Origin of the sequence: Thalassobacillus devorans MSP14 (assembly GCF_000496835.1) — a bacterium.
Lineage (GTDB): Bacteria > Bacillota > Bacilli > Bacillales > Halobacillaceae > Thalassobacillus > Thalassobacillus devorans_B.
Genome location: NZ_KI543236.1, coordinates 42709 through 158051, shown reverse-complemented (window position 1 = coordinate 158051; position 115343 = coordinate 42709). Strand labels below are relative to the sequence as shown.

Annotated in this window: 111 protein-coding genes (1 of these 111 running past the window's edge); 34 read left to right on the top strand and 77 right to left on the bottom strand. The window is 42.6% G+C overall.

The annotated features are described in order from the left end of the window. Positions 1–760, bottom strand: the 5' portion of a protein-coding gene (locus P855_RS0101570) for an ABC transporter permease (protein ID WP_028781949.1). Its footprint begins 497 nt before the window's first position; 760 of the gene's 1257 nt are visible here — the first part of the coding sequence; it begins with the start codon at positions 758–760; the stop codon falls past the left edge of the window. Then, a complete protein-coding gene (locus P855_RS0101565) occupies positions 753–1652 on the bottom strand; it encodes an ABC transporter ATP-binding protein (RefSeq protein WP_028781948.1) in 900 nt (299 codons plus the stop codon). Before P855_RS0101565 ends, P855_RS0101570 begins: the two co-directional genes overlap by 8 nt. 184 nt (positions 1653–1836) lie before the next feature. On the opposite strand from P855_RS0101565, the gene P855_RS0101560 reads away from it, so the two are divergent. Continuing rightward, positions 1837–2022, top strand: a complete 186-nt coding sequence (locus P855_RS0101560) for a YhzD family protein (protein ID WP_028781947.1) — start codon at positions 1837–1839, stop codon at positions 2020–2022. Positions 2023–2551: 529 nt separating this feature from the next. Here the strand turns inward: P855_RS0101560 and P855_RS0101555 are convergent. From P855_RS0101555 to P855_RS0101545, 3 genes are all read right to left on the bottom strand, one after another. Next, positions 2552–3322 carry an enoyl-CoA hydratase gene (locus tag P855_RS0101555; RefSeq protein WP_028781946.1) on the bottom strand — a complete coding sequence of 257 codons (771 nt, stop codon included), beginning with the start codon at positions 3320–3322 and terminating at the stop codon, positions 2552–2554. Between the two features lie 216 nt (positions 3323–3538). Further along, positions 3539–3892 carry a YlbF family regulator gene (locus P855_RS0101550; protein ID WP_028781945.1) on the bottom strand — a complete coding sequence of 118 codons (354 nt, stop codon included), beginning with the start codon at positions 3890–3892 and terminating at the stop codon, positions 3539–3541. Between the two features lie 88 nt (positions 3893–3980). After that, complete coding sequence (locus tag P855_RS0101545) at positions 3981–5117, bottom strand: DUF445 domain-containing protein (protein ID WP_028781944.1); 1137 nt, start codon at positions 5115–5117, stop codon at positions 3981–3983. 117 nt (positions 5118–5234) lie between these two features. Between P855_RS0101545 and P855_RS0101540 the strand changes: the two genes are divergently transcribed. After that, positions 5235–6545, top strand: a complete 1311-nt coding sequence (locus P855_RS0101540) for a YheC/YheD family protein (protein ID WP_028781943.1) — start codon at positions 5235–5237, stop codon at positions 6543–6545. A 64-nt stretch (positions 6546–6609) separates the two neighbouring features. Then, entirely contained in the window at positions 6610–6777 is a 168-nt protein-coding gene (locus tag P855_RS22345; RefSeq protein ID WP_200865935.1) for a hypothetical protein, read from the top strand. A 148-nt stretch (positions 6778–6925) separates the two neighbouring features. Here P855_RS22345 and P855_RS0101530 read toward each other — a convergent pair whose 3' ends face one another. Continuing rightward, the gene (locus P855_RS0101530; RefSeq protein WP_028781942.1) at positions 6926–7204 is read right to left on the bottom strand and encodes a metal-sensitive transcriptional regulator; all 279 of its coding nucleotides are present in this window, start codon (positions 7202–7204) and stop codon (positions 6926–6928) included. Between the two features lie 171 nt (positions 7205–7375). Here P855_RS0101530 and P855_RS0101525 point away from each other — a divergent pair, with 171 nt between their 5' ends. Then, a complete protein-coding gene (locus P855_RS0101525; RefSeq protein WP_051353038.1) occupies positions 7376–8296 on the top strand; it encodes a PucR family transcriptional regulator in 921 nt (306 codons plus the stop codon). Positions 8297–8483: 187 nt separating this feature from the next. Then, positions 8484–9581: an ABC transporter ATP-binding protein gene (locus tag P855_RS0101520; RefSeq protein WP_028781940.1), complete on the top strand. Its 1098-nt coding sequence runs from the start codon at positions 8484–8486 to the stop codon at positions 9579–9581. A 223-nt stretch (positions 9582–9804) separates the two neighbouring features. On the opposite strand, the gene P855_RS0101515 is transcribed toward P855_RS0101520, so the two are convergent. The 3 genes from P855_RS0101515 to fumC form a co-directional block, all read right to left on the bottom strand. Continuing rightward, positions 9805–10056 (bottom strand): hypothetical protein, encoded by a 252-nt coding sequence (locus P855_RS0101515; RefSeq protein WP_028781939.1) that lies wholly within the window; start codon positions 10054–10056, stop codon positions 9805–9807. Between the two features lie 118 nt (positions 10057–10174). Next, a complete protein-coding gene (locus tag P855_RS0101510) occupies positions 10175–10384 on the bottom strand; it encodes an alpha/beta-type small acid-soluble spore protein (protein ID WP_028781938.1) in 210 nt (69 codons plus the stop codon). Between the two features lie 86 nt (positions 10385–10470). Beyond that, positions 10471–11862, bottom strand: a complete 1392-nt coding sequence (gene fumC / locus P855_RS0101505; RefSeq protein ID WP_028781937.1) for a class II fumarate hydratase — start codon at positions 11860–11862, stop codon at positions 10471–10473. Between the two features lie 349 nt (positions 11863–12211). On the opposite strand from fumC, the gene P855_RS0101500 reads away from it, so the two are divergent. Then, positions 12212–13129, top strand: a complete 918-nt coding sequence (locus P855_RS0101500; RefSeq protein ID WP_028781936.1) for a zinc dependent phospholipase C family protein — start codon at positions 12212–12214, stop codon at positions 13127–13129. A gap of 80 nt (positions 13130–13209) precedes the next feature. Here P855_RS0101500 and P855_RS0101495 read toward each other — a convergent pair whose 3' ends face one another. Further along, positions 13210–14505 carry an MFS transporter gene (locus tag P855_RS0101495; protein WP_028781935.1) on the bottom strand — a complete coding sequence of 432 codons (1296 nt, stop codon included), beginning with the start codon at positions 14503–14505 and terminating at the stop codon, positions 13210–13212. A gap of 105 nt (positions 14506–14610) precedes the next feature. Between P855_RS0101495 and P855_RS0101490 the strand changes: the two genes are divergently transcribed. Then, positions 14611–15231, top strand: coding sequence for an NAD(P)-dependent oxidoreductase (locus P855_RS0101490; protein ID WP_028781934.1), 621 nt, complete (start codon positions 14611–14613; stop codon positions 15229–15231). Positions 15232–16038: 807 nt separating this feature from the next. Here the strand turns inward: P855_RS0101490 and P855_RS0101485 are convergent. From P855_RS0101485 to P855_RS0101450, 8 genes are all read right to left on the bottom strand, one after another. Beyond that, on the bottom strand, positions 16039–16917 hold the full coding sequence (locus P855_RS0101485; protein WP_028781933.1) for a M15 family metallopeptidase: 879 nt from the start codon (positions 16915–16917) through the stop codon (positions 16039–16041). 224 nt (positions 16918–17141) lie between these two features. Further along, positions 17142–17384 (bottom strand): IDEAL domain-containing protein, encoded by a 243-nt coding sequence (locus P855_RS0101480; RefSeq protein WP_028781932.1) that lies wholly within the window; start codon positions 17382–17384, stop codon positions 17142–17144. A 235-nt stretch (positions 17385–17619) separates the two neighbouring features. Beyond that, the gene (locus P855_RS21445; protein ID WP_028781931.1) at positions 17620–18729 is read right to left on the bottom strand and encodes a DUF5667 domain-containing protein; all 1110 of its coding nucleotides are present in this window, start codon (positions 18727–18729) and stop codon (positions 17620–17622) included. Positions 18730–18896: 167 nt separating this feature from the next. Then, positions 18897–19511, bottom strand: coding sequence for an NAD(P)H:quinone oxidoreductase (gene wrbA / locus P855_RS0101470; protein WP_028781930.1), 615 nt, complete (start codon positions 19509–19511; stop codon positions 18897–18899). A gap of 154 nt (positions 19512–19665) precedes the next feature. Next, the gene (locus P855_RS0101465) at positions 19666–20307 is read right to left on the bottom strand and encodes an ATP-binding cassette domain-containing protein (RefSeq protein ID WP_028781929.1); all 642 of its coding nucleotides are present in this window, start codon (positions 20305–20307) and stop codon (positions 19666–19668) included. A 5-nt stretch (positions 20308–20312) separates the two neighbouring features. Then, positions 20313–20993 carry a molybdate ABC transporter permease subunit gene (gene modB / locus P855_RS0101460; protein ID WP_028781928.1) on the bottom strand — a complete coding sequence of 227 codons (681 nt, stop codon included), beginning with the start codon at positions 20991–20993 and terminating at the stop codon, positions 20313–20315. Positions 20994–21008: 15 nt separating this feature from the next. Next, the gene (gene modA / locus P855_RS0101455; protein ID WP_028781927.1) at positions 21009–21761 is read right to left on the bottom strand and encodes a molybdate ABC transporter substrate-binding protein; all 753 of its coding nucleotides are present in this window, start codon (positions 21759–21761) and stop codon (positions 21009–21011) included. A gap of 131 nt (positions 21762–21892) precedes the next feature. Beyond that, on the bottom strand, positions 21893–22111 hold the full coding sequence (locus P855_RS0101450) for a hypothetical protein (protein ID WP_028781926.1): 219 nt from the start codon (positions 22109–22111) through the stop codon (positions 21893–21895). Positions 22112–22355: 244 nt separating this feature from the next. On the opposite strand from P855_RS0101450, the gene P855_RS0101445 reads away from it, so the two are divergent. After that, positions 22356–23231, top strand: coding sequence for a cation diffusion facilitator family transporter (locus P855_RS0101445; RefSeq protein WP_028781925.1), 876 nt, complete (start codon positions 22356–22358; stop codon positions 23229–23231). Between the two features lie 110 nt (positions 23232–23341). On the opposite strand, the gene P855_RS0101440 is transcribed toward P855_RS0101445, so the two are convergent. The 4 genes from P855_RS0101440 to P855_RS0101425 all read right to left on the bottom strand — a co-directional run bounded on the left by P855_RS0101440 (position 23342) and on the right by P855_RS0101425 (position 25495). Beyond that, on the bottom strand, positions 23342–23893 hold the full coding sequence (locus P855_RS0101440) for a GNAT family N-acetyltransferase (RefSeq protein ID WP_028781924.1): 552 nt from the start codon (positions 23891–23893) through the stop codon (positions 23342–23344). A 76-nt stretch (positions 23894–23969) separates the two neighbouring features. Further along, positions 23970–24458, bottom strand: a complete 489-nt coding sequence (locus tag P855_RS22200; protein ID WP_028781923.1) for a hypothetical protein — start codon at positions 24456–24458, stop codon at positions 23970–23972. 63 nt (positions 24459–24521) lie between these two features. Then, the gene (locus P855_RS0101430; protein WP_028781922.1) at positions 24522–24812 is read right to left on the bottom strand and encodes an AzlD domain-containing protein; all 291 of its coding nucleotides are present in this window, start codon (positions 24810–24812) and stop codon (positions 24522–24524) included. Next, positions 24809–25495 carry an AzlC family ABC transporter permease gene (locus P855_RS0101425; RefSeq protein ID WP_051353138.1) on the bottom strand — a complete coding sequence of 229 codons (687 nt, stop codon included), beginning with the start codon at positions 25493–25495 and terminating at the stop codon, positions 24809–24811. The genes P855_RS0101430 and P855_RS0101425 overlap by 4 nt, the downstream gene beginning before the upstream one ends. Positions 25496–25962: 467 nt before the next feature. Between P855_RS0101425 and nhaC the strand changes: the two genes are divergently transcribed. Both nhaC and P855_RS0101415 read left to right on the top strand, forming a co-directional pair. Beyond that, a complete protein-coding gene (nhaC, locus tag P855_RS0101420) occupies positions 25963–27339 on the top strand; it encodes a Na+/H+ antiporter NhaC (protein ID WP_028781920.1) in 1377 nt (458 codons plus the stop codon). 65 nt (positions 27340–27404) lie between these two features. Next, the gene (locus P855_RS0101415) at positions 27405–28232 is read left to right on the top strand and encodes an MBL fold metallo-hydrolase (protein ID WP_028781919.1); all 828 of its coding nucleotides are present in this window, start codon (positions 27405–27407) and stop codon (positions 28230–28232) included. Here the strand turns inward: P855_RS0101415 and P855_RS0101410 are convergent. After that, on the bottom strand, positions 28229–29011 hold the full coding sequence (locus P855_RS0101410) for a cobalamin-binding protein (protein ID WP_028781918.1): 783 nt from the start codon (positions 29009–29011) through the stop codon (positions 28229–28231). The genes P855_RS0101415 and P855_RS0101410 overlap by 4 nt on opposite strands. Before the next feature lie 96 nt (positions 29012–29107). Between P855_RS0101410 and P855_RS20215 the strand changes: the two genes are divergently transcribed. Beyond that, the gene (locus P855_RS20215; RefSeq protein WP_051353037.1) at positions 29108–29965 is read left to right on the top strand and encodes an alpha/beta fold hydrolase; all 858 of its coding nucleotides are present in this window, start codon (positions 29108–29110) and stop codon (positions 29963–29965) included. A gap of 61 nt (positions 29966–30026) precedes the next feature. Here the strand turns inward: P855_RS20215 and map are convergent, their stop codons facing one another. Next, positions 30027–30782 carry a type I methionyl aminopeptidase gene (gene map, locus P855_RS0101400; protein ID WP_028781917.1) on the bottom strand — a complete coding sequence of 252 codons (756 nt, stop codon included), beginning with the start codon at positions 30780–30782 and terminating at the stop codon, positions 30027–30029. 245 nt (positions 30783–31027) lie between these two features. On the opposite strand from map, the gene P855_RS0101395 reads away from it, so the two are divergent. The 3 genes from P855_RS0101395 (at position 31028) to P855_RS0101385 (ending at position 33991) form a co-directional block, all read left to right on the top strand. After that, the gene (locus P855_RS0101395; protein WP_028781916.1) at positions 31028–31531 is read left to right on the top strand and encodes a GNAT family N-acetyltransferase; all 504 of its coding nucleotides are present in this window, start codon (positions 31028–31030) and stop codon (positions 31529–31531) included. 92 nt (positions 31532–31623) lie between these two features. Next, positions 31624–32346: an ABC transporter ATP-binding protein gene (locus P855_RS0101390; protein ID WP_028781915.1), complete on the top strand. Its 723-nt coding sequence runs from the start codon at positions 31624–31626 to the stop codon at positions 32344–32346. Then, positions 32339–33991 (top strand): putative ABC transporter permease subunit, encoded by a 1653-nt coding sequence (locus tag P855_RS0101385; RefSeq protein ID WP_028781914.1) that lies wholly within the window; start codon positions 32339–32341, stop codon positions 33989–33991. The genes P855_RS0101390 and P855_RS0101385 overlap by 8 nt, the downstream gene beginning before the upstream one ends. 63 nt (positions 33992–34054) lie before the next feature. On the opposite strand, the gene abc-f is transcribed toward P855_RS0101385, so the two are convergent. Then, positions 34055–35650, bottom strand: a complete 1596-nt coding sequence (gene abc-f, locus P855_RS0101380) for a ribosomal protection-like ABC-F family protein (RefSeq protein WP_028781913.1) — start codon at positions 35648–35650, stop codon at positions 34055–34057. A 426-nt stretch (positions 35651–36076) separates the two neighbouring features. On the opposite strand from abc-f, the gene P855_RS0101375 reads away from it, so the two are divergent. Beyond that, positions 36077–36691 carry an NUDIX hydrolase gene (locus tag P855_RS0101375; RefSeq protein ID WP_028781912.1) on the top strand — a complete coding sequence of 205 codons (615 nt, stop codon included), beginning with the start codon at positions 36077–36079 and terminating at the stop codon, positions 36689–36691. Between the two features lie 241 nt (positions 36692–36932). On the opposite strand, the gene P855_RS0101370 is transcribed toward P855_RS0101375, so the two are convergent. Next, positions 36933–37697, bottom strand: coding sequence for a (S)-benzoin forming benzil reductase (locus tag P855_RS0101370; protein WP_028781911.1), 765 nt, complete (start codon positions 37695–37697; stop codon positions 36933–36935). Positions 37698–37848: 151 nt separating this feature from the next. Between P855_RS0101370 and P855_RS0101365 the strand changes: the two genes are divergently transcribed. Next, positions 37849–38478 carry a YczE/YyaS/YitT family protein gene (locus tag P855_RS0101365; RefSeq protein ID WP_028781910.1) on the top strand — a complete coding sequence of 210 codons (630 nt, stop codon included), beginning with the start codon at positions 37849–37851 and terminating at the stop codon, positions 38476–38478. A 71-nt stretch (positions 38479–38549) separates the two neighbouring features. Here P855_RS0101365 and P855_RS0101360 read toward each other — a convergent pair whose 3' ends face one another. The 3 genes from P855_RS0101360 to P855_RS0101350 all read right to left on the bottom strand — a co-directional run bounded on the left by P855_RS0101360 (position 38550) and on the right by P855_RS0101350 (position 42445). Continuing rightward, a complete protein-coding gene (locus P855_RS0101360; protein WP_028781909.1) occupies positions 38550–40658 on the bottom strand; it encodes a TRAP transporter permease in 2109 nt (702 codons plus the stop codon). Further along, complete coding sequence (locus P855_RS0101355) at positions 40651–41181, bottom strand: DUF1850 domain-containing protein (protein WP_028781908.1); 531 nt, start codon at positions 41179–41181, stop codon at positions 40651–40653. The genes P855_RS0101360 and P855_RS0101355 overlap by 8 nt, the downstream gene beginning before the upstream one ends. A 259-nt stretch (positions 41182–41440) precedes the next feature. Then, positions 41441–42445: a TAXI family TRAP transporter solute-binding subunit gene (locus tag P855_RS0101350; RefSeq protein ID WP_028781907.1), complete on the bottom strand. Its 1005-nt coding sequence runs from the start codon at positions 42443–42445 to the stop codon at positions 41441–41443. A gap of 326 nt (positions 42446–42771) precedes the next feature. Between P855_RS0101350 and P855_RS0101345 the strand changes: the two genes are divergently transcribed. Genes P855_RS0101345 through P855_RS0101330 form a run of 4 tightly spaced genes read left to right on the top strand, consistent with a single transcriptional unit; the run spans position 42772 to position 46929 of the window. Beyond that, positions 42772–44328 carry a spore germination protein gene (locus P855_RS0101345; protein ID WP_028781906.1) on the top strand — a complete coding sequence of 519 codons (1557 nt, stop codon included), beginning with the start codon at positions 42772–42774 and terminating at the stop codon, positions 44326–44328. After that, the gene (locus P855_RS0101340; RefSeq protein ID WP_051353035.1) at positions 44325–45542 is read left to right on the top strand and encodes a Ger(x)C family spore germination protein; all 1218 of its coding nucleotides are present in this window, start codon (positions 44325–44327) and stop codon (positions 45540–45542) included. Before P855_RS0101345 ends, P855_RS0101340 begins: the two co-directional genes overlap by 4 nt. Beyond that, positions 45543–45788, top strand: coding sequence for a hypothetical protein (locus P855_RS20210; RefSeq protein ID WP_051353034.1), 246 nt, complete (start codon positions 45543–45545; stop codon positions 45786–45788). Between the two features lie 22 nt (positions 45789–45810). Beyond that, complete coding sequence (locus tag P855_RS0101330) at positions 45811–46929, top strand: GerAB/ArcD/ProY family transporter (protein WP_051353033.1); 1119 nt, start codon at positions 45811–45813, stop codon at positions 46927–46929. 5 nt (positions 46930–46934) lie between these two features. On the opposite strand, the gene P855_RS0101325 is transcribed toward P855_RS0101330, so the two are convergent. The 3 genes from P855_RS0101325 to pyrH all read right to left on the bottom strand — a co-directional run bounded on the left by P855_RS0101325 (position 46935) and on the right by pyrH (position 49225). Further along, positions 46935–47375 carry a hypothetical protein gene (locus P855_RS0101325; protein ID WP_028781903.1) on the bottom strand — a complete coding sequence of 147 codons (441 nt, stop codon included), beginning with the start codon at positions 47373–47375 and terminating at the stop codon, positions 46935–46937. Between the two features lie 139 nt (positions 47376–47514). Next, positions 47515–48408 carry a D-amino-acid transaminase gene (gene dat / locus P855_RS0101320; protein ID WP_028781902.1) on the bottom strand — a complete coding sequence of 298 codons (894 nt, stop codon included), beginning with the start codon at positions 48406–48408 and terminating at the stop codon, positions 47515–47517. 76 nt (positions 48409–48484) lie between these two features. Next, positions 48485–49225, bottom strand: a complete 741-nt coding sequence (gene pyrH / locus P855_RS0101315) for a UMP kinase (RefSeq protein WP_028781901.1) — start codon at positions 49223–49225, stop codon at positions 48485–48487. A 463-nt stretch (positions 49226–49688) separates the two neighbouring features. Between pyrH and P855_RS0101310 the strand changes: the two genes are divergently transcribed. Together P855_RS0101310 and P855_RS22195 are read left to right on the top strand one after the other, a co-directional pair. After that, complete coding sequence (locus P855_RS0101310) at positions 49689–50951, top strand: helix-turn-helix domain-containing protein (protein ID WP_028781900.1); 1263 nt, start codon at positions 49689–49691, stop codon at positions 50949–50951. A gap of 13 nt (positions 50952–50964) precedes the next feature. Further along, a complete protein-coding gene (locus P855_RS22195; protein WP_161628797.1) occupies positions 50965–51105 on the top strand; it encodes a hypothetical protein in 141 nt (46 codons plus the stop codon). A 187-nt stretch (positions 51106–51292) separates the two neighbouring features. On the opposite strand, the gene P855_RS0101300 is transcribed toward P855_RS22195, so the two are convergent. The 4 genes from P855_RS0101300 to P855_RS0101285 form a co-directional block, all read right to left on the bottom strand. Beyond that, the gene (locus P855_RS0101300; RefSeq protein WP_028781899.1) at positions 51293–52639 is read right to left on the bottom strand and encodes a TrkH family potassium uptake protein; all 1347 of its coding nucleotides are present in this window, start codon (positions 52637–52639) and stop codon (positions 51293–51295) included. Positions 52640–52784: 145 nt separating this feature from the next. Next, positions 52785–53162, bottom strand: a complete 378-nt coding sequence (crcB, locus tag P855_RS0101295) for a fluoride efflux transporter CrcB (RefSeq protein WP_028781898.1) — start codon at positions 53160–53162, stop codon at positions 52785–52787. Between the two features lie 13 nt (positions 53163–53175). Further along, positions 53176–53559 carry a fluoride efflux transporter FluC gene (locus tag P855_RS0101290; RefSeq protein ID WP_028781897.1) on the bottom strand — a complete coding sequence of 128 codons (384 nt, stop codon included), beginning with the start codon at positions 53557–53559 and terminating at the stop codon, positions 53176–53178. Positions 53560–53663: 104 nt separating this feature from the next. Further along, entirely contained in the window at positions 53664–55085 is a 1422-nt protein-coding gene (locus tag P855_RS0101285) for a SpoVR family protein (protein ID WP_028781896.1), read from the bottom strand. Positions 55086–55231: 146 nt separating this feature from the next. On the opposite strand from P855_RS0101285, the gene P855_RS0101280 reads away from it, so the two are divergent. Then, positions 55232–55891, top strand: coding sequence for a metalloregulator ArsR/SmtB family transcription factor (locus P855_RS0101280; RefSeq protein ID WP_028781895.1), 660 nt, complete (start codon positions 55232–55234; stop codon positions 55889–55891). Positions 55892–55925: 34 nt separating this feature from the next. Then, on the top strand, positions 55926–57161 hold the full coding sequence (locus tag P855_RS0101275) for an MFS transporter (protein ID WP_028781894.1): 1236 nt from the start codon (positions 55926–55928) through the stop codon (positions 57159–57161). Between the two features lie 43 nt (positions 57162–57204). Here P855_RS0101275 and trxB read toward each other — a convergent pair whose 3' ends face one another. From trxB to P855_RS0101245, 5 genes are all read right to left on the bottom strand, one after another. Beyond that, positions 57205–58161, bottom strand: coding sequence for a thioredoxin-disulfide reductase (gene trxB, locus P855_RS0101270; protein ID WP_028781893.1), 957 nt, complete (start codon positions 58159–58161; stop codon positions 57205–57207). Between the two features lie 446 nt (positions 58162–58607). Then, positions 58608–58763: a DUF1540 domain-containing protein gene (locus P855_RS21655; RefSeq protein WP_084315597.1), complete on the bottom strand. Its 156-nt coding sequence runs from the start codon at positions 58761–58763 to the stop codon at positions 58608–58610. A 117-nt stretch (positions 58764–58880) separates the two neighbouring features. Further along, positions 58881–59534, bottom strand: a complete 654-nt coding sequence (locus P855_RS0101260; RefSeq protein ID WP_028781892.1) for a YhcN/YlaJ family sporulation lipoprotein — start codon at positions 59532–59534, stop codon at positions 58881–58883. A gap of 214 nt (positions 59535–59748) precedes the next feature. Further along, entirely contained in the window at positions 59749–60249 is a 501-nt protein-coding gene (locus P855_RS0101250) for a hypothetical protein (protein ID WP_028781891.1), read from the bottom strand. Positions 60250–60352: 103 nt separating this feature from the next. Continuing rightward, a complete protein-coding gene (locus P855_RS0101245; protein ID WP_028781890.1) occupies positions 60353–60535 on the bottom strand; it encodes a hypothetical protein in 183 nt (60 codons plus the stop codon). Positions 60536–60690: 155 nt separating this feature from the next. Here P855_RS0101245 and P855_RS0101240 point away from each other — a divergent pair, with 155 nt between their 5' ends. Continuing rightward, positions 60691–60924: a YhdB family protein gene (locus tag P855_RS0101240; protein WP_028781889.1), complete on the top strand. Its 234-nt coding sequence runs from the start codon at positions 60691–60693 to the stop codon at positions 60922–60924. A 57-nt stretch (positions 60925–60981) separates the two neighbouring features. Here P855_RS0101240 and P855_RS0101235 read toward each other — a convergent pair whose 3' ends face one another. After that, the gene (locus P855_RS0101235) at positions 60982–61707 is read right to left on the bottom strand and encodes an SDR family oxidoreductase (RefSeq protein ID WP_028781888.1); all 726 of its coding nucleotides are present in this window, start codon (positions 61705–61707) and stop codon (positions 60982–60984) included. Positions 61708–61724: 17 nt separating this feature from the next. Further along, on the bottom strand, positions 61725–63287 hold the full coding sequence (locus tag P855_RS0101230; RefSeq protein WP_028781887.1) for a bifunctional GNAT family N-acetyltransferase/carbon-nitrogen hydrolase family protein: 1563 nt from the start codon (positions 63285–63287) through the stop codon (positions 61725–61727). Between the two features lie 200 nt (positions 63288–63487). Here P855_RS0101230 and P855_RS0101225 point away from each other — a divergent pair, with 200 nt between their 5' ends. Next, complete coding sequence (locus P855_RS0101225; RefSeq protein ID WP_028781886.1) at positions 63488–63712, top strand: DUF3892 domain-containing protein; 225 nt, start codon at positions 63488–63490, stop codon at positions 63710–63712. A 32-nt stretch (positions 63713–63744) separates the two neighbouring features. On the opposite strand, the gene P855_RS20205 is transcribed toward P855_RS0101225, so the two are convergent. The 7 genes from P855_RS20205 to P855_RS0101190 all read right to left on the bottom strand — a co-directional run bounded on the left by P855_RS20205 (position 63745) and on the right by P855_RS0101190 (position 71627). Beyond that, positions 63745–64476: an ABC transporter ATP-binding protein gene (locus tag P855_RS20205; RefSeq protein ID WP_051353032.1), complete on the bottom strand. Its 732-nt coding sequence runs from the start codon at positions 64474–64476 to the stop codon at positions 63745–63747. Next, entirely contained in the window at positions 64473–65531 is a 1059-nt protein-coding gene (locus P855_RS0101215) for an ABC transporter permease (RefSeq protein WP_028781885.1), read from the bottom strand. Before P855_RS0101215 ends, P855_RS20205 begins: the two co-directional genes overlap by 4 nt. Next, entirely contained in the window at positions 65515–66708 is a 1194-nt protein-coding gene (locus P855_RS0101210) for an ABC transporter permease (protein WP_028781884.1), read from the bottom strand. The genes P855_RS0101215 and P855_RS0101210 overlap by 17 nt, the downstream gene beginning before the upstream one ends. 47 nt (positions 66709–66755) lie before the next feature. Then, positions 66756–68387, bottom strand: coding sequence for a DUF6583 family protein (locus P855_RS0101205; RefSeq protein WP_028781883.1), 1632 nt, complete (start codon positions 68385–68387; stop codon positions 66756–66758). Positions 68388–68619: 232 nt separating this feature from the next. Then, positions 68620–69783 carry an anti-sigma factor domain-containing protein gene (locus tag P855_RS0101200; RefSeq protein ID WP_028781882.1) on the bottom strand — a complete coding sequence of 388 codons (1164 nt, stop codon included), beginning with the start codon at positions 69781–69783 and terminating at the stop codon, positions 68620–68622. Further along, positions 69780–70520, bottom strand: a complete 741-nt coding sequence (gene sigI / locus P855_RS0101195; protein WP_028781881.1) for an RNA polymerase sigma factor SigI — start codon at positions 70518–70520, stop codon at positions 69780–69782. Before sigI ends, P855_RS0101200 begins: the two co-directional genes overlap by 4 nt. A gap of 318 nt (positions 70521–70838) precedes the next feature. Further along, positions 70839–71627 carry a PRC-barrel domain-containing protein gene (locus P855_RS0101190; RefSeq protein ID WP_028781880.1) on the bottom strand — a complete coding sequence of 263 codons (789 nt, stop codon included), beginning with the start codon at positions 71625–71627 and terminating at the stop codon, positions 70839–70841. 165 nt (positions 71628–71792) lie between these two features. Here P855_RS0101190 and P855_RS0101185 point away from each other — a divergent pair, with 165 nt between their 5' ends. Next, positions 71793–72404: a flavodoxin family protein gene (locus P855_RS0101185; RefSeq protein WP_235062624.1), complete on the top strand. Its 612-nt coding sequence runs from the start codon at positions 71793–71795 to the stop codon at positions 72402–72404. A 756-nt stretch (positions 72405–73160) separates the two neighbouring features. On the opposite strand, the gene P855_RS0101175 is transcribed toward P855_RS0101185, so the two are convergent. The 4 genes from P855_RS0101175 to P855_RS0101160 form a co-directional block, all read right to left on the bottom strand. Continuing rightward, positions 73161–73970, bottom strand: a complete 810-nt coding sequence (locus P855_RS0101175; protein ID WP_028781877.1) for a S1C family serine protease — start codon at positions 73968–73970, stop codon at positions 73161–73163. 33 nt (positions 73971–74003) lie between these two features. Beyond that, complete coding sequence (locus tag P855_RS0101170; protein ID WP_028781876.1) at positions 74004–76031, bottom strand: ABC transporter ATP-binding protein; 2028 nt, start codon at positions 76029–76031, stop codon at positions 74004–74006. Then, entirely contained in the window at positions 76031–77779 is a 1749-nt protein-coding gene (locus P855_RS0101165) for an ABC transporter ATP-binding protein (protein WP_028781875.1), read from the bottom strand. Before P855_RS0101165 ends, P855_RS0101170 begins: the two co-directional genes overlap by 1 nt. Positions 77780–78311: 532 nt before the next feature. Next, on the bottom strand, positions 78312–79331 hold the full coding sequence (locus tag P855_RS0101160) for a TIGR00341 family protein (protein WP_028781874.1): 1020 nt from the start codon (positions 79329–79331) through the stop codon (positions 78312–78314). A 120-nt stretch (positions 79332–79451) separates the two neighbouring features. On the opposite strand from P855_RS0101160, the gene P855_RS0101155 reads away from it, so the two are divergent. Continuing rightward, positions 79452–80012, top strand: a complete 561-nt coding sequence (locus P855_RS0101155; protein ID WP_028781873.1) for a beta-class carbonic anhydrase — start codon at positions 79452–79454, stop codon at positions 80010–80012. A gap of 108 nt (positions 80013–80120) precedes the next feature. Here P855_RS0101155 and P855_RS0101150 read toward each other — a convergent pair whose 3' ends face one another. Beyond that, positions 80121–81011: a Ku protein gene (locus tag P855_RS0101150; protein WP_028781872.1), complete on the bottom strand. Its 891-nt coding sequence runs from the start codon at positions 81009–81011 to the stop codon at positions 80121–80123. A 96-nt stretch (positions 81012–81107) separates the two neighbouring features. Between P855_RS0101150 and ligD the strand changes: the two genes are divergently transcribed. The 3 genes from ligD (at position 81108) to P855_RS0101130 (ending at position 84721) form a co-directional block, all read left to right on the top strand. Continuing rightward, a complete protein-coding gene (gene ligD / locus P855_RS0101145) occupies positions 81108–82913 on the top strand; it encodes a DNA ligase D (RefSeq protein ID WP_051353031.1) in 1806 nt (601 codons plus the stop codon). Positions 82914–83176: 263 nt separating this feature from the next. Next, on the top strand, positions 83177–83746 hold the full coding sequence (locus P855_RS20200; RefSeq protein ID WP_051353030.1) for a CotY/CotZ family spore coat protein: 570 nt from the start codon (positions 83177–83179) through the stop codon (positions 83744–83746). 306 nt (positions 83747–84052) lie between these two features. Then, positions 84053–84721: a hypothetical protein gene (locus tag P855_RS0101130; RefSeq protein WP_028781869.1), complete on the top strand. Its 669-nt coding sequence runs from the start codon at positions 84053–84055 to the stop codon at positions 84719–84721. A 302-nt stretch (positions 84722–85023) separates the two neighbouring features. Here the strand turns inward: P855_RS0101130 and P855_RS0101125 are convergent, their stop codons facing one another. From P855_RS0101125 to P855_RS0101115, 3 genes are all read right to left on the bottom strand, one after another. Further along, entirely contained in the window at positions 85024–85854 is an 831-nt protein-coding gene (locus tag P855_RS0101125) for an aldo/keto reductase (protein ID WP_028781868.1), read from the bottom strand. Positions 85855–86016: 162 nt separating this feature from the next. After that, positions 86017–86370, bottom strand: coding sequence for a hypothetical protein (locus P855_RS0101120; RefSeq protein WP_028781867.1), 354 nt, complete (start codon positions 86368–86370; stop codon positions 86017–86019). 216 nt (positions 86371–86586) lie between these two features. After that, entirely contained in the window at positions 86587–87660 is a 1074-nt protein-coding gene (locus tag P855_RS0101115; protein ID WP_028781866.1) for an undecaprenyldiphospho-muramoylpentapeptide beta-N-acetylglucosaminyltransferase, read from the bottom strand. 120 nt (positions 87661–87780) lie between these two features. Between P855_RS0101115 and P855_RS0101110 the strand changes: the two genes are divergently transcribed. Continuing rightward, positions 87781–89151 (top strand): MATE family efflux transporter, encoded by a 1371-nt coding sequence (locus tag P855_RS0101110; protein WP_028781865.1) that lies wholly within the window; start codon positions 87781–87783, stop codon positions 89149–89151. Between the two features lie 26 nt (positions 89152–89177). Here P855_RS0101110 and P855_RS0101105 read toward each other — a convergent pair whose 3' ends face one another. The 16 genes from P855_RS0101105 to P855_RS0101020 all read right to left on the bottom strand — a co-directional run bounded on the left by P855_RS0101105 (position 89178) and on the right by P855_RS0101020 (position 110655). Then, positions 89178–90605 (bottom strand): aldehyde dehydrogenase family protein, encoded by a 1428-nt coding sequence (locus P855_RS0101105; protein ID WP_028781864.1) that lies wholly within the window; start codon positions 90603–90605, stop codon positions 89178–89180. Positions 90606–90727: 122 nt separating this feature from the next. Further along, on the bottom strand, positions 90728–91921 hold the full coding sequence (locus P855_RS0101100) for a NupC/NupG family nucleoside CNT transporter (protein WP_028781863.1): 1194 nt from the start codon (positions 91919–91921) through the stop codon (positions 90728–90730). A gap of 257 nt (positions 91922–92178) precedes the next feature. Continuing rightward, entirely contained in the window at positions 92179–92787 is a 609-nt protein-coding gene (locus P855_RS0101095) for a CAP domain-containing protein (RefSeq protein WP_028781862.1), read from the bottom strand. A gap of 684 nt (positions 92788–93471) precedes the next feature. Continuing rightward, a complete protein-coding gene (locus tag P855_RS0101085) occupies positions 93472–93969 on the bottom strand; it encodes a hypothetical protein (RefSeq protein WP_028781861.1) in 498 nt (165 codons plus the stop codon). Positions 93970–94052: 83 nt separating this feature from the next. Next, positions 94053–95174 (bottom strand): Ger(x)C family spore germination protein, encoded by a 1122-nt coding sequence (locus P855_RS0101080; RefSeq protein ID WP_028781860.1) that lies wholly within the window; start codon positions 95172–95174, stop codon positions 94053–94055. Continuing rightward, positions 95171–96328, bottom strand: a complete 1158-nt coding sequence (locus tag P855_RS0101075) for a GerAB/ArcD/ProY family transporter (protein WP_028781859.1) — start codon at positions 96326–96328, stop codon at positions 95171–95173. Before P855_RS0101075 ends, P855_RS0101080 begins: the two co-directional genes overlap by 4 nt. Further along, positions 96276–97841, bottom strand: a complete 1566-nt coding sequence (locus P855_RS20195; protein WP_051353029.1) for a spore germination protein — start codon at positions 97839–97841, stop codon at positions 96276–96278. The genes P855_RS0101075 and P855_RS20195 overlap by 53 nt, the downstream gene beginning before the upstream one ends. A 219-nt stretch (positions 97842–98060) precedes the next feature. Then, complete coding sequence (locus P855_RS0101065) at positions 98061–99353, bottom strand: NCS2 family permease (protein ID WP_028781858.1); 1293 nt, start codon at positions 99351–99353, stop codon at positions 98061–98063. Between the two features lie 119 nt (positions 99354–99472). Further along, positions 99473–100288, bottom strand: a complete 816-nt coding sequence (proC, locus tag P855_RS0101060; RefSeq protein WP_028781857.1) for a pyrroline-5-carboxylate reductase — start codon at positions 100286–100288, stop codon at positions 99473–99475. A 351-nt stretch (positions 100289–100639) separates the two neighbouring features. Then, positions 100640–102133 carry a potassium/proton antiporter gene (locus tag P855_RS0101050; protein WP_028781855.1) on the bottom strand — a complete coding sequence of 498 codons (1494 nt, stop codon included), beginning with the start codon at positions 102131–102133 and terminating at the stop codon, positions 100640–100642. Positions 102134–102252: 119 nt separating this feature from the next. Further along, positions 102253–103419 (bottom strand): sporulation protein YhbH, encoded by a 1167-nt coding sequence (gene yhbH, locus P855_RS0101045; RefSeq protein WP_028781854.1) that lies wholly within the window; start codon positions 103417–103419, stop codon positions 102253–102255. A gap of 317 nt (positions 103420–103736) precedes the next feature. Continuing rightward, positions 103737–103952, bottom strand: a complete 216-nt coding sequence (locus P855_RS0101040; RefSeq protein ID WP_028781853.1) for a hypothetical protein — start codon at positions 103950–103952, stop codon at positions 103737–103739. Positions 103953–104061: 109 nt separating this feature from the next. Next, positions 104062–105348, bottom strand: a complete 1287-nt coding sequence (odhB, locus tag P855_RS0101035; RefSeq protein WP_028781852.1) for a 2-oxoglutarate dehydrogenase complex dihydrolipoyllysine-residue succinyltransferase — start codon at positions 105346–105348, stop codon at positions 104062–104064. Beyond that, positions 105335–108214 (bottom strand): 2-oxoglutarate dehydrogenase E1 component, encoded by a 2880-nt coding sequence (locus P855_RS0101030; RefSeq protein ID WP_037985550.1) that lies wholly within the window; start codon positions 108212–108214, stop codon positions 105335–105337. Before P855_RS0101030 ends, odhB begins: the two co-directional genes overlap by 14 nt. A 242-nt stretch (positions 108215–108456) precedes the next feature. Continuing rightward, positions 108457–108618: a hypothetical protein gene (locus P855_RS22340; protein WP_200865932.1), complete on the bottom strand. Its 162-nt coding sequence runs from the start codon at positions 108616–108618 to the stop codon at positions 108457–108459. A gap of 141 nt (positions 108619–108759) precedes the next feature. Next, positions 108760–110655 carry a PrkA family serine protein kinase gene (locus P855_RS0101020; protein ID WP_028781850.1) on the bottom strand — a complete coding sequence of 632 codons (1896 nt, stop codon included), beginning with the start codon at positions 110653–110655 and terminating at the stop codon, positions 108760–108762. A 667-nt stretch (positions 110656–111322) separates the two neighbouring features. Here P855_RS0101020 and P855_RS0101010 point away from each other — a divergent pair. Continuing rightward, positions 111323–112144, top strand: coding sequence for a lipoate--protein ligase family protein (locus P855_RS0101010; protein WP_028781848.1), 822 nt, complete (start codon positions 111323–111325; stop codon positions 112142–112144). A gap of 27 nt (positions 112145–112171) precedes the next feature. Next, the gene (gene lipA, locus P855_RS0101005; RefSeq protein ID WP_028781847.1) at positions 112172–113119 is read left to right on the top strand and encodes a lipoyl synthase; all 948 of its coding nucleotides are present in this window, start codon (positions 112172–112174) and stop codon (positions 113117–113119) included. A gap of 40 nt (positions 113120–113159) precedes the next feature. On the opposite strand, the gene P855_RS0101000 is transcribed toward lipA, so the two are convergent. The 3 genes from P855_RS0101000 to P855_RS0100985 all read right to left on the bottom strand — a co-directional run bounded on the left by P855_RS0101000 (position 113160) and on the right by P855_RS0100985 (position 115126). Continuing rightward, entirely contained in the window at positions 113160–113399 is a 240-nt protein-coding gene (locus tag P855_RS0101000; RefSeq protein WP_235062596.1) for a hypothetical protein, read from the bottom strand. Between the two features lie 341 nt (positions 113400–113740). After that, a complete protein-coding gene (gene trmL / locus P855_RS0100990; RefSeq protein ID WP_028781845.1) occupies positions 113741–114214 on the bottom strand; it encodes a tRNA (uridine(34)/cytosine(34)/5-carboxymethylaminomethyluridine(34)-2'-O)-methyltransferase TrmL in 474 nt (157 codons plus the stop codon). Between the two features lie 45 nt (positions 114215–114259). Further along, positions 114260–115126 carry an amidase domain-containing protein gene (locus P855_RS0100985; RefSeq protein WP_037985548.1) on the bottom strand — a complete coding sequence of 289 codons (867 nt, stop codon included), beginning with the start codon at positions 115124–115126 and terminating at the stop codon, positions 114260–114262. Positions 115127–115343: the final 217 nt, after the last annotated feature.

Below are 115343 nucleotides of genomic sequence, written 5' to 3'. Positions count from 1 at the left end.
GGTAGCCGACAACCATGAATAATATAAGCTGTGACAACCCCAGTAATGCGACTCCGATGATTTTAGCGAACATCTGAGCAACTGGTGAAGCGCTTGAAATCAATATTTCCATAACACGGCTGGACTTTTCCGTGGCTACTTCCATCGCTATCATGTTTCCGTACATGAGCACGGCAAAGTACATGACAAATAGCATGACATAGACAAGTCCGCGAGCTTCGCTCAACTCTTCCTCAGTCATGGCATTCTCCTCCAGGGCGATCGTATCGAAATGGACCGGAGAGGAAATCTGTTGAAAAATGGCCGGTTCGATGTCAGCTTTGTCTGCCGCTATCATTACTTTCAACTGCTGCAAGGCATCACGTATTTTATTGCTGAGCGTCGTGTTGGCAATCTGATTGGCATAAAACGTGGCAGACGGTATTTCGTTTTCTTCCTTAAGTTCCACAAACGCCTGATAAACTTCATCCTGGACAGCCTGCTCTGCTTCTTGTTTGGAGCCTTCAAATGCTGTTAACTTCACGGAACCCTCCTGCCTATCCAGTTGATTCTGCAGCGGGGCAATCAAGTTATCCGTGTCACCTATAACGGCGACTTCTTTACCATTTCCTTCTTCACCACCTGTGAACTTCTCTGTGATTGTCTGGAAGTTGGCCAGACCAATAATCAACAACAGCGTCACACCAGTAGTAATAAGAAACGACTTTGATTTCAATCGATTCATATACGTATGAGATAACATGATCCAGAATTTATTCATAAGAAGCACCTGCTTTTTCGATAAAAATGTCGTTCAAGGTCGGCTCTTCTAACTCAAACAGACGGACGAACCCTTTTCCGTGTAAGGTATCGAATACACGTTGAGCTACAGACTCATTTTCAATTTGCAGCTCACATCCTTCTCCCGTGTGCTTGTATTTCACTACCCCGGGTACTTCTTTCACATGTGCAACATCGAAATCTGCGTGGATCCGCAAGTTTTTCTTACCGAACGACCGCTTGATTTCTTTTAGTTTCCCCTGCACTACTGGACGCCCTATTTGTAAAATACATAAGTGCTCGCATAGTTCCTCGACATGCTCCATCCGGTGGGAGGAAAAGACGATGGTGGTTCCCTGTTCTTTCAGATCGATGACCGCCTTTTTCAATTGCTCGACATTGACCGGGTCCAGCCCTGAAAACGGTTCATCTAAAATCAACAGTTCCGGTTTATGTATCACAGCGGAAATGAACTGGATCTTCTGCTGGTTTCCTTTAGACAACTCCTCGACCTTTTTCTCTTTATATTCCGGTATATTAAATCGCTCCAGCCACCCATCCAGCTGCGTGAGTGCAAATTTCTTATCCATTCCTCTCAACCTGGCCAAATAGACAAGCTGGTCTTTCACCTTCAATTTCGGGTACAATCCACGCTCTTCCGGGAGATATCCAATCAGATGGCTTTTCTCATAACTGATCGTCTCCTCATTCCAGGAAATAGATCCGCCTGATGGATTAAGAAGTCCAAGAATCATCCGAAAGGTTGTCGTCTTGCCAGCACCATTCCCGCCTAAAAATCCGAACATCTCATTTTCTGGTATGATAAGTGACAAATGATCGACTGCCAAAGAATTGCCAAACCGTTTTGTGACTTGATGCAATTGTAATGTCATAAGCGCTCCCCCTTTTACTCTTCCTCCTTTATACGCGACTACTAGGCAAATAGTTTCATTTATTCTTATTCATTTTAAAAGAACATTTTTCGGGGAAATAAAAAATAAACCGACAGGAAGCAGGATTTTCTGTTATTCATCTTTAATTGTAGAAAGTGGGAAAATTTTAGGAGGGGGTTAAACTATGAAAGCCTACGCACTGACTGTCTTTGCTAAAGATGGCGAGAAACTATTGGATGAAAGCTTTGAAGCTGCCGATGACAACGATGCAAAACAAATCGGCCAGAATAAATTACAAGAACATGGCTACGAAGAACATACACATCGCTGTGTCGCACCAGAAGGCCACCTGGTTTTATTCCATAGGTGAATCAAAAGCGCAAGCGCCTTGTTAGTAAGGACGTTCGACTATAAACGGCACGTCCTGTGCCAACGTCGAACTGACCTGCATCCTGCAGGCCTCCGACAAGTTTAAGACAAGCCTCGCCGTGACGTTCTTTGTACTTTCATTCCAATTAAGTTTCATAAAGGTTTAAAGTATAAGTAAAACTAAGGCTTTCGCCATAAACCATTGGCGATAAGCCGAGTTTTCCTAATCACAGAGAGGATTGACTTAAGACCTCGAGGGGGTAGGCGCTGGAGCTGGATGGGACCAACCATCTAAAGTTATCCAAAAAAGAAAATTATATAAATTCCTAGACAAAATCAAAAGCAGGCTCAATGCGTTTTTCCGCAATTGAGCCTGCTTTTTTAATAGGCCAGGTGCTTGTATATTGGCCAGCTTCAACGCCTAGACACTCGCCACATTAGCACCACCGTCTTGCGAAAGAGAAGGATGCCTTCCTCCAGCAGTTTTGCTTATGCATGTCGTATCTTTCAGGGCGCTTGCACTTTTCTTATTATTTTCCCATAAACTCAGGTTTCCTTTTTTCCATAAATGCTTTGACACCTTCCTGGTGGTCACTCGTCTGACGCAGTTTCCACTGGGCTTTTCGTTCTTCTTCAAGATATTTCTTCAACTTCTCCAAGCCATATTGATGGTACAACTGCTTCGTCGCAATCATCGACTGCAACGGCCTCTGATTCCACGCTTCAGCAAGCGCTTTTGTTTCTGCTTGTACGTTATCATCAGCTACCTGGTCGACAAGATGATAATCATAAGCCTTTTTAGCGTATAACTCCTCACCATTCCATGCAAACTGCTTCGCACGGTGAGTCCCAAGTCGTTCTTGTAGCCAGAAGTGTCCGCCGCCATCTGGAAAAAGTCCGATACCGATGAAATTCATGGAGAAACCAGCCTCAGGATCTGCAATGACATAATCAGCCGCAAGGGCGATGCTCAACCCTAACCCGACAGCCGGGCCATGAACGGAAGAAATCACTACCTTTGGCATCGTGTAAAGTTTCGTTACGATGGTTTCGATATTCTCCATCACTTCATTGAATTTGGCCTCATCACTTACTTCTGTCATCATCGTGACATCGCCTCCGGCACAAAAGCCTTCTCCTTTTCCGGAAAGTACGACGATTTGTGCATCGGATGCTTCTACCTCCTCAAGCGCTGTTACAAATTCCTTCAGCATTTCTACATGCAAGGCATTATAACGTTCTCCACGCGCAAGCTTAAGCTCGATGATATTATCTTTATGCTCTAATTCAAAATAGTTCATAGCGATCCCCCTTTTAATAAAAACGCTTCCATGTCTTTTTCGCTATCTCATTTACAAAATCCTGCCAGTTTCGACAAATGTTGAATAGGATTGTTATGAAACATCAACAACACAATCTGTTAACGTCTAAATAAAAAAAGTAGTTCAATCAGGGAGCGCAAATTGTTTTTTGCACTCCGAAACTGAACTACTTTCCTAAGGTTTAAACCCTTTGTATTATTGTTCTTCTGGTGTACCATAAAGCTCTTCTAGAGGCTTAGTGATGATACGGCTAACGTCGTTGATTACAGTGTTCAACTGCTGTTCTTTTTCCATAAGTTTAGAAATCACTTCATGCTGCTGCACAAGCTGCACGACTTGCTGTGCCTGCTGCACTTCTTCTTCTGTGATTTCTTCCCCTTGCATTTGTTTTTGCTGCAAGTTGATTTGTGTTTCACGGAAGTTATCGAACATTTTCTTCGCTGCTTCGTCAGCCATTACTGCTTCGTATGCTTCTTTCAATCCTTGGAATTCATCGCTATTACGAATCGCTTTTTCCAAGTCATACGCGTTATCATAGATATTTGCCATTGTTTAAAAAACCTCCTGTGTAATTCACTTACTTTGATTCCTTCCCCACTATAACAAACGTAAACGGATGTGTATAGGAATAGAGCCATTATCCTAAAATTAACACGATTACTCCCTGGATGATTCCGATTAATCCACCAAGCAATGCTCCGAGATAGGTAATCATTTTCAATTCTCGTCTGGAAATATCCAGAACCATCGCTTCTAATCTCCCAATAGAAAAAGCCTCGACTTGATCCTGGACAATTTCCGCCAGGTGAAGTTTTTTCATCATCGGCTCAATCCGATCCGCCAACAGGGTACCTGCTTGCGCTACCAGCACCGGGACTGCATCCTGGATGATTTTGGAGCGAATCGGCTTCACCCAATCAGCTACGGTGCGATTCAGCCAGTTTTCAAGCGGGAGAGTTTTGGCTACGGTTGTACCTAACGTTCGTTTAATAGCATTTTTCCCGACTTTTTCTTCAATTGTTCCTACCGGTTGACGGACCCAATAATCTTTTTCTTTTCCAATCAATTCTACGAGCCATTCTTTCGTTTCAGGAGCCCTCACATACTGCAGAACGGCTGGATGGGCTTTATCTGTAAGTCCCTGCGGTGTTATGAAGGAAGAAATCATATTACCGAGAAACCCTTGGCCGGTTAAATAATGTTCAATCAACTCCGAAATTTTCCGCTTGCCTTCCGGGCTGTCGATATAGGTGCTTAGCTTAAGCTGGATATTGGCTGCAAGCTTATCTACTCCCTTATCCGCTTTCTTTTTCCAATTTTCCGGAAGCAGTTCCTCGACAGGAACAGCACGGTACTGGGTCATCATCTCTTCATATTGATTTTCCACCCAATAGGAAATTTTCCTGCGAAGCTTGCCCTCATCTGCATTAACCTCAAAGGAGTCCAGCAGTTCGTTAATCTTTTTTTCCTGTTTGAGCAACTGTTTGACTTCATCCTGCACCCAAAGGGTCATCTGTCTTTGAAACTCACTCTCTTCCAGTTTTTTGCGGATCCCCTCTGCGGTCAAAAGATGCTGGACAACCATCCGGCCAAGCTGACGGGCCAGTTCCTGCTGCCGCTTCGGTATCAATCCGGGAGTAAAAGGCAGGCGGTATTTGCCTATATATTTTGCTTTATATGGGCGGAATAACATTTTTATCGCTAATGAGTTGGTAAGACCTCCAATTAGTGCACCGATCGCCATCATCATCAGTATTAACAAAACAACGTTCATGACATCAACCTCATTTCCATTCTTCGTCACCAGTATATATCATTTTCCCGGAATGAGAAACGGTCATGCTAAGAATTGCCTGTGCATATATAAATAGAAAGATGGGGAGGGCTGTCCATGTATTTTTCCATACGTTATTACGCAGGATCACATGCCAGAATGATCGTCCCAAAAGCCTATGAAAAAGAATTCCAATCTGTCGATTCCTTATCATTCGGAAAAAAATCCTGTATGGTCCGATGCTTGACTCATCGGGAAAATGATAATCGCATTTTAATTTCTTCTGCAGCTAAAGAACAATTACAGCTGCCCGATCATCGTATGGCGATGTGCCATATTACTGCTGATAAAGCACGTTTGACTGTTCCATTCGGCGTATTTACAGCTGGCTTTCAAATAGAAGGTCAGTTACTCGGCCCGCGGACAAAATATTTTGAGGGCTTCAGTACCACAGGACAGGAGCTCGGATACCAGGCTGTTTTTTTCGGCTGCCAGCATTTGTCCACACTCCCGGCCTATATAAGTGGTTATGTCTACGACAGACAAGTGTGGCGGAAGATAGAATCGCCATTACCGGAAATCATCTATAACCGTATTACGAACCGGAAAACAGAAAACCACCCGAAGGTTTCCCAGGCCCTGAGGACATTAAGAGAAAAATCCCGTGTGTTCAATCCTGGCTTCTTTAATAAAGCAACCATTTTGAAATATGTAATGGAAAGTAATGAAACCGATCATTTACTCCCTCAGACCATTTTCAACCCTTCGAAACAAATGCTCAGTGATATGCTGCAAAAAAATGCTGTGTATATCAAGCCTGCCCACGGCAGCCGTGGCGAGGGTCTGATGAGAGTAAAACAAAATGAAGATGGTTCGCTCGATGTTCTCGAAGCCGATGCCAGTCATCCTCATCACTTCGAGAATATCCATAGTTATTTTCAAGCTTATTTTCCCGAAGGCAGTTCCGGTTATTTAGTTCAACCGAGAATATACCTCCTTAAAATAGATGGAAAGCCATTGGATTTTCGTGTTCATAGTAATAAAGATGAAACAGGAACCTGGAAAGTCACTCTGATCGGTGTCAGGGTCGGAAATGAAAACCAGCCTACCACCCACCATATTCATGGAGGCACTATCAAGGTATTAGAAGAAATTTTTTCTGAGGTTCGTACACGCCAAATCAAACAGCGGCTGACAGACACAGCGCTTATGGTCAGCAAGGAAATCGACCAGCACTTTGACAATCAATTAGGTGAATTAGGCCTTGATATCGCTATCGATGAAGATGAGGGAATCTGGTTGTTCGAAGTTAATTCCAAGCCCGGATTTTTCTTATTCGATCACCCTGCCCTGGCTGAACAAATGAACGAATATTTTTCGTATAGCTATCGATACGGACAATACTTGATGGATCGAGAGGCTGATTAATTTCTTCGCGCATGAAAAAAAATTACCGGCAAAAAATAAGTGTATAATGCCGGGAGGTGAAACAATGAAGGAGAAGAAAAAACGCCACCATGCCACAGAAGGCAAGGCAAAACTTGAACTGGACGTCGACCGGATGATCAATGAAGGCATGGCCGGCGGGATGGAGCGATCTGTTTATGGAAGAGAGCAGCTGGGAGAAGTCCATGAAATACCGCAGCAAAAGGACGACTGAACATGTTAAAATAACTTGGCTTATTGCCAAGTACTTATGACGAATGTGTATCTTATACTTTAATCACAAGGTCTTGTTTTGCACAAAAAAACGTACGTCAGAGATGCTGACGTACGTTTTTTTTATAAGGACTTTTCTATAGTGATGTTTAACGGCTTTTAACAATCATTTGTACAGCATCATTGATTAGCTGCTCGGCAGAATCGCCTTGTTCGTTACTGGTACGGATACAGGTTTCAAGATTTTTTGCAACGATATACCCAATCGCACGGTCCATTGCAGAACGGGCGGCAGACAATTGAGTGATGACATCTTTACATTCCTTTTCTTCTTCCATCATCTTCAATACTCCGCGAATTTGACCCTCTATACGTTTCAAACGGTTTTTCGTTTCCTGATTATATTGGTCCATTTTAATTTCTTCCATGCTTGTCCCTCCCTTTCACCAGGGTTATATCATGAAAAAAGTATTCCCTATTTTCAGTGTACCCTTATAGGTATATTATAATCATTTTCTCCTGAAAAATAAACCCTTATGTTTGGTATAAGTATTCCTATTGATATAATAAAGAATAACTCATAAAAAAGGAAGAGACAAATGATTATAATAGAAAAAATAAAATCGATATACCCTTCTCTCGTCCAACTCCCTTGTGAAAAGCACCTGGATGTTAAAGAATATAAATGGTTCCAGACAGATACAGAGGAAATCATCGGGATTAAAAAAAGTGAACTTTCCAGCCGTGAATCTGACATGCTGGAGGTCTTTCTCACCCCCTATCACTATGACACACCATATATTACTGAACGGGAGCAACAATGGATCGACTTGATTTACCACCTTCAGTCTGAAAGCTTGAAGCAAAACCATCCTCCCATAAGCTTTCGATTTGTTTTTTTCAAATTACCGGATCGTAGTGCTGATCCTGAAACCTTCCGGGAAGCGATTCAGGGGTTGTTTTCCGAGCAAATGCCTATCATCTGGGAAAATGACCAAACCGGCTTTATCATCGAAGAGAGGAAAAGCGTGAAAGACGAGAAACTTTCATTTGAACAAATCATCGATGTGTTCATGAGTGATTTTTATAAAAAGCTTTCTTTTTATGTCAGTGAGTTCGTAGATGATATCGATGATGCAGCTTCCCATTTCAGCTGGAGCAAACAATGCTTTTATACCGCCCAAAATTATTTGAAGAAAGATGTCACCAATTTTATTGATGTACTTCCCTATGTATATCTCGAACAGCTCCCAGACGACCAGACCAGACGGGTAACTCAGGCAACCCTGCAGAACGTGATTGATGAACCGGATCTTTTGCATACCGTACAGGTATTCCTGGAATGCAACTCCAATGCTACCGTGACGGCCAAAAAATTATATATGCACCGCAACAGTTTACAGTACAGGATTGATAAATTCATTGAAAAAACCGGAATTGATGTCCGGCAATTCCAATTTGCCCTTCCCACCTACCTGGCACTCTTGCAGATGAAAATAAACAGCAGGAGCGATCAATAACCCTTAAGTCCCCCAGCCGCGGGCTTCCTTAAAATGACAATAAAAATGTATACCCGAGGCAACTGGACAACGTGCACAACCAGAAAACATTTCTTTGTGCACGTTGTCCATTTACGGGATATCCAGGCTCAGGTAGACTAAACACATAGTCAATAAAACGCTTACATATTTTTGGGGAGGAATTACCATGGCAGAGCTTAAATTACATCATATTGATAAAGTATACGACAAAAACGTCAAAGCGGTAGAAGATTTCAATTTGGATATAGCGGATAAAGAGTTTGTAGTATTTGTAGGGCCATCCGGGTGTGGGAAATCCACAACACTTCGTATGATCGCTGGTCTGGAAGAAATCACAGACGGGGATTTTTACATTGATGATAAACGTATGAACGATGTCGCCCCGAAAGACAGGGACATCGCAATGGTCTTTCAGAACTACGCATTGTATCCACATATGAATGTATATGATAATATGGCGTTCGGCTTGAAACTGCGTAAAATGGATAAAAAAGAGATTGACCGCCGTGTCCAGGAAGCAGCCAAAATTCTTGGATTGGAAGCACTACTGGACCGTAAGCCGAAAGCACTTTCCGGCGGGCAGCGTCAGCGTGTTGCATTAGGGCGTGCGATTGTACGTGATGCGAAAGTATTCCTTATGGACGAACCTTTATCCAACCTTGATGCGAAATTGCGTGTACAAATGCGTGCCGAAATCCAAAAACTGCATCAGCGTCTTCAGACGACTACGATCTATGTCACCCATGACCAGACAGAAGCTATGACAATGGCAACACGTCTCGTTGTCATGAAAGATGGATATATCCAACAGGTGGGCGCACCAAAAGAAGTGTATGATAAGCCGAATAACGTTTTTGTCGGCGGATTCATCGGTTCGCCAGCGATGAACTTCCTGACTGGTACCTTGAAAGAAGGCTATATCGAGATCGGTAACGTCAACATCAAAGTTCCAGAAGGAAAAATGAAACCGCTCCGCTCCCAGAACTATTTGAATAAAGAAGTCATCCTTGGTGTCCGTCCCGAGGACATCCACGATGAGCCTTTGTTTATTGATGCCAACCCGGAAAGCAAAATCACTGCCCATATCGAAGTAGCAGAATTGATGGGTTCTGAATCTTACCTTTACTCGAAGGTGAATAATCAGGACTTTATTGCCCGTGTTGATTCGCGTACAGATATCAATGGTGGAGAAGATATCGAGCTGGCAATGGATATGAACAAGGCACACTTCTTCGATGCGGAAACAGAAGAACGTATTCAGTAAGAGCAAAAGCGCAAGCGCCTTGCTCACCCCCGACTAGCTTAAGACAAGCCTCGGCGTGACGTTCTCTGTCACAAAGAGGTTTGACTTAAGACCTCGAGGGGGTAGGCGCTGGAGCTGGATGTGGCTCACTGTTTACAGTTATCCCACAAAAAGAAAACTTTATAATTTCCGACACAATAAAAAATAAAAGTACTGTCATCTTTACTAAGGTGGCAGTACTTTTTCAATATGGTGCTTCCTGAATCTCTTTAGTCATGATTTTTCCACAATCCACACATTGAATAATATGGATACATTGATGAGCCATGGCTGAGTCCGAATCACCATCCACCAGCTTGGTCATCATCACTTCCAGGTACGGGCTGTAGTCGTCCAGATAATCTACTATTTTCCCGTGATCGACCATTTCACTTGCACAATCGGGACAACTATCTTCCACCTCTTTTAACCCATTGCAAAGCGGACAAATCAGCATATCCATCCCCCTCGTCATTTCTATAAGAACAGGGCCCATTACCCAATTTACCATTTAAGTATTATGATGAAACAAAAGGAAGGAGAAGCGTAAGCCGCTTCTCCTGTTTACCATTCATTTATCGTGGTTGTTGTCCGCCGAATTGAGATTCAGCCATTTGGACAAGACGCTTAGTGATTTCTCCACCTACAGATCCGTTAGCACGGGAAGTAGTGTCAGCGCCTAGTTGCACACCAAATTCTTGTGCAATCTCCATTTTCATTTGATCAAGTGCTTGTTGAGCACCAGGTACTACTAATTGATTAGATTGGTTTTGGTTTTGAGCCATTGTGTCTCACCTCCTGTGTAATTGTAGTTTGACCCACAATTCAGGAAGTATCACAAAAATTTATTGGTAAATTTCTACAAAATCCACTACTTAGCGTTCGGTTTAGTCATAGCTTTCGGATCGACGTATTCATCGAATTCCGTCTCTGATAAAATGCCTAATTCGACAGCAGTTTCTTTCAAGGTCTGATCCTTCTCGAACGCTGTTTTAGCAATTTTAGCGGCATTTTCATAACCAATATGAGGATTCAAGGCAGTAACAAGCATCAAGGAATCTTTTAAATATTGCTCGATTTTGCCATGTTCAGGCTCTAAACCGCTGACACAGCGTTCATCAAACGATACCATACTGTCAGCAAGTAATTGAGCAGACTGCAGGAAATTATATGCTATTACCGGTTTGAATACATTCAATTCAAAGTTTCCTTGACTGGCTGCAAAGCCGATTGTCGCATCATTCCCCATGACTTGGGCTGCTACCATGGTGACTGCTTCACTTTGGGTTGGGTTGACTTTACCAGGCATGATCGAGCTTCCAGGTTCATTGGCTGGGATTGTGATTTCACCAATACCACAGCGAGGCCCGCTTGCCAGCCATCTGACATCGTTAGCGATTTTCATTACATCTGCTGCCAAAGCCTTCAATGCACCGTGAGCGTGGACCAACTCATCATGAGAAGTCAATGCATGGAATTTATTCGGAGCAGAAATGAATGTTTTTCCTGTCTCCTCGTTGATTTTTTTCACGACCGTTTCAGCAAAGTCCGGATGAGCATTCAATCCTGTTCCGACTGCTGTACCACCGATAGCCAGTTCTTTTACATATTGCAGGCTGTCTTCCAGCATGCTTTCTGTCTTTTCCAGCATACGATGCCAGCCACTGATCTCCTGGCCAAGCGTCAATGGTGTCGCATCCTGAAGATGCGTACGACCGATTTTTACGATGTCCTGAAACGCTTCCATTTTTTCTTTTAATGTTGTTTTCAGTTGCTTCAAGGAAGGCAATACGGTTTCTTCCACTTTCAATACAGCCGCGATATGCAACGCTGTCGGATAAGTATCGTTGGAGCTCTGGGATTTATTCACATCATCATTCGGGTGCAATCTTGTTTCCGTCCCCTGCTCCTTCAGCCATTCATTTCCAACATAAGCGATGACCTCGTTGACATTCATATTGGATTGCGTACCGCTTCCAGTCTGCCAAACAACCAATGGGAAATGTTCCTCCAGCTCACCTGCTACAATTCGATCTGCGGCATGTCCGATAGCATCGGCTTTCTCTTGATCCAAAAGTCCTAATTCCTGGTTAGCTCGAGCCGCACTTTTCTTCAGAACGGCAAATCCATGAATCACTTCCACAGGCATTTTTTCATTGCCAATTGGGAAGTTTTCTTTACTTCGCTGCGTTTGTGCTGCCCAGTATTTTTCTTTTGGTACTTTCATCTCACCTAATGTGTCTTTTTCAATACGATAGTCCATGTTGTATCCTCCCTCGCCTTATGAAAAATAAACTCCTGTCCAATTATAACAAAAATTCTGGCGCTTCATCATTAAGAAGAAAACTTCTAACACAAATACCAACTTTCTGACTATTTACATTATTCAGAAATAAGTGTATGGTATATGTAACAACTCGGAAAGGAGGCAGGAAGGCACTACATACAACGTGAAGGAGGGATGAACACCGAAACACGTTTAGTAGCTGATTTTCTTGCTCGATCTTTTTTCAGTGGGTAGAATAATGGATTAGTGGTTGAAGAAGCCCTGTGGGAGGGCTTCTTTTTATTGTATAATAATGACAAATATGATTTACATAGGAGGGTTATCCATGCCTAATATCTGGACCCATATCCATTTCAGTCAAACGTTGCTGGACACCCTGGAGAATACCGAACGGCTTAAAATCCTTTCTGCCTATGTCAACATAGGGGCTCAGGGACCGGATCCGTTTTTTTATCACCGCTTCTGGCCTTTTTTAGAAAGTAAAGGTGTCGAAGACGTAGGTATGCGGCTGCATACTGAATATTGCGGGGAATTCCTCCTCGATCTTATCGAACAAGGGAATGGGGCACCGGCATCCTCTCAGGCTTACATTTTCGGATTCCTGACCCATCATATCCTGGATCGAAACACGCACCCTTATATCCATTACCATGCCGGATACGAAGGGAATAAACACCAGAAATTAGAAGTCATCATCGATACACTTTTATTAGAACGGGAGCAAAATATGAAGACCTGGCGCAACCCAGTCCACAAACAAATCGATGTCGGAAAAAGGATCGATAAAGGGCTGGTACGCATCCTCGATTCTACAATTAATCATTACTTTGCCGACATGACTGCACACCTTCCTGATGACTACATCCAACAGTCTTACCATGACATGAAAACAGCCATGCGCGTACTGTATGACCCGACAGGCTGGAAAAATAAGCTGTTAGGTTCACTTGTTTCCTCTTATTCTCACCGGCCGGTCGAGGAAACAGAAGATTTCTTGAATACCGGTAAGAACAAATGGCGCCATCCGGCAACCGGAGAACAAAAACAACAATCGTTTGATGAGCTTTACGAAAAAGCATTCAATGAAGGAAAAGATATCCTTATGCTACTGCTGAACTATTGGCAAAACGGTTCAAAAAATACCTTGGAAGAGATAAAAGGTAAGCTGGCGGATATATCATACGATACCGGCGAACCACTCCATAAAAATCTGACCAACCAATTTAGTGCACCAATGGTATAACACCCCAAAAAGACTTGGTCTCCCAAGTCTTTTTACATAAATTGCCGGTGAATGTATTTTTATTTTCTACATATACCTGATTACGTGTGTATTTGTACTTGATCATTCAATCGTGTCTGGTCCTTCGCATCTTTCATCCCTTGCTCTACATCCACTTTTTGAAGCAATACTAAACCAAGAACAAAAAATACGATCAGCGCCAGGATCCCTAACCGGCTTGAACCCGTCAATTGCCCGACTATCGCAAATAAAAACGGACCAAAAATAGCAGCGAATTTAGACGAAATTCCGTAGAAACCGAAAAACTCAGCATGCCGGTCTCCAGGCACCATGCGGCCAAAGATCGATCTGCTCAATGACTGTGCTCCCCCCTGTACCATGCCGACGCATGTAGCCAGGAAGTAAAAATGAAGTGCCGATGTCATAAAATATCCGATGATAACGATTATGATGTATATGACCAGGCTCAAGGAAAGCGCCTTTTTAGCCGTGATTTTACCGGCAATCCAACCGAACAAAAAGGTGAAAGGAATACCCACAAACTGTGTGATCAAAAGCGCAAGGATCAAGTCGTTGCTCCCGATACCAATATCCCTTCCATAAACAGTCGCCATTTTGATTATGGTAGAAATTCCGTCATTGAACAGCCAAAAAGCAACCAGGAATAAAAATAGCTGCTTGTATTGTTTGATTTCTTTAAATGTAGTCCCGACACGGTTGAAGCCAATCCGAACATAGGACTTTGTCCGTTTCGGTTTGACTTTTTTCTCTTCAAAAATATTTTTGAATAACGGAATGGAAAATAACAGCCACCATACCCCGACCGACACAAATGCAAGTTTGGTAGCTGTTAATGTATTCGCAATACCGAATAAAGCTGGCTGCATAATCATCAGCAAATTGACCGCCAGCAGCATCCCACCCCCTATATATCCAAAGGCGAAGCCCCAGGCAGATACTTTGTCGATGGTATTTTCCTCGGCTACTTCGGGCAAAAAAGCATCATAGAACACATTACCTCCTGAGAAACCGATGGTACCGAACACCATCAGGATAGAAGCGAGAAGATAGTCTCCCTCTCCGACAAAAGCCATCAGGATACTCGCGAGCATTCCCATGAATGCGAAAAACATCAAAAACTTCTTTTTCGCAGCCGAGTAATCGCTGATCGCTCCGAGAACAGGCGCAAGGACAGCTACAATCAATACAGCAATGGACTGCGTATAGCCCCAGTAACTTGCGGCCAATGACTCTTTCAAACCGGCCGCTGCCACATCATAATAAAATATAGGCAGTACGGCTGCCATCATGGTTGTAGCAAAGGCAGAGTTTCCGAAATCATAGAACACCCAGCTTAACACCGGTTTCTTTTTCATAACCTTTCCCCCATCAAGATCAGACTTGTTATACTAAGCATAGCAAAATTTTACTATTACAATGAATATTTTTTCTGAAGATTATATTAATTTAGGAGGAATACAATGAAAATTGCTGTGTTCGGGGCGACGGGAAGAGTCGGCTCCGTGTTTACTGGATTAGCAAAAGATGCAGGGTGGGAAGTCCAGGCGCTAGTTCGAAATCCCAATACTATCCTATCGTCGTTTAGAAGCGTTGCATCGATTGAAGGAAATGTAACTAACTCGTCTGATGTGGAAGTCGTCATCAAAGGGTGTGATGCTGTATTTGTCGCACTTGGCACCGATAAAACCGATACTTTATCTGCCTCCGCTCCACTGATCATTGAATCCATGCACAAGTATAATGTTAATAGGGCTGTCATGATTGGGACTGCCGGAATATTGGATAGTCGTTATCAGCCAGGAAAATATCGGTTTGAAACGCCTGAAAGTAAGCGTAAGTCAACGACAGCTGCGGAGGAACATTTAAAGGCTTATCAAGCATGGAAAGCAAGCGGACTCGGCTGGACATACATCTGTCCTACATACCTGCCTGACGGTGGTATACAGGGAGATGTGCGCTTTGAACGCAGCTATCTTCCGGAAAACGGCAAAAAAATAACCGTTGGCGATACCGCCCGCTTCGCTTTTGATGCGTTTTCTCAGGATAAATTCATCCAGCAAAGGATCGGGATATGCTACTGATCCTTAAATTTTGCTCTGTTAAATCTCATTGTTGAGTTTACAGATAAGCTCCCAATTGCTGAAGACTCAGTTTCAAGATACATTGTTTCCGTTACGATAGTAACGGTTTGGAGGTCCGGGAAATCACTCGCTTTCCATGGGCGGACGGTGAGCTTCCTCAGGCTCCGCCTTGCGGGATCTCACCATGTCCTATCCTCCCATAGGAGTCTCGCAATTTCCCGGCCCTCCTTGCGTTTGTATGACTAACGGAAACATCTCGATAGGCAGAGGCATTAAACCATACTAATAGCTACAAAAAGGCTTTGATCCTGTATCATTGGGCCTTGTTTTGCGGTGAATATGGAAGCCAGCTTCACGAATGGAAGGGGTTCGTTTCTCCCATCCTTCGGATGGGGTGGTTGAGAAACTGCGAGACTCCCGCGGGAGAAGGAGCTAGGCAAGATCCCACAGGGCGATAGCCCGAGGAAGCTCGCCAGGCCCCCCACAGGAAAGAAACGAATGCGTAATCGCCTTGGGAGACACGACACGCATAAGCAGAACAGCAAAAGGGAAGTGTTCTTTCTTCCCGTTGATGGACTGCTTATGTCGCGAGTGTCTAGGCGATGCAGCTGGAAAGCGAGTAGTTTCCAAGCCACCCCTGACTCTATTTTAGTAAAGAACCCCTTTTCCCTTGAAACTGAGTCTTCCATAATCCGGCCCTATAGTTGAATAAACCCCTTATGGACAAAACGTTTAATACAGTGGTCCCAAATAAAAACACCATCTGACTTCGAAGCTTTCCGCCCGAATTCAGATGGTGTATTTTATTTAGGGATATAACCCAAAGAACTCTTCTAAGGTTTCCTGCTCTTGATGTATTTCAGTGGCTGTTTCTTTACCGACATAACGTAAATGCCATGGCTCATAGGCATAACCTGTGATATCAGACTTACCCTCGGGATAACGGATGATGAACCCATATTCGTGGGCATGATCTTCAAGCCATTTACCTTCTTCTGTTTCAATGAAAGATTGCTGTAGCTTGAAAGCAGCTGCCGCTGAGGTAACATCCATCGCCAATCCGGTTTGATGTTCACTTGTTCCAGGTTTGGCGGAGAATTGATTAGCATGTTCTTCCCCATTCTGTCTAACGTTATTTTGGTAGATCTGTTTCTGTCTGTCGTAGGAACGATAACCTGAAGCTGCTACCAGCTCTACTCCATCCTGCTTTGCACCACGAAAAAGTTCTTCCAGGGCTTCAGCTGCTTCTAAGCGGAGTTGTTTCTTTTGGTGGAACTCATCAAAAGGGAACGGAACTTCAGGCACAGTCAAATCCTTAGGTTCAAATCCTTTTGGCAGCTTTCGGTTTTTATTGACCACTACTGTAATGGCGTGAGGATCCTCCACAGTAACCAACTGAGATCCATCCCCGGAAGCAGATTCCGATTTTTTATCCTTCGTTTTATCATCAGTTTGACCGTCATTCGGAGAATCTTTTTGTGAGGAATCCGTCTCTTTTTGTTCAACCTGTTCCGAACTATTTCCATTTTCCTTTTTATCATCGGAACCTTTCTCGTGATCAGCATTTTCTTGTTGGGAAGAACTGTCAGAGGAGGTTGAAACGCTATTATTCTCGTTCGTGACGCCGCTGCAGCCGGCAGCTATCAACAGTAAAAAGAGTAATACAATGTTGTATAAGTGCTTCATGTAAAATATCCTTTCGTAAAATAGCTTCCTAACAACTATAACATGGAAAAAGATAAGACTGACAAGTATTATGTAAAAAAACACCTTCAGTACACCTTGCTTATCTCTCAGTAATAGCGCTATCGAAGCATTTGTTTCTGTATTTACTTCGGTTAAAATAAGTCCACACACCAAAAAGACCGGTCCACCTTGTGTAATGGTGAACCGGTCTGATAAATGTTTAGTTACTCCCATGTATAGGGTTGATACTGTTTGCTTAAACGATCAAAGCGATCCCGGTCTTCATTTGCAATTGCCTCATTAATCTGTTCATCCAATTTATGTTTATTGAACTCATAACTTAATTCATCAAGGATTAATCTGGAGGCTAGTTGTAAACCAAAGGATAATTCTCGTTTAGCAGTGATTGTCTTATTTCCAAAAACAGGGCTTCTTCGCAACACGTAATTTATTTTTTGCTTTTTCATGTGGCCTACCCCCTAAAGACTTTTTTCTATTATGCAGGAAATCGTTGTGTTTTGCAACAATTTTCTGAATATTTACTATACAATTCCCCGTCTTAATCTTTGTTAAACCTGAACTTAACGTCTATCATTTTGTAAATATTGGTAAATACCCAACTAAAAAGGACTGCCCATGTCCTTACAGGCAGTCCAAGTTGTATGAGTCTCTTCACTCATTTTATCTTATGAAATGAAAATATTAATTCTTTGGTCCTTTTTCTTTGTCGTTATTTTTATTTTTTCCAGAACCTTTATCAGCAGCTTCCTTAGCTTTTGCTTTAGCTTCCGCCTTTACTGCATCCTTCTTTGCTTTAGCTTCTGCTTTGGCTTGCTCCGCCTTTGCTTTAGATTCCTGCTTTTTAGCCTTTGCTGCCTCTTTGGCTTTTTTAGCAATTGCTGCACCTTGACTGTCTTCTTCGCTTACAACTTCAGTACTTTCTTCTGAATCTTCACCTGAATCATCAGAAGTGGTTACAATCACGTCTTCTTTCTGTTCAGTTTCTTCTTGCTCTGTTTCCTTAGCTGCTGTTTCGTTGTCGAGACTGGCTAATTGTTCTTTCAAAGCTGTAATATCACCATATTTAGCTTCCAGTCTCTCTAAAGATTTGTTCATATTACGTTCAAGCACATATTTCGCACGCTTATTTGTCACTTTCATAGAAGCAAGCTTCAAGGAGATCACATTTTGACCGATTTTAGCTTCCAGCTTTTCTTCCTCATCGTTTTCCTCTTCAGATGTTTCTTCACTTTCTTCATCTTCTACGTCTTCAGTACCTTGTTCACTTTCTTCATCACTATCGGATTTCTCTTCCTCTGAATCTTCTTCTTCGCTATCTGTATCGTTTTCATCAGCTTCCATGTCTTCATCTTGCTCTTCGTTGTATGTATCTTCCTCGATTAACACTTCTGCTTTTTCCATCAATTCAGCTGCTTTTTGCAACAGTTCAGCAGCTGCTTCTTCATTGCCTTCTTCAATAAGCTCTTCTGCTTTTTCAATTTGCTTTTCTGCAAATTCAACAAACAGATTGGCTTGTTCCATATCATCCAAATCTAATGACCATTGCAACTGATTCACGAGTGTATGAAGAAAATTAAATAGATCACCCTCGAAATACATCGCTTCATTTTTAACTTGATCTTCTTCATCCACAATAGCGACATCTTCATCAGCTTCGATCTCTTTTTCAATCTCGCTCATGTCCACTGTGACGGTGTTATCATCTTCCGCCCAGGCAGAATAGGGCACCGCAGAAATAGCTAGTGCCAAAGACGCTGATGATAATACGTTCATTACTTTCTTGTTTTTCATTGGATTTCCCCCCTTTTATGTTTTCGTTCATACTTTTACGTAAAGCATTTTATCTTTACGGGGGTATCTGCTTTTGTTTTTTTACAAAAAGATTTCAAAAATATTTCAACACGTTAAATTACTGCATTAAAAAAGCGCCTCTTTATAGAGACGCTTCTCCTGAATATTTATTTTTCCTGTCCTTTTACAACCATTTCTGCGACCTGAAGGGTACGCAATGCCTGGTTTCGCACCGCTTCCTCTACGTCTTCCTGCATATTGCCTTCGGCATCGACAGTCACACTTGTACCATACGGGTTACCACCAGAAGCGAATGCTGCGTCATTGGTATAACCTGGAGCAGCAATCAATACGCCCCAGTGGAACAAGCTGGTGTATAGGTTAAGAATAGTCGCCTCTTGACCTCCATGAGGGTTTTGAGCGGATGACATAGCACTGGCAACTTTATTGACAAGTTTCCCCTGGAACCACAAACCACCGGCCTGGTCCATAAACTGTTTGAATTGAGCCGGCACATTACCGAATCTGGTCGGTACACTGAAAATATAAGCATCTGCCCATTCCAGATCATCGACCGTTGCTTCTGTAACTTCTTTAGTAGTTTCATAATGTTCTTTCCAGGCGGGATTCTGTTCAATCGCCTCCGCAGGAGCAAGTTCCGGAGTCTTTACCAACTTCACTTCCGCCCCGGCTTGTTTGACTGCATCTTCAGCCCATTTCGCCATCTTGTAATTTGTACCGGTTGAACTATAATAAATTACTGCTACTTTAACATTTACCATCGTTCACCTCTCCTTACGTATTTTCACCCTATTGTATTACGTGCAGACAGTTCTGCACTGTCTCATCACATTTCACTGTACCCACACAGGATAACACTCAAACCGAAGATTCTTCATTTCAAGATATATAGCAAAATAAAGACTTGAACCTTGTTCAAGTCTGTTGGGTTACCTTCCCCTCCTCCATATGTACGATTCTATCACCCAGCTTACTTGCTTCCCCATGATCATGGGTGACAAGAAGGATTGGAATCTGCCATTCCTGTTTTAGCCTCAGAATCTCTTCATGACACTGGAGTCGGTTTTTTTCATCAAGGGCGGAAAATGGTTCGTCCATCAAAAGCAGATCAGGACGATATGCGAGTGCCCGGACGAGTGCTACCCGCTGTTTTTCCCCACCTGAAATTTCGCCTGGATAATTGCTTAACAAGTGGCTTATGTCCACGATGTCGATCATGCGCTTCACATGATCTCCAGTATGGGATAGTTGCTTTGACTTTATCCCATAATAAATATTCTTCTCTACGGTCATATGGGGGAATAAGGCATAGTCCTGGAACACATAACCGACATTTCGTTGCTGTGGTGGAAGATCCACTTTTCCTGTTTCAAATAACATGCGGTTTCCGAGTTGAATTTTTCCTTGTTCGGGCTTGATCAGACCGGCTAACATATTTAGTAGTGTCGTTTTGCCAGAACCGGATTTTCCAAAGAGAATCACCAGTTCATCCTCTAATTGAAAGGAGACATCGAGCTTATAATGAGCCAGATTTTTTTCCAGGTTTACCTTTAACATGCCCTTCACCTCTTCCGACCGACGTGTTTTTTCCATGGGCGCTGGTTCCAGTTATTAAGCCAATATATCGTCGTAAACCCGATAACTACCATGATGATGACCCAGACGAGCGCCTGGTGTTCATTCCCGGCTTCTACTGAAAAATAAATCGCTAGTGGCAGCGTATCTGTAACACCTGGAATATAGCCGGCCAGCATCAAAGTCGCTCCAAATTCACCAAGAGCACGAGCGAAAGATAGTACAAGCCCTGCAACCAGACCCGGCCAGGCCAGCGGAAAAGAAATCGTCCAGAACACCCGCCACTGGCCAGCCCCCATGGTATATGCGGCATTTTCCAAAGAATAGTCATATTTAGAAAAAGCTGCAACAGCGCTTTGATACATCAATGGAAAGGAAACGACAATCGCAGCAATGACAGCCGCATACCAGGTGAACACTATCTGGATGTCAAACCATTCAAGCAGCAATTTTCCGATCCATCCATTTTTACCAAATAGATATAATAACGCGAAGCCTACTACTGTGGGGGGCAGCACTAAGGGTAGTAAAAATAGGGCATCGAGTACTTGCTTGCCTGTGAAACTTCTGCGTGTCATCCACCTTGCACTAAGAGTCCCAACTGCGAACACTATGACTGTAGAAATTGTGGCTATCCTGATGGATAACCACAAGGGAGATAGATCCATATGTAACACCCTGCCTTATCGTTCAAACCCGAACTCTTTTATAGTCTTTTGTGCTTCATCGCTCTGTAAATATTTCAGGAACTCTTCAGCGGCTTCTTTGTGCTGAGATTCTTTGACAATCCCCGCTGGATAGATGATTGCCTTGTGATGAGTATTGCTGACTGTACCTGCTGTCTTTAATTCTTCCGACTTTATTGCATCACTTTGATAAACGATTCCGGCATCGACATTGCCTGATTCAACATATGCAGCTACTTGCTGCGCATTTTTACCATATACCAGCTTTCCTTGGACATTTTCCCATAATCCCAGACTTTTCAACGCCTGTTTGGCATACATTCCCACCGGCACGCTCGCAGGGTCTCCAATAGCTATCTGGGATACAGTGTCTGCTGGAAGCTCCTGAAGTTCTATATCACCAGCATCATTTACCGCCAGCACTAATCGATTGGACATTACCTTTACTATACTTTTTTCATCCATCAAACCATTCTGGATAGCATCATTCATCCAATATTCGCTGGCAGATATATATACATCACTCGGGGCACCTTGTCCGATTTGCTGTGCCAGTGTCCCAGAGGAACCAAAGTTCATGGTTAATTGAATGCCGGTTTGCTCTTCAAAATCTGTTTCTATAGGTTTCATTACACCGGCAAGGCTTGAAGCAGCAGCAATACGAAGCTCTGGAGCACCCGTTTGATTACCTTCCTGGCATCCTGTTAATACTAAAAGTCCTATAATTAATGTTATTAATTGTCGTATCATAGCTTTACCATCCTGTAATTCAGTCTACTCCTCATTATAACGAATCTTCCGGGGTTTTGAATACAAATACACACCAAATACAAATAACCGTACATGGTTGTACCATGTACGGCCAATGCAATGCCTATCTTTTAAATCACCATTTCATAATATGCTGGATAAGTCCAGTAGGCATCCTGCCACCCACGTTGGATTGCCAACTCTTCAAAATTTCTGGCCTGACTATCATAAAAACTTATAAGTGCCTGTTCGGGTGTTTCAGATTCCGGATTATAAGATAAGAGTACTGGTTTAGAAAATTTCATTTCATCTACATATCCTTCAATAATCACATTCTCTTTAATAATCACGAGCCCACCCCTTTTTTATAAAATTTCAAATATTATAACAATAATGATTCTGGTTTGTATATACCCTTGTAACAGAAAAGTAATCGTTTTTTACAAATTTATCTATTTCATTATTTGACTACTGCAAAAAACATTGGCATATCACAACTACTGTGCGACAGACTATCATTGTTTCTCTAGACTTACACAAGCAGGCTTTGGTAAGCTATTTATGCTTGACAGCCTAAATTCCGGAGGCAGTATTATGAACGAATATGACAATTTAAAAAAAGGAGAAAAAGGAGCCTGGATCAGTATCATTGCCTACCTGCTATTAGCAGTGGTGAAATTGACCATTGCTTATATCGGTGGTTCCTCGGCTTTGCGAGCAGATGGTCTGAATAACACCACTGATATCATAGCATCTCTGGCAGTATTGATCGGCCTGAAAATCTCCAGAAAACCTCCAGACGAAGACCATCATTATGGCCATTTTCGTGCAGAAACGATAGCCTCCCTGATTGCTGCTTTCATTATGATGACCGTCGGTTTCGAAGTGCTATACGGAACTTTCCAGAGCATGTGGACGAGCGATTACAGTCAGCCGGACATGGTGACAGCCTGGACTGCACTTGCGGGTGCTGGTGTCATGATCGGTGTTTATCTCTTCAATATAAAATTATCTAAAAAAATCAGCAGTGCTTCTCTCTATGCCGCTGCTCAGGATAATCGGTCTGATGCACTGGTCAGTCTCGGCGCTTTTGTTGGAATCATTGGTGCCCAGTTCGGCCTTTACTGGCTCGATCCCCTGGCCGGATTCATTGTAGGAATCATTATATGTAAAACTGCCTGGGATATTTTTTCTGATTCGACCCATACACTAACGGACGGTTTCGATGAAAATCTGCTCCAGGATATCAGACATTGTATTTCTAAGAACCCAGGGGTATGGATGGTTAAAGATGTGAAAGGACGGCTGCAGGGAAATATTATCTTGATTGATGTAACTATCCTTGTCGATCCGCACATCACCGTACAGGAAGGCCATGATATCACCGATGAGATTGAAGATATGCTGGAAGAAGAACTCAATATTCGTTTTGCGCAAATTCACATTGAACCATATGAAGAAGAAGTATAAAGCCATGGTTCCCGAAAAGTTACGGATCCATGGCTTCCGTGTGTGAAATTTTTGACAGGAGTATTAAAAAAGCACCTCCGTGCTTCTTGCCAGGAGGTGCCTGCATTTGATTAAATCTGTTTACTTTGTGAAGCAAACCGTTCTATCAGTTCATCAATCTTTTTCCATCCGAAAGCTGTTTCTTCATACGTCCCTTCTCCTATGGTAACGGTTTCTGCCTCCACAAGCTTAGCACCATGTTTGCGATAAAAATCGCTAGAAGGATTGTGAGTCAGCACCCATACGAGCAACGATTCGTAACCAGCCTCCTTCATTTCATTTCCAAAAGCTTCTAACAGCAACCCGCCGATACCTTGCCTTTGATAGGAATCTAACAGATAAATAGCGTAAATTTCACCATCGTAACCATAGTGCTTCGTCCTTTCTTTTCCCCCTGAGACAAAGCCTACTACCTCTCCTGCCTCGTTTTCCACAACGAGAGCGACTTGACCATTGACAGGGACTTTCAAAACGGTCTCCCATAGAGCGATTCGGTTTTCCACGGTTATATTACTCATATCCTTTTCGTCTATCAAATCTTTGTATGTAGATTTCCAGCTGCTGACATGCACATGAGCGATTTGTTCAGCATCTTCAAAAACTGCTTTTCTCACATGAAACATAGTAGATCCTCCTTCAAACACTGGTTATGAATACCGACAGCAGCATGGTTGATACTGCTGTCAGCTTTCTTACTAGTTAACATTGGAAGGTAACAATTCGATCCGTATCTATGCCAAAATAAACCCATTGCCTGCGGCGTGGCCGCCAACGATAACCGGCAACAGACTGACGCCCGATGAATACAGGATAGAACCAAAATCTTTGTCCGTTACGCAGTCTTACCCTTGTCATCCGGAACAGGCAGCCGTAAAAAGCGCCAGGGTCTACAGCATATACACCGGGTCCGCCTTGGAATGACTGGGCACCAAATAGTGGCACATCTGTTGGCGGTGGTGGTAATTGCATCGTCTGCCCTTGAGCACCGCCCGGTCCCTGGCCGGGAAATCCGCCTGGGCCCTGACCCGGAAATCCGCCCGGGCCACCAGGGAACCCGCCTGGACCCTGGCCTGGAAAACCGCCTCCCCCAGGGCCGAAACCAGGAAAGCTGCCAGGACCTTGCCCTTGGCCAAAACCTCCGCCAAACCCAGGCAAGTTAGAAAAAAATCCTCCTTGTTGTCGATCCATATACGATCAAACTCCTTTATAGGAATAATCTCTACACTATATGCATCGCAACAGGGCGCGTGACTAGAGAGTCACCAAAAATACGGTAGCAATCGCCCCTATCACCACTAAGATAATATTCATCCCGAACCATGCTAATGCAATGGCGACCGTCCCACCGATTATACCGACATGAGGAGCATCCGGTTTCACTGTCATAATCCCTGGAAAAATCAATGCACCTAATGCGGCGTAAGGAATCGCGTTCAGCCATCGGTCCACCCAACTTGGGAAATTCAACTTATCCACAATAAAAGCTGGCAAAAATCTCGGTACAGCCGTGACTATTGCCATCCCGATGATCACCCACATCATGCTGCTTCCTCTCCTTCTTTCAGCAGGAAGACGCCGCAGCCCCCGCCAATAATTGTGCCAAGTACTATCGCCCATCCATCACTGATGAATAGCGAGAAAAAGAAATTGATCAGCATCGCCAGCAAAGCTATCAGTGCCACCCTTGTCTCTTTTTTTACGGATGGTATCAGTAAACCGATGAACATGGCATACAAGGCAATACCCATACTTTGGCTAAGTCTGCCTGGAATCACATCCCCCAATACACCGCCTAAAAAGGAACCGCCTACCCACGATATATAAGCAGTAAGAATCAATGCTCCATAAAACCATGTTCCATGGGGCTCCTTTGCCTCTTTGGCATGAAGGGAAGAAACCGTAAAAGTTTCATCGGTTAAACCGAGTGATAAGGGGACTTTCCACTTCAAGCTAACTTCCCTCAGGCGGTTCATGAACGAAAGACTCATGACAAAATGACGGAAATTCAACACGAAAGTAGCAATAACAATTTCGACCATTCCCGTACCTAACGCAATCATATTAGCTCCCATGAACTGAGCAGCTCCCGCGAAAACAAGAATACTCATCAGGGTCAACTCCAGATTAGAAAGACCGGATTGTCTCGCCAAAACTCCGTATGTAATCGCAATCGGCAAATAGCCGAGCATGATCGGGAATCCTGCCCCAACTCCCCGTTTAAGCATCGTCAAGCGTTCAGATTGATTTGTTACAGCAACAGTATTAGGTTCCAAGCCCTTCACCCACTATCAAGAAAATTTCCACTATTATACACAATTATAACTTATCTTGAAAGAACATATGAGGATTAAGCTCAATAGTAAAAAATGTCAATACGAAAATGCATTGACAAACTTCTCTTCTATCCTTTATATTTACTTTACAACATAAAAGCGTTTAAGTGTAAAAGAAATGCATCAGTAACTCCACAGTAGGTGGGACAGATACAGCATCAGAGACTGGATGGCAGCTGAGAATCCAGGTTTCTTTCCATTCGAATTACAGAGTTCGTCAAGATGATGTGTTCTTTTAGAAAGAGCGGATGATCGTTCATCAATCAGGGTGGTACCGCGGAGCCAGGCTTCGTCCCTATTCAGGGATGAAGCCTTTTGTGTGTTATTAAGCTTACGTTTTGAATATAGGAGGAATCATTATGCTTCATTTACAGCCTAAAAAACTACCAGGGATAATAGAATCAATCGGAATGCTGCTCCTTATCGTAGCTTTAATCAGTTTCTTTATCATTGAAATGCAGAGTGTGCCCCATGTGCCGATTTTAATGGCAGTACTTTTAATGACTGCCTACGGATTTATTAGAAAGTTCACCTTTGCCCGGCTGCAGGAAGGAATGGTACAGGGTGCCCAATCAGGGATGGGTGCTGTACTTATCTTCTTTTTGATTGGAATTCTGATCAGCAGCTGGATGGCAAGCGGTACAATTCCAGCATTAATGGATGTTTCTTTTTCTTTAGCAGGAGGCCCCTGGTTCTTAGCCATCGTTTTTACGATCACCGCGATCACCGGTGTCGCACTGGGCAGCTCATTCACAACCAGTGCGACACTTGGAGTAGCATTTCTTGGAGTAGCCCAGACAATGGACGCATCTTTGGCAATGACAGCAGGTGCTATTGTTTCAGGGGCGTTCTTCGGAGATAAAATGTCCCCGTTATCTGATACGACCAATCTTGCATCAACAGTAGTAAAAGTGGATTTATTTGCCCATATTAAAAACATGACCTGGACGACGATTCCAGCCTTTATCATTTCGTTTATTCTGTTTGCTGTTTTATCCCCAAAACAGCGTGTGCAGTCAGAAAATTTAGCTGCCATTCATAATACCTTAAATGAATCAGGATTGGTGCATTGGAGTTCCTGGATTCCAGTCCTTGTTTTATTAGCGATGACTGTCACAAAAAGACCAGCTTTTGTTGCATTAGCAGTGAGCAGTATTACGGCATCCCTAATCGCAGGCTTTCGGAATACCCTGTCATGGAGTGAGTTATGGAGTACCTGGTTCAGCGGTTACAGTGCAAGTACCAGCAATGAAATAATCAATGAAATGCTTTCCAGAGGCGGAATCGACAGCATGCTGTTCACCATATCACTTGTCATTCTTGCCCTTACGCTTGGCGGATTGATGTTTGTGACCGGTATCATTCCATCCGTGCTGTACCACGTGCAACAAATGCTGCAGTCCGTCCGCTCCATAACATTATCGACAGCGTTTACCGCAATAGGAATTAATGTCTTTATCGGTGAACAGTACCTATCGATCCTTTTAACAGGGGAGGCCTATCAGGATATATATGACCGGGCGAATCTAGCCAGAAAAAACTTATCGCGAACGCTGGAAGATGCAGGGACAGTCATCAATCCACTCGTACCCTGGAGTGTCTGTGGTGTCTTCCTTGCTGACGTTTTGGGAGTAGCGGTTATCGATTACCTGCCGTTCGCATTCTTTTGCCTTCTAAGCCCGGTCCTGACTATTCTCTATGGTTTAACCGGCAAAACGATTACAAAAAAAGCCTGATGCCCTTTTCATGCATAACTTCCCTGCTTTCTATCAATGCTAAAAGAAAACGAGGAGCATAAAACATGGATAAACATCAGGAACATTTGGAAGCCGGATGGAAAATGGACCACGCAGAACCGGACATCATAAAAGAAGATCTGGCCATTTACCAGACCCTGGTCGCCAATGTGTGTATGATCGGAAAAGAAAACACTGATGACTGGGTGCTTGTTGATACGGGGATCGCCCGCTACGGTGAACGAATCCAGACTGCCTGTGAAAAACGATTTGGTGATCGTCCGCCAAAAGCTATTATTCTGACCCATGGTCACTTTGACCACGTCGGCTCAGCCAAATACCTTTGCAAGCTTTGGGATGTACCGATTTTCGTCCATCCGATGGAATGGGATTATGTCATAGGCAGACGGGATTACCCGGTAGGGGATTCCACTGTAGGTGGTGGGACCATTTCCTTGTTATCCCCCTTTTTCCCTACACGAGGAATAAATCTTGCCAGGTACGCAGAAAAGCTGCCAGAAGATGGATCACTCCCCCATCTACCTGACTGGAAATATATTCATACGCCAGGTCATACTCCTGGTCATATTTCCTTATTTCGGGAAAAGGACCGTACTTTAATTGCCGGGGACGCATTTACGACAGAAAAAACTGAATCTTATCTTTCGGTGATTACCCAGATACAGCATGTCCATGGACCCCCTGCTTTCCAAACTCCAAACTGGAAAGAGGCAGAAGCATCTGTCAAGCGGTTGGCTGAACTGAACCCTTCTGTCGCAATAACCGGCCACGGTCTGCCAATGGAAGGTGAAACACTCACCAGGCAGTTGAATGAACTTGCCGATAACTTCCGGGAGCTGGCGATACCGAAACATAAACGTAAGCCCCATTAATCCCGGAAAGTTTCAAGATGAATAATATCCGAAAGCTTTTTCAATCCTTCTAACAAACGCGGAGACGGACGGCAATATAGCGATTCCTCCAGGACATGGATCTGATCATGCTTCACTGCCGTCATTTCCTTCCAGCCCGGACGCTTTTTCACAAGCTCCGGGTTCATTTTTTCTTCTTTTACACCTACCCACACCATACAGATGTGGTCAGGATTCCGTTGCAGCACATCCTCCCAATCGGTTTGGATATTCGCTCCTGCTTCTGTCTGAAAAATATTATACCCACCGGCCAGTTCACTTATTTCGGTAAGCCAGTTCGCTTTTCCAGGGGTGAAAATAGGCTTCGGCCACCATTCCCAATATAAAGCAGGCTGCTCTGTCACTCTTCCTGTACGTTCCTGGTATTTTTCAATACTTCCCAGAAATTCCTCTCTCTTTTCTTTCGCAGTTGCCTCTATACCGATTGCTTCTCCAACTGTAATCAAATCATCGGCAATTTCTGTTAATGTATTTGGGTTTAAGATAATATATGGCAGCCCTTTGCTATCCAATGCTTCTATATTCTTCTCCATCCCCGGTACGCTTAATGAGGCCAGCACCAGATCCGGCTCAAGCGCTGCGACTTTATCCATATCTATCGATAAATCCGGCCCTACACGCGGAAGGTGTTTGATTTCTGCCGGCCAATCGGAATAATCATCTACCCCTTCCAGCCACTCCGTTTTTCCCAGGTATGCAAGAAGTTCGGTATTACTGGGACATAACGACACGATTCGCATGAAAACTCCTCCTATTTCAGAATTATCAGGTATTTCATTTTCTTCTATTATAGCTTATATTTAGTGTAGCGATAACCAATAAGGAAGGGTGTTAGGATGAAGCAGATTTTACTTGAAACTTCCAAAGGGCGGGTTGAGTTCAGTTATGAAGGCAATGGTCCTGTCATATTATTATTAAAAGGCGGGCATTGCAGCCGGGACACAGATCTTTCACACCGAAGCCTCATCCATGAAGGATATACCTTATTGACAGTTTCACGGCCCGGCTATGATAAGACAGATATCAAAACCGGGAAGAAACCCGAAGACTTCGCAGATACATTGATTGAAGTCCTTGATCACCTGGCAATCCCCACAGTCCATGTCATTGCTGTATCTGCCGCCGGTCCTACTGGACTTGCGCTTGCTTACCGCTATCCATTTCGGATAAAAACACTGACGCTCGAAGCAGCACTCGTAACTCCCTGGGAAGTACGGTTCAAGCGTAAAGGAAAGCTGTTATTCGGACCAGCCGGCTCAATTGTATGGAAAGGGTTACGAGGACTTTTAAAGGTCCAGCCTGACTTAGTGATGAAGCTGATGTTAAAAGAATTGACTACTGAAGATCCAGAAAAGCTATTAAGTGGTCTATCAAAACAAGACCGGAGATTTGTCTATGACATGCTCGCCACTTCCCAATCCGGAAAAGGCTTTTCTGCTGATTTAGACCATGACCCTATCGACCTTTCAAAACTTACAGTACCTGTACTCGGTATGTACTCTCAAAAAGACGGCAGCGTCCATTACTCGAACGCGATACTACTCCAATCACTGGTTACCCATAGCGAAATATATGAGGTGCCTTCTGATAGCCACTTGATATGGATTGGGGACCATGCTAACGAACTATGGAGGAAACGTCTCGAATTTCTGCAGAAGCATACAGATGTCCGCCAGCCCCAGGAAACAAGATAATTATGTAAAAAAGCTGTCCCTGAAGGTGATTTTACGCCCACCTTTCCGGGACAGCTTTCTTTTATTCTTCTTCCTGTTCGGTTAAAATCACCGGGCCATCAGCAGTAATTGCTACCGTATGTTCATATTGGGCAGACAGCGAACCATCTACAGTCCGAGCCGTCCAGTTATTGGTGTCCATTTTGCTTTCCCAACCGCCGATATTCACCATCGGCTCGATCGTAATGACCATTCCTTCTTTTAAGCGGGCTCCTTTTCCCGCTTCACCAAAATGCGGAATGTAAGGATCCTCATGAATTGTTTCACCGATGCCATGTCCCGTGAAGTCACGGACAACGGAGTAGCCTTCCCCTTCGACATAGCTTTGAATCGCATGTCCGATATCACCAATTCGCTTCCCGACTTGTGCCTGCTCAATTCCTTTATATAGGGAGGTTTTTGTAACATTCATCAGTTTTTGAGATTCCTCGCTGATTTTTCCGACCGGATGGGTCCACGCGGAATCAGCTAATCCACCATTCAAACGTATTACCATATCAACGGTGACGATATCTCCATCCTTCAATTCTTCTTTCCGAGGAAAGCCATGACAAATTTCATCGTTGATGGAAGCACAGGTGGCGTATTCATACCCTTGATATCCTTTTTGCTCGGCTGTCGCTCCATGCTTTTCTAAATACTCCTCGACAAAATTTTCTATATCCATAGTCGTGATTCCGGGCTTGATAAATGTCCGTAATTCCTTATGGACCTCTGCCAGCAGCTTACCGGCTTCGTGCATTAACTCGATTTCCCGTTTACTTTTTCTTTTGATCATATACTTTTCCCCTCTTTCCTGCATTTCAATATCCTTCAACTAGTATAGATATTAACGAAATATAATGTGATAAGCTAACCATACGCAATTGTATCAGGTTCAGTGCGAAACGGCACAAAATTGGTTGCTGAGGTGTTAACAGCCCTCAACGGAATCCCCGCCAGGCTCTGATTTAACTTTTTCTCTATTTACAATAACAAAAAGATAAGCTACTGTATTCTATAAAACATAAGAGGTGGATAACTATGGAAATACGTCGTTTGAATGCAGAAGATGCCGCAGCTTATTGGGAGCTTCGTTTAGAAGCGCTGCAAACTTCACCCGATGCCTTTATTACTACATATGAAGACGCTCTCGCCAAAGACAATCCGATCGCTCAAGCAGCAGACAGAATGACTAATGAACATAATTTTACTTACGGAGCTTTCATGAATTCCAGGCTTATCGGGACCGTTACCATGCTACGCCAAACCCATCAAAAGTTTGCACATAAAGCCGATATCCTTGCCATGTATGTAACCCCTCATTTTCGTGGAAAAAATACAGGCAAATGGCTGCTCCAGCAAGCCATTGAAGATGCAAAGCAAGTCGGAATTGAACAGTTGCTTTTAGGCGTAGTGTCTACTAATGAACCAGCTGTCCGTTTATATCAATCGCTCGGCTTTACTGTTTTTGGTACAGAAAAAAATGCCATCAAGACTCGCAATAGTTATTTTGATGAATATATGATGGTTCTATTTTTGACTTAATTACTTCTTCCTAACCCTTACTTAAAAGCACGATGAAACATATTTCCGGGGAAATCGTACGTATAAGGGAAAATAAAGAAGGTGGGATTCAGTTGATAACGATTAATAATGTGACGAAAGAATACGCCGGAAAGACTGCAGTCAAAAACCTGGACTTAGTCGTACCCGATGGGAAAATCTTCGGCTTCCTTGGTCCGAATGGAGCTGGTAAATCAACAACGATAAAAATGATAACCGGTATACTCCCAATCGACGAAGGTACAATCACCGTGAACGGTCATGATATTGCCAGCCACCCGATGAAAGCGAAGAAAACTTTTGGATACGTACCAGACAGCCCGGATATTTTCCTACGTTTAAAAGGAATCGAATATTTGAACTTCATCGGAGATATATTTGAAATTCCAAAAAATATCCGCGAAGAAAAAATCGAGCATCTGACTAAAAGTTTTGGGATATTCGAAGCGCTTGACGACCATATCCAAACCTATTCCCATGGGATGAGGCAAAAAGTTGTCGTTAGCGGTGTTTTGCTTCACGACCCTGATGTTTGGATTCTTGATGAACCATTATCCGGCCTTGACCCTAAGTCGTCCTTTACGCTTAAAGAAATGATGAGAGAACATGCTGCCAAAGGGAACACGGTCTTCTTTTCCACCCATGTCCTGGAAGTAGTGGAGCAATTATGTGACGAAGTAGCTATCATCAATAAAGGGAGACTCCAATTCAGAGGTGAAATGAAAGAAATGAAGGAAAAATTCGAAGCTGACGAGACCCTGGAGAAAGTCTTCCTGGAGCTGACAAATCATGAATAAGACGCTCCGTTTAATACGAACGATGTTAAAAATGCAATATTCTATGACAGGCAAGAGCAGCGGGGAAAAAATAGGATATGTATTGTTAGGTGTATTTTTGATTCCCTTTTCAGGGATCATCATCAGTTTCTTGAATGTCACTGTTGAAACATTATATACCCAGCTTGCCCCTTCAGGAAATGAAAACGCTATTCTGGGTCTTTTGTTCGCAGGCATGACAATCGTACTGTTGTTCGTAAGTATGAGCTCGATTTTAAGCTCCTTTTATTTTGCAGAAGACATCGAAGGCTTTATTCCTTATCCTTTTTATCCCTACCAGTTGCTGGCAGGGAAAGCAGCTGCCCCATTCATCAACCTTTATCTAACGAGTGGTGTACTGATGGTCCCTATTTTGACATTATATGGCATTCATAGCGGGGCAGGATTCATCTATTACATATATGCACTATTACTATTTGTTGTATTCCCAGTCATCCCCTTTACGATTATGGCCATCCTTTTGATGTTTTTTATGCGTTTTGCCAATATCGCCAAAAATAAAGATCGTACTAAAGTGTTCGCCGGTTTGTTAACTTTTGTATTCATCATCGGATTCAACATCATCATCCGTCTGAATCAAAACCCCACGCAGACCGCTGAAGGAGCCGCACAACTCATTGCGCAGCAAAATGGATTATTACAGGTAATCACGGGAATGATCCCTCCCGTTTACTTCAGCACCATGGCTTTACAGAATGCAGAAAATCTGAACGGATTAATATTTTTAGTGTTGATGCTGACTATTTCTACGGGTGGGATTTTCCTATTCCTGACTGCTGGTCAAAAACTTTATTTCAAAGGTGTGCTTGGTCTGACAACAGGAAGTACGAAGACATTCGATTCGGGGAAAGCCGCTAAAAAAATTAAAGCACAGCCCGTGTTTTTGGCATTGCTTTTGAAAGAGTTACGAACCATCTTCAGAACACCGACATTTTTTATGCAAATTATTGTTCAAAGCCTGTTCGGTCCAGTCTTTCTGATTGTTATTTTGCTGTTTGAAAGTTCATCCGGCTCTTTTGGTGCTCTCAGCTCACTGTTAGAACAGTTTGGAAAAAAAACCTCTTTATTGCTTCTATTCATCTTTACGTTATTCCTATTAGGTGTAAACCCTGCCTCTTATTCATCTGTCTCGCGAGATGGAAGAAGCTGGCCCGCTAATTTGTATTTGCCTATCCCGGCACAGAGCGTGATTTTCAGTAAAGTGATGACTGCCTGGCTGATTAATCTGCTTTCAATCATTTTATTAGCAGTAGTAGGTCTGACGATTATTCAGATGCCCCCCTTGTTATTTATCGCCTGGATTACATTGACGTTATTAGCAAGCTGGTTCACTTGTCTCGTAGGTACAGCGCTCGATTTGAATGACCCGAAACTCAATTGGACAGATGAACAGGAGGTATTCAAATCACGTTTTATCAGCCTTATAGCGTTGCTAATTGAAATAGGAACATTCGGATTTTTCGTATTACTGCTTTGGAACATAGATACACTCCAAAGTCTTTGGATGACCTCGATCTTACTTTCCTTGTTATTAGCAGCTGCTATTGCCATTAGCCACGTAGCTCTTCAAAAACTGATCCGTACAAAGTTTCTTTATACCCGGTAAAATCGAGTAGGAGGAGGTGACTACAGTCATCACTTGGTTAAAGGGATCGGATAATCATCCTGATCAGCTATTCCTCAATTTTCTTATTTGTTCCAGCACTTGCTGATATTCATCCTCCAGGTCGCTGTTATCTACACCTTGGGGAGCCATACTGATTTTGCTGATCAGCTCTGTCAGTTTCGTTTCCAAAGTCATCAGATCATACTCATGCTCATCTACCTCTTTTGGCTTTTCTTTCGCTTCTTCATATTCTTGCATACCGCCTTCAAAACTATGGACGGTTTGTTTTTCCAGCACCCAGAGATGGGTTGCCGTACGATCAACAAATCGCCTATCATGTGTAACGTATAAGATTGTACCTGGGTAATCCCGTACCAGACCTTCCAGCGCTTCGATCGCCTCCAGATCCAGATGGTTGGTAGGTTCATCGAGTATCAAAAAGTTAAAATCACCAGTCAACAACCGGGCCAAAGCCACTTTGACCTGTTCGCCGCCACTCAAGACGCCGATCGGTTTATGGACATCGTCCGCTTTAAATCGCAGCCTTCCAAGAATAATCCTCAATAAATGCTCGGGAAGCTGACTGGTCGCTTGCACAAACTGCAGTACTGTTTCCTGCACCGGCAGGTTTTCCAGTATCTGATCAAAATGCCCGATTTTCGCCTGAGCAGCGAAATCGATCGTTTCTCCTCCATTAAGCAACTGCTGGATCAACGTAGTTTTACCACTACCATTCGCACCAATCAAGGCGGTTTTCGAACCACTTTTTAACTTGAGAGCAGGAACCTGGTACAACTTTCGCCCTGCCACCGACCCGTACACCTCTTTCGCCATCAATAACTGTTTCCGGTGAACTGGCGAGTGCAGGACATAGTCCATTTTCACTTCCTCCCACTCGAAAGGTTTATCTACTTTTTCCAGTCTTTCAATCCGGTTTTCTATATTTTTTGATACTCGTTCGATTTTCTTTTGCTGGCCGGCGGCTTTATTTTTGCCAAGCTGCCATTCCGAGTTCCCCATCCTCGCCGGTGGTTTACGCATACCCTTTGCCTGATTACGTTTCTTAGTCAAACGTTCAGTCAATCGCTTCTTCTCTTTCAAATATTTTTCATGGGCTTCCTGCTGTTGTTGATATTCCAATTCTTTTTGTTCGGCATAGAAACTGTAATCTCCCTGGTAGCTGGTTATGTTCCCATCTTCCATATGCCATATCCTTGTACATACCTTATCCAGCAGACTACGATCATGGGATACAATCAAAAATGCTCCTTGATGACTTTCTAACTTCCGCTCCAGTTGTTCGATATGCTGCCAATCCAGGTTGTTGGTCGGCTCATCTAAAAATAAGAGATCACTTTTTTCAGCAAATAGCTGCTCCAACTTTGCTAAAGTCTTTTCTCCGCCACTTAATGTCTTCCATTCATTATCATGGTTTTCTAAATCTCCCAACTGCTGAAACCAGCTATAGTCTGTATGAAACTCAACCTGCGGCTCAATTTCCGTTTTTCCTGCCAAATAATTCAACAGCAGCGTTTTACCCTGCCCATTCTTCCCGACCAGTCCAATTCGCTCACCTGAATGTATTTTAAGTTCCTCTATATCCAGTAACCGGCATGGGCCGATACTATATTGAATGTTCATCGCTCTCATTAAAAGCATAAAAAAACCTCCCTGATGGTTCAGAGAAGTGGTGTCATAATCATTCCATCTGCAGTTAGGTAGAAGAGAATAATTCTCCGTACTACGACTGATCAAGCAATGATATCCTGTTTTGGACAGACTAACCCCATCTCAGAACGAGTGAATTTATTATTCATATCTCGTTTAAGCAATAGGATTAGTACTTCATCGCTCTATTCTTCAGTCCCTTCTTTTTTCGTTACATCTATTATATGATGGAGATGTATACGTTTGCAACAAATATATCAAGTCGCCATCCAGCCTACTATGATTGGAAGGCGGCAACCCGCTATTTGAAAAGAAGAATGATGTAGAACAGCAGCTGGAGTTATACGAAGCGAAGCCATTTTCCACCGGTATGCTGATACTTACATACCGAAAAAAGTAACCAGGGAGAGAAGTATTATGTCTGATAAATGGTTGACATGGGCCAAAGAAATACAGGCGATTTCGCAAGCGGGACTAGCCTATGCAAAAGATGTTTATGACGTCGAACGTTATCAGCGTCTACGCGAGTTAAGTACAGAGATTCTCGAAGAATATACCGAGGAACCGATGGAAAAAATCATCAATTTATTCACCAATGAAACAGGCTACCAGACACCGAAGGTCGATATTCGCGCGGTAGTTTTTCATGAAGGAGAATTATTGTTTGTCCAGGAAAAATCGGATGGTAAGTGGGCATTGCCAGGCGGATGGGCAGATATCGGCTTTTCCCCTAAGGAAGTTGCTGCCAAAGAGGTATATGAAGAAGCAGGTATTGAAGTAGCAGCAAATCAGCTGTTGGGGGTTGTGGACATGCACAAGCATCCTCACCCGCCAATGGCCTCTCATATCTATAAGATTTTCATCGCCTGTAATTGGGAGGATGGCGACCTCAAAGGTGGAACAGAAACAGACCATGCAGCCTTTTTTCAAAAAGATAAGCTGCCAGAATTATCGATCGCACGTAATACATATGAACAAATCGAACACTTATTCACTATGCAAAAAGAAACCCTCCGTCCATTTTGTGATTAATCCGTTGCTTCATAGGAGAATAAGGGGCTGGGAAACAACTCGCTTTCCGCGGGTAAGACGGCAAGCCTCCTCGGGCATACGCCCTGTGGGGGCTTGACATACTTTTCCCGCTGGAGTCTCGTCATTCCCCAGCCCACTTAACGATATTCAGATTACGGAACCTATCTTTTTTGGGGTCAGTATTTTTGCTCAACCTTTATATTTTCCGATAAAGTTTTATATTACTATCGTTCCGCTCCAACTACTCCTGGATTAAATCATATAGTTTATAAACTTTTCCATTTTCTATTTCGTTCGGTTTATTCAAAAGATCCATCAACACAGCTGATACGGTGTCTGGCCCCCGCAGCTGCCCTTCCTCTTTCAGCTTCCTGAACTTCCCGACATCCTGAAAGGCCTCTTTAGAAGCAGAACGGATAACGTCCTGCATATCGGTATCCATCACCCCTGGGCTAAAGGCCAGAATATGATGATCTTTTTCCTGATTCTCCAGCTCTGCTGCAACGGTCGCGGTGAACCGATTTATGGCTGCCTTGGTGCTATTATACGTACTCCAGCCAGGGGTGGATTTTTCTGCAGCGCCAGAGGTGATATTCACTATCGTCAATTCCACTTCATGATTATCCGCATAGGAAAGCAGATTGTTGGTCAACACGACCGGAGCTACCAGATTGACCTGCACATGCTTGGTGACTTGCTCCGTCTCCAGGTTACCGACCGTTTCGATCGGCTCGATCATGCCGGCATTATTGATCAGATAAATGTGATAGGTTTCTTCAGTGAAAAATTCATCTGCTATTTTTTCAAAACATTGTTCTGCCTCGGTACTATCACTTAAATCACATGCCATATGGTGATAATCCGCCTTTTCCCGTTCCGAAAACTTCTTCAGCTCTTTACTGCCCGAGCGTGAAATACCTATGACATCAACACCATATTCAATGAAGTCTTGAGCAATAGCTTCTCCTAATCCTCTTGATTCTCCTGTTACAATTGCATACTGCATATCACTGCCACCTGCCTTTTCCTTATCTATAAATAATAGTTCCCTTTTACTACAAAATAAAAACAGCTGCACTTCGAACTTTACAGAGATATAGCGGAAGTATATGATTATTAAAGCGTCATTTACTGTTTTAGCATAAGGAGCCTGGATTATGAGACATTTGATTCTTTTCCTGCTTTATCTGGCAGGAATTGTACTATCCAGTCTGGGTCTGGCCATGATCATCAAGTCAGGCTTAGGTGTTGGGCCCGGGGACAGTGTAGCTGTTGGTGTGTCGATGCACCTGCCTGTTTCTGTGGGTACTGTATTGATTATCAGCTTCATCATTTTATTACTTATCAATGCCTGGATCGAAAAGAAAAGGCCTGTATATGAGTCCATCCTCCCGATTGTCGTCCGTGGCTGGACGTTAGATATGTTTCTTTACAACATGCTGCCTGAGTCCGGGTACGACGTCTGGTGGACACAATGGCTTATTTTTACACTAGGTTTACTCGCGATGGGTGCTGGTATCGCACTTTACCTGCGGACACCTTTCCCACGGATCCCGTTGGATCATTTTATGATGATCGTTAATAAAAAGACAAATCAGTCTAAAAGTTCTGTGCGAATTTTCGCAGAATCCGGTCTTGCCTTAATCGGTTACCTGCTTGGCGCACCAGTAGGTATTGGAACATTGATCGTCGCCTTATCTACCGGACCGGTCATTCAATTTTTTTATGTCCTATTGCGCCCTATCATTAAACTATGGGGCATCCATCAAAAAGAAAAAATGCTTTAGAAAGAACAAAAGCGACCTGCTTGGACAGGTCGCTTTTTAAATTGGCCCTTAATAGACGGTATGCACAAATATCAAGATTCCGCTTTTTTCCTGCCTCTTTCAACCGGTACACCAAGTGTATCCCGTTTAAGAAGGAATTGCATCCCCAGAACCACTGCGAACACAGATAGACCAATGATATCTGAATAACCACCAGGGTATATCAGAGTCAGCCCTCCAGCCAAGGCGATGATTCGCTCAAACCACATAAGCTTACGGAACCAGTAGCCAATCAAGCCGGCACCGATGGCCAGCATGCCACAGACCGCTGTGAACACGATCCAGATCAACTCTAAGACGGTCGTATCAATCATCAATAACCTCGGCTCCAGCACGAACATGTACGGGATGATAAAAGCAGCAATGGCAAGTTTCGCTGCGTTCACCCCTGTTCTGATCGGTTCAGAGCTCGCCACACCAGATGCTGCAAACGCTGCAAGTGCAACTGGTGGTGTAATATCAGCTACTATACCAAAGTAGAAGACAAACATGTGCGCTGGCAAATCAGCAATACCCAGCAGGATTAGAGCAGGTGCTGCAATTGTAGAGGTAATGATATAGTTTGCTGTTGTCGGTGAACCCATACCAAGGATGATCGCTGCCAGCATCGTAAAGAACAGCGTTAAAAGTACTTCTCCATTTGCCAGCGATACCAAACTGTTAGCAAGCTTCAAGCCAAGACCTGTCTTTGTAACAACCCCGACAATGATACCAGCCGCAGCAGTAGCAGCTACCACACCAAGGGCAGTACGAGCGCCATCAACCAATGCGTCAATGGTATCTTTGAAGTTGCCATCAAAGATATAGCTGACAAGAATTGTCGCGATTGTAGCTGAAACAAGAGCAGTCGTGACGGAGAAACCACCGGTTATCGACCCATAAACACCCATACCTACAGCGACTACCCCAAATACAATCGGGTATATTTTCCGGAACTTTTCTTCTCTCATCAGACCGACAAGAATGGTAGTAAGAATTCCATAAATAGCTGCACGCATGACGCTGAGCCCGCTGCTTAGATAGAAAACGATTGCAACAATCGGTAATAGCAGGTAGATTTTTTTGAAGACTTCTTTTCGATTCGGCATTTCCTCATCTGATAATCCGCTCAAACCCGTACGTTTCGCTTCAAAGTGAGTCATAATCCATACCCCAGTAAAATACAATAAGGCCGGAATCGCCGCTGCTTTAGCGATGCTCCAGTAATCTATCCCGATAAATTCGATCATCAGGAATGCTGCCGCGCCCATGATTGGAGGCATCAACTGACCGCCTGTGGAAGCCGCGGCCTCTACACCACCGGCGAATTCACGGCGATAACCCAATCGTTTCATCATCGGAATCGTAAACGAACCGGACGTAACAACGTTGGCAACCGAACTTCCGCTAATCGTCCCTTGAAGAGCACTTGAAAAAATCGCTACTTTCGCAGGTCCACCAGTCCGTTTACCAGCAAGTGTCACTGCCAGATCATTAAAATATTGCCCGACACCTGTTTTTACTAAGAAAGAACCGAATAATAAGAACAGGAATATAAATGTGGATGATACAGCAATCGGTGTACCGAGAATACCTTCCGTCGTAAAAAACATGGATTGTACAAGACTATCCAGATCAACGCCGCGGTGAATCAAAAATCCCGGCATCTGCCGTCCCCAATAGGCGTAAACCAAAAACAGTGCCGCAATGATTGTAATCGGCAAGCCAACAGCACGCCGAGTCGCTTCTAAAACCAGGATGACGGCTAATATACCAATATAAAAGTCCAGTGTACTCATATCTCCGGCTCGCATAATTATTTCTTCGTAGAATAACGGCCAATAAGCACCGACACAAAACCCCAGCACGGCTAACACAAGATCATACCATGCTATCTTCCCTTTGATCCGGTTTTTCTGAGATGCAGGGAATAACAAAAATATCAATACCAAACCGAATCCAACGTGCACAGAGCGATGGATTTGCGCTGGCAATGGATAGATGGTGGTTGTATATAACTGATAGATAGAAAATGCTAATAAGATGAAAAATACGACCTTAGCTAAGAGTCCAGTCAGTTCTCGTACAGAAGATTCAGGATCGTATTTCTGCATGATCTCCTGTTGTTTTTCTACAGATAGTGATTGATCTTTCTTACTCATGCAAATTCACTCCTCTCAAAAGTTCCCAGTTGTTTATATAGAGGGGTTGAATACGGACTATTGTACCACCACCTACATATTCCTTAAGAAGGTAAGAACGATCCTTAAACAAGATCGTATGCTTCGCTTTTACCTGTCCGACAGAAAGATTGATGGACTTATGCTCTCCCTTTAACCCTGTTATATAATACTTTCCATTTTTCACCTCGAATGTTTCTCCCTCACCGGCATTCGAAGGCATACCTACTGCTGTATCCTCGTATATTAACTGAACCGGGATAAGCTTTTTATTTTTTATTTCGTATTCTTCGATGACATCGCTTAAATGAATGGAGTGCGTAAACTTGATTTGAAAATGGTCACCTTCCTCCACCGGAAGGAATAGCGAAGGTTTGCCTTTATCTTGTGTGTGGAGCGCAAGAACATATTGGTATGGATAAAATAACCATACCAAAGCTGCAGATAAAAAAGTCAAACCTGCAAGGACAGCCACGACTACTCTCTTTTGTGCTAATCTCTCCATTTAATAACCCTTTCTCAGAACAAAAGCGCAAGCGCCTTGCTCACCCCCGACAAGCTTAAGACAAGCCTCGGCGTGACGTTCTCTGTCACAAAGAGGATTGACTTAAGACCTCGAGGGGGTAGGCGCTGGAGCTGGATGTGGCTCACCGTGTACAGGTATCCACAAATAGAAAATTTTATAATTTCCTAGACAACAAGAAAAGATAGACCGATATGACATCGGTCTATCACAAGCCAAAATAATTCTGTCAGGCTTCTTATTATTCTGCAGAAACGCCAACCTCATCAAAATACTTTTGAGCTCCAGGATGGACATCAATTCCTACACCTTTAAGAGCAGACTCTGCTGTAATCACTTCACCTTTACTATGAGTGATTTGATCTGTGTTTTCAAAAATGGATTTTGTGATATTGTAAACAAGATCTTCACTCATATCAGAAGTCGTGACAAGCATTGCTGACACGGCGACAGTATCAACCTTCTCTTCAAGTCCATATGTGCCTTTAGCGATAGTGTCCTTGGAATAGAATGGGACCTTATCGATCAATTCCTGAATTTTACCGTCTCCGAACTTGACGATATTAACATCTGTAGTAGCTGCAAGACTTTCTACCGCTCCGGTAGGAGTTCCGGAAGTGATGAATGCCGCATCAATGGAACCGTCCTGAATACCAGAAGTTGAATCACCGAATTCAAGGTCACGTTTTTCAATATCTTCCATAGTAATGCCATGGATTTCAAGGATATTTTTAGCATTGGCATACGTACCTGAACCAGGTGCACCAACAGAAACTACTTTCCCTTTCAAATCCTCTACTGTTTCAATTCCTGAATCTTTCGTAGTTACGATCTGAATGGTTTCAGGGTATAACGTTCCGATAGCCTGAACACCTTCAATTGCCTTATCAAACATTACTTCTCCATTAGCTGCATAGGAAGCGATGTCTGTTTGGGTGAATGCAAGTTCACCGTCACCATCACGAAGTTTCTTCATGTTTTCAACAGAAGCACCCGTCGAAACCGCGTTAGCCTCGGCTCCATCTACATTCGAATTGATGATAGTAGCAAAGCTTCCGCCAAGTGGATAATATGTACCTTGCGATCCACCTGTAAGAATATTCAGGAAGGTAGTGCCGCCTTCACCGCCGCCACCTTCATTTCCTCCTTCTTCTCCGCTATCGGCAGTACCGCCGCCACATGCAGCAAGGAACAGCGAAAGCGTTAACAACATAGCGAATGTTAACATCCAATTTTTTCTTCTCATAAATAAGCCCCCTCATTTTTTAAAGTTGTCCAGTAAAATAATGTTAGCAGAAATTGATGAAATATTCAAACATTTCATCGACTTCCCTTTTGTGGATGATGTTGCGTGGATAGCTGTTATGGTGATTCTAATGCAGCAAATATATTTTACTATAAATGACTCCAAATTCAAACTGATATTGAGCAATCGCTTACTTGTAAATTTTTTCAGTCAATTGGGAAAAATGCTGCTGTTCTACTATTTTTGTTATTCGTGCTACTGTATTCATAAATCCCCCCCAGGTGTGCAAGCTAATACGTAAAGCATCTATAAAAGGGGCAAGCACCATGAGACGTGGCAAGAAAAAAACTACTATTGATGATATCCAACTGGACTCCACCCTGTCAAAACTGATAGACGGGAGTTTAGAAGTCAACTTGACTGTGATTAAAAAGATTTTAGGTGACGCTTCTGATTTGGTGATACGGCGCATGACATTGAATAACAGCAATAACCTCAAAGGAGCGGTCCTTTATATCGATGGCCTTGTAGATAAAACTTCTGTGCAGGATTTCATATTGGAAGTCATGATGGTTGAGGTGCCTCCGGAAAAGATTTCCCTTGCACATGTCTATGAAGAGATAAAAAACTCAGCTCTGCCAATAGGAGAAATCACAGAAACAAATAAACTTGATGACTTGCTGCTGAGACTATTATCCGGCGAGACCCTGGTACTTGTGGATAAGGAAACGCAGGCATTATCCGCAAGCACAAAGGGCTGGAAGGACAGGGGCGTCCAGGAGACCACCTCGGAAAGTGTCATTCGTGGACCTAAAGAATCTTTCACAGAGACACTTCGGACGAACACAGCGCTTGTGCGTAGAAAGATTAAAGACCCGAACCTACGCATTGACGCGAAGAAAATAGGAAATATGACCGTCACCGATGTCGCAGTTCTCTATATCGAGGGGACTGCAGATGAAAGTGTCGTGAAAGAGCTGCATGCCCGTTTGGATAAGATAGACATCGACGGAGTGCTGGAAAGTGGATATATTGAGGAATTCATTGAAGATCCACCTTATTCTCCCTTTCCTAAAGTCTATTATACGGAACGACCGGATTCGATAGCCGGGGGACTTTTAGAAGGAAAGGTAGCCATCATTACAGATGGCACTCCTAATGTCCTGTTAGTCCCTGCGCTATTCGTCAACTTCATGCAGTCCAGTGAGGATTACTACCAACGTTATGATATCGGGACATTCATCCGGTTGTTACGACTATTTTCATTTGTCATCGCTTTATTTATGCCATCTTTATATATTGCAATCACAACGTTTCACCAGGAAATGATTCCGGCTCCTTTATTGATCAACTTGGCGGCCCAACGGGAAGGTGTCCCTTTCCCGGCTTTTGTCGAAGCTGTACTTATGGAAGCAACTTTCGAAATCCTTCGTGAAGCCGGTGTAAGACTGCCGAAAGCTGTCGGTTCTGCCGTCTCGATTGTGGGGGCGCTCGTATTAGGAGAATCAGCGGTGCAGGCTGGTCTTGTATCTCCGGCAATGGTCATCGTCGTCGCCATAACTGCCATCAGCAGTTTTGTTTTCCCATCCTATAATATGGCGATTCCTGTCAGGATGCTGCGATTCTCCCTGATGATACTGGCAGCTACTTTTGGGTTGTATGGAATTATCCTCGGTTTGATTGCCCTGGTACTTCATCTGTGCAGTTTGCAATCTTTTGGCGTACCTTACATGTCGCCATTCGCTCCACTGGTTCCTAAAGACCAAAAAGATGTACTGGTACGCTTTCCTCACTGGGGGTTGCTATCCAGACCTTCTGCTACTTCTCATAAAAACGAAAAACGGACGAATGGCCGAAACCAATCGAAGGGGGGCTCAAAATGAAGGGGATGTGGTATTTATGGAATAAAAGCAGACTGATCCTTATCATGTTCGCTTGTCTTGTATTTTTGTCAGGCTGTTGGAGCAGCCGGGAACTTGATGAACTTGGAATTGCAGTGGCTTTAGGGATGGATAAAACGGAAGAGGAAACCTACGCTTTGACGGTACAAATAATCAACCCCTCTGAAATTGCGGCAGAAAAGGCAACTACACGCCCTCCAGTCACCCTCTATAAAGCGGAAGGAGAAACACTTTTTGAGGCATTTCGAAAAATGACGAAGACAGCACCAAGAAAAATTTATGTTTCACAGCTGCGCTTAGTAGTCATAGGCCAGTCTTTGGCTGAAGAAGGAGTTCTCCCTGCGTTGGACTTATTATATAGAGACCCGGAATTCCGCACCAGCTTTTTTATGACCATAGCAAAAAACGCAAGCGTTGAAGATATTCTTAGTGTCATTACCCCGTATGAAAAAATTCCAGCAAATAAAATTATGGAGACGCTGACGGCTGCGCAAGAAAACTGGGCTGCTACGGAGGGTGTCTATATTGACCAAGTCATTTCAGACATAAGAAGTACAGGGAAAAGTCCCGTCATGACTGGAATACTGATGAAAGGTAAAGAAGATATAGGTAATTCCATAAAAAATATCGAATACCTCGATGCACCTACCCGTTTAGAGATAGACCACCTTAGCGTGTTTAAAGATGACCGGATGCTCGGGTGGCTGAACGAAGCTGAGAGTAAAGGCTACAATTATATCGCAGGTAACGTAAAAAGCACGTTGATCAATTTTCCTTGTAAAGAGGAAGGAAGCGGAAGAATCGGAGTGGAGCTATTACGGACAAACGCATCCATGGATGCGAAAATGAAGAAAGGAAAACCTGTTATATCTGTTGATATAGAAGCAGAAGGGAATGTAGGAGAAGTAGAATGTCAGATTGACTTAAGTAAACCGGAAACCCTTCAAATGATAGCCCAAAAAACTGAAGGTGACATTAAAGATAAAATTCAGGCTTCCATTAAAGCGGCACAAGAAGTATATGAAAGTGATATTTTCGGATTTGGAAATGCAGTAAGTCGGAAAGCACCGAATTACTGGAAGAAAGTTGAGAAAGACTGGGATGCTCATTTTGTCGATACAGAAGTGAAAATTAATACGAAAGTCAATATTAGAAGAAAAGGTACCAATGTACAACCTGTACAAAAGGAAGGGTAGATGATTTCAATGTGGCCGATTCTTGGCGTGCTGCTAGTAGCAGCTGCTATTTTTTTAATCGAAGCACCCAAGCTAAAAAGAGAAAAGAAAACGAAAGAGTTAGGTTATTTTTGTTTTTTTCTGACAGCAGCTACTTTTGTCAGCTTAATTGAAAGTATGGGCAAAGAACCGTCTAATCCATTGGACCTTATTCAAGCTTTTTATGCCCCCGTAAATACCTGGCTGCAAAATATGTTGTACCAATGATAACAAGTGAGGATGAATGAAGATGGAAAATAACACAATCAGCCCACGCCAGTTCATGTATTTGGTGATACTTTTCATAATAGGAAGTTCCATTCTTATCATTCCTGGTCCACTAGCTGCTGGAGCAAAACAGGATGGTTGGATGTCGGCTATTGCAGGCACTGGAATCGGAGTGTTATTGGTGCTTTTATATCACAAGATCGGCGTCACAATTGGTAATAAAACTTTTGTGGAAGCAGCGATTGATATTTTCGGAAATTGGTTCGGGCGAATCATCAGCTTTTTTCACTTGGTTTTCATTTATATCCTTGCCGCTTTAGTATTGAGGAATATTGGGGATTTCATGACTACACAGATGATGGATCAAACGCCTTTACAATTTACTCATATCCTTTTCCTATTAGTCGTAATCATGGGAGCTGGTCTGGGCATCGAGACGATTGGACGTTCCGCAGAAATGTTCATCACCTGGATGATTCTATTATTGGTTTTCCTATTTCTTTCGCTTACCCCACAACTCGACATTAACAACCTTAAACCAATGTTTGGGGCTGGTTTACAGTCCATTTCAAACACTTCTTTAACTATCATAAGTACTCCGTTACTGGAAATGATCATATTTTTGATGATCTACCCTCACGTTAAAGAAAAACACAAAGCCAAACATGCATGGTTGATCGGATTGTTAATTGGGTGTGGCTTTTTGACACTGCTAACCTTGTTCAGCATTCTAGTGTTAGGCAGTGATCTTACTGCTTTGAATGAATATCCTATCTATGAGCTGGCAACTAAAATAAACGTTGCAGGATTCTTAGAAGGAGTAGAAATTATCGTGGCTATCGTATGGATGCTGACTATTTTCTTCAAACTGGTCATCCTTTATTATGCTTCAAGTTTAGGAATCGCTCAATTTTTAAAAATCGATGATTACCGCATTTTACTATTACCATTAGGAATGGGCATGGTAGTACTTTCAATCATCGCCTACCCTGATGTCGCTTATTTTGAAAGTTTCGTCAGTACTACCTGGCTTCCTTATGCAACAATGCATGGATTTATTCTACCGGTTTTACTACTGACAGGAGCTTTAATAAAGAAGAAACGGACAAAGAAAAAGGAAAGTGGGAGTTCATTAAAATAAAACAGTCACTTTCGCTCCCACTTTACATGCTGTAAACCGTTTATGTGTAAATCTTCTTCAATCTCTTCTTCAAGAGCAAGCTTCTTTAAGATTTGAGCTTCATTAAGTGGAACGGAAATAGGCCCTTCCATATTAACCAGCTCACGGTCAGATAATTTTTCAGCCAGCTTTTCCCAAAACACTTGTTCATCATACGGTTCGATGTATCGGGAAAGCAATGTCGACTCATAGTCAACATTCAAATCCTTATAACCAATTTCCTGGTTTTCCTCAATCAACCCTTCCATACCAGCTTCTTTGTAATAGTGGTACACATGGTCACGAAGCGCTTCAAAGTCCTCATCTAAATCCTGATGTGTTGTATTCGATACCCATCCCCCTAAGAACAGGGTTTCTACAAGCTTCTGGTATTGATCTGGTGTAAATTCTAAACGGACTTTTTTCATCGTGTTAGCCTCCTTTCCTTCATCGTACACAAAATAAACAGCCATGGATAGTATGGCCGCCTTTTATTCAATTAATAAAGACAAAAAAAGATACAGGCAAAATAGCCTGTATCCTATAACGTTTATAGTTTAAGCACGATTATGCGTTTTGCTTTTCCACACTTTCAAAAAGTGATTTTGCTGTTGGAATCCCAGCATCTTTCTCGTAGGCAAATTGAAGCTTTCTAGTAACCTCACCCGGGGTGCCATTTGCAATCTTTTTACCATCGAAATGCGTGACTGGGGTTACCTCAGTCGTACTGCTGGTAATGAACATCTCATCAGCATATTGAATATCTTCGACCCGGAACGCTTCTTCCATAAATGGGATGCCCAGATCATCGCAGAACTGCTCTACCCTCATGCGGACACACCCATGCAGGATATTCTTTTTAGCGGGATGGGTAAAAACTTTCCCGTCTCGCACGAGATAAGCATTTGAAGAACTGCCTTCCGTTACCACACCATCTTTATGAAGGATCGCTTCTATACTTCCATTCTCTTTCGCTTCCTGCTTGGCAAGAACATTCGGCAGCAGATTCAAGCTCTTAATATAACACCAGTCCCAGCGATGGTCTGAATGGGAGATCACCGATCCACCATTCCACATCACTGGCAAGTTTCTTGAAAGCTCTTGGGCATAAGCATAAAAATTAGGCTTCACATCCACCGGGAATGCATGATCCCTGGCAGCTGAACCTCTCGTAATTTGTAAGTAAACCTTGGCATCTTGATCCACCTTGTTTTTTTCTAACAACTGGTGTAATAAATCTTTCAGCTCTTTTTTTGTGAAAGGTATCCTGATTTTTATTGCTTCAACAGAACGAAATAACCGGTCGATGTGTTCTTCCATTAGATAATAATTGCCATCGTATACACGGATTACTTCATAAACCCCGTCACCGAACTGCAATCCTCTTTCTTCGAAGGGATAGTGCAATTCTTCATGATTCAAAAATTCCTTATCTGACAAAATGATCGGTTTGATTGCCATGAACGATCTCTCCTTTACAGTCAATCACTATGTTACTAATATTCTTCCTATAAGTCACTTTTTTATTGAGTTAAAATCATGCGTCTTCCTTCAGTGTGGAAGGCTGGTTCGAAACCATGGTGCCGACATCCATCCCTGCACATAATTTTTGCATCATGCCAGGATAGTCGAAGTTAAATATATGGACTGGAAGCTTGTGGTCTCTCGCCAGCAATAAGGCAGTCTGGTCCATCACTTGAATGTTTTTGATCAGAATATCATCATAATTCAATAATGTATACATTTGGGCGTGTTTATGTTTATTTGGATCTGCAGTGAAGACTCCGTCCACTCCTTGTTTCGCTACCAGAATAGCATCACATTCCAATTCTACTGCACGCTGAACAGCCGGATAATCTGTTGTCACAAACGGTTGGCCATTGCCGCCTGCACAGATGATCAAGTATCCTTTTTCCAAATGATGCATCGCCTTCAGTCGGATGTATGGTTCAGCTACAGCGGAAATCGGCACAGAAGTCATCACTCTGACTTCCCTCTCTGTTTTACTTTTTAATACACCACGTAACATGAGGCTATTGATAACAGTTCCCATCGTGCCGATATTATCCGCCTCTACCCGGTCGATTCCCCAGGCTTCAGCAGTCCTTCCCCGAAAAATATTCCCACCACCAACTACAATTGCTACTTCAATTCCGGCTTCTACAAGGGACAATATTTCATTGGAGATATGCTCTAAATGGGTATGATCAAAATTTTCATTATTGTCTCCCCCGAGCGCTCCACCACTGATTTTCACTAAAACCCGACGGTATCTCATCCTTTTTCCTCCTAACGGCATTAACCAAACATTTCTCTAAAAGTTCATCGTAAAAAAAGAGAGCAAGGACGAATACGCCTATACTCTCACAATAAAAAGGAACGGATTTTCATTTATTGATTCATGATGATGGTTTTCTCTCAGCTGATCCATGAAAATCGCTCCTTACCCTCTTCAAATTTGTTAAATTATTATAGCATATTCAGAACATTTGAAAAGGATAACTTTTTACCCATCATTATTTTATGGTATTACTAGATAAATTAACCTTGAAAAAGATGTAATTCAGAAGCATGTAATAAGGAAAAAGCAACAACTAATAGGTATATTTACCTGTTTTCTATGATAGTATTCTCACAAAAACAGTGAGACATATTTCCTTTTTTCCACTTTTGGTATAATATGAAAATAATCAAGACTCACTGTCTGAGTCTTTGGAATAAACACACAATGGGGTCTGATTATGCACATCGGGAATCGCATTCAAATCATGAGAAATAACCGGAAGCTAACTTTAAAGCAAACCGCAGACACTATTACATCTTCCAGTTACCTGGCTAAAATAGAAGAGGGCAATTATCCCCCCAGGCCGCATGTGTTACAAGCTTTAGAACGGAAGTTCGAAGTATGCCCAGGTTTTTTGACCAATTATGAAACACGGGATGAAGACGCAGAATATATTCTACGCCTGCTTCTTTCCAATATTGTCCTGCACCCGGACAAGGCTAAAGAAGTGATCGATGTTATCGAAGAGAACTACTTCGAATATTTATCACCGATCAGCCTGGAAGCCACTTATTTATGTTTGAAGTGCGCTTATTATTACAAAATCAATGATACTAAAAAAGCCATCGACCTATACGAAAACTTCATCATTCATTATATCGATGAAACAGAATTGCGTTCTTATCCGAAGCTGGTAAGAGAAAGTTTCAACTATATGATGGCGTTGAAAATGTTCTCGGAAAATATGATCAAAGAAAGTACCTATTACATGGAAATGTTTGTAGATTCAGTCGAACAGGGACCAATGAAAGCTGCTGTTATCTATAATATCGCCTTATTATACGGAAAACTCGAGTTACATAGTAAGGCAATACAGTTTGGTTTAAAAGCCAAGTTCATGTTTGAATATACGAAGAAATATGAAATTTTACTATGTAAAACCAATAACTTATTGGCAGCTCAACATATGAAAATAGGACAACATGAAGAAGCATTGCAATATTTAAAACAAGCTTTGATCACTGCTACTAAGTATGAATATAAAGATTTACTAACACTTATTTATCACAATAAGGGATTAATTAATATTGATTTAAAAAAGTATTCAGAAGCCGAGGAATTCCTTCAAAAATCGATTGAGATTGATCTGGAAGAAGGACGAACTCCCTTGTGGAGTGCCTATAGAGCTTTGATTGAAATCTATATTATCAAGGAAGAGAGAGAAAAAGGTCTCCAATTATATAAGACATTACATGAAAATAATGCAACTAATCAACATCCGGCGTATATTACTATTTTATTCACCGACTTTATCTTGAAGTTTTTAGATACCGAAGAATATTTAAAAGAGTTAGATTCAGCTATAGAATATTATGAGAAACAAAGCGAAAATGATCTTCTTTATAGGGCTTTCCGCTCTCTTGGAAACTATCATTTCCAGAAAGCGAATTATAAAGTTTCAAGCATCTATTATCAGAAAGCTTTAAAAATATTAAAGTAAAGGAGTGGAACAAATGAAAAAATTCACTAAAATCTTGAGTGTGCTAGCTTTGGCAGCAGTTTTTGCGTTAGGTTTTGGTAGTAATAACACAACTGACCTTGCCGGAGAAGAGCCAGCTGTTGGCGGTCTTAATTCTATCGAAGTTACTGAATAAACTAATAAAAAGAACAGTTGGTGAAATACCAACTGTTCTTTTTATTTCCTGACCTTTTGCTCCCTCTCTGTATGCCTCCCATTTACAACATGCTTTTCTCCTGGACTATATCCTTATAATGTAACCACGTTTTAAATAAAATCCCGGTTAGTCCTAATGAGAACTTCCGGGATAGCTTTCTCGTGAATCAGCCAATTATGACTCGCTCTTTCGGATAGTGATAATTTTCTTTGATTTCTTTTCCTCTTATGATAAATAGTAAAGAGAAAATCCCGATTCTTCCAATAAACATCAGAAGCATGATCACTGATTTACCACCGGTACTCAGCTCCGGAGTAATTCCCATAGAAAGTCCGGTTGTTCCAAAAGCTGAGCATACTTCAAAAATTATTTCCGTCAAAGTAAATGAATCTTCGATCATGGCCATAGTGATTACTGCAAATGCACAAATCAGTGAGGCAGTCATAATGACTATATAAGAACGTATCACATCAGTCTGCTCAATTTCTCTATCGAAAATTTTAATTGTCGACTTCCCTCTTGCAAATACGTATAAACTCAAAACGGCAATCGCAAATGTTGTGGTACGTACACCACCACCTACACTGCTGGGAGAAGCACCAATAAACATTAGCATGGAAACACCTAATAATGTGCCTGTTGTAAATTCAATGACATCCATGGTAGCGAGTCCCCCATTTCTAGTCGTAACTGATTGAAAAAGGGAATAGAAAAAACTTTCATGCCACGACTTATCCGCAAGGAAATTATTTTGTTCGAAGACCAATAGAAAAATGGTCCCCGCCGCTACCAACAAGAAAAAAGTAGAAGTAGTCAGCTTAGTGTAAAGTGAAAATCGATAATTATCCCCTTTATAAGTCAGAAACTCCTTAACTTCAATTAACACTGGAAAACCGATTGCTCCAAGAATGAGTAATAAAATATTTATAAACTGTACAAAATAGTCATCCGCGAATGGTACAAGAGAACTGCCGGTGATATCAAATCCCGCATTCGTTGTTGCACTCACAGCTGCAAACGCTCCCTGTAAATAGGCTTCCTGCCAGGTAGGGAAATATTGCAAAAAATAAGTACCTAATACTAAAAAGCCGATAAATTCTATGACTAAGATAAGACTTAATATTTGTTTCATTAATTGAACCAAACCTGATAGCGTGGATTGATTCTGGTCTGTCATAATCAGTTGTCTTTCCCGCAGGCCGATACGTTTGCCGAATAGCAGCCAGATGAAGGTACCCAGCGTCATAATCCCAATGCCTCCGAACTGGAGGATGAACATCAAGATAAAGTAGCCGGGAACGCTGAACGTATCTGCTGTTGAAACTACTGTAAGACCAGTAACACTGATGGCACTGATAGCAGTAAACAACGTATCAACAAATGTCAATTCCACCCCAGGACGATGGGTGAATGGCAAACTAAGTAAGACTGTAGCGATGATAACAGCTGATATATAATATAAAACGATCAGTTGTGCGGATGTGAATCGATGTATTCGATCCAGACTTTTCATTTTATGGTGTTTTAATTTCATAGCTACTCACGACTTTCCCAAGGTAATGGATTACGATATTTATTGTCATACACCATACAATAAGGAACAATTTTTATTTTAGCAAGAAAAAATTAATCAGGGCCTTAAAAATAATCAAGTCCCGTTATCTTCCTGCAAACAGTCCCAATAAAAATGCCGCAATGCTTCCGAGGACAGATATACTAAGATAGACGCAAGCTTTGCCGTAATATTGCTTCTGTACCAGCTGGACCAATTCTACACTGAACGTAGAAAAAGTAGTAAAGGCCCCGAAAAACCCTATTCCCACAGATAAGAATAATGGATCTTGATAAGCACTTCCAGGAATGGCACCATAAAACAGACCAAAGAACAGCCCCAGACCGAATGATCCAAGAATGTTTACAATCAGCATGGCTATGGGTATTGGAGGATCCGTAATTCGGTTCATGATGACCAAACCAAGCAGGTACCTGGCCATTGCCCCGAACGCACCACCTGTAGCTACTATAAACACATTCATCTTTCATTCCACCTTATTTCCCAGTACTTTCACTCCACTTTGCTCCCAGTACTAACCCGCCAAAAGCAAGCACTACTCCTCCGAACAATGAGACTACCAAATAGATCAAAGACGCTGTTAAGGATAACTGGCTGCTAAGAGATATCGTATCCGCTGCCAGGGTAGACATCGTTGTAAACCCGCCGCAAAACCCGACACCGATACCAGCACTCACCCATTGTCTTGGATTTCTATGTAAAACCCATCCCGTAAACAGACCGAGCAGCATACTGCCAAAAAGATTTTCTATGACCGTACCTATCGGGAGGCCGGTTGACATGGTCTGGAGATTAATAAAATAACGGCAGAGTGTCCCCAATGCCCCACCAACTCCGATTGCTATCAGATTTTTATACATCAACGATCCACCCTCGTTCAAAACTTATAATTATTTAGTATACCTTATTTTGTCTTTCATAAAAAAATCCTGACGGAAAAGAACCGCCAGGATCATCCATTTTGTTATAAAAACTTTTTCTGCACCTTCTTGCCACTGTAACTGAACAATACTTCTTTCTTTTCGACCACCGTTTCCATGTGAACAGGGCGCCCCCATAGCTGATAAATATACGGGAGGGTCCGTTCCAAATATTCAAGATCCAACTCGACATCTTCATAATGGTGTTTGAGATACAGCTCTCCATTTTTCAGAAAGTCACCGTCGTTGACCGTAATGTATGGAAAGCCGCCGTTCACTCGCATCGTGACCAGCTGATCTCGAACGGCCTGGTAATCTTTATCAGATATCTTGTAGTCCTTCCCCTGCTTCTGGAAAAGATACAGATCTTCCTGACGGCACAAATCCTTTGTCAAATAGTTACGGATGAACGAAATATCCGACTCTATTTCACGGACTTCAAATATCTTCTCCCGACCTGAACCTGGCTCTACCCCATGCTTTTTCATTTCCTCTGTCGGATTATTGTAGGTTTCCTCTATGTTCTCAAAAATTTTCAAGCCCAGATAGTATGGGTTGATCTGTGTTCGGGATGGCTGAACCACTCCTGCATTCAACTTTGCAAACTCTACCGATTCATCACTCGTAAGGTCCATTTCCCTTAAGATTCGCGCGTGCCAGTACGAAGCCCAACCCTCATTCATGATTTTCGTTTCCAACTGCGGCCAGAAGTAAAGCATTTCCTGTCTCATCATAGTCAATATATCGCGCTGCCAAGGTTCCAATTCACGGCTGTACTGCTCGATAAATAATAGTAAATCTTTTTCAGGTCTCGGAGGAAACTTCTTTTTCCTTTTTACTGGTGTTTCTTCTTTCGGCTCGTCTGCAAGCTTCCATAAATCATCATAAGCAGTAGGTTTAGGAGCTGGCTCTTCATCTTCATCTACCTCTTCGACATCCTGCCATGTCCACTCTAACTTAGGACGCACCAAGGAGGGATCAATGTGTTCCTGAATTGCTAAGATGGCATTCAGGAAATCTTCCACTTCCTGCTTGCCATATTTATGCTCATAAGCAGAAATACGCTCAGCAGTTGCTGACATGCTTTCTACCATGTCTCTGTTGGTATTCTGAAACCGCACATTGTTTTTAAAAAAGTCGCAGTGGGCAAGCACATGGGCAACAATAAGTTTATTTTGAATCAGACTGTTGGAATTCAACAAAAATGCATAACACGGATTGGAATTGATCACAAGCTCATAAATCTTGCTTAAGCCTAAGTCATATTGCAGCTTCATTTTATGATACTGCTTTCCAAAGCTCCAATGGGAAAAACGTGTCGGCATCCCATAAGCACCAAATGTATAGATAATATCAGCAGGACAAATTTCATAACGCATCGGGTAAAAATCCAGTCCAAACCCTTCTGCGATTTCAGTAATTTCGCTAATTGCTTTATTCAGCTGCTGTTGGTCCTCAGATCTCAATTAGTTCTCCCCCTTATTGAGTATTACTCTAATGTATGAGTTTCTAGGAAGAATGATGAGCAAGGAATAAACTTTACACATTTACAAAAAATAAGGCCGCATGCTACTATTCAACTGAATGGTTGAATAGTTTGGAGGTGTATCCTTTGGATGCCAGAACATTTAAAGACCGTGTATATGGTGAATTCGCCCGGGTGGGAAAAGTCTTATCAAGCCCCAAACGATTTGAATTGTTAGATTTACTTTCACAATCTCCTAAATCAGTAGAAACACTGGCGCAGGAGAGTAATATGACCATGGCTAATACGTCCAAACATTTACAAACATTGCTCGACGCCCGCCTGGTTGATTACCAAAAAAATAAAAATTATGTCATTTATCACCTGGCCAGCCACAGGGTGGTAGCTGTATTATTTTCTATTAAATCTATTGCCGAAGATCAAATTCCTGAAATTAATCACTTACGCGAGGATGTTATTGTAAAAGGAGATCAATTAGAAACCATTGCACTGGAGGATTGGGTCGACCTTAAGGCAGAGGACAGCCATGTTCTGATAGATGTAAGACCCCATACAGAATTTTCAAGTGGACATATAGACGGGGCGCTATCGATACCTGTCGGGGAATTGCATGAACATTTAAAGAAACTGCCGAAAAATAAAGAAATTATCGCTTACTGCCGAGGCCCTTATTGTGTATATGCTACCCAGGCCGTCGAATTTCTTAAGGAACAAGGGTATCAAGCAGCCCGCTTAGAAGCAGGTTTCCATGAATGGCAGCAATACCAGGCGAATCATAATCATTAATGAAAGCAGCATGCTATTTTTGAGGTGAGTGGATATGGAAGGATCGTTAAATAAAATACAAGTCGGTGTAAAAGAAAATATCGTACAATTTTCCTTACTCGTTCTAATCAACTTTTTTGTCGGTTCGATGGTTGGACTGGAAAGGACAATTCTGCCGATAATCGGCGAAGAACAATTTGGTCTGGCCTCTACGAGTGCCGCTCTTTCCTTCATTGTGAGTTTCGGTTTTTCTAAAGCGATCGTCAATTTCTTTGCTGGAGGACTGGCTGATCGGATTGGAAGAAAATACGTCCTCCTGCTTGGGTGGGGAATCGGTTTAGCTGTCCCCTTGCTCGTCATTTTTGCACATGCCTGGTGGGTCATTATTTTTGCCAACGTTCTACTTGGAATTAATCAGGCATTAACCTGGTCGATGACGGTAAATATGAAAGTGGATCTGGCCAAGCCGACACAGCGCGGATTGGCGGTCGGTTTCAACGAGTTCGCCGGATATATCGGTGTTGCATTGATGGCAGCAGTTTCAGGGTATGTAGCTTCCAGCTATTCATTAAGTCCAGAACCTTTTTTTATAGGAATCGTTACCGTGATCATCGGGTTCATTCTATCTCTATTTTCCAAGAATACAGATAAACATTTAAAAGTCCAGGCTAAAAGTGAAACGCAACAAATGACGGACGCGCTCTCGACAAAAGAAGTATTCAACCGTACGACCTGGAAAAATAAAAACCTGGCAAGCAGCAGTTTTGCGGGTCTCACTACAAACTTGAAAGACGGAATGGCGTGGGGGTTATTTCCGATATTTTTTGCATCTGGCGGTTTATCCGTCGGGCAAATTGGAACGGTCGTAGCTGTTTATCCAGCAGCCTGGGGATTCTTCCAGTTATTCACTGGTGTGTTAAGCGACCGTATCGGTCGAAAATGGCTGATAACTACGGGTATGTGGCTCCAGGCTGTGTCCCTATGGCTCATATTGATGGTCAATAGTCACCCTTTATGGCTGTTAGGAGCACTCCTGTTAGGGATCGGCACAGCGATGGTATATCCGACAATCATGGCATCAATCAGTGATGTCGCTCATCCTGACTGGCGGGCTACTTCGATGGGAGTTTATCGCTTTTGGCGTGACAGCGGCTATGCTTTCGGGGCATTATTAGCCGGACTCATCGCCGATATGCTTGGTGTCAGCTGGTCTATCGCACTGGTTGCATTTATGCCGTTCCTGGCAGGTCTCATTACTGCTTTCCGTATGGACGAAACATTAAAAAAATAAACACCATAAAAGCGTGCAGATTGATTCTGCACGCTTTTGGTTATTACGAAGATAAGTTTTGACTCCAGTCGATCGTCACTTCACCTTCCAGATACTTCTCGGCATCCATGGCTGCCATACAGCCTGTTCCTGCGGCCGTAATTGCCTGGCGATATTTATTGTCCTGGACATCGCCACAAGCGAATAGGCCAGGGATATTGGTATTTGTTGTACCAGGAGTCACCTGGATATATCCGTTTTCATCTGTATCGACTTGTCCCTTGAGAAATTTCGTATTTGGGTTATGGCCAATGGCAATGAAAATCCCATCTGCTTCAATAATTTCCTCTTCACCAGAATCATTATCCTTCACTTTAAGACCGGAAACTTTCATCCCATCAGAAAGTACTTCAACTGGCGTTTTATTAAGAGTCCAAGTAATTTTATCGTTGTTCTTCGCACGGTCCTGCATGATTTTTGAAGCTCGCAGTTCGTGACGACGGTGGACGATGTTAACTTCACTTGCAAATTTGGTCAGGAAGTTGGACTCTTCCATCGCGGAATCACCGCCACCGACAATCAATACTTTTTTATCCCGGAAAAAGAATCCATCACAGGTTGCACAAGTGCTGACCCCTTTCCCCATGTTTTCTTTCTCTCCCGGAATGCCAAGCAGCTTGGCTGAAGCGCCTGTAGAAACAATCAGGGCATCTGCTTCGAGCTCTCCAAGACCATCTACGGAGACCTTGAAAGGCCGGTTTGATGTATCGACCTCTGTCACCCAGCCCCGTTCAAATGTCGCACCGAAACGCTGGGCCTGTTTTTTCATATTATCCATAAGTTCGGGTCCCATGATGCCATCTGGAAATCCTGGATAGTTTTCTACTTCTGTCGTCAATGTCAATTGTCCACCTGGTTCCGGGCCTTCGATGACAAGTGGTTCCATGTTTGCTCTCGCTAAATAGACAGCGGCCGTCAACCCCGCCGGCCCTGTTCCTAAAATGATCGCTTTATGAGCCATTTTTGTTATTCCTCCTAACAGTTCATTCGTTATATGATAGTATACCCAAATGATGTAACCTTTTGCTTATGAAGCATAATTCCTTCCATTATACCTATTAACCAAGCTGGGAATTTTCCAAACATGGTCTCGAAAAACCCGCAACTTGAAATTTTATTTTGGAAAAAACGTGGACCAAGTCCCCGGTTTACGTGTTTCTTATCCTGATTGCCGGCTGACTAATCTCAACAAATTCGCATACACAGCATTCGGTTCGCACATAAAAGCCGAATAAATCGTCAGTCGTGTTTTATCTCCAGGCAGTTTCAACACATTTGCCCACGCTCAACCTATACTATCTTTTTTTCCATTCGTCCACCTCCACCTTAAATGGTCTTATAAGGTATATGCTTATATATGTAATAGTAAATTTTAAAAACAGCGCCCATCTTGGGGCACTGCTTTATTTAATGGTTCGGTTCAAACGTTTTACAGTCTGTTTCTTTACTGTCTTCTGCCGTACTCCCAGCATGACTCACGACATATATTTCTGATGCGCCACACCGGTTTCCCTCTTTATAATAAACACAGTTATTTACTTCACATAACACATCTTGTGCCATTTTGGTCACCTCCCCTACCCATTATTCTGCACTTTTTTCTGCACAGAATGCGTAGCTGGATAACCTATTATTGGCAAAATATAAACCAGGCTGTTTCTGGCAACAGCCTGGTTGTGATTATTCTGCATCCGGGAAGATACGATCGACCATTTCACCAAATTGACGGAAGAATCCTTCAACTGGTTCTCCTCTATCAACATCATTAGCATAGTTTGTAGTCAAGTCGACAAAGTCAGGGTTTGAAGAGACATACACATTATCGATATCTTCATTTTGGTTTTTGACAATATCGGCGATTTTCTTTTTCATTTCATCACTGACGTCCCCGTCTTCGTTTCTGCCGACGTCCATACCATTATTATCATTGCCATTATCACGTACCCCATTGGCATTATTCATCTGATTCCCTAAATCGTTGTTATTACCGTTCGCAGCATTGTTCATGCCATTTTTATCCCCTTTATCTTTACCATCTATCACTACCGCGACATAAGCGTTATTACGCGTCGTCAATACGTTGGCACGATCGACACCTTCTACTTGATCTGTTATGGTCTTTGCTGCTTGTTCGGCCACTTCATAATTAGTATTACGCTTGTTACCGTTATCGCGATCATCACCGTCAGCCATTTCATCTACATTTCTTTCAAAACCTACATTCTCCGGACCATTAAGATTGTCATCGTTTAATGCTCCTTCTTCCGGATCAGCCTGGCAGGCTACTAAAGCAGTTGTCGCAAGAAAGCTGAGAGCAATTGTTTTTATTCTCATTTTTACACTTCCTCCTTCTTTTGGTTAGCATGTAATCTTTGTCGTAGATTATCCTTCCAAAAAAGAGGAGGTTTATGCACGGAAAGCACATAATTACCAAGAATAAACGATTAAATTTTTTATTAGAAAACTTGGCTTGTCGCCATGAACTTATGGAGAAAACCTTAGTACTTTATACTTCAAAAAAGATGAAGGCAAAAGCCTTCATCTGAGGTTAAGATGTCAGTGCCCACCACATGTTCAGGAAAACCATATATACAGTCAACAATGCATTCAAAAACATAAAAACAGGTGGAACTATTTTATACACACTGGTTATTCTTGTGTAAGCTAAGCGGATGAATACAAGTGATGCGATAAAGAAAATATAATATGTAATAAATAAGATCCAATAATTACTCATCGGTTCACTAAGTCCGATTTCGTAGCCGATTGCAAAGATCACCCATACACTCAAAAAGGAGACATTAGCAATCGAAAGCCATTGTTGTTCTCCTGATAACTGGACTATGCCGAAAATTGCTGCAGCGATTGCCAGAACCCCAATCACTTCAGTAAGGATGACCATTACACGTAAAGCAGTATCTGTCCCGGCTACCGTGAAGGTGAACAGCAAAAAGAGACCGAATGCCGCAATCGTCCATATATTGGACAAAAATAGCTGTTCTTTCCTATCCGTGCCAATTAGTAGTTGTTTTGCTCTTTCCATTTCCATGACTGAACCCCCGCTCCTCTCAACATCATTCAAAAATGATTATACCATATTTTTCTTTATGTAAAGACGGTTGCCCCGGAAGAAAATACCGGAGCACCCATCGTTACTTATTATGAGTCTTTTTGGCTTTGGGACCTTTTTTTGAACGATACTCTTTCCCTTTATTCTGGTCGCCGGAAGTGATTTCTTTCCCGAATTCTTCATTCATCTTCCCACCCGGCAATTTACCTGTTCGTCGCGGTGAACTTTGGTTCTTACTTCCTTTGCTGCCATTATGACTGGTCATAGAAGTGCTCCTTTCAATGGATTACCCTTATTTTCTGTCGATAAACCTGTTTCATTCCGTCAAGTGTTGACATTTTTAGTACCAATCGACAGGAAGACTTAAACGTCCTGCGGACATAATAAAGATAACCCTTCGCTTTAGAAAGGGGCGACAAGATGTATTGCACTGACTATGATAAAGCGTTGTATTTTACGCTCTGGGGTCAATGGGATGACTTGCTGATTTTGATGGTGAGGACGCAGGATCAATTTTTATCCAAAAAAATTGAAGTGTTTCTTCACGCTTTTCATTATCCCTCTACTGAACAGCAAGTGCTTGAGTCTCATGAAAGTTTACTTTCCTATATCGATCATGCCATGGCTACTACAGTTCCGGCTATGATGGTTTAAAAAAAGCAGCCGCTATGGCTGCTTTTCAACTTTTATATTTTTTAAACGGCTAAAAACCTATGGCCTTGGATAGGTTTGCGTTAGTGGATGCAAATGCAGTTCGTCAATCAGCATATGTTTAGGAACACCTGCCATATAAACGATTGATTCAGCGATATTTTCCACCTTCAGCCATTCTTCTTTTTCTGGAAGACCCTGTTTACTGTTGGCAAAATAAGTATCGACCATTCCCGGGTTGATTGTTCCTACCCTTATGCCATATTCACGGACTTCCTGAGCGACTGCGCCCATAAAGCCTTGGACGGCATATTTCGTGGACGTATAAAGCGACCCCGCTTCTGGAATCGTATACCTGGATACATCCGAAGCTACGGTAATAATGGTACCAAATTGATTTTTCTTCATGATTGGAAGCACTGCTTTTGTGGCAAGGAACACCCCTTGGACGTTGATGGCAAATGTTTTATTCCATTCCTCTACCGTGACATCTTCCACTTTTTTGAAAGCCCCGATACCAGCATTATTAATAAGAATATCAACTTTCCCATAGGCCTTTTTCGTAGCTTCAACTACACGTTCCACATCATTTTCTTTGCTTATATCAGCGATAAAGGACTGTACGTTCAAATAACCTTCCTGCTTCAGCTCTTCCGCTGTTTCATGGATGTCCTGAGAACTTCCAAGTATCGCGAGTTTTACATCTTTTTCTGCTAATTGACGAGCGACTTCCTTCCCGATACCACGGGAAGCCCCGGTGATTATTGCAACTTGATTTTTCAACATGTTGACTCTTCCTTTCTTTATGTGCGTTCTGGTTTGACAATGGTGTCCAATTTATAGTCCAATTCAAACAAATCTCTTCTCCGGTCATGCAACTGCCTGACCGTACCTGACTTACGCTGACGTCTTAAGATTTCCAGATCGACATCGCCAACGACCACTGTCTCGACATTAGCGTTACATTCCCCCACAATCCCGTCTCTTGCGAATTCAAAATCAGACGGGGTGAAAATGCCGGACTGGGCATACTGGATGTCCATGTTCTCCACTTGAGTAAGGTTTCCTACCGTACCAGCAATGACAGTGTAAACCTGGTTCTCAACCGCGCGGGCCTGGGCACAATAACGCACCCGTAAGTAACCCTGACGGTCATCGGTACAGAAAGGAACGAAGATAATATTCGCACCCTTATCGACAGCATAGCGGGCAAGCTCTGGAAATTGGATATCATAGCAGATCTGGATCGCGATTTTACCGCAATCGGTATCAAAAACTTTGACAGCATCCCCGGGCTGGATGCCCCACCATTTGCGTTCGTTTGGAGTGACATGGATCTTATATTGTTTTTCTATCGTACCATCTCTGCGGAACAAATAGGAAATATTATAAATATGGTCGTCCTCTTCCACAAAATGAGAGCCCCCGATAACATTGACGTTGTATTTTACTGACAGGTGGGTGAACAGCTCAATATAGTCTTCCGTGAATTCTGATAATCTGCGCACAGCTTTTGAGGGAATTTTTTCTTCCAGAAATGACATAAGCTGTGTCGTGAAAATTTCAGGAAAAACAGCAAAATCTGAGCCGAAGTCGGCCGCGACATCGACATAGTATTCACACTGTCTCGCGAATTCTTCAAACGAATCGATGTTCTTCATCATATATTGAATGACCATGATCCGTACTGGATAGCTTGTCTTGAAATGACGTTTGGTCCTGGCACGGTAATCTACATTATTCCATTCCATCAACGTCGCATACTTCGAGGACTGGGTATCATCCGGAAGGTAGTTCGGATTAATCCGCATAATCGTAAATCCGTTCATTACCTGGAATGTCAGGACCGGATCATAGATATTTTTGTTTAGAACTTCCTCTACATACTCCCTGGGTGTAAGCTCCTGTTCATATTTATGATAGTTGGGGATACGACCGCCGATAATGATACTTTTCAAATTCAATTGGCGCGCCAATTCTTTTCGTGCCTCATAGAGACGCCGGCCGATTTTCATCCCGCGAAAATCCGGATGAACCATCACTTCGATTCCGTATAAATTGTAGCCCTCATCATCATGATTAGTGATGTAGCCTTCATCCGTGATATCGTCCCAGGTATGTTTATCATCATATTCATCAAAATTGACAATCAGGCTGGAACAACTTCCGATGATATCGCCATCATATTCCACAACAAACTGCCCTTCTGGGAAGTGACGCAAATGACTTTCCAGATGCTCGCGCTTCCATGGTTCCATATTAGGGAAACAGACGGCCTGTAATCTTAATATTGCATCAATATCTTTATCCTGGAGGTTCCTGACCGCCAGTTTTTTCTCAAATTGAGATAAATCAAGTTTAGACATGCAATTTTATCCTTTCCTGGTAAAGGTTTTTGTCATCCTATAGCTTACTGAAAAAAATATTCGCTTGTCTAGTTTTACCCTTTCACAGGTTTATCGTAACCGCTGCTTATATTGGAATAGATGTCGTTTTAAAGTATAGAATTCAATAAACTAATAAAATTATTAAAAAAGTACAAACTATGGGTAAGGAGGCGATCTTAATGGCTGAACAAGTAGTGGCAGTAAGAAAAAATGGTGACGGAGATATCATTGAACTGAAACTGTCTTCCGGCCAGGTTGTCGATTATAAGCAAGCCCAGCAGATGGCTGATAACGGAGAAATCGAGCATGTCAATACTTTCCGCGGCAGAGATGGAGATAAGCATTTACGGAGTGATGCAGACGGTGACCCGACGAACAATCTTGATAATTTACCAATATTTTAACTGAAAAATAGAGCCTGCGCGAGGTCAGGCTCTTATTTATGTACCACGATTTTCTTGCCGGCATGGATGATATTAGCAAGCTCCCTGCTAAATTCGTTTGCTGGCAAATCTTTCAACTCTCTCTTTTCTCCATTAAAAACGATACTTCCGTTATCCATCAATACCAGCCGTTTACTCAACCGCTCCAGCTCATACCAATCGTGACTGATATAAACCAAGGTCATACCGGCATCATTAAGCTTTTTGAGCCAATCGATAATTTCTACTTTAGCAGCCATGTCAATACCCGCAGTCGGCTCATCCAACAGGCAGATCTCCGGTTTGTGCAACAATCCGATGCATAAGTGAAGCTTCCTCTTCCAGCCCCCGGATAAATCATCCGAACGACGATTCATCACCTCATTCAAACGTAATATTCTTATCATCTCATTCATATAGGTATCATCGATCGTTTGAGCACTCAGTTTACGCCAGGCATTGATTTGCGCTTTAACCCTTAATCCTTCGAACAAAGAGATATCCTGAGGGATATAACCGATACGTTTACGGATTGTTTTAATCTGACTGGAATAGGGTTTTTCTTCAAAAAACAGTGCTCCGCAAGTGGGCTTTTCAATCGTTGCCAGCAATTTCAATAAGGTGGTTTTCCCAGCGCCATTGGGGCCGGTAATACCCACCGATTCCCCTGCCTTAATATCCAATGAAAGGTCATGAAGAATCTGCTTCTGTTTATATCGTTTCTTTAGTTGTTCTGTGCGAATCACATGAATCCCTCCATCCAATTTTGATTGAACAACCAGCCGTGCGGAAGCCATGCGCCAACCCTTAAACCATCAAGGGTTTCTAGAGGAATTCCCCCCAAGAGAAACGAGGCAAGAATAATACCCGCACTGATACTAAAATATACCTGCGGGCTTCTCAGTATCAGGACCATGAGAAACAAAATTGCATGAACCAGGGTCAGGATGACTGTGAATTGCAGCATCCACGGAGTAAGAATTCCCCATTCAACTTGAAAAACACGAACTAACAGCCCGAATACAAAACAAGTGACACTAATCAATAGAACGAGCTGGATCAGGAATGCGGCTCCATAATAATAATATACGTGACCGGTGCTCAATTTTATCCGTTCCAATACACCCGATCTTTTATCTTTGAACCATTGGTTATAGAAGTAAGCAGCCATCCCCATTACATATACAAGCAAAAAGGAAATCACCCCTTGCAGAGATAATGGCAGGGCAGCATCACCCTCTGTATTTACTCCCATTTTCCACTTGAATTCCATTTGGAAAAGCGGGGCAGGCATCCAGTGACTATCTGCCAGCTTATACGTTTTTTCCCAGGATTCATTCCCTTGCCGGGCAGCAACAAATTGGGCAGCTTTACTATTGAGTAACAGCCTTACCGCTTCTGAGGCAATTTTTTCTTTGGCAAAAGCATCAAGCGTTGATGAGTTTGACCGGATCCAGCTGATGATTTCATCTGTTTCTCCAGTTTTTAGCTGTTCCTCAAAACCAGCTTTGATAAGGAACGCAGCTTCTACTTCCCCTGTTTGTACTTGCTGTCTGGCTTCTTCCTTGTTAAGAGTCTTTATATGAAGACGGTCATTTTCCTGTAGTCGATGATAGACAAGTTGCGAAAATTCAGAGTTATCGTCATCGACCCATGCGATAGGAACCTGTGACCCCGATACAGCGACAGAGAGAAAAGGATAAAGTCCCATTATTATCACCAAGGGGAATAAAAATAGAAACAGCAGGCTTTTCCAGCTTAGCAGCATCCGGATGAATTGCAGTCTAAGCTGTGTAACCATGATGTTTCTCCACCTTCCGATTGATTAATTCGCCTGCTAGCGCCAACGCCAGACCGCAGCCAGCCGGAACTAACAGAAAGCCTAAGGATGGCTGCTGCCATCCTTGATAAATATGGGTCCAGGGTAAGACCACAGAAATGTCGCTAAGCCACTGAGGGAGGTAGCTGACAGGAATTAAAATACCGCTTGCCAGCAGGAACGGGAGCGACACTAACACGTACCATAACGACGCATGTCCTTTTCTGTTGTATAAGGAAAGGAAAAAGGCTGCCAATGCAGCTTGAAGAAATGCATGGGCCAGCAGCAGCAAATGAAATCCTTCATCTTGATAAGTCTCCGGTTCATACATACCATATGCTAAAAAGAAAATTTCGTTGGCAATAAACAAGAAAAGCGTGTACAAGGCAATCTGTGTAATATGGATGTGACTTCTTCCCAGATTCATGCTGCGGAGACGATCACGGACACCTCCATGTAAAATCGACTGCCTGGCAGCGATGAACAAACTTAAACCCAGCCACGAACCGAGCATCCAAATAGCCAGGATCCCATGCTTTTCCCAGCCAATGTAAGCTCCACGTTCCACAGTATCCGTCTTGAATAAATCATTTCTATCAAGTGCCTCCAGAGTGAATGTAACGATCACCTGCTGTAATAACCGCTGGCGCTCTCCAGAATGCTCCATAGGCTCGATAACAGAATCATATACTGCGTTTACTCCACTTTGCGCGGCAGATATGTAGCTCGCTGCACTGTCCAGTAATAACCTTAGGACGCCTGATTCCAGCGGCTGCTGGTCATTCAGCCATACTTCGATTGGGGTATTGGTTCCGTTTCGCAAATCCGCGGTGAACTCTGCTGGAATGATGACAGCAGCTGTTCCTTTTCCGGATTCCACCCCCTGCTCAGCTTCATTCCTGTCTGCTTTTTCAAACTCAAGCTGTTGTGCCAGTGTTTCATCATCTTGCAGCTGATTGATCAATGACTTCGTTTCAAAAGTCTGATCCTGGTCGACGATCAGGACAACAATATTTTTATTATTATCTTCCACGAATCCACTCATGGCATAGCCAAGGAAACCAAGCAATAAAAAGGGGCCAATTAAACAAACAATAAGGAGGAACGGCCGTCTGACAGCCGCTCTAATTTCCAGTAATAGCAGCGAGATGCTTTGCACGACCGATCCTCCTATCTTTTCCTATAACCTGCCAATACGGTACAATTTTAAAAGGCTCCCAGTCCTCCAAAGCTTCCAAACATATTTTGATAATAGCTCTGAAGATTCATTTGGACTTCCCTCATTATTTCCTCCATTTCCTGTGGGGAAGTTTCCATGACATTCACTGTTTCGCTATCATCAAGAGAAGGAAATTGCAGGTCATCTGTGAATGCAGTATCTGTATCGATATGGAATTCCACCCTCCCACTTACCGGTCCCATCATTGGATCCTGCATAGCGAAGTCGATGCCCAGATCCATCTTTTGATTCGCTGCAGACCCATCTACTTCTGTCTCTGTATTGAAATAACCACCTAATTCAGGAACAGGGCCACCTGCGAACATTGCCCCTTCCATCCTGACATCGAACGTCATCTCTGTTGTATTATCCTTTATCACAGAAGAAAGATCGGCTCCGATCGTTGAAGGTCCTCCTGCTTCTTTCATAGTAAGAGAAATAGTGTGATCGAATTGAAGTTCTTCCCCACTTTTATTTCCTTTTTCCTTCAATGTGAACGTCACAGTATCTTCTTCCGTAGCAGGTACAAAATTCATTTCCATGGTAGAAGTGTACGTATCATCATTTTCCTCGGAGTAACTGGTATGGATAGCAACTGCTGCTGTCTCAGCTGCTTCTGCATGACCGACTGTGAAATTGACATCCCGATAAACGACCACATCTCCATCAATATAAGCTTCCAGCTTGAATCCATCAGGGAGCTTTAAGTTTTCAACTTCTTTTTTCAATTCCTCGACTGAAGCTTTGCCATCTTCAACATTGCCAGCAGCCATATTCATGTTCATCTGTGCCTCTACTATATCCCAGATACGATCATCATTCTTCAATTTATCAAGCATGACTTTTAAGATTTCTTTCGTTTCGTCTTCCGACAGGGTAAGTGTTATCTTATCAAACTTACCGTCTTCATAAGCTATACCATTTTCCATCTTGAACTGTTCTTTATCTAACTCTTTAATTAAAGCAGTTACATAATCTTTTGCAATTTCATCCATTTCATCCCGTGTCAGTGTTGCAGACTGGTAGTCAGCCAGATTTGGCAGTACTTCCATACCAGCAGCTTCTTCCCCGTATTTCCGTAGAAATTCACCAAATTGATCATTAGGCAACGTGAAATAGCTTTCATATAGAAACGGTACTTTTAACGCGGCATCAGTTTCATTTTGATAAAATTCTGCATTTCCCAGACTTTGTCCCTGTAATAACAGATCAAAGGCCAGGAACGTTTCCTTTGTGCCAGGATCCATCCTCTGCTCTGTCTCGATTTTCGAGGAGGAGACCATTCCTTTGATCATCGGAAGCATGGCACCCAGCGATTGCGCACCATCTTCGAGGTTAAAATCAGCAGTTATGGTCGAGTTACTACGGAAGGCCTTCTCCATCATCTTCTCTTCCAATTGTTCCATCTGTTCGGATTGGCTCTCCAGGAAAGTCATCTGTTTTTCTAATGTATTCTGCTCAGCTGTCAAATAACGTGTCATCGGGTCTTTGTCCTTCAGCATCCCGAAAGCTGTCGCACCGATACCAGCTACGATTATTACCGTTAAAACAATAAACACCCAGCTTTTCATAGCGCCCTTCCCCTTACCTTCACCATTTTTTCTTTGGTTATCCTTCATCGTTCTCCCCCTGATTCCGTTCATAATTTTTGTCACTATAGTCTTACGGACTCACCTGCTGAAAGTTTCAGAAAAATGCTAGATTTTACAAAAAAAGATTTCAGTACGTAAGTATACTATTTTCCAAGAAAAATAGATATATGTATTTGCTTGTCCTATATAATATTTATTCTGAAAGCCTGCTATACATGCAAAAAACCGTGAGACTCGAAGAGCGCTCACGGCTGATAACTCATTTTTTATTTTCTTTTTTTTGCCCGGGCGGCTTTTTGGAGCTTTTATCTTTGTTTTTTTGACCTTTGTTTTTGGCTTTCTTATTTGTTTTATCAGAAGGATGATCGTTTTTATTTTTATCTGCACGCGAAGGAGAATAGTCCTTCTCCTTCTTTTTATGACCAGGTGTTTGCTGTATTCTCTCTTTCACCTTGTCCGGAGGACCATTCCCTTTCGACGGGCTTACTTTTTTATTGGATGAGTTTTTATCCAGCCCTTTCCCCTTGCCTGGTTGTTCACTTCTCTTCTTAACAGGAGTTTCTATTTCCTTCTGTTTTTTCAGCCCAGGAGGTGCTGGATCTGTTACTTTTTCAATTTTAGAAGCTTTATTTTTGGTTTTATTGTTTTCTTTCGTCTCTACTGGTTTGTTGTCTTGCTCATTGTTATAAAAAGATTGGATAACGTCCTTGTCTTCCCCGTCAAGCTGTACTTGGTCAGATGGTGTTCCGGGGCTGGCCGAACTGGAATCAGACAATGTTTCAGCCATATACTGATTAACAGATTGTTTGCTTTTTTTCGCTTTTTCTCTGATCAGATTTGGAACGACGAATGCTGCTACGGTCAAAGCTGTTGCGTGATTACTCACATACGATTCAATTTCTTCGGTAAAATCACTTGCAGCATCATCTTTCAGATAACTGACGCCGACCAATACACTATCAAGATCATTCATCATACCTTTTTGTTCACTGAATTCAATAATTTGCAGAATTACATCGCCTGCAGCTTGATGCTTCCAATCTGATAGGTCATCGAGAAGCTCTCTGGCATCTTCATTATGGGGGGTTATATCCAGTACTTCCCGGTCCTCATTGATTTTCATTTCAATGCTTGGATTGATATCGACATTGACATAAGCATAGGCCTGATTACTGTCAAACCACGAATAAAGCGGGAATAAAGCTATCAGTAATGCTGTTACCATGGCAATGATTCTTAATTGAGCCTGCTGCCTTTTCCACTGGAAAAACACCGCTAAGCCAGTTTTCTCCGGAAGTAATTCAAAACTGGTTTCCATTCCAATTTCCACATCGTTCAGTGGTTTTGCTTTATGAAGGGTACCGAATTCAGTAAGTACGATGGTATAGCCACGGTGGTGTTCCATGACAATCCCTTTTCTCACAACCCCACCCCCTTAATATAGTCTTTGAGGTACACATATTCTTCACTCAAGATGATAACCATGGCTAAAATGAACTTACGATTCCGTTCCAGCGTTTTTTTACTGACGTCCACACGGTCGACGAGATCCTTGATCGGCAGTCTGCCTTTTTTCAATACTTTTTCTCTCAATGCCTCATCTTCATATATCAGCCTCGCTACCCGTATTGCTGACTCACGGGCATCACGATGCTGGGGAGACACATCAGTAAGTTCCTTGAAAGAAAGCTTGTACTGCTTCAGTTTAATTTGGAAATCCTTGATTTCTTCCCGTCTGTACCATGATTCTGTCTGACGTTCATACTGCTCTTTAGCCGCTGTGATTTCAGATGGGTTCTCCATCTGTTCATCATTTTCATAATCCTCATCGAGGGATGCAGCCATCAAATGACGCTGTTCGTTCCGGATAAAATCGATCACCTTACGCTTGATGACCAGCCGCGCAAAGGAAAGGAACGAGCTTCCTCGAGCTGAAGAAAAAGAATCGATTGCTTCGTTAAAAGCCATTAAACCGATACTGAATTCATCATCTCTATTTTGGTCAATGTACCGTTTACATACTTCAGAAACATTTTTGGCGATAAAAGGTTGATATTGCTTCAAAAGGTGATTACGAATTTCTTCGTCTCCCGCTTGTGCTAATGTCACTTGCTCATTAAGGGAGGTGTCAGTTTTCTTGTAAAACAGACTCCTGATCAACCTTTACCACCTCCAGCTATTAAGAAATTTCGGGAAAGTTTTTCATTTTATGGGTGTTACCATTAAAAAACTTTTCAATTATGTTACAAATATATTTCAACCAACCTTATTTCTGAAGTATAACCTAACTATATTAAGGGAACCTATGATTTTTTTAATGTTCAACGTGACTATCTTATCGAATAATAGAATCAGTATCTAGCACAGGTTGTTTACATTTTATTAAATGATGATTGCAAAAGATAGTACTTTTCGCATCTGGACAGTTATTAAATAAGAAAAAGGCCCCACCATATGGCAGGACCTTCGAATATTTGGTTATTGCTTCCAATAAGGTTCTTTGCGGTATTTTCTGTAGACCTCTTCCTCCAGCTCTTGAGTGACTTCCTGTTCCTTTTTATAATTCGGACCGTCTTCTATTGTTTCTAATTTCAAATCGATATAGAAATCATTGTCTACCCAATCTACAGATTGCAGCCAGTCTGGTGAGAGCAATACTCTTTCATTTGTTGACCACTCACTGGTATCAACGATGAAATATCTTATTTTCCATGTCGTATCATCAATGATTATATCTTTGATATAACCGATTTTGCCATTATCCCCATGCACTATCCCATGTTGAAACTCACCTTTTATGTTTTCAATACTTCGCAGCTTATGGTTGCTGCCGTGGACGTTATCATTGATTGGCGGCTCTTCTGTACTCACCGGTTCAGCGGCCCTGACCGGCTCCTCCATAGGATCAAGGGGCGTAAGATATCCTCCCCAGAGAAACTCTCCACTCCAATATTGTTTCCACCCAAAGGTATCCGATAATTCAACTTCTTTATCATAGGAAAATTCCTGTTTCTCCTCGAGGGTTGCATTATCCCGGATATCCTCTTTCTTATCCTTAACGTGAACGACTTGTTCTTCTGTGTTTACCATCTCCACTCCAGATGGAGAAACTACCACTTTTTTTCCTGGCAGCCACTTTCTTGTGTCAGCAACTAAATAGCGAATCGTCCATTTATTATCATCGAAATATAAATCTTTCACCTTCCCCAGCTCTCCATCCACAGCCTGGATATTATAGTTTTCTAACGTGCTTGCAAGGTATAGCATGTTTGATCACTCCTTTAGTCAGACTACCTGTTTACAAGTCATTTCCCGTAACAGGAAAAGGTAAAACAAGAAGCTGGTAAGTTATCCGCTTTGGTTTATTTGACTTAAAGAACAGGTATAAACAAAGTAGGAAGGCTGACGAAAGGAGGTAAAAAGTTGAAAGCTGTGCTTTTGAATACAACATTAAAACGAGGAACAGATGCAAGTGAAACAGAACAGCTGCTTCATGAGGCAACCAAAATATTACGAAAAGAGCAGATTGATACCAATCGAATTCACTTACGAGATTTTCATATTTCCTTTGGGATAACTGATCGTTTAGACGGCGATGATGATTGGCCGTTCATATTCGATAAAATTAAAGAAGCTGACATTGTAATTATCGGAACCCCTATTTCCATGGGGGAAAAAAGCAGTATCGCCAGTTTAATATTGGAACGTCTTCAAGGTTATCAAGAGTTAAAAAACAAAAAGGGGCAATCCCTTTTTTATAATAAAGTCGGGGGAGTGGTAGTAGCTGGCGCTAAAGAGGACGGAGGCCGCACTGCTGCCCAGTCAATATTCTACCAGCTCTCTATGATAGGATTTACTATCCCTCCTCATGCCCACGCGACGTATGAAGGGAGAATAGATGCCCGCCAAGAGGAAGCGGTAGATATATCAAGAGATGGTAAAGCACTGAATAATATTGAAAGAATGACGTATAATTTGATTCATTTTGCTGAACTCTTCAAATTTCATCCCATTCCTACCCTTGGAAACGTCCTGGATTCGTAATTTTATTTCTTCTTTCCTTTCAAAGAAAAGGTGTCCTCTGACTGATAGATGTAATTAAGTCGAGTATAAAGCCACAAAGGTTTTATACTCGATTTTTTTGATGGCGTAGTATGAATAATTTCAGAAGATGAAGTACTTATTCAACAAAAGGGCCGGATTATGGAAGACTCAGTTTCAAAGTAATTCGGGTTCGTTACCGAGACAGGGGAAAGGGTGGCTGGGAAACGATTCGCTTTCCTGTGGGGGAGGCTGGCAAGCCTCCTCGGTCGTTTCACGACCTGTGGGGTCTCGCCTAGCCCCTTCTCCCACGGGAGGGAGTCTCACCGTTTCCCCGCCACCTTATCCATATTTTGACGAACGAACCCTACGTTGTAAGAAAATATCTTCCACATTTTCTGCATGAAAAGGCCTAGTGATTCAGGAAATAAGCCCTCTTTGTAACTGTTATAATGTTGATTCTGCTTGCAGGTGTTTCCGTTTTTCTCATAAACGTAAGGAGGGCCGGGAAATTGCGAAACTCCAATGGGAAAATAGTACATGGTGAGATCCCGCAAGGCGAAGCCTGAGGAAGCTCACCGTACGCCCATGGAAAGCGAGTGATTTCCCGGCCCTCCAAACGCCCATCACCATAACGGAAACAGTTTCTCTCGAAACTGAGTCTTCATTTAAAGGTAGCTTTAATCTAAAAGCCCTCAGAGCGATTAGCTCTGAGGGCTTTTAAAGATTACCGGTGTATAAGTGAAGTCTCAGGAAAAACTAAGGATACTTATTATGGAAATAATCAATCGGAATGGCAAGGCCGACTTTTCCATGCTCCTCATGCTTTAATGTAGCAAACACCACGCCAATCACTTCGCTCTCCTCATTGATAACCGGACTGCCGCTGTTTCCTTTATAAATAGGCGCATCCAGCATCATGACCGGCTGATCCCAACCTTCAAGCGTAGTGTAGCCGATGATCGTCCCCTGATTGGCAATTCCTGTGAATTTCAATGGGTTCCCTATAAAATAAAAGTGTTCTTCCGATTCAAACGTCGTCTTTTCAGCCAGGTTCAAATGGGGGAGGGATTTTCCTTCCACCTTAAGGACAGCCAGGTCGACTTCAGGATAAGCCGCTTTTACTTCTGCATGAAACAAACCTTCCTCCCGAAAAGCGACCGAAATCCGTTTCTCGTCTTCAATCACATGATGATTCGTGATGATCGTTCCATCAGCTGTGACCGCAAAACCGGTCCCTTTGCTTTGGCCCGCTTTTACGACTACAACTGCTTCTTGATACTCATCAATAACAGGATTGGCAGACAGTTTAGCAGAAGTAACCAGAAAGTCGATAGCGGCTATTGAATAAGTCTGAGGTATGACTGCAGCTAAATTCAACACCATTACGATAGCGACAAGCCAAAATGCCCACTTCGGAAAAGGGCGTTTTGGCTCTTTCTTTTCTTCCTGGGCATGAGCAATCGCCTTTCTCCTTTCCTCCTGGACCAGCTCATACATTTCCTCATCATCAATTTCTTCATATAAGTCTTCATCAATGATATCCTGTTTTTGCTCATCATTTTCCATGAAAAAGCCACCTCATTAACAAAATCAGCGTGCTTACATAGCGGTCGCTTTCAGTTTACCCTGCTGCATTTGATACATTTGATAATAAAGACCTTTTTCAGTTATCAATTGCGCATGGGTCCCTTTCTCTTCCATTGTACCATGATGAAGTACAAAAATTTGATCTGCTTGCTGAATCGTAGACAAGCGGTGGGCGATCACCAATGTTGTCCTTCCTTGCTTAAGCACTTGAAGGGCATCCTGGATGAGCTTTTCTGTTTCAGTATCGATATTAGAAGTCGCTTCATCCAAAATAAGAATTGCAGGGTCGAAGGCAAGTGCCCTCGCAAAAGAAATCAACTGCCTTTCTCCCATGGAAAGAGAACTTCCCTTCTCCTTGACTGGTTCATCGTATTGGTTCGGCAGTTTCTCAACAAAACGGTCGGCTCCTACCGCTTTCAATGCATCAATCGCCATTTCCCGGGAAATATTGGGGTCATTCATCGTAACATTCGACAAAATCGTTCCGGTGAAAATGAATGGATCCTGAAGGACGATCCCCATATGACTGCGCACCTGCTGTCTGGACCACTGTTTCGTGTCTTGCCCATCAATAGTGATTCTGCCTTTTTGCGGGTCGTAAAACCGAAAAAGCAGATTCATGATGGAGCTCTTCCCGGAACCTGTATGCCCTACAAAGGCAGCTGTCTGGCCAGCTCTCACTTCAAAATCAATATCCTTAAGGATATAATCATCTTTTTCATATGCAAAAGAAACATGGTCAAACCGTACATTCCCCTGATAACGAGGGACTTTTGCTACTCCAACGTTTTCGCCATCTTCTTCCATCAACTCAAACACCCGGCCTGCCGATACCCGCGCTTGTTCCAATTGCGGCAGTTGATTTACCAGATCATTGACAGGCTGGAACAGACGTGTCAGGTAATCGACAAAGGCATAAAGCACTCCCACAGTTATCACTCCCTCAGCCCCCATCGACTGGGAACCGAAATACCAGATAAATGCCACAAAAGCGAAGTTTCGTAATACATTGACAAGATTATGGGAGGTCAAAGCACTTAAACGGATTAACTTCTGCTGATAAGTGAAATGTTTACGATTCAATGCTTCAAATTCTTCCAAGGTCTGCTTTTGCTTTCGGAAAGCCTGTATTATGGACATTCCGTGTATCGCCTCATTTATATTCCCGTTCATATCGCTTACAGTAGCACGGACTACCTTGTTATATTTGCCTCCGTAATATTTGTACACGCGCATCCATACCGCTATAATCGGCAGTAGCAGCAAACAAAGAATTGCCAGTTTGATATCGAGTAAAATCAGGGCAATATAGATACCACTCATATAAACGATACTCGTAACAAAGGTAGCCAATACCCTGACATAAAGCTCACGTATCGCTTCGGTATCATTGGTCACCCTGGCAACCACTTTTCCTGCTGGCTGATTGATGAAATAATTAATCGGCAATCGCTGTATGTGTCCAAACACATCTTCCCTCATCTGCTGAATGATCCGATTGGAAGTCTTTTGTAATAAAAATGTGTTAACAAACTGAAAAACAGCTGCCACCAAAAGCAATCCAATATACAAACCTAACAGCCTGTATATCGCCGGGCGCTCTGGAGCGAAAAAACTATATAACTCCTGTAATGACAGTTTTTCTGCGTTTGCCGATACTTCACCTTCAGGCGTATCGATTATCAGCGTATCGCCTCTGATTTGCCTTCTTCCTGATGTCGGTACCTCCTGAGTGACAAAATAGTAGCTCGCACCTACCTGCAGTACTGTCGCCCTGTCACCTGTTTCATCACTGCTATCCAACCGGTCTTCCCGTTTATAAAAACCCCCCTGGTAGAAAACAGTATATTCATCCTTATTCTCCACCTGGTACCATGTCGCTTCGATGCCGACGACATGGTTATCGATGAGACGTTTTGCGATGAAAGGTCCGGTCAATTCCAGCGCTACCGCAATGACCAGGCATAGCAGGCCAATCATAATAGGCTTGCGGAACTTCCAGGCATATTGCAATAATTGTTTTTCGGTTGAGCGTTTCATTACGATACCGCCCCCTTCTCATCTAATTGCTGCATCTCAAACTGGGTTTGATACCAGCCGTCAGTCTCCATCAACTGATCGTGTGTCCCTTCTTCGACAATCCTGCCCTCTTCCAACACGATGATATGATCAGCGTGTGTAACAGCTGACAGCCTGTGCGCAGCAATCATAGTCGTTTTTCCTGTTCGTTCCTGCCTCAAATGCTGGATGATGTTCGCTTCTGTTTTTCCATCGACCGCTGACATGGCATCGTCTAAAATCAATACCTCCGGATCCATAATGAATGCTCTGGCAATCGCTACACGCTGCTTTTGCCCGCCTGATAACGTGACACCGCTTTCTCCGACCTTTGTATCCAGCCCTTCGGAAAGGTTTTTGATATCATCGATAAAATGAGCGAGCTCCATGACCCGGAAGATTTCTTCATCACTGGCATTCTCTTTACCAAACTGGATATTTTCCCTTACTGTTTTTGAAAATAAAACCTGCTCCTGGGGTACATATCCGATCCAGGATCGTGTCTTTTCAAGCGCAAAATTGGAGATGGGGATACCTGAAATCGTCAAAGACCCTTGCATACCCGGGTACTCTCTGAGCAGTTGCCGGAATAACGTGGTTTTACCTGCCCCTGTTTTTCCTACGACACCGATGGTCTGACCGCGTTCTATTTTCAATTCAATTTTCTGCAGCCTGGGTAAATCGGTGTCAGGATAAGTGAAGGTTACACCTTCAAAAAAGATGGTCCCTGGCTTTTTCAAACTTGCCGGATGTTTCGGATCTTCCACATCTGCTTTATAATCCAGCGTTTCATTGACGCGGTCCAAAGAAGCATTTCCTCGCTGCATGACATTGATCAGCTCACCTACTGCAAACATCGGCCAGATCAACATACCGAGGTAGACGTTGAAGGACACTAACTCCCCGAGCGTCATTACATTTTGAAATACAAGAGAGGTCCCATATCCGAGTCCGATCGTATAAGAAATACCCACTAATATGGTGATTGTCGGCTCAAACATAGCATCTACTTTAGCAACTTCGACATTCTTGTGGTAGACATCCTCTGTCATGGTTTTGAATCGTTTTTCATCCTGCTTTTCCTGGACAAAGGCTCGGATTACTCTTACTCCTTTGACTGATTCAAGGACATCATCATTCATATCGCCAAAGGCTTTCTGTGCTTCCGTGAAACGTTCATGGATAACTTTACCGTATCGATTCATGACGAATGCCATAATCGGCAGTGGCAATAGAGCAGCCAAGGTCAGCTTCCAGCTGATAGTGAATCCCATGACCGCAATCAGCAGCATCATGAAAATCGTGGAATCAACTAAGGTTAAAATTCCAAATCCAGCTGTCATATTCAACGCCTTTAAATCATTAGTGGACCTTGCCATCAAATCACCGGTCCGAAATTTGCCGAAAAAACCTGGTGTCATTTTCAAAAAATGATTCATCAATTTGGAGCGCATGGTCTGCTCCATCATGATTGCCCCGCCAAATAAGGTGTAATCCCATAGAAATGAAATCGTATAACTGGCTATGATCACACCGCCATAAATCAGTAGAATTTCCATGAGACGGTCGGAGGTAAGGGCGTTGAACTGAATGTCATCGATTGCCATCCCAACTAATTTGGGGGGGATGATATCTACTATACTTGCAATGATTAAGGCAATAATTGCAAAGGTATATCGTTTCCAATGTAATTTAAAAAACCATCCTAATTTACTGAAAACACCAAACATAATCTACTCACTTCCCTTCTGCAATTCTTACTATCCACTGTCTTTCCAATCTTCAAGTACTTGCTTCAAACGCTTACAAATTTCCATCGTTACTCCTCCTCCAAAAGTTTATATTTATATCAAGCAGCCAATAAAGCTGCCTAATAACGACAAAAGGGCATACGCTCGTGACGTATGCCCTTACCTTAATGCATTAGAAAAACCAGACTGATCGCCAGGAGTTATGGCGAAAGCCTAAGTGTTTCTAATACTTTAACGTTAAATTCTTAAAGCACAAAATGACCACGAAGCTATTCGTGGCCTATTTTCCCTATGTTCAAATAAAAACCAGTCCTGCTTTTAATCAGGTATTTTCCGGCCACGTAAAATATGAAATTGTAAATCGAGCGACTTGCACGTTTACTACCTGTTGCTTATTCATTGTCGTGGCCTCCTTTAATCGTAATGATTATATATTATATAGTTTTCAAAATATTAAATCAATACTTTGGTTGGAATTTTTTTGCAAAAAAATTCGCCAGCATTGTCTATTTTAGATTCCTTGTCCAAATAATATTGTCAATGCTAATACTAAAACAAGCAAAACGACAAATACGATTGACAACGGACGTGATACATTCGCTTTCTGTACTTCTTCCCATCTGACAGGACGGATACCAGCAATAGAAAAAATGGTGACGGCTGCTAATAAGATGGAAGAAATATTAAGCATCAGCAGTACGAATGCCCCGAAAGCATTTGTCCAAAGCGCCCCTCCTAGCGAAATCCCAAGCGCAATCGTAGGTGGGAGCAGTGCTACAGCAACCATTACTCCGACGAGGTTACCAGATAAACGATTTAAAAACGCGAGTGCTCCGGCAGCACCTGATGCAATTCCCAGAAATATATCTGCAATTGCTACCTCGGTACGGTCCCAGTACTGATCCGTTTTCAAACCTGCATCAAACATAGACCCCAGTCCGACTGAAATGATGATGATGATCAGAATACCAAAAACCGAAGCCCGGAATGCCTTCCAAAGTCTTTTGTAGTCCCCAAGAATCGAGGTAAAAGCGATGGCAATCACCGGGCCTATCATGGGAGCGATCACCATCGCACCAATGACGACAGCTTCACTATTTTTAATAAAACCGACAGTGGCAACAATCGCAGATAAAAAAATCATCAACGTATAATTGAGAGTGATGTTACTGCTTTTTTCCACATTGCTGATTAGCTCATGACGGCTTGCCCGCAGCAGCAACTCATCATTTTCTTCCTTTTCTTCCTTATCATTACCCTCTGTTTCTTCTTTTTTATTGACAGTATCTTTTGAAAAGTAGGCTCGTACCGGAAATAGCATTGTTTCGAAGTCGTCGACCACACCGGCTACTCCCTCCAGATAATCCAATACATCTTCCACATCTTTCGTGGAAACTAATATCCGGACCAACTTTCGGTACTCAGATTCATTAGAAATCCAAAGCGATTGCGAATCGAACTCCTTCAATTTCTCATAGATCGATTCAAATCGATTATTGGGAATATAAACTTCTACCAACTGCATTTCCATAAGCGTTGTCTCCTGTCATGACGCAGTGTCCCCGCTTAAATCTTTATTTATTACACCGAAATACCTGCAAATTTTGAGGTTTTTCGATACAATAAAACTAATCTTTTTAGGAGGGATTACATGTACTTGGATGAAATATTAGATTATAACCGTACTTTTGTAGAAGAAAAGCAATACTTAGACTATCAGACAGACAAGTTCCCAGATAAAAAACTGGCCATTTTAAGCTGCATGGACACAAGATTGGTGGAGTTGCTTCCCCGTGCTTTGAATATTAAAAACGGGGACGTGAAAATGGTCAAAAATGCTGGTGCCATTGTTACCCACCCTTTTGACAGCGTAGTGCGGAGCCTGTTTGTCGCTGCTTATGAACTGAAAGCCGATGAAATCATGGTTATTGGACACCATGGCTGCGGGATGAAAAACTTCGATGGTGAAAGTACGATTTCTAAAATGAAAGATCAAGGTATCAGTGATGAGACCTTAAAGACACTTGATTATGCCGGTGTCAACGTAAATAACTGGCTTCAGGGTTTCGAGAGCGTCGAGGAATCTGTCAAAAACAGTGTTGAGATTCTACGCAATCACCCATTGCTGCCTCAGAACACCCCCGTCCATGGACTTGTTATCGACCCAGAGACAGGGAAGCTTGACCTAGTGACAAAGGGATACCAGGAATAATTCAACAGAAAGCTGTCCATCAAGGGGCAGCTTTTTTTGTCGTGAAACTGACATTTGCATTGGCAGAAAATCAACTCCATAAAAAGCTGCCTCTAAATCACAACTATGCTACGCATTCTTTTTTGTTTTGCTTTTCGCTGTAGAGGTTTTCTTTGAAGTACTTTTTTTGGCTGTACTGCTTTTTTTGGCTGTGGATTTTTTTTTGGTTGTTTTTCCACCGCTTTTATTCGCTTTGTCGAGCGATGCCTGCAAAGCGTCCATCAAGTTTGTCACATTATCAGGGGTTTTCTTTTCTTTAGCAGTCGCAATATGTTTTTCTCCGTTTTTCTTTTCTTCAATAAGTTCAAGCAGTGCATTACGGTAATCATCCTGGTACTTTTCTGGATCGAATTCCGATGTCAATTGATCTATCAGCATTTTGGCTGTATCCAACTCTTTTTTGACGGTCTCCCCTTTTTCAGGCACATTCGGTACATCGACAGTGGCACGAACTTCATCAGGGTAATGGATGGTTTCCATGACAAGCGTGTTTTCGTAAACACGGATAACTGCCAGCTGCTCTTTGGAGCGTATCAGAATTTTAGCGACCCCTATTTTGCCTGTATCCTGCAACGCTTCCCGCAACAGGACATACGCCTTCGAACCACCTTCATTCGGGGATAAAAAGTAACTTTTTTCAAAATAAATCGGATCGATTTCTTCCAGGCTGACAAAATCAACAATTTCAACGGCTTTATCGGTATTTTCCTTTTTCAATTCTTCCAATTCGTCTTCATCGATCAAGACGAATTTATTCTTCGCATATTCGTAACCCTTGACGATTTCATCTTGTTCCACTTCGCGGTCACATACCGGACAGACCTTTTCATATTTGATTGGAGACTGGCATTCCTTATGAAGCTGGCGCATCTTTACATCCTTATTTTCAGTCGCAGCATGCAGTTTCACCGGGATGTTAACCAGACCGAAACTGATCGTCCCTTTCCACATCGTGTGCATTTCGTCACCTTCTTTTTCATTAGTTTGAGCTTTCAGCGAAGATTTATGTTTAGCATTTTATCTGATTGCCAAACTAACGCTAAAGGTGGTGTCGCTATGAAGCATAAGACCATGCAGCCAGTGCTTGACGCTGAATTGCCTGACGGTAAAAATTGGGTGTACGAAGTGAAATACGATGGTTTTCGCTGCCTAGTCAAGTGGGAGTATGGCAATGTGGAATTAATCAGCCGGAATGGAAAATCACTGACCAAACAGTTCCCCGAGGTGATAGAATTTTTTCACAACCATTCCGAACCGTTAGAGGATTATCTGCCGCTGGTGCTGGATGGTGAATTGAGCGTTTTGAACACCTTGTATCAGAGCGACTTCTATACCTTGCAGACACGCTCACGCATGAGCAATAAAGCGCGTATCCAACAGCAAGGAGAACAACGGCCAGCTCACTTCCTCGCCTTTGATATCATCGAGTGGAAAGGGAAGAAATCGACTTCCACTTATACTTCACGAAAAAAGCAGCTAGAGCAATTGTTCAAGCTCCTGGACCTGCCCCTTGCCATCCGGTTTTCCAGGCCGCTTGGCTATGTTGAGGCTGTAAAAAGAAAGTCCGTGATTAAGCAACGTGTCGATGACCATCTTGCTGAAGGGATAGTGGCAAAGCTCACCACTGCCCGCTATGAAGCAGGAAAAAATGAAAAGTGGAAAAAAGTCAAGAATTGGCGGACCATCACAGGAATAGTTACTGGCTACCAACAGCAAAACGATTATTTTGACATCTCTGTTTATGATGAAGAAAAAAATCTGCTTACAATCGGAAAATGTAAGCATGGATTGGACCAGAACGATAAGGAAACACTGGTTAAGGCAGTAAAAGAGCGGGGTACCAGAGAGGGTGATTACTTCCAGGTATCTCCTGCTATTTGTATGGGGATCCACTGCCTTGGTTTCCATGGAAACGAATTGAGAGAGCCTGTATTTACTGACTTCCGTTTGGACGTCTCACCGGAGGCCTGCACCATTTCCCAGCTGGACTGGCAACTAGGCATGCCGCCTGAAGAAGTTTCCTATACCAACCTGGATAAACATTTATACCCGGAATTAGAACTCTCCAAAGCAGAACTGATTGGTTATTTGCGCAGAATCTATCCATATATGAAGCCTTTTTTGGAGGACAGAAAATTGACCGTCATCCGTTATCCTGACGGAATAAATAAGGAAGCATTTTTTCAAAAAAACCTGCCCGCCTACGCTCCTGATCTGTTTGAGAAAAACGAGGAAGAAAGCCAATTTATTTCAAGCGCTGCACACCTTGCCTGGTTTGGCAATCAGGCAGCAATCGAATATCATATTCCTTTTCAAAAACAAAACAGTGACTTTCCGGCAGAGATCGTATTTGATCTCGATCCCCCGGACGAAAATGGTTTCCACCTCGCTGTCCAGGCAGCTAAGCACCTATATGCGATTTTCCAGGAACTCCAGGTTTATGTTTTTGTGAAAACCTCTGGTGGCAAAGGGTTGCAAGTCTACCTGCCGCTTCCAGACAAGTCTTTAAGCTATGAGCAGACAAGCCGCTTTACAGAATTAATTGCTAACACACTGGTAGATTACCAGCCGGATCTGTTTACCACAGAACGATTAAAAAAGAATCGTAAAGGAAGATTGTACGTAGACCATGTCCAGCATGGACCGGGAAAAACCATCATTGCTCCTTATTCCCCGCGGGGAAATGCATTAGCAAGTGTCTCCACTCCGTTATATTGGGAAGAACTTGATTCATTGGAAGACCCAAAGATATTTACCATCCGTAACACCTTCCAGCGTTTGCAGGAGAAAGGATGTCCGTTCCGTCTAATGGAAGAAACCAAAGAAATTCAGCCCATTAATAATATGAAAAAGTGGCTCTAACCCTCATGAAAAAGGGAATTATCAAGAAACATTCCCATTTCCCAGCCAACTTCTCCGTTATCTTGTCTTAATTTAGAGTTGTTAACCAAAGCTTTTCCCTCGGATAGGACAACCTGTCTAGGGGATTGCTTGTTTCACTGGACAAGCCTGCTATGGACAAACGTACATTTATTATTTTGATAGAGACAAACTCCCATGCACTCCTGTATCCCCGACATATTCTATTAATACCTTCGGGCAAAACAAATCAAGGAGTGAAATGAATGAGTTGTAAATGCAAAAAAGACAACTGCGTGTGCAGAAAAGTAAGAAGGATCGCTGAAGTCCAAGACGAAGTCGCCAACAATGACTGTTGCAGAAGCGGATCTTGCGAAATGTCCATCAGGGATCTGGTATCCCCTACCGGCAACGGAAACGGCAACGATACGATTCCTTTTATGCTGCTGTGCGGCTGCGAAAATACTTTCGCTGGACTGCTTCCTTACTTCGCGTGGGGAGTGCGCAGAGAGAACGACTGTTTCGGTCCGGTTCCTTCCCCCTTCTTCCGAGTGAAGAAGTTCAAAGAAGATGATGATTGCTGCGCTATTCTGGAATTGCTTTTTCCTAGTCTTTGTGATGAGACACCAGATTCGATCTGTGACCTCTTCCTATTTGATGGATGGTTCAGCACGGGTATATGCGTTGAAGTAGACCTTAGCTGCTTTACCGGTATCACTTGCTTCCCGCCAACTACTACTATGAGTGCTAACTCTGCACAAATGGCAGCAGGGCTGAAAGCAGTGAACGCGCTTCGCGCTGATAAGAATGCTATGCTTGGATTGGCAAATCAATAATAATCAGTTATTCCCCTTTCTGATTATGATATAAAAACGACCTTATCCCGTTCAGATAAGGTCGTTCTTTTTTATGTGACTTCCGTTCAACCCTGCCAGCTTTTGTAGGCTGACCACCGCGATCCCCTTCCTTAGGCATGTCTGCATCGTCTGTTATGGTTTCCGACAACCTCTCCTGTAACATGAAATATACGTGGTATGAATGCATTGCAAATGAATTTATTACTTCTGTCACTCATAGATATGTTATAAGAACAACATTCTCCTGCTCCAAAAATCACATTTTTTAGACAGGTTGTGGTATGGGTGGACTGGATAGCTGCTTTTTGGGAAGCAAATAGGAATAATATCGTCGTGTCGTTTATAAGTGGTCTAGTGTTTTTCATTCTGGGACCAATTGGTTTATGGTTTTCTGGGAAAAAAGTAAAAAAAGAAAGAATTAATAAAGCAAAAGATACATTGCTTGATATTCTTGAAGGAATGTTAGTCAGTGAAGAAAAAGTTTCTCACAATAAATTAATTATGATATTCAGATCGGTGGAAAGGGATCTCAATGTTGATCTAGAAGCGAATTATGACCTGGAAAACTTATTCGGTGACCTTGTCCTCCGTTTTGAAAGAAGCAAACATTTAGACGCAAGTCAAAAAGACAACTACTTTGAAAAAATCGTCAACATGGAAGCTGAACTGACAACCGGCAAAAATGGCAGCAACAGTACCCAAAGTATTCCGAAAGCCTACTCCAAAGTTTTAAATGAATTAAGAGAAGCCAATAGCAGGAATGAGCAGCAGGCCATTGAACAATTATTAGATGATCTGGAACATAAATTAAATAACAGGGATTCTATGCTGGGCTCCAACATGTTGTTTCTCAGAAAACCGAAAATCTTACTGTTGACCCTGTTTATATATGTTTTGTTCCTTATCATCATTTTCACCTTAATCTCATTCGTTGACGGCAAACTGCCCATATAGATAGCGAACAAAGTGTCGTTCAAACTTAATTGCTCCTATGCTGATTGCCTATCCCTTTCCAATCTATCAAATATTCATGCATGACCCGCCTGGTTCATTATCTTATCGGAGCTGGTAGAGAGAAATGCAGAAAGAAACATTATTAAAAAAACTTGGCTTGTCACCAAGTCTTTATGGTGAAATCCTAAGTGTTTCTTATACTTTAATCCTTAAACAAAGTTAAACTCTTTTAAAGTACAAAAAGGCATGGACATATACTGCCCATGCCTTTTTGCGGTACATCTGTCACTTTCCCTTGGATATTAATAGTCAAATTCATCAGGGTGTGGACCGTTTCGTCCATCTTCTCCAAGGTCAAGTTCATCGACACGTTTGATTTCTTCTTGTGTCAGTTCAAAGTCGAAGATATCCGCATTTTCCTGCTGTCTTTCTTTTTTAACGGATTTAGGAATCGTCACGATACCACTTTGGTAATCCCAACGAAGAATGATTTGCGCTGGCGTTTTACTATACTTTTCAGCAAGTTCCTTCAAAACAGGTGCATCCAGGTACTTCCCACGTGCAAGTGGCGACCAGGCGACCAGCTGGATATCATTTGCTTGACAGAACTCCCTTGTCTGCTGTTGATGAAGCTCCGGGTGCAGTTCAATCTGGTTAACCATTGGAGTTTCTTCAGCGTCTTTCATAACGTCTTCCAAGTGATGCGGAAGGAAGTTGCTGACACCAATCGCTTTCACTTTTCCATCTTTATAAAGCTTCTCCAATGCCTTCCACGTCTCCGTGAACTTCCCCGGGACTGGCCAATGAATGAGATATAGATCGAGGTATTCGAGGCCCAATTTATTCAAACTGCGTTCGAAAGCCTCCAGGGTTTCTTCATAACCTTGCTCATCATTCCACACCTTCGTAGTAACAAAGATTTCTTCACGTGGAACCTCACTTTCTTTGATCGCCTGTCCGACACCTTCTTCATTTTTATAAAAGGACGCAGTATCGATATGACGATAGCCCAGTTCTAAGGCACTTTTCACCGAATCCACTACTTCCTGGCCGTCCTCCATTTTATATACCCCAAGGCCGAGCCATGGCATTTCTACATCATTACGTAGTTTGACAGTACTTGTTAAACTCATATCCTATCTCTCCTTTGCGAAATGCTTGCTTACATCCTATCATTTTTACTCACTTTATGTATTTACCCAGTTTGAAAATGAGGTAAAACCTTCTTATCTCCTTTATTTATCTTAGAACTGATAATAGCTTACTTAGCCATGGCGAGCTTCACTGATCACAATTCACTTTCTCTGCTTATCTGAACTGAACTTGGGTAAGGCAGACTCGATAAAAATCAACGATAAAAACCGCAGGAAAATCGGGTACAATGCTAATATTCCTATTAAGTCGCCGATGAAACCCAGCGTGCTGGTGAACAACATCCAGATCGCCAGTAATAGCATGATAACAAAACTGACGTTTCCAGCGCCCCCATTGACCGGGTTCCAGGAATTGATCGAAAGCCTGGTATCCTGTTCCTGTTCTTTGAAACATTTATAGTGAAACGCTTTGACACGGAACCAATTGGAAGCGGTCACCAGATTGTCCCTGTCTTTCACTTCCTTTTTACAATAATGACAAACGACATTTTTCAATCACATCGACTCCTGACTTGTATAATGCTGTTACTTTCAATTATAACTTAAATTACATACGCTCCCCAGATTAACCTTGATTAAACTTCAGAAAAACTTTGCCTATAGCCAAGTCCTTATCGCGAAATCCTTAATGTTTTTTTGACTTTACATCTTGAAATTAACATTTCATAAAGTACAAAAAAAGACTGCCTTAATGGAAGGCAGTCCGAAGGTTCATCTTTTCTCGTAACTTTGTATCAACTGGACAACTTTCTCTTTCACCTGCTCACTGTGGTAGTTATCCATATTTTTAAGTATTTCATTTTTCTCATTCATCAGACCCTTAATTTCCCGGATGAGTGTTTCTTCTGTCAACTCTTCCTCTTCCAGCTTTCTTGCATACCCTTGTTTGACAAACGAATCTGCATTCAAAATCTGATCTCCACGGCTTGCTTGTCTCGATAAAGGGATAAGCAGCATCGGCTTTTTTAATGCCAAAAACTCAAAGATGGCATTGGACCCTGCGCGGGAGACGATATAATCAGTCGCCGCAAAAAGATCTTTCAATTCATCGGTCACGTATTCGAACTGGGCATAACCCGGCCGCTTCACTGATTCCTCGACATTTCCTTTGCCGCAGATATGGATGATTTGCATTTTCGCCAGCAGGTCATCCAGCTGGTTTCGGATGGAATCATTGATTTTTTTCGATCCCATACTTCCACCCATTACCATTAAAACGGGTTTTGACGCAGAGAACCCGCACAACTCAAGCCCCTTTAGTTTATTACCCTCGAATAACTCTTCACGAATGACCGCTCCGATATATTCTTTTTTCCCTTCAGGGAGATACTGCATCGTTTCCGGAAAAGTAGCGAGAATTTTTTTGGCAAACCGCGCTGCTAATTTATTGGCCAGCCCAGGCGTATAGTCCGACTCATGGATAATTGCCGGTACCCGGTTCATCCATGAAGCTGCCACTACTGGGACAGATACAAAGCCGCCTTTAGAGAAAATGACGTTCGGCTTCCGCTTTCGGATGATTGACCACGCCTGCACGGTTCCTTTCATGACTTTGAAAGGATCTTTCAAATTCTCTTTCGACATATAACGGCGAAGCTTTCCTGTGGAAATAGCGTGGTAGGAAACACCATCGAGTTCCTCGATCAATTGACGCTCTATCCCGTTATGGGAGCCGATATAATCAATTTCATATCCTAGTTTTTTAAATTCAGGAATCAATGCGAGGTTCACGATGACATGCCCTGCTGTTCCTCCACCAGTAAATAATATTCTTTTCTTACTCATGAAAAACTTCCTTTCTCTTCTTCATCCTGCCTATTTCATGATTACTTGTAGGTTAAGTTTTGTTTTTATGCTATAATCCTCTCTATCCTAAGTGAATTGTATCAGAAAAGGAAGATACAAATGTATGAAACTTCAACCTTGAAACAGAAAATCAAGCTTTTTATCATCATCCTCATCCCGATTCTTATCACACAAATCGGCATGTATGCGATGAATTTCTTCGATACCATCATGGCCGGCCAGGCGGGTGCTGAAGATTTAGCTGGTGTTGCCATCGGTTCCAATGTATGGCTACCCGTCTTTACCGGACTGAATGGTATCATGTTGGCCATCTCTCCTATTGTTGCACAGCTAAAGGGAGCTAAACAAGACAGCGACATCCCGGAAGCTGTCATACAGGGAGCGTATTTGGCAGCAGTTCTCGCTGCCGTTATCGGATTGTCAGGTTTCTTTTTGATCGATCCGGTTCTTGGTCTGATGGACATTACAGAAGATGTTGCTTATATCGCAAAATACTACCTGATTACACTCGGAATTGGAATTATACCGTTATTTGTGTTCAATATCTATCGCAGTTTCATAGATGCTCTGGGGTATACAAGAATTTCAATGCTCATCATTCTCCTTACCCTTCCGACTAATATATTATTAAATTATGTATTCATTTTTGGGAAATTTGGATTTCCGGCACTTGGCGGTATTGGCGCGGGGCTGGCAACTGCTTTGACTTATTGGGTGTCTTTCATTATCGCGATCATTATCCTGCAGACCGTTCACCCATTCCGAGCCTACCGCATTCTATCCAACTGGATCCGCCCATCGTTGAAGGCCTGGGGAGAGCAGCTGAAAATCGGCATTCCAATCGGCTTTGCGATTTTCTTTGAAACCAGTATTTTCGCTGCAGTAACTTTTTTCATGACCGCCTATGATACGTATACCATAGCCGCACACCAGGCTGCCATCAACTTCGCTTCTTTGTTATATATGATACCGCTCAGCATTGCATTCACCCTTACCATTGCAGTCGGTTTTGAAACAGGGGCAAACCGCCACAAGGACGCCCGTACGTATTCCTATTTAGGCATCTTGACTGCTGTTGCGATGTCCGTGCTGGCCGGGTTGATATTGTATGTGTTTGACGATGCCATTGCCCGTCTTTACAGTTCTAACCCTTCTGTAATTGCATTGACGAAAAACTTTATTTTCTTTGCGATCTGGTTTCAGCTGTCAGATGCTGTCGGAGCGCCGATTCAGGGGATTTTGCGTGGCTACAAAGATGTCAATATCACGTTGGTGATGGCGTTTGTATCATATTGGGTAATTGGTTTGCCCAGTGGCTGGCTGCTCGCCAACTATACATCACTCGGGCCTTATGGTTATTGGATGAGTCTCATCATCGGCTTGACTGCCGGAGCTATGACGCTGTATGTGCGGATGTTTTATCTGCAGCGCAGAAATATTAAATTCCATAGCAAATATAAAACCAGCTGACGCGTGTGCCAGCTGGTTTTATAACATTATTGATCAAGGTTGAAAACAATCAATCGTTCTTCAGTCATATCCTCGATTGCATATTTCGGGCCTTCTTTGCCCCAGCCACTGCCTTTGACACCGCCATATGGCATTAAGTCGACACGGTACTGAGAGGAGTCATTGATCATGAGACCTCCAACATGGACATGTTTAGCTGCATAGAAGGCAGTTTCCAGATTTTTCGTGAAAATACCGCCTTGAAGTCCATATTGGGATTTGTTCACTTCATCGATGCATTCCTTGATATCGCTAAACGGAATCATACTTACGACTGGTGCAAAAATTTCTTCACAAACGACTTTCATATCATTTTTCACATTAGCAATTACCGTTGGATGCAGCAAAGCCCCTTCACGGCTGCCGCCATAAACGACCTTCGCTCCGTTTTCTTCTGCTTCCCTGATCCACTCTTCAGCACGTTCAGCTTCTTCTTCACTGATCATAGGCCCGACATCGGTGTCTGGATCGTTGGGGTCACCGATGTTTAATTGGTCGATTGACTGGAATAATTTATCCTGGAATTCCTGCTGGATATCTTCATGTACATACAAGCGCTGAACAGAAATGCAAACTTGCCCGGCAAATGCGAAACTCTTCTGAGCAATGTTGCTGGCTGCTTTATCTAAGTCCGCCTCTTTATCAACAATAACCGGGGAGTTATTACCCAACTCAAGAATTAATTTGTTCAACCCTGTATTCTGCTTTAATTTCAAACCGACATTGGCACTTCCAGTGAATGTATATAAATTGATCCGCTCATCTTCCATCATTTGCTGACCTACGGTTGAACCGGATCCGACAACGACATTCAAAAAACCTTTCGGAAGTCCGGCCTGTTCAAAGAGTTCAGCCAATTTCAGAGCAGTAGTCGGTGTATTGCTTGCAGGCTTCAACACCACGGTATTTCCGGCAGCAATAGCAGGTGCAATTTTATGGGCTACCAGGTTCAGTGGAAAATTGAAGGGACTGATTGCTCCGACTACTCCGACAGGTACTTTCATTGTATAGGCCATCCGGTTTTCTGAACCAGGAGCTGCTTCCACCGGTACACCTTCCCCATGGATGCGCTTTGCTTCTTCTGCTGACAATTCAATTGTCTGGGTCGCGCGGTCAATTTCCGTCCGTGTCTGCTTTAAAGGTTTTCCTGCTTCCATCGTAATATTTTTAGCGAGGTCTTCTTTGTTTTCCTGAAGCAGTTCGCTGACCCGCTTTAAAATTTTGTACCGCTCATAAGGAGGAAGCGGGTTTTCTTTAAAAGCAGTTTCTGCAGCGGTGGTTGCCTGTTCTACTTCTTTCTCTCCCGCCTTTGATACCCGGGCATAAACTTCCTGTGTATACTTATTAAAGACTTCTAACTGATCATCTGTTTTAACCCATTCTCCATTGATGTATAGGTTATGTGACTGTACCATAACATCTCTCCTTATTTCGTAGTTATAGTGATTTATTTCCGAAAAGGCCGAAACTGAAACACTACTATTAAAAACAAAAAAAGTGCCACCCATAATTAAGGGTGGCACTTTATGTCAGCTATTTACAGGAAGAGACCTGCGATTGTTGCAGATAGTACAGAACCAAGCGTTGCACCAAGCAATAATTTCAAACCGAATCCGGAAACTTTTCCACCTTTGACAGAATCGATCCCTTGAACAGTACCTGCGATGATACCAATGGAAGAAAAGTTCGCAAAACTAGTCAGGAATACAGTTACGACACCGACTGTCTTCTCAGAAACTTGACCAAGCATGTTCTGGAATTCCAACATGGCAACGAATTCGTTTGTGACAATCTTTGTTCCCATGATAGCTCCGGCATCGATGACTTCTGCAGCTGGAATTCCCATCAACAGACCGATTGGAGCGATGACATAACCTAAAGCTTCCTGCAGGGTAAATCCATTGAAGATACCAGCAAATGCCCAGTTCACAAGCTCAAGAGATGCGATGAAAGCAATCAGCATCGTAGCTACAATAAGGGCGATGCGGCCCCCGTCCAAAGCACCGTTACCCATTGCTTCAAAAAAGCTTTTTGCAGTAGTTACTTCTTTGATTTCTACAATGTCATCTTTTTTGTCCACTCTAACTGGAGCAATGATAGACGCTACAATCAAGGCACTGAACATGTTCAAAGGCAATGCCACTAATACATATTCAGCCGGCAGCATACCGATATAAGCTCCAACGATAGAAGCAGATACAGAACCCATTGCAGAGGCACTGACAATATATAAACGATTATCACTCAAGTGATGGAATTGTGACTTGATGGCAATCAAAGCTTCAGACTGACCGAAGAAGATACTGTTAACCGCGTTAAAAGATTCGACTTTTGGCAAGCCTGTAATGTAAGAAAGGCCTTGTCCTAAATATTTAATGATGAAAGGCAAGATTTTCAAATAAGTTAATACGGATAAAATAGTCGCAAAGAAAATAATCAATAAAAGCACATTGAAAAAGAATACGCCTCCGCCGCCTTCTTCGACAGCAATTCCCCCAAGAACAAAGTTGACACCTTGTGAACCGAACTCAATTAACTTGTTGAATCCAGCAGAAATGGCTTCGATAATCATTTTTCCGATCCCGGTATTGAACATGAACCAGGTAGTGAATACTTGCAAAACAAGCATGACTATGATGCCACGATAGTTAATATTTTTCTTATCGTTGGACATTAGGAAAGCGATGCCCAGAACAACGATGATACCCAAAAGACCTAGTAAAATTCCCATGGTTTGTTTCCTCCCTCAAAATTGTCCGTCTCTTTATGAAAATGCTTTCATTCGATTGTTTCATATTGGATTTTATCAGGTTGTCAGACGTCATGCAAGTGTAATTTTCAGTCATAAAACTGAAACCCTTGTCATATCAAGGTTTACAATATTTAGAAGTATTGTGAAACGGTCAATCTTTTTTACTATATTCCGCAGGACTTTATACACCTTAACAAATTTATTGGGTTACGTCATCAGAGGTTTGTCCGTTTTTTCTATTTTTGAATGAAAAATTGTACCCAGTATCCTCTTCCATTCTTTCCTTCCGAATATCCTACCCCAATATGGGTCATTCTCTTATTTAATACATTTTTTCGATAGCCGGGATGCGCCAGCCATTGTAATACCACTTTCTCGGGAGAAAGCGGAGCAGCCGCTATATTTTCAGCTGCACGCTCGAATTCTATTTGAAAATCGCGGAGCATCATAAAAGGAGACCCATATGTGGGGGATTGGTGACTGAAGTAGCCATTTTCAGCCATATCTTCAGCTTTAATTGCCGCAACACGTGCCAACTGCTTATCCGTATTTAGCGGTTCAATTCCTTTTTGAACACGTGCCTTATTGGTAAGCTCGGTGACTCTTTCTGTAAGTTTTCTGGAAGGTATTGCTATACGCTCCCCCGGATAGATCACCGACGGGTTATCAATATGTGCATTGCTTTCGAGTATTTCCTTTAAAGGAAGACTATAACGGAGGGAGATTTCCCACATTGTATCTCCTGATTTGACGTAATAAGTCACTGTTTCTGCATTTACTTGTTTTTCGGTTCCCAGTACTACTACGTTGAGGAAAATAAACAAGCATACCAACCATTTGCCCACGTTTTTCTCTCCTTTACGAAGCTGTATGACTTAGTTTCTTCCATTTTTTCGGTTTCATGTATAGCATAAAAACGCCTGACCATTCATGGATGATCAGGCGTTTTTATGCTATACATGCGTGAAGCTTATTTTTCACAAAACCTTCTTCAATTATATGGCCGGATTATGGAAGACTCAGTTTCAAGAGAAAAGGGGGTTCTTTACTAAAAAAGAGTCAGGGCTGGCTTGGAAACTACTCGCTTTCCTGCGGGGGACCTGGCAAGCTTCCTCGGGCTAAAGCCCTGCGGGATCTTGCCTAGCTCCTTCTCCCGCGGGAGTCTCGCAGTTTCCCAACCACCCTATCCGAAGGATGGGAGAAACGAACCCCTGCCATACATGAAGATGTCTTCCAAATTCACCGCCAAACAAAGCCTCTTTGTAGCTATTAGTATGGTTGGATGACTCTGCCTGCCAATGTTTCCGTTTCTCTTATAGACGTAAGGAGGTCAGGGAAATTGCGAGACTCCGATGGGAGGATAGGACTGGTGAGATCCCGCAAGGCGGAGCCTGAGGAAGCTCACCGTCCGCCCATGGAAAGCGAGTGATTTCCCGGACCTCCAAACGCTCACCACCGTAACGGAAACAGTTTCTCTCGAAACTGAGTCTTCCATAAAAGGGAGCATTTGCGAGATTTAACGGTGGTTATTAAAAGTGAAACGAGCGTGCTACATCGAGCAGATCTGATTTTTTCACATTATGATCACCATCAGAAAATTTGCTTGGACGGTAAGTCATCTTATAAGTAACCCCGTCTTTCTGCCAGGTCACTGTTTTAGCAAATGAATTATCAACGTACTGACCGGATAGGGAATCTGTAATCGCTACTTGTTCTGGTGAAAACAAGTCCGGTTCGACATTTCCTTCTATAAACTGCAGGGTCAATAAATCATTTTCTTTAGTGTAAAAGCTGAGATCAAGTGCTTCAGATCCCTCGACTTTATACACATCAGAGACCATCATTACCATTTCAAATGGAATGAATTCAGGCAGATCCATCTCAAACCCCAGTTGCTCTGCAGCCTGTCTGGCATCCCCTTTGTTATAATCAAAATAGTCGTGCGATGCCCCATTAGTAGTCTGACAGCCTGCCACAACGAATACCACCAGCAAAGCAACAGAGATCGTAATATTTTTTCTTTTCATTTAACTTCCCCCTGATTTTGCCTTCTACATTTGTAAGACGTTTTCACTCCAGGAGAAGTTTCATATTTTTACAAATTTTTCACTTATCCAACGATTCCATGTTCCTGGATCGTTACATTTACTTTTGGCGTAATCATAATGGTTTTAAAATCCTTATCCCAATCCATATTTTTCCATGTATCATAATGAAAAGCTTCTGTTCGCCTGCCAATTCCCAGAACATCACTATGTGATTCCTGTAACAGCGAAATGATTTCATTTGCTTCTTTCGTCAAGGTTTTCGATAATTGTTTTTCCAACTCCGCTACTACTTTCGGGTTAGTCAGTTTACCCTTCGGGTATTCTACCACATTCAAATATAAATCTAAGTTTACATCTACAGAAATCGTTCCTCCGGAAGGTTTGATTTTTAAATCACGATTTTGTTTGATTACTTCAGCGCTTAAATACCTTGTCATACCTGGTTCACCTGTTTCACTTACTTGCCGTGTTATTCTGGCGACTTTCCCCATCTTATTATTCATTAATAACAATAGTGTGGCTTGCTCAGCATCTAATGATATTCCAGAGTATTTTTTATCATGGAAGAGCGCCAATCCTTTATAATTTATTTTATTCGCTTCTGTATCTACGGTAAGTAAAGGTAAAGCAATATCGATACCTGGTTCAAATAGTTCCGCACAAATCAGCTGGACATTGTCACCATGAGAATGGGTAGTTTTGGCAACAGCGTCAAGCAGGCCGACAATATGTTCAGAAACACGGGGTTCCTGGTCTGTCTTTATAGAAAAAGCTTTTGAGGCTTCCCCTTCCACGACTGCTACTTCAGCGCTTAAATTGTTTCGAGGATCCCTGTAGTACCCGTCCAGAATAGAATATATATCTTTTTTTGCAAGTTCTTCTCCTATGAGTAATACCTCTATTTTGGAGGGATCGAATTGATAGGATAATTGTTTATCGATTTCATTTCTCGCATCAAATAAGTTGTGACCGATACCCGTTTCTATATGAGCATGCCCCTCCGTCGCCCTATCTGTTCCGGCTTCTGGTATCAGTATAGAGACGGTATCTTTTACTCTTCCATCCTCCGTTAGATCAAAAGTAGCCCCCATGATCAGCTTAGCATCTTTGAATAAACGCTGATCCCAGCAACCGGTTAGTAACATCACACAACATAGCAGCAATAACAAACCTTTCTTTTTCATTTGGAACCACTTCCTGTATGTTTCTTTTTACGAACGAAGAGAACTAATAATAAAATGACCGGCAATGATCCAGAGAACAGGTAGCCGAATTTCATTACCACATCTCCATATTGATCGATTCGCTGCTCACCACTGCCGATTGTTAAAGCCAAAATGAAAGCTACGATAGCCATCATAATCATAAAAGGCATCTCCCTTTTACTATTGAACATATGCTTCAAACCTTTTCCGGACATATACAAATAAGTGGTGAAAGAAGTGGTAACTGATACAACCCAAACCGAGATAAAAAATAAATCCAACCGTTCGACGACACTGAATTCATAGGCCTTCAGCATATATAATACCGGTTGTGGGACGAGCAAAATTTCTTTTGCCCCAAAGAAAGTGAAGGTTGAAAAAACGACTAACAAGTAAAATCCAAGAACAAACCACTGGGTATAAAATATCGTTTTCAGTTTCTCTTTATTGGTGCCTTCCACAAGCGGATAGATGATTAATACGAACGCAAAACCTAACAGCGAAAGTATTCCTTCGTTGACTCCTTTTAAAATAGGCTCCAGTCCTTCTACACCCATCGGAAAAATAAAGATTAAATGAGCATCTCTAATGCCGTATACCAATGAAACAATCAGGATGATCATTAATCCGGAGAAAAGCGTATAAGCCCTTGCCAGTACTTTTATCGTTCCGGAAATAAGATACAAGCCGGCAGCAACCATGAAAGCCATCAAAACCCATTTTGGTGTATTGATCAGCATCCATAAGTTGATAATTCTTGTATAAAGAATCAGTATCAAGGCTCCTACAGCAATAAAATACAAGCTATATAATAAAGTAGAGGCCTTTCCTATCCATCTGCCTAATATATTTTCCAGGTTCATAAACAAATGCTGCTTGGGAGTGTTTTTCATAAGCAGCCAATGTAAAAACATGATGAGCTGGACAATAAGACTAGCCCCAATCAGGGATATCCATCCATCCTGTTTCGCCACTTGCTGCAGGTTATAAGGGAGAGAAATGACACCTACACCGATTTGTGTCTGGACAATCAGGAAAAAAAATTGCAGGCGGGAGATTTTGTTATTAAAAAAAGCTGCATCATTTTGGTTGGGTTGTCCCTTTTGTTTGCCTTGATTTTTTGGATTTTCCACTTCTCTTCCACTCCCTTGATTCGCCCATCGACTTCTCATTTATTGGATTCGCATCATTCGGTCTATTCGTTAATTTAAATAGAGGAAGCCGAACAAAAGTATCTTTCAAATCCTTTATCCTTAAGGGAGATACAGGGGCGAAATACGGATTTCCGAATGACTCTAATTTGACCAAATGGATGAGAATAAACATTATTCCAAAAACAATCCCGATAAACCCTAAGGTACTTGCGAGAATGATCAACGGAAATGTCAAAAAGCGGAGGGTCGTACTTAGTTCATGGGAAGGAACTACAAAAGAGGCGATTGCTGTCAGCGCAACGACAATCACCATTAAATTGGAGATAAGCCCTGCTCTTATGACCGCATCCCCAATGACCAAACCACCCACGATACCGATTGTCTGTCCCACAGGCTGTGGCAGCCTGATCCCGGCTTCCCTGATCAATTCGATGATGATGACCATAATAAATGCTTCAACGAACGGTGGATAAGCAATCTGTTCAATAGCACTTTTTACTGGCGACACCAGGTCATCGGGTATCACTTCAAAGTGAAAACCGATAATAGCGATATACATAGCTGGAAGACCAATTGCGATCAGGAAACTCATTAAGCGGATTATCCGTATGAAGGTGCCTGACACCCAACGGGAATTATAATCATCCGGTGACTGATAAAACATGAAAAAAGTGGATGGCAGAATCAATACGGTCGGACTTCCTTCAGCTAACAGAGCCACCTTTCCTGACATTACATTTGCAATCACCCGGTCAGGACGTTCCGTACTTAATGTCTGAGGGAATGGCGACATTGGATTATCTTCGATAAACTCTTCCATAAAACCAGGACTTAAAATCGTATCTGCAGTGACACTTTTAATCCTCTTTTTAATTTCCTTTACTAGTTCTGGGTTTGTAATCCCATCCATATAAGCTATAGCGATATTTGTATTTGTTTTTTTACCAACTCGGAAGTATTTGATCGTTAAATCACGGTGTTCTAATCTTTTCCGAATCAGATTAATATTGATCATGATATTTTCTACAAAGCCTTCATGGGAGCCTCTGACCACTTTTTCGTTATCTGGTTCTTTTACGTTTCTATTGTACGTCGTGGTTACTGTAAAATAGACTAGCGACTTATTCCCCTCTTCTATATAAAGGGCATGCCCCCTCAGAAGCACCTTGAGGGCTTCTTCAAGGTCATCCGTCTTTTTTCCATTGGGAAGTTTAGATATAGAATCAAAATTTCCGCTTTCTATTGGTGTGAAAATATTTGCTTGTAACTTCTCCTGGTCTGATAGTGTCTCAAAGAAAAGAAGTGCTGCCTGGCCATCCTGTAATATACGAATCTTTAAATCATTAGAATGCTTTAAGGCTTTGGTGAGATATTCGATATTCTGAGATAACTGTGAAAAGCTTGGCTGACTCGGTTCCTTAACGTCCGCTTCATTACCTGGCTGCTCTTCAATTAATTTATCCCGTCTCGACTTCCGTCTACGATAACCCATCACACTCACCGCCTTTATTTTTACATAGTGATTCTTAGTATGAGCGATATTGGAGTATTTAGTCATTTATGGAAGGAGAGTTATTAGAAAAACTTGGCTTGTCGGCAAGTTTTTCTGGCGAAAGCCTTCGTACTTTCTTATACTTTAATCCTTTAACAAAGTTAAACTTCTTAAAGTATAAAAAAAGATGCCCCAATTAATCGGAGGCATCATGGTGAATTAATGAGCGGGGAAGAAAATCATCTGTAAAATGAAAATTATCCCGAACATATATAAAATCCAGTGGACTTCTTTTCCTTTCCCACTGACAAGCTTCAATAAAGGATAGGTGATAAAACCGATAGAAATTCCTGTAGCGATACTGGATGTCAGCGGCATCGTCAAGATGATCGCAAAAGCAGGAAAAGCTTCATCAAATGTTCTCCAGTCAACACGTGCGAGCCCCTCCATCATAAAACAGCCTACAATGATGAGTACCGGAGCTGTAATAGCCGGCAAATTGGAAATAGCGGCTACAATTGGGGATAAGAAAATAGCTAAAAAGAACAATATGGCCACAACGACCGAAGTAAGACCTGTCCTGCCGCCGGCAGCTACGCCGGATGTAGACTCGATATATGCGGTAGATGGGCTTGTACCAAACATGGACCCCGTGGTTGTAGCCACTGCATCAGCCATTAGAGCAGCCTTGGCGCGGGGAAGGCTGCCATCTGATTTAATAAACCCAGCCTGCTCAGCTACACCGATCATCGTACCCGTCGTATCAAAAATGGTCACGAGCAAAAATGCAAAAATCACCGTATATAATCCATTAGCGAAAACACCGCTGATATCCAAATCAAAAAACACAGGCACTGGAGGTGCCGAAACAAAGCCTTCAAACTGAAGCTGGCCTGTGAAGTAACCGAGAACTCCGGTAATAACCATACCCAGAAACAGCGCACCCTTTACATTTCTCGCCATCAAGGCCAACGTTATGAAAAGACCTGCAAGAGTCAGTAATGTTACCGGCTGATGCAAATCGCCGAAGGTCACCATTGTCGCTTCACTTGGAACGACAATCCCAGACATCTTCAGACCGAGAAAAGCGATGAACAATCCAATCCCGGATGTAATTCCATATTTCAATGATGCCGGTATTGCCATAATCAACGTTTCTCTTAATTTGGTTAAACTTAATAAAATAAATAGAATACCCGCTATAAAAACAGTGCCGAAGACAATTTGGTAAGATACACCTTGAGAAGCGACCACACTGGCAAAGTATGCATTAAGCCCCATTCCGGGCGCAATTGCAATCGGGTAATTAGCGGCAAATGCCATAATCAATGTACCGACTAATGCAGAAATCACCGTCGCCATGAACACCTGCTCAAATGGAACTCCTGCTGCAGATAAAACAGCCGGGTTGACAACAATGATATATACCATCGTCAAAAATGTTGTCACACCTGCCATTAGTTCTGTACGTACATTCGTATTATTTTCTTGGAGCCGAAAAATCCTGGACATATCAACACCTTGCTTTCCGAATAATAATAACAACATTTAATATATTATTCGTTTTTAGGAGGTTGTGCAACCCCTCCCTTCCAATTTAAAAAATAAAAAAAGCCGAAAAACGGCTTCTTTCATTTCTTACTTCCTGATAAGTATTTAGCTCTCTTCGTACAGGCATCCATCGCAGACTGAATTGCTCCCCGGAAGCCTGCACTTTCCAAGGCTGTCACTGCTTCAATCGTAGACCCGCCAGGGGTACAGACATCATCTTTCAATTTCCCAGGGTGCTCCCCGGTTTCGAGTACCATCTTTGCTGACCCAAGAACAGCCTGAGCAGCAAGCTTGTATGCCTGAGCTCTCGGTACTCCCTGCTGCACCGCTCCATCTGCCATCGATTCGATGAACATATACACATAAGCAGGTGCCGATCCACTCACAGCAGGCATAGCGTCCATCAGTTTCTCCGGCATGACTTCCGCTTTTCCAAAGCTTTCAAAAATATCCCGCACTTCGTTAAGCTCATCAGGCGTTATATATTTATTTGGGCACAGGACACTCATCCCTTCTCCCACAAGAGAAGGCGTATTCGGCATCGTTCTTATAACTTTCACCTGATGGTCAAATGAGCTTTCAATGTCAGAAATCGTAATGCCCGCCGCAATCGTAATAATGATGGCGTCTTTCCTTACATATGATTTGATTTCTTCCATCACTTCTTTGTAGATATACGGTTTGACAGCAAGGAACAATATATCACTCTCACTGGCCAACTGCTTATTGTTATTCGATGTATCAATATCGAAACGGAATGCCGCTCCTTCGATTGTTTCATCTGTAATAGCTGTGGCAGAAACCTGGTCTTTGTGAACAATTTCTGCTTTCAACATACCCTGGATCATCGCCTGGGCCATATTACCGCATCCGATGAACCCTATCTGTTTCTTCATCTTATTTCTCTCCTTTCAGCACCAAACCGTTTTTTCATTGTAGGATAAGTATAGTCAAAAAACAATTGTCAACCGATTGATTCGACATCATTCGCCACTACAATACTTTCTGTTATATTCCCCATGAAAACCTCAAATACCTGCCTCTGGTCAGATTATTTAGCTATAAACCCTGAAAAATGGTATAAATTTCTGAGAAAGGGTTTACAAATGGATGACATTTTCTTATAATTAACCATGTAATATTTATATCATAACGATTCACCAAAAATATCATAGCTGCTACGAGAAAAGCCGAGCTGTTTTCAGCTCGGCTTTTCTCGTAGGGACGTAAGTTATAATCCAGTGCCATTATTCCTCCTCTCCCACTCCTTGTCTGACATCTTTCAACACTTGTTGCACTTGTTTTTTTACCTGTTTAGAAACAGTTACATAAAGCGTATCGCCGGCTAATATTCTCGTCTGCCCATAAGGGGTGATGATATCGCCATTACGAATTATTGCATTGATCAGCGCTTTGTCCGGTAACTGGATATCTTCCAGCTTCTCACCGGTGATCCGGTTGTTATCCGAGACGTCAAACTCAATAATTTCAACGTTCGCCCTCCCGACTGAAATCAGCTCCAGGGAATGAATCGGGTTACTGAGTTTATCGGAAACAAGAGAAAGCTTCTCGGCAAGCCATGTAATGGACGCGCCCTGAACCAAAGCTGACGTCAGTACGATAAAGAAGACTATGTTGAAAATCATCTGACTGTTTTCCACTTCTGCAAGCATTGGAAATATCGAAAGAACGATTGGAACAGCCCCACGGAGTCCCGCCCATGAGATCAGCATTTTTTCTTTATACGTAAAACGGAAGAATGCCAGTACCAGATAAACAGCAGCAGGCCTTGCAACAAACATAAGAATCAAGGAGATCAGTAATCCTCTCAGCATAATATCCGAAGTGAAAACTTCCGAAGGGAAAACAAACAAACCTAAAATAACGAACATCAGAATTTGAGCCATCCAGCCGAATCCTTCGTTGAAGCGCAAGATAGAGTAACGATAAGCCAGCTCGGCATTACCGATGACCACCGCCGTTACATACACAGCCAACAGACCACTGGCTTGCAGGAGGGAGCTGACACTGTAAGAAAGTAAAGCAAAAGAAATGGCAAAAAGCGGATACAGGCCACTGGAGTCCAGATTGATACGATTCAAGGAGTAACTTGCTATGTATCCCAGAACAACCCCGACTACAGCTCCGAGACCCATCTGCCAAAAAAACAGACCGATTAAGCCGAAGACACTGGTAGATTCTTCAGTCAGCAACTGGATGAAAGTAATCGTCAGAAACACTGCCATAGGATCGTTGGTCCCTGACTCCGCTTCCAATGTGTCTTCGAGCTTATGACGAATATTTTTCCCTTTCAATACAGCAAAGACAGCTGCAGCATCCGTGGAACCTACAATCGAACCGATCAGGAAAGCTTCGAGCCAGGAAGCACCAAGGATGTATTTAACAAACACAGCAACAATACTGGTGGTAAGCACCACACCGATGGTGGCTAATGTGATGGAAGGGGCAAGGACTTTCTTCATACCGCCCCATTTCGTCTGCATACCACCTTCAAATAAAATGATCACTAAGGAAATAACCCCGATGGTTTGTGCCAGTTCAGGATTATCAAAATAGACGATATCCAGACCATCTGACCCCACCAGCATGCCCACCAGTATGAACAAAACCAGTGACGGTACACCAAGACGTGAGGAAAACTTTGTGACGACGACACTTATTACTAATAATAATGCGATTAAAAGGATGATTTGATTAGACTCTAGTACCTCTTGAATCATTTACTGACAACACCTCAACTGAAAGCTAATAATATTATTATAGACTTTTTTTCTTGTGTGCAAAAATATTCCACTCTCTGTATGGTAAAAAACAAAAAAGAACCAGCTCAATGAGCTGGTTAAACGGTCATTTCTTCTTCTTTTCCACTTAAGAACTTCTGCATAGCATAAAGCACATCGGCTTTTTTCCGTAATACATAATAACTGAACTTCGGATGTTCTATTTTTTTATAGACCTGCATTAAACTGGAATGGCGATTATACTGGTTCACTTCCCCGTATCCGAATAGACTGGATACCTTCAAAAGCTCCTCGATAAGCTGAATGCAACGTTTGTTGTCTGAGGTTAGGTTATCTCCGTCTGAAAAATGAAAAGGATAGATATTATAACGCTCTGGAGAATATTTTTGATCGATCAGCTCAAGTGCTTTACGATAAGCAGAAGAACAAATCGTTCCACCGCTTTCCCCTTTGGAGAAGAAATCATCTTCGCTGACTACTTTCGCTTCTGTATGATGAGCGATGAATTCAATATCCACTGTCTCATATTTTGACTTCAAAAAGCGGTTCATCCAGAAGAAGAAGCTTCTTGCCATATATTTTTCCCATAATCCCATCGAACCTGACGTATCCATCATCGCGATGACTACTGCTTTCGATTCAGGCTTTATAACATCATTCCATGTTTTGTAACGGACATCCTCGGGATAAATCGGTGCAAACGAGGAAGTACCTTTCATGGCGTTACGTTTAAAGGCTTCGAGCATCGTACGTCTCTTATCAATATTTCCAGTCAGTCCTGTTTTCCTGACATCGCTGAACTCAATATCCGTGGTAACAATATTATCTTTCTCTTTTTCTTCCAGGTTCGGAAGTTCTAATTCTTTAAATAATGCTTCTTCCAACTCAGCAAGACTGATTTCAGCTTCATAATAGTCTTCCCCAGCCTGGTCTCCTGCTCCTTCACCTTTTCCTGCTTTCTTGTCTCCAGATCCGTCTCGCGCTACGACATCGCCTACTTGACTGTCTCCATCCCCCTGACCAACATGTTTATTCTTATCATGATTGTAACGAATCTTATATTCATCCAGTGATCGAATTGGTATCTTAACAACATGTTTGCCCTTAGACATGATGATGTTTTCTTCGGTGATCAAATCTGGGAGTTGATTCTTCATGGCCTCCTGAACTTTTTCCTGATGGCGCTTCTGGTCGTCATGTCCTTTTCGGTGGAGGGACCAATTTTCTTCTGCAATCACAAAATTCTTCTCTTCAGCCAACGTCATCCCCTCCTGCTATAGTATTATTCTATTCTATGCAGGTTTGTCGATTTTGATTAAATATTCAGACTATTAATTTAAAAAAATACCATTCATATTCCACCTATAGGCCTTAAAAAACTTGATTTGACAATGATTCATTTAGCCTGGACTCTATTCTATTAAATTTATTGGAGGTCTCAATAAAAAAAGAGAACCCTTGCTCTTCATACGGAATCGAGCGAATGGCCTATCTTACCTCCTTTCTTCTCTTACACACCATTTAAGCTAAATAAAAAACACCCCATGGCAAAACCCATGAGATGTATGCTGTACACGTATTATTAATCCTCTTCATTTTCCTCGTTACTCTCGGCTTTCATTTGTGAAAGAAGCTCTTCACTCGCTTTTTCTGCTGATGTCACTTCTGTCAGCCCCATAAAAGACCAGCCCTTAGACTCGACCCAGTCCATGAACTCATTCAGAAATTCATCATGGGTGAGATCAACATCATAAATTGCTCCATTTATGGAGATTGTTTTCTTCGGGTATATAATCATGTTGAAAGAACGCGGTGTCTTCATATGATCCCACCTTTCCTATTGGTACTTACAATGTATCAGAAAAAGCGAATCCCCGCCACATTCGATGACGAGGATTCACAAAGTTTTAACCTTCCAGTAATAGATCGTATGGATCTTCGATCAATTCTTTGACACGTACCAGGAATTGGACCGCTTCTTTTCCATCTACAATCCGATGGTCATAAGAAAGAGCGATATACATCATCGGGCGAACCTCAATGCTGTCATCCGGCATAACCATAGCGCGTTTTTGAATGTTGTGCAAACCAAGGATACCTACTTGCGGCGCATTCAAAATCGGTGTGGAAAGCATGGAACCGAAAGTACCTCCGTTAGTAATCGTGAACGAACCGCCTTGCAGTTCATCTAACTGCAATTCTTTGTTGATCGCTTTCTTGGCGAGACGTGAAATATCTTTTTCAATGCCTGCAAAGCCTAAACGATCTGCATCACGGATTACTGGTACGACCAGACCTTCATCCGTGGATACAGCCATACCGATGTCATAGAATTTCTTTTTCACGATTTCATTTCCTTGAATTTCTGCATTTAACAGTGGGAATTCTTTCAAGGCACCGATAACAGCCTTTGTGAAGAAGGACATGAAGCCCAGTTTGATATCATGTTTCTGTTGGAAGTCTTCTTTACGTTCTTTGCGCAGCTGCATGACCGCAGACATGTCTACTTCATTGAACGTGGTCAGCATCGCAGAGTTTTGTTGCGCTTCAACCAGGCGCTTTGCAATCGTCTGACGACGACGAGACATTTTCACACGCTCGACCGGCTTATCGAATTCTGTTTTTTCATTATTTTTCTCTGCTTTTTTCTCTTTCTTAGGAGCTTCCTGCTTCGTTTCTTTTTCTTGAGAACCACTGGCAGCAGCATCTACATCTTCAGGTCGGATACGGCCTAATGGATCGCGGGCACTGATTTCACTAAGATCGATCCCCAGTTCACGGGCGCGTTTTCTTGCAGCAGGAGTTGCTACGACATCGCCTTTTCCGCTTTCTTTCTCAGCAGTTTTTTCTTCTTTCTCTTTTGGTTCTTCTTTCTTTTCCTGCTTAGCTTCTTCTTTCTTCTCTTCTTTTGGCTCTTCTTTTTGATCGGAGGAGTCTTCAGAAGATCCGCCAGCTTCCCCATTTTCATCGACTTTGGCAATAACATCGCCAACTTCGACATCGTCTCCGGCATCTTTTACGATTTCCGTCAAAACTCCGCTGGCATCAGCATTTACTTCAACGTTGACTTTATCTGTTTCCAGTTCCAGAATCGGATCACCTTTTGATACCTTGTCTCCCTTTTTGACAAGCCATTCAGCAATCGTTCCTTCTGTAATAGACTCAGCTAACTCAGGGACCTTAATTTCTTTCACTTGAATCTCCTCCTTTAGACATCATAAGTGCTTCATTGATGATACGTTTTTGTTCTGTCTTGTGGATGTTTGGCTCACCGACTGACGGAGAAGCACGATGTGGACGTCCGACATAACGGTGGATTTGGCCTTTATTTAGTAATCGATGGAGGATACCCTCGACGAAGTACCAGCTTCCCATATTCTGAGGTTCTTCCTGTACCCATACCAATTCTTCTAAGTTCGGATATTCATCCATGATTTCTTTCAAGCGCTGATCAGGGAATGGATAAATTTGCTCGACCCTGACACCTGCAATCGTATCAAAGTTTTGGCCTTCTGCCTTTTCTGTAGCATCTTCTATCTCGACCATGATTTTTCCGCTTCCGATCAGTAAAGTTTTTACTTTTTCCTTATTTTCACTTAAACCAGGCTGACGGGTGATAGTGTTGAATTTTCCTTCACTGAAACGTTCACCCGGATCAGCTATACGCTGGTTCCGTAATAGACTCTTAGGAGTCATCAACACCAATGGACGAGCTTCTTCTTTACCGCTGATGGCAGCTTGTCTGCGCAATAAGTGGAAGTATTGGGCAGCTGACGTCACATTTGCAACCGTCCAGTTGTTTTCTGCTGCCAGCTGTAAGAAACGTTCCAAACGCGCACTGGAATGCTCTGGTCCCTGACCTTCATAACCATGAGGCAATAAGAAGACCATGCTTGTCTTCTCTCCCCATTTCGCTCGACCAGCTGCTACGAATTGATCAAAAATAACTTGTCCGGCATTGGCAAAGTCACCAAACTGTGCTTCCCATAATACAAGCGATTCTGGTGCCTGGACACTATAGCCATACTCAAACCCTAACACACCTGCTTCGGAAAGTGGGCTATTGTGAATAGCGAATGATGCATTCGCCTGCTCCAAGCCGTGCAGTGGATTATATGTTTCCCCTGTTTCGACATCGTGAAGTACCATATGACGATGAGCGAATGTACCACGTTCACTATCCTGACCAGTAAGCCGTATCGGCAAGCCATCTTCTAAAATGGAAGCAAATGCCAAAGCTTCTGCTGTAGCCCAGTCCACTTTACCGCCATCTTCCAGCATCTTGCTTCTACGCTGCAAGATTTTTTCCAGCTTTTTAAAGCCATTGAAGCCTTCCGGGCGCTTCAACATGCCTTCGTTTAAAGCTTTTAAACGTTCAAAATCAACAGCTGTTTCAATCTCTTCCAACGTGTTTTCTACTGCTTCCGGGCGCTTCTCCGCTTCAGGTTCAGCTGTTTCATTTTCCTTCATGTTCTGATAAAGCTCACGAAGTTTATTTTCGCCTTTTTCTTTCATCTCTTTGAAGTCTTCTTCTTTGATGACACCTTCCTGCTGCAGTCTTTCCTGATAAATAGTTGCAGCGGTAGAATGATTATCAATTTCCTTATATAGGTGCGGCTGTGTTGCACGGGGTTCATCCATTTCGTTATGACCGTAACGACGGTAACCGACCAAGTCAATTAAAAAGTCTTTGTGGAATTTCATCCGGTATTCATAAGCCAGGGCCGCTGCTGATAGACATGCAATCGGATCATCGGCGTTGACATGGACCACCGGAATTTCAAATCCTTTTGCTAAGTCACTGGCATACCTAGTAGAACGTCCGTGTTCACGATCCGTGGTAAACCCGACAAGGTTATTAGCAATCACATGAAGCGTACCGCCTGCACGGTAGCCAGGCAAGTCACTCATGTTCAAGGTTTCCGCAACTACGCCTTCTCCGATAAATGCAGCGTCTCCGTGAATCACGATGCCAAAAGCTTTATCCTGAATATGTTTCGGATATCCCGCTTCCGAACGGTCATCCTGTGCTGCCCTTGTGAATCCCTGGACAACAGGGTTGACAAACTCCAAATGCGACGGATTATGGGCTAGCGTTACTCGCGTGGAATGCTGTTCCCCATTTTTTATTTCCCGGCGTGCCCCAAAGTGATATTTAACATCCCCGGTCCAGCCATAGTTGATTCCCATCGAACCTTCTGACGGTACCAGTTCTTTGTCCGGGGAGTGATGGAATTCGGAAAAGATCTTATCATATGGCTTGCCGAGAATATGAGCAAGTACGTTCAAACGTCCACGGTGTGCCATACCCATCATGATATGTTCCGTTTCGTCAGCGTAAGAAGACTGGATGATATGTTCAAGCATCGGCACCATGATATCCAATCCTTCAATCGAGAAACGCTTCTGCCCGACGAAAGTTTTAGCGAGGAAATTCTCGAACCCTTCAACGTCCAATAACCGGTTCAACAACTGTTTCTTTTCTTCGTCGCTCAAAGAAACAACGAAGGAGCCAGTGTCAACCTTATCTTGCAGCCATTGCCGCTCTTCTTCATTATTTACATGGTCGTATTCAAAGGAAATTGTACCTGCATAACGCTCTTTCAGCGTTTTTACGACCTGTAAAGCATTTTTTAATTTGACTGGGGAATCCGGCCATACCCAGTTCGCCGGGATGGCTTCTAAGTCTTGTTCAGTCAAATTGTAGGTAGCCGGATCAAGAAGCTCTGAATACCGCTCTTTCCCCCCAACGGCATAAATATCCGCTTCTAAGTGTCCATGACGACGAATAGCCTCAACAAGTTTATATGCTGAGGTCACTTTTGCAATATCCTGTTCCGATGGTGCAGCGGCGCCATTGCTTGTAGTGCGTTCGGCTCCGGCTTCCATCCAGACAGGCGCCCCATGCTCATCGAACATTTCCTTTAAAGAAGGATCGACGGCATCAGGGTCTTCGGTATAAAGTTCATATTGTTCTTCGATGTACCCCGTATTGGGGCCGTGAAAGTTGTCCCAAAAGCTTTCTAGTGACCCATTGTTTGACAAGTTGATTACCCCCATGTAGATTTGTCTATCGTTGTGATTAACGTAAACGTTTGCAAAACCTAAATGACATTATAGGTTCGATTGATTTGTTCTTCAAGAATTATAACCTAATTATTCGACTGAAAACAACAAATTCATTATAACAAGAAAGACGCACCTGTGGGTACGTCTTTTACAACTTTTCGACAATGTTTAACATGAAAAGCTTGGAAGTATGATGTCCATGCGAAAAATCCTCGGGATTTCATTTGTATGGGTTATTTATCGTGCTGTTTGGGATCAGGCTCCTTCCCTTTCTCTTTCACTTCTTCATTCGTATTCATACGCTCCATTACTCTTCCTTGATACTTGACCTCTTTCATATCTTTTGCCATTGAACTATTGTCCGGCTTATCCTTTTCCATTCTTTTATCACCCATACGCACACCACCTTTTTAATTGACTATACCCTGGATTGCTTCTGGAAAAACCTGATAATTGTAAAACTATTAGCTGACCCTACAACTTACTTAATGTAAAAAAAGCATGTGAAAGGATATCCTTCCACATGCTTTTGGTGATTACCTGTTTAACAGACTTCCTACATAACGGAGCAATTCATTGGCCGAGCTGGAATTATAACCATACTCATCTACCAATGTAGCAATCACTTCATTCATTTTCTTCAGTTGCTGCTCGTCAGGTGTTTTCGTAGAGGTGGTAATCTTTACAATATCCTTCAGGTCAGCAAACAATTTTTTCTGAATCGCTTCCCGCAGCCGCTCATGTGAATGATAATCGAATTTTTTCCCTTTTCGGGCATAAGCACTGATACGAATGAGAATTTCTTCGCGGAAGGCTTTTTTGGCATTTTCAGAAATCCCGATCTGTTCTTCAATCGACCGCATCAGTTTCTCATCTGGATTCATTTCATCGCCTGTCAACGGATCCCTGATTTTAGACTTGTTACAGTAAGCTTCAACATTATCCAAATAATTGTCCATCAGTGTGACTGCAGATTCTTCATAGGAATATACGAATGCCTTCTGAACCTCTTTCTTCGCCAACTCATCGTATTCTTTACGAGCGACGGAGATGAAATTTAAATAGCGCTCTTTATCTTCTTTAGATATGGAGGCGTGGCTATCCAGCCCATCCTTCAATGACCGCAGCACATCGAGTGCGTTAATTGAGGTCATCTCTTTCTTGATGATTGTAGAAGAGATTCGGTTGATGACATACCTCGGATCGATGCCGCTCATTCCTTCATCCGGATGTTCCTTTTGCAATTCTTCGACATCCACTTCGCTGAAGCCTTCTACATTTTCTCCATTATAAAGCCTCATTTTCTTCAGTAAATCCACCTGACCGCGTGTTGAATCTTTCAGACGTGTCAGAATCGTGAACATGGCAGCGATTTTCAGCGTATGTGGTGCGATATGAACATCCTTGATATCACTCTGGCGAATCATTTTTTCATAAATACGCTCTTCCTGACTGACTTTCAAATTGTAAGGTACAGGCATGACGATCATCCGTGAGTGCAACGCTTCGTTCTTTTTATTAGCAATAAAGGAACGATATTCTGCTTCGTTAGTATGAGCGACAATCAGCTCATCTGCCGAAATCAACGCAAACCTTCCTGCTTTAAAATTCCCTTCCTGCGTCAGGGACAACAAGTGCCAGAGGAATTTCTCGTCACACTTCAACATCTCCTGGAACTCCATCATCCCGCGGTTCGCTTTGTTCAGTTCGCCATCAAAGCGATAGGCACGCGGATCAGACTCAGACCCATATTCTGCAATGGTCGAAAAGTCTATCGAACCTGTGAGGTCAGCAATATCCTGTGACTTAGGATCAGATGGACTGAAGGTACCGATACCGCAGCGTTTATCTTCAGAGAAGAAAATACGTTCCACAAGTACATCTTCAATCCTTCCACCATACTCTTCTTCGAGCCGCATCATGTTCAACGGAGAAAGGTTTCCTTCGATGCGGATACCATATTGTTCTTCAAAGTCAGGACGTAGGTGGTGCGGAATCAAATGCAGTGGGTCTTCATGCATCGGACAGCCTTTAATGGCAAAAACCGCCCCCTTATCCGTATGGGAATACTTCTCTAACCCACGTTTCAAAATATTGACCAGAGTAGATTTACCCCCACTGACCGGTCCCATAAGTAATAATATCCGCTTGCGTACATCCAGACGCTTGGCTGCCGGATGGAAATATTCCTCCACCAGCTTCTCCATCGCATCTTCCAGGCCATAAATCTCATGTTCAAAGAATTTGTACTTATGGTGCCCCTGTTCTTCTTCAATCCCTGCGTCTTTAATCATATTATAAACACGCGAATGTGCAGATTGAGCTAAATAAGGCCGTTCCTTCAACAACTCTAAATAATCAGAAAAGGTTCCTTCCCATTTCAGCTTCTCCTCTTCTTCCCGGTAACTTTGAATCTTTTTCAAAATATCCAATGTACTACCTCCCCTGTAGATAATGGGCAAAAGCTGATTAATAAAGTCTATGTAGCAAATGTACAGGTGATGAATAGATAATGAGAAGAAGTCAGAAAAACTTGTCCCTTTCATCAAAACAGCCAGGGGATCCAGGACGATAGTACATGCCGGCTTTAAATGCCGACACGGCTATCCAGTCAAATCACAAGCTCACTCCCAGGCTATTTAGAAAGCAATCAGGGTAAAAAAAGACTGACCCGATCCAGGTCAGTCATCCTCATCCATATACTGCTTTTCAAATTGATACTGCTTTCGTCTTCTCAGTCCTAAAACCAGAAATACGATAAATAAAATAATGTTCAATATTCTAAAATCAGGATAAATAAATGCTAAAATGGCCCAAATCACTGAGCTTACTAAAAAAAGTACACTCGAATAAAGAGTTTGGCTCACCAGGGACTCCTCCCTTACGTGGTTTTGGCTGACCTGTTGTCCATTTTCCTGCTTATCCCATATCCTATCGTCAATTTCACAGATTTACAATATGAATGCAATTTTGAAGGGCCATAAATAATGCACCTTTTCCTTTTCACTCCCTTTTGACACATAAAAGGCTACCTTGTTAAACTTAGTTTATGCATTTTACTTAATTAAAGTATGAAATATTTTTACAGAGAAGAGGATCATGATGAGTGAGACTTGGTATTATGTCGACACTGGCCATGCAACTCCGGCCTTCAACATGGCAATGGACGAGTTACTGCTTGATTGGCATAGTGAAGGAAAAATCCCTCCTGTTTTACGTTTTTATGGCTGGGAACCCGCCGGACTTTCTGTTGGCTACTTCCAAAAGGTGCAGGGAAAAATCGACCTGGAAGGCGTCAAACGTCACGGATTTGAACTCGTACGTCGGCAAACAGGCGGCCGCGCAGTACTCCATGACCAGGAATTGACGTATAGTGTTATTGTATCAGAAGAGCACCCGGATATGCCTAAATCCGTTAAAGAAGCCTATTTAATCATCTCAAAAGGACTGCTGCATGGGTTCAGGAATCTTGGCATCCAGGCTGATTTCGCTATTCCAGAAGGAAAACTGGAGACCACCGGTTCTGCGGTCTGTTTTGAAGAGCCTTCATGGTACGAACTGATCGTCGAAGGGAAAAAAGCCGCCGGGAGCGCTCAGACTAGAAAAAAAGGAGTCATCCTTCAACACGGATCGATTCCCATTGACGTGGATGACGGAAAATTATTCGATATGTTCATTTATCCGAATGAACGAGTAAAGGAAAGGGCACGTAAAGCCTTCGGTGGTAAAGCGGTAGCTATCAATGAAATCGTGTCAGAACCAATCACTTTTGATAAAACGAAAAAAGCATTCAAGCAGGGATTTGAAACGGGATTGAATATCAGACTGGAGCCTTTTCAGTTGAATGAGGAGCAATTACAGGCTGTCCATCAATTAGCAGAGCAACGATACCGAAATGATAAATGGAATTATGCGCGATAATTTTTACTAAAGGAGTGTCAAAAACACATGGCTAAAAAAGAAGAGTACATACGAAAACCGGAATGGCTGAAGATTAAAATCAACACGAATAAATCTTACAACCGATTAAAAAAATTGATGCGCGACAAAAAACTTAATACGGTCTGTGAGGAAGCCCGCTGTCCGAACATCCACGAATGCTGGAGTGAACGGAAAACAGCGACTTTCATGATTCTTGGCGATACATGCACGCGAGGCTGCCGCTTCTGCGCGGTCAAAACCGGCCTGCCGAATGAACTCGACTGGGGTGAGCCGGAGCGTGTCGCAGAATCCGTAGAAATCATGGAACTGAAGCACGTCGTGGTCACAGCCGTTGCTCGTGACGACTTGAAAGATGGCGGTGCAGCAGTTTTTGCCGAAACAGTAAAAGCCATCCGTCGTCGTGTACCTGGCTGTACAGTAGAAATTTTACCTTCCGATATGAAAGGCGACTATGAAAGCCTCCACACATTAATGGAAGGAAAGCCGGACATTTTCAACCATAATATCGAAACGGTCCGCCGATTGACCAAGCGCGTCCGTGCCCGTGCCATGTACGATCAATCCCTAACCCTTTTGAAACGGGTAAAAGAAATCGCTCCTGACACACCGACAAAATCAAGCATCATGGTTGGCCTTGGTGAAACGAAAGAAGAGATCATTGAAGCGATGGATGACTTGCTGGCACATAACGTCGACATCATGACAATCGGACAGTATTTGCAGCCGACCAGGAAACACTTGAATGTAGAACGCTACTATCATCCTGATGAATTCGAGGAATTGAAGCAAATTGCTCTGGAAAAAGGCTTTAGACACTGTGAAGCGGGGCCGATGGTTCGTTCTTCCTATCACGCTGACGAACAAGTCAATTCCACATCAGCTCAGCGTCGTATTAAATATATGCAAGGCTATGAATCCCAAGGTGAAAAATTGGATAACGTGAATTTTAATTAAATAAAGCCATCCTGACTTGAGGATGGCTTTTTTGGATGGATTAATAATAGGGATAATAGTATGGTGGATAATAAGGTGGGTAGTAGTAATACGGCGAATAATAAGGATAAGGATATAAAGCGCTCCCTAACAATCCGCCCAGCACTCCTCCAAAAAATGGAGAACCATAAAATCCACCGTAGCCCCCATAATACGGCCTTCTCGGTCGTCTTCCAGGACGTGGGCGCTGCCTTTCATCCTCGATCTCCATCATAGCTTCAGGCAAGTAATCATAGTCCATTTTCTTCCTCCCCTTTCTGTACAGCGTAACCTATGCTTCACTGTATGTGGGGACATACCCAGATGTATGGGCAGGAGTTTATAGACTTTTGTACGATTAAGAATTCACATCTTTGGACAATTTAGTTATAATAAGGGTTAGTTGATATTGTAGAGAATAAAGGAGGCGCCATTGTATGAAACTAGCGTTGATTATCGGAGTATGTGTGACATTCCTGACATCTATTTTCGCTGCTGGATATGACGAAAAGCCAGGTACCCCGCAAAAATAAACATAAGATCGAACAAAACCCGCATCCAATCAGATGCGGGTTTTTCATATGGATTCCAGTCCTCTTTTTTTCACGTAAGGCCGGGGAAATTTTGCTGGCGCAGCGCTTCATAAATCAAGATTGCTGCTGTATTGGATAAGTTAAGAGAACGGACTTTATCTGTCATATGAATGCGTAAACACCTGTCTTCTTTTCCTTCCAGTAAATCGAGAGGAATGCCGTCTGTTTCTCTTCCAAACACGAAAAACAAATCTTTTTCAGGCCGATTGAAATCGTAATCCGTATAATGTTTCGTCCCGAAATTCTCGATATAATAAAATTCCCCTTCTGGATAGGAGTTATATAATCCGTTCAGGCTGTCATGATAATGGATATCTACCTCATGCCAGTAATCAAGACCGGCCCGGCGAAGCATTCTATCATCCGTTGAAAAGCCGAGCGGGCGGACTAAATGCAGGGTAGAACCGGTAGCGATGCAGGTCCTTGCAATATTTCCCGTATTAGCGGGTATTTCTGGTTGGTATAAAACGACATGAATAGGCATCTTCTTCACCTCTGGTTGCTTAATGACCCGCTTATTATAACATACTCACTCTCCGATTCGGAAAAACTTATATTCGATGTTCGGCGTATAAGCGGTAGAATCTTCATAAGACCAGTACCGCATTCTGCTGTTAGAAGTATGGGCATTTACCAGCGGCATCCCGTCGGCGTCTTTACTAACGACAATCGTATTATGATTCCATCTTCCGTCCCCTTCAAAATCATAGCAGATGACATCCCCTGGAATCAGTTCCTTCGGTGAATCGACTTCCTTACCAGACAGTCCTTGCCGTGAACCGCTCAAATACCAGCGGAAGGAATGGGCTACGGCCCAACTGTAACTCCATGATTTTCCCGAATACCACCAGCCTTTTCCCCGGTTCGGAGCCCCCCACATCGGAGCTCCTCCCGCCCGCATGCATTGTGAGATAAAATTCGTACAATCATCTGTGAATGTCCGATATTGAGGGTTATAGCTGTTCCACCAGCGTTCTGCGTAACGCACAGCACTTCGGCGGTCATAATTGAAACGGAGGTCCCGTACCTCTTCCATCGGAATCGGCTCATATTTCTTATCTTTTTCTACAGGTGCATTCTTTTCCTCTGTGAATTCATGAAATAAAATTTCATTGTGTTTCATCTGTGCCCGGCAGTCCATTTCTAATTCTTCCAAATAGAAGTCGTCCTTCTTTTTTAGTACAAAGTTAGTTTTTAACATATAACGCAGATCTGTCCTGTTATCAGAATCCTTCACCCGCTGATAAGGGGTGACAGCTCCAGAAACACGAGCTATCCGGTATCCCCGTTCTCGGTGAAGCTCCCATTTCCTCTTCAGCCAAGGGACGTTTTCCATATCCCGCTGACTGGTCAATACCTCATTCCAGAAATCTGTAAGGATATTACCATTTACCATCAGTCCTCCTCCCTCCCCTATCAGTTTATGATACGAAGAGGGTTTAACAACTAAGAAAAGCGCAAGCGCCCTGAAAGACACGGGACTCATAAGCAAAACGGCTGGAGGAAGTCGTTCTTTCCTTCCAAAAGACGGGTTGCTTATGCGTCTCGTGTCTGGGTGCTTAAGCTAGCCAATTCTTCCCAGCCCGAATTTTATACTTTCTTATATTAAAAAA

What these genes read in the sequence shown, in the direction of transcription:
- P855_RS0101290 (WP_028781897.1), bottom strand. Translation starts at nt 53,559, where the DNA reads ATGTATAAAAATCTGATAGCAATCGGAGTTGGTGGGGCATTGGGGACA.
- P855_RS0101030 (WP_037985550.1), bottom strand. Translation starts at nt 108,214, where the DNA reads ATGGGGGTAATCAACTTGTCAAACAATGGGTCACTAGAAAGCTTTTGG.
- modA (WP_028781927.1), bottom strand. Translation starts at nt 21,761, where the DNA reads ATGATACGACAATTAATAACATTAATTATAGGACTTTTAGTATTAACA.
- P855_RS0101500 (WP_028781936.1), top strand. Translation starts at nt 12,212, where the DNA reads ATGCCTAATATCTGGACCCATATCCATTTCAGTCAAACGTTGCTGGAC.
- ligD (WP_051353031.1), top strand. Translation starts at nt 81,108, where the DNA reads ATGAAGCATAAGACCATGCAGCCAGTGCTTGACGCTGAATTGCCTGAC.
- P855_RS0101550 (WP_028781945.1), bottom strand. Translation starts at nt 3,892, where the DNA reads ATGGCAAATATCTATGATAACGCGTATGACTTGGAAAAAGCGATTCGT.
- yhbH (WP_028781854.1), bottom strand. Translation starts at nt 103,419, where the DNA reads ATGACGTTGGCTGAAGAGAAGAATTTTGTGATTGCAGAAGAAAATTGG.
- P855_RS0101160 (WP_028781874.1), bottom strand. Translation starts at nt 79,331, where the DNA reads ATGGAAATGCAGTTGGTAGAAGTTTATATTCCCAATAATCGATTTGAA.
- P855_RS22340 (WP_200865932.1), bottom strand. Translation starts at nt 108,618, where the DNA reads ATGGGTGATAAAAGAATGGAAAAGGATAAGCCGGACAATAGTTCAATG.
- P855_RS0101545 (WP_028781944.1), bottom strand. Translation starts at nt 5,117, where the DNA reads ATGAACGTTGTTTTGTTAATACTGATGATGATGGCGATCGGTGCACTA.
- P855_RS0101225 (WP_028781886.1), top strand. Translation starts at nt 63,488, where the DNA reads ATGGCTGAACAAGTAGTGGCAGTAAGAAAAAATGGTGACGGAGATATC.
- P855_RS0101065 (WP_028781858.1), bottom strand. Translation starts at nt 99,353, where the DNA reads ATGTCCAGGATTTTTCGGCTCCAAGAAAATAATACGAATGTACGTACA.
- P855_RS0101275 (WP_028781894.1), top strand. Translation starts at nt 55,926, where the DNA reads ATGGAAGGATCGTTAAATAAAATACAAGTCGGTGTAAAAGAAAATATC.
- P855_RS0101325 (WP_028781903.1), bottom strand. Translation starts at nt 47,375, where the DNA reads ATGAAAAAAGTCCGTTTAGAATTTACACCAGATCAATACCAGAAGCTT.
- P855_RS0101165 (WP_028781875.1), bottom strand. Translation starts at nt 77,779, where the DNA reads ATGTTTGGTGTTTTCAGTAAATTAGGATGGTTTTTTAAATTACATTGG.
- P855_RS0101110 (WP_028781865.1), top strand. Translation starts at nt 87,781, where the DNA reads ATGTATGAAACTTCAACCTTGAAACAGAAAATCAAGCTTTTTATCATC.
- P855_RS0101115 (WP_028781866.1), bottom strand. Translation starts at nt 87,660, where the DNA reads ATGAGTAAGAAAAGAATATTATTTACTGGTGGAGGAACAGCAGGGCAT.
- P855_RS0101170 (WP_028781876.1), bottom strand. Translation starts at nt 76,031, where the DNA reads ATGAAACGCTCAACCGAAAAACAATTATTGCAATATGCCTGGAAGTTC.
- P855_RS0101085 (WP_028781861.1), bottom strand. Translation starts at nt 93,969, where the DNA reads ATGAAAAGAAAAAATATTACGATCTCTGTTGCTTTGCTGGTGGTATTC.
- P855_RS0101445 (WP_028781925.1), top strand. Translation starts at nt 22,356, where the DNA reads ATGAACGAATATGACAATTTAAAAAAAGGAGAAAAAGGAGCCTGGATC.
- P855_RS0101245 (WP_028781890.1), bottom strand. Translation starts at nt 60,535, where the DNA reads ATGACCAGTCATAATGGCAGCAAAGGAAGTAAGAACCAAAGTTCACCG.
- P855_RS0101340 (WP_051353035.1), top strand. Translation starts at nt 44,325, where the DNA reads ATGAAGGGGATGTGGTATTTATGGAATAAAAGCAGACTGATCCTTATC.
- P855_RS22345 (WP_200865935.1), top strand. Translation starts at nt 6,610, where the DNA reads ATGAAGGAGAAGAAAAAACGCCACCATGCCACAGAAGGCAAGGCAAAA.
- P855_RS0101125 (WP_028781868.1), bottom strand. Translation starts at nt 85,854, where the DNA reads ATGAGTTTAACAAGTACTGTCAAACTACGTAATGATGTAGAAATGCCA.
- modB (WP_028781928.1), bottom strand. Translation starts at nt 20,993, where the DNA reads ATGGATCTATCTCCCTTGTGGTTATCCATCAGGATAGCCACAATTTCT.
- P855_RS0101150 (WP_028781872.1), bottom strand. Translation starts at nt 81,011, where the DNA reads ATGCACACGATGTGGAAAGGGACGATCAGTTTCGGTCTGGTTAACATC.
- P855_RS0101260 (WP_028781892.1), bottom strand. Translation starts at nt 59,534, where the DNA reads ATGAGAATAAAAACAATTGCTCTCAGCTTTCTTGCGACAACTGCTTTA.
- P855_RS0101100 (WP_028781863.1), bottom strand. Translation starts at nt 91,921, where the DNA reads ATGGGAATTTTACTAGGTCTTTTGGGTATCATCGTTGTTCTGGGCATC.
- P855_RS0101415 (WP_028781919.1), top strand. Translation starts at nt 27,405, where the DNA reads ATGGATAAACATCAGGAACATTTGGAAGCCGGATGGAAAATGGACCAC.
- P855_RS0101105 (WP_028781864.1), bottom strand. Translation starts at nt 90,605, where the DNA reads ATGGTACAGTCACATAACCTATACATCAATGGAGAATGGGTTAAAACA.
- P855_RS0101365 (WP_028781910.1), top strand. Translation starts at nt 37,849, where the DNA reads ATGAGACATTTGATTCTTTTCCTGCTTTATCTGGCAGGAATTGTACTA.
- lipA (WP_028781847.1), top strand. Translation starts at nt 112,172, where the DNA reads ATGGCTAAAAAAGAAGAGTACATACGAAAACCGGAATGGCTGAAGATT.
- P855_RS0101155 (WP_028781873.1), top strand. Translation starts at nt 79,452, where the DNA reads ATGTACTTGGATGAAATATTAGATTATAACCGTACTTTTGTAGAAGAA.
- P855_RS20200 (WP_051353030.1), top strand. Translation starts at nt 83,177, where the DNA reads ATGAGTTGTAAATGCAAAAAAGACAACTGCGTGTGCAGAAAAGTAAGA.
- P855_RS0101375 (WP_028781912.1), top strand. Translation starts at nt 36,077, where the DNA reads ATGTCTGATAAATGGTTGACATGGGCCAAAGAAATACAGGCGATTTCG.
- P855_RS20195 (WP_051353029.1), bottom strand. Translation starts at nt 97,841, where the DNA reads ATGGGTTATCGTAGACGGAAGTCGAGACGGGATAAATTAATTGAAGAG.
- map (WP_028781917.1), bottom strand. Translation starts at nt 30,782, where the DNA reads ATGATCAAAAGAAAAAGTAAACGGGAAATCGAGTTAATGCACGAAGCC.
- proC (WP_028781857.1), bottom strand. Translation starts at nt 100,288, where the DNA reads ATGAAGAAACAGATAGGGTTCATCGGATGCGGTAATATGGCCCAGGCG.
- P855_RS0101525 (WP_051353038.1), top strand. Translation starts at nt 7,376, where the DNA reads ATGATTATAATAGAAAAAATAAAATCGATATACCCTTCTCTCGTCCAA.
- P855_RS0101050 (WP_028781855.1), bottom strand. Translation starts at nt 102,133, where the DNA reads ATGATTCAAGAGGTACTAGAGTCTAATCAAATCATCCTTTTAATCGCA.
- P855_RS0101440 (WP_028781924.1), bottom strand. Translation starts at nt 23,893, where the DNA reads ATGTTTCATGTGAGAAAAGCAGTTTTTGAAGATGCTGAACAAATCGCT.
- P855_RS0101425 (WP_051353138.1), bottom strand. Translation starts at nt 25,495, where the DNA reads ATGCTTAAACGGGGAGTTGGGGCAGGATTCCCGATCATGCTCGGCTAT.
- P855_RS0101230 (WP_028781887.1), bottom strand. Translation starts at nt 63,287, where the DNA reads ATGTCTAAACTTGATTTATCTCAATTTGAGAAAAAACTGGCGGTCAGG.
- P855_RS0101410 (WP_028781918.1), bottom strand. Translation starts at nt 29,011, where the DNA reads ATGCGAATCGTGTCGTTATGTCCCAGTAATACCGAACTTCTTGCATAC.
- P855_RS20215 (WP_051353037.1), top strand. Translation starts at nt 29,108, where the DNA reads ATGAAGCAGATTTTACTTGAAACTTCCAAAGGGCGGGTTGAGTTCAGT.
- P855_RS0101300 (WP_028781899.1), bottom strand. Translation starts at nt 52,639, where the DNA reads ATGAAAAGTCTGGATCGAATACATCGATTCACATCCGCACAACTGATC.
- P855_RS21445 (WP_028781931.1), bottom strand. Translation starts at nt 18,729, where the DNA reads ATGAAAAACAAGAAAGTAATGAACGTATTATCATCAGCGTCTTTGGCA.
- P855_RS0101480 (WP_028781932.1), bottom strand. Translation starts at nt 17,384, where the DNA reads ATGAAAAAGCAAAAAATAAATTACGTGTTGCGAAGAAGCCCTGTTTTT.
- P855_RS0101385 (WP_028781914.1), top strand. Translation starts at nt 32,339, where the DNA reads ATGAATAAGACGCTCCGTTTAATACGAACGATGTTAAAAATGCAATAT.
- P855_RS20210 (WP_051353034.1), top strand. Translation starts at nt 45,543, where the DNA reads ATGATTTCAATGTGGCCGATTCTTGGCGTGCTGCTAGTAGCAGCTGCT.
- wrbA (WP_028781930.1), bottom strand. Translation starts at nt 19,511, where the DNA reads ATGGTAAATGTTAAAGTAGCAGTAATTTATTATAGTTCAACCGGTACA.
- P855_RS0101430 (WP_028781922.1), bottom strand. Translation starts at nt 24,812, where the DNA reads ATGATGTGGGTGATCATCGGGATGGCAATAGTCACGGCTGTACCGAGA.
- P855_RS0101215 (WP_028781885.1), bottom strand. Translation starts at nt 65,531, where the DNA reads ATGGTTACACAGCTTAGACTGCAATTCATCCGGATGCTGCTAAGCTGG.
- P855_RS22195 (WP_161628797.1), top strand. Translation starts at nt 50,965, where the DNA reads ATGAAAAAATTCACTAAAATCTTGAGTGTGCTAGCTTTGGCAGCAGTT.
- P855_RS0101040 (WP_028781853.1), bottom strand. Translation starts at nt 103,952, where the DNA reads ATGATTATATACCCGAAGAAAACAATCTCCATAAATGGAGCAATTTAT.
- P855_RS0101240 (WP_028781889.1), top strand. Translation starts at nt 60,691, where the DNA reads ATGTATTGCACTGACTATGATAAAGCGTTGTATTTTACGCTCTGGGGT.
- P855_RS0101250 (WP_028781891.1), bottom strand. Translation starts at nt 60,249, where the DNA reads ATGGAAATGGAAAGAGCAAAACAACTACTAATTGGCACGGATAGGAAA.
- P855_RS0101330 (WP_051353033.1), top strand. Translation starts at nt 45,811, where the DNA reads ATGGAAAATAACACAATCAGCCCACGCCAGTTCATGTATTTGGTGATA.
- P855_RS0101000 (WP_235062596.1), bottom strand. Translation starts at nt 113,399, where the DNA reads ATGGACTATGATTACTTGCCTGAAGCTATGATGGAGATCGAGGATGAA.
- P855_RS21655 (WP_084315597.1), bottom strand. Translation starts at nt 58,763, where the DNA reads ATGGCACAAGATGTGTTATGTGAAGTAAATAACTGTGTTTATTATAAA.
- P855_RS0101485 (WP_028781933.1), bottom strand. Translation starts at nt 16,917, where the DNA reads ATGAAGCACTTATACAACATTGTATTACTCTTTTTACTGTTGATAGCT.
- P855_RS0101560 (WP_028781947.1), top strand. Translation starts at nt 1,837, where the DNA reads ATGAAAGCCTACGCACTGACTGTCTTTGCTAAAGATGGCGAGAAACTA.
- P855_RS0101515 (WP_028781939.1), bottom strand. Translation starts at nt 10,056, where the DNA reads ATGCTGATTTGTCCGCTTTGCAATGGGTTAAAAGAGGTGGAAGATAGT.
- dat (WP_028781902.1), bottom strand. Translation starts at nt 48,408, where the DNA reads ATGGCAATCAAACCGATCATTTTGTCAGATAAGGAATTTTTGAATCAT.
- P855_RS0101540 (WP_028781943.1), top strand. Translation starts at nt 5,235, where the DNA reads ATGTATTTTTCCATACGTTATTACGCAGGATCACATGCCAGAATGATC.
- P855_RS0101235 (WP_028781888.1), bottom strand. Translation starts at nt 61,707, where the DNA reads ATGTTGAAAAATCAAGTTGCAATAATCACCGGGGCTTCCCGTGGTATC.
- P855_RS0101565 (WP_028781948.1), bottom strand. Translation starts at nt 1,652, where the DNA reads ATGACATTACAATTGCATCAAGTCACAAAACGGTTTGGCAATTCTTTG.
- P855_RS0101010 (WP_028781848.1), top strand. Translation starts at nt 111,323, where the DNA reads ATGATGAGTGAGACTTGGTATTATGTCGACACTGGCCATGCAACTCCG.
- P855_RS0101555 (WP_028781946.1), bottom strand. Translation starts at nt 3,322, where the DNA reads ATGAACTATTTTGAATTAGAGCATAAAGATAATATCATCGAGCTTAAG.
- P855_RS0101510 (WP_028781938.1), bottom strand. Translation starts at nt 10,384, where the DNA reads ATGGCTCAAAACCAAAACCAATCTAATCAATTAGTAGTACCTGGTGCT.
- P855_RS0101520 (WP_028781940.1), top strand. Translation starts at nt 8,484, where the DNA reads ATGGCAGAGCTTAAATTACATCATATTGATAAAGTATACGACAAAAAC.
- P855_RS0101465 (WP_028781929.1), bottom strand. Translation starts at nt 20,307, where the DNA reads ATGTTAAAGGTAAACCTGGAAAAAAATCTGGCTCATTATAAGCTCGAT.
- trxB (WP_028781893.1), bottom strand. Translation starts at nt 58,161, where the DNA reads ATGGCTCATAAAGCGATCATTTTAGGAACAGGGCCGGCGGGGTTGACG.
- pyrH (WP_028781901.1), bottom strand. Translation starts at nt 49,225, where the DNA reads ATGAGATACCGTCGGGTTTTAGTGAAAATCAGTGGTGGAGCGCTCGGG.
- P855_RS0101495 (WP_028781935.1), bottom strand. Translation starts at nt 14,505, where the DNA reads ATGAAAAAGAAACCGGTGTTAAGCTGGGTGTTCTATGATTTCGGAAAC.
- P855_RS0101350 (WP_028781907.1), bottom strand. Translation starts at nt 42,445, where the DNA reads ATGAGAAGAAAAAATTGGATGTTAACATTCGCTATGTTGTTAACGCTT.
- P855_RS0101355 (WP_028781908.1), bottom strand. Translation starts at nt 41,181, where the DNA reads ATGGAGAGATTAGCACAAAAGAGAGTAGTCGTGGCTGTCCTTGCAGGT.
- abc-f (WP_028781913.1), bottom strand. Translation starts at nt 35,650, where the DNA reads ATGCTTTTAATGAGAGCGATGAACATTCAATATAGTATCGGCCCATGC.
- P855_RS0101175 (WP_028781877.1), bottom strand. Translation starts at nt 73,970, where the DNA reads ATGGAAAATGATGAGCAAAAACAGGATATCATTGATGAAGACTTATAT.
- fumC (WP_028781937.1), bottom strand. Translation starts at nt 11,862, where the DNA reads ATGGACTATCGTATTGAAAAAGACACATTAGGTGAGATGAAAGTACCA.
- P855_RS22200 (WP_028781923.1), bottom strand. Translation starts at nt 24,458, where the DNA reads ATGGATCGACAACAAGGAGGATTTTTTTCTAACTTGCCTGGGTTTGGC.
- P855_RS0101530 (WP_028781942.1), bottom strand. Translation starts at nt 7,204, where the DNA reads ATGGAAGAAATTAAAATGGACCAATATAATCAGGAAACGAAAAACCGT.
- P855_RS0101190 (WP_028781880.1), bottom strand. Translation starts at nt 71,627, where the DNA reads ATGCTATACCTTGCAAGCACGTTAGAAAACTATAATATCCAGGCTGTG.
- P855_RS0101490 (WP_028781934.1), top strand. Translation starts at nt 14,611, where the DNA reads ATGAAAATTGCTGTGTTCGGGGCGACGGGAAGAGTCGGCTCCGTGTTT.
- nhaC (WP_028781920.1), top strand. Translation starts at nt 25,963, where the DNA reads ATGCTTCATTTACAGCCTAAAAAACTACCAGGGATAATAGAATCAATC.
- P855_RS0101360 (WP_028781909.1), bottom strand. Translation starts at nt 40,658, where the DNA reads ATGAGTAAGAAAGATCAATCACTATCTGTAGAAAAACAACAGGAGATC.
- trmL (WP_028781845.1), bottom strand. Translation starts at nt 114,214, where the DNA reads ATGCCTATTCATGTCGTTTTATACCAACCAGAAATACCCGCTAATACG.
- crcB (WP_028781898.1), bottom strand. Translation starts at nt 53,162, where the DNA reads ATGAATGTGTTTATAGTAGCTACAGGTGGTGCGTTCGGGGCAATGGCC.
- P855_RS0101080 (WP_028781860.1), bottom strand. Translation starts at nt 95,174, where the DNA reads ATGAAAAAGAAAGGTTTGTTATTGCTGCTATGTTGTGTGATGTTACTA.
- P855_RS0101205 (WP_028781883.1), bottom strand. Translation starts at nt 68,387, where the DNA reads ATGAAGGATAACCAAAGAAAAAATGGTGAAGGTAAGGGGAAGGGCGCT.
- P855_RS0101395 (WP_028781916.1), top strand. Translation starts at nt 31,028, where the DNA reads ATGGAAATACGTCGTTTGAATGCAGAAGATGCCGCAGCTTATTGGGAG.
- P855_RS0100985 (WP_037985548.1), bottom strand. Translation starts at nt 115,126, where the DNA reads ATGGTAAATGGTAATATCCTTACAGATTTCTGGAATGAGGTATTGACC.
- P855_RS0101310 (WP_028781900.1), top strand. Translation starts at nt 49,689, where the DNA reads ATGCACATCGGGAATCGCATTCAAATCATGAGAAATAACCGGAAGCTA.
- P855_RS0101370 (WP_028781911.1), bottom strand. Translation starts at nt 37,697, where the DNA reads ATGCAGTATGCAATTGTAACAGGAGAATCAAGAGGATTAGGAGAAGCT.
- P855_RS0101345 (WP_028781906.1), top strand. Translation starts at nt 42,772, where the DNA reads ATGAGACGTGGCAAGAAAAAAACTACTATTGATGATATCCAACTGGAC.